123 protein-coding genes, 1 pseudogene, 2 riboswitches and 1 other annotated feature (2 of these 127 only partly in view) are annotated in these 115,343 nt (G+C 44.6%); of the genes and pseudogenes, 87 read left to right on the forward strand and 37 right to left on the reverse strand.

Annotated elements, in window-relative coordinates:
• A protein-coding gene (locus H9630_RS07515; protein WP_191714874.1) for an exodeoxyribonuclease III crosses the window boundary here: on the forward strand, positions 1–432 show its 3' portion. 324 nt of this gene lie to the left of the window's left edge; the window shows 432 of its 756 coding nt (coding positions 325–756); its start codon lies beyond the left edge, outside the window; the stop codon is at positions 430–432.
• Between the two features lie 69 nt (positions 433–501).
• Here H9630_RS07515 and H9630_RS07520 read toward each other — a convergent pair whose 3' ends face one another.
• Entirely contained in the window at positions 502–1,689 is a 1,188-nt protein-coding gene (locus tag H9630_RS07520) for a CDP-glycerol glycerophosphotransferase family protein (RefSeq protein WP_191714875.1), read from the reverse strand.
• 174 nt (positions 1,690–1,863) lie between these two features.
• On the opposite strand from H9630_RS07520, the gene H9630_RS07525 reads away from it, so the two are divergent.
• Positions 1,864–3,486, forward strand: a complete 1,623-nt coding sequence (locus H9630_RS07525; protein WP_225218427.1) for a catalase — start codon at positions 1,864–1,866, stop codon at positions 3,484–3,486.
• A 60-nt stretch (positions 3,487–3,546) separates the two neighbouring features.
• On the opposite strand, the gene H9630_RS07530 is transcribed toward H9630_RS07525, so the two are convergent.
• The 10 genes from H9630_RS07530 to H9630_RS07575 all read right to left on the reverse strand — a co-directional run bounded on the left by H9630_RS07530 (position 3,547) and on the right by H9630_RS07575 (position 11,563).
• Positions 3,547–4,248: a P-II family nitrogen regulator gene (locus H9630_RS07530; protein WP_191714876.1), complete on the reverse strand. Its 702-nt coding sequence runs from the start codon at positions 4,246–4,248 to the stop codon at positions 3,547–3,549.
• The gene (locus H9630_RS07535) at positions 4,238–4,975 is read right to left on the reverse strand and encodes a DUF1538 domain-containing protein (protein ID WP_191714877.1); all 738 of its coding nucleotides are present in this window, start codon (positions 4,973–4,975) and stop codon (positions 4,238–4,240) included. The genes H9630_RS07530 and H9630_RS07535 overlap by 11 nt, the downstream gene beginning before the upstream one ends.
• Positions 4,972–5,667 carry a DUF1538 domain-containing protein gene (locus H9630_RS07540; RefSeq protein WP_191714878.1) on the reverse strand — a complete coding sequence of 232 codons (696 nt, stop codon included), beginning with the start codon at positions 5,665–5,667 and terminating at the stop codon, positions 4,972–4,974. The genes H9630_RS07535 and H9630_RS07540 overlap by 4 nt, the downstream gene beginning before the upstream one ends.
• Positions 5,668–5,807: 140 nt before the next feature.
• Positions 5,808–6,158 (reverse strand): Na+/H+ antiporter subunit G, encoded by a 351-nt coding sequence (locus H9630_RS07545; RefSeq protein ID WP_191714879.1) that lies wholly within the window; start codon positions 6,156–6,158, stop codon positions 5,808–5,810.
• Positions 6,136–6,420: a Na(+)/H(+) antiporter subunit F1 gene (locus tag H9630_RS07550; RefSeq protein ID WP_191714880.1), complete on the reverse strand. Its 285-nt coding sequence runs from the start codon at positions 6,418–6,420 to the stop codon at positions 6,136–6,138. Before H9630_RS07550 ends, H9630_RS07545 begins: the two co-directional genes overlap by 23 nt.
• Positions 6,417–6,902, reverse strand: coding sequence for a Na+/H+ antiporter subunit E (locus H9630_RS07555; protein ID WP_191714881.1), 486 nt, complete (start codon positions 6,900–6,902; stop codon positions 6,417–6,419). The genes H9630_RS07550 and H9630_RS07555 overlap by 4 nt, the downstream gene beginning before the upstream one ends.
• Positions 6,903–6,932: 30 nt before the next feature.
• Complete coding sequence (locus H9630_RS07560) at positions 6,933–8,417, reverse strand: Na+/H+ antiporter subunit D (protein WP_191715092.1); 1,485 nt, start codon at positions 8,415–8,417, stop codon at positions 6,933–6,935.
• Entirely contained in the window at positions 8,410–8,748 is a 339-nt protein-coding gene (locus H9630_RS07565; RefSeq protein WP_191714882.1) for a Na(+)/H(+) antiporter subunit C, read from the reverse strand. Before H9630_RS07565 ends, H9630_RS07560 begins: the two co-directional genes overlap by 8 nt.
• A 3-nt stretch (positions 8,749–8,751) precedes the next feature.
• Positions 8,752–9,174, reverse strand: coding sequence for a Na(+)/H(+) antiporter subunit B (locus H9630_RS07570; RefSeq protein ID WP_191714883.1), 423 nt, complete (start codon positions 9,172–9,174; stop codon positions 8,752–8,754).
• A complete protein-coding gene (locus H9630_RS07575; protein ID WP_191714884.1) occupies positions 9,161–11,563 on the reverse strand; it encodes a Na+/H+ antiporter subunit A in 2,403 nt (800 codons plus the stop codon). Before H9630_RS07575 ends, H9630_RS07570 begins: the two co-directional genes overlap by 14 nt.
• A gap of 318 nt (positions 11,564–11,881) precedes the next feature.
• Here H9630_RS07575 and H9630_RS07580 point away from each other — a divergent pair, with 318 nt between their 5' ends.
• Both H9630_RS07580 and H9630_RS07585 read left to right on the forward strand, forming a co-directional pair.
• On the forward strand, positions 11,882–12,574 hold the full coding sequence (locus H9630_RS07580; protein WP_191714885.1) for a universal stress protein: 693 nt from the start codon (positions 11,882–11,884) through the stop codon (positions 12,572–12,574).
• A 60-nt stretch (positions 12,575–12,634) separates the two neighbouring features.
• Entirely contained in the window at positions 12,635–13,273 is a 639-nt protein-coding gene (locus H9630_RS07585; protein WP_191714886.1) for a pentapeptide repeat-containing protein, read from the forward strand.
• Between the two features lie 245 nt (positions 13,274–13,518).
• Here H9630_RS07585 and H9630_RS07590 read toward each other — a convergent pair whose 3' ends face one another.
• Positions 13,519–15,015, reverse strand: a complete 1,497-nt coding sequence (locus H9630_RS07590; RefSeq protein ID WP_191714887.1) for a peptide MFS transporter — start codon at positions 15,013–15,015, stop codon at positions 13,519–13,521.
• Between the two features lie 440 nt (positions 15,016–15,455).
• Here H9630_RS07590 and H9630_RS07595 point away from each other — a divergent pair, with 440 nt between their 5' ends.
• From H9630_RS07595 to H9630_RS07670, 16 genes are all read left to right on the forward strand, one after another.
• On the forward strand, positions 15,456–15,812 hold the full coding sequence (locus H9630_RS07595; protein ID WP_191714888.1) for a helix-turn-helix domain-containing protein: 357 nt from the start codon (positions 15,456–15,458) through the stop codon (positions 15,810–15,812).
• Positions 15,813–15,992: 180 nt separating this feature from the next.
• Positions 15,993–16,778, forward strand: a complete 786-nt coding sequence (locus tag H9630_RS07600; protein ID WP_191714889.1) for an SDR family oxidoreductase — start codon at positions 15,993–15,995, stop codon at positions 16,776–16,778.
• A 13-nt stretch (positions 16,779–16,791) separates the two neighbouring features.
• Positions 16,792–17,289 carry a DUF4334 domain-containing protein gene (locus H9630_RS07605; protein WP_191714890.1) on the forward strand — a complete coding sequence of 166 codons (498 nt, stop codon included), beginning with the start codon at positions 16,792–16,794 and terminating at the stop codon, positions 17,287–17,289.
• 131 nt (positions 17,290–17,420) lie between these two features.
• Positions 17,421–19,193, forward strand: a complete 1,773-nt coding sequence (gene recQ, locus H9630_RS07610) for a DNA helicase RecQ (RefSeq protein ID WP_191714891.1) — start codon at positions 17,421–17,423, stop codon at positions 19,191–19,193.
• Between the two features lie 259 nt (positions 19,194–19,452).
• Entirely contained in the window at positions 19,453–24,039 is a 4,587-nt protein-coding gene (gene gltB, locus H9630_RS07615) for a glutamate synthase large subunit (protein ID WP_191714892.1), read from the forward strand.
• Between the two features lie 76 nt (positions 24,040–24,115).
• Positions 24,116–25,603: a glutamate synthase subunit beta gene (locus tag H9630_RS07620; RefSeq protein ID WP_191714893.1), complete on the forward strand. Its 1,488-nt coding sequence runs from the start codon at positions 24,116–24,118 to the stop codon at positions 25,601–25,603.
• A 425-nt stretch (positions 25,604–26,028) separates the two neighbouring features.
• Entirely contained in the window at positions 26,029–26,490 is a 462-nt protein-coding gene (locus H9630_RS07625) for a hypothetical protein (RefSeq protein WP_191714894.1), read from the forward strand.
• Positions 26,491–26,580: 90 nt separating this feature from the next.
• Complete coding sequence (locus tag H9630_RS07630) at positions 26,581–27,489, forward strand: HD domain-containing phosphohydrolase (protein WP_191714895.1); 909 nt, start codon at positions 26,581–26,583, stop codon at positions 27,487–27,489.
• 125 nt (positions 27,490–27,614) lie between these two features.
• Positions 27,615–28,265 carry a hypothetical protein gene (locus H9630_RS07635; RefSeq protein WP_191714896.1) on the forward strand — a complete coding sequence of 217 codons (651 nt, stop codon included), beginning with the start codon at positions 27,615–27,617 and terminating at the stop codon, positions 28,263–28,265.
• Between the two features lie 106 nt (positions 28,266–28,371).
• Positions 28,372–29,829: a circularly permuted type 2 ATP-grasp protein gene (locus tag H9630_RS07640; protein ID WP_191714897.1), complete on the forward strand. Its 1,458-nt coding sequence runs from the start codon at positions 28,372–28,374 to the stop codon at positions 29,827–29,829.
• Complete coding sequence (locus H9630_RS07645; RefSeq protein ID WP_191714898.1) at positions 29,829–31,700, forward strand: alpha-E domain-containing protein; 1,872 nt, start codon at positions 29,829–29,831, stop codon at positions 31,698–31,700. Before H9630_RS07640 ends, H9630_RS07645 begins: the two co-directional genes overlap by 1 nt.
• Positions 31,701–31,845: 145 nt before the next feature.
• Positions 31,846–33,291, forward strand: a complete 1,446-nt coding sequence (locus tag H9630_RS07650; RefSeq protein WP_191714899.1) for a DEAD/DEAH box helicase — start codon at positions 31,846–31,848, stop codon at positions 33,289–33,291.
• 248 nt (positions 33,292–33,539) lie between these two features.
• Positions 33,540–34,106 (forward strand): 3D domain-containing protein, encoded by a 567-nt coding sequence (locus H9630_RS07655; protein WP_191714900.1) that lies wholly within the window; start codon positions 33,540–33,542, stop codon positions 34,104–34,106.
• A gap of 208 nt (positions 34,107–34,314) precedes the next feature.
• Complete coding sequence (locus tag H9630_RS07660; RefSeq protein WP_191714901.1) at positions 34,315–35,841, forward strand: phytoene desaturase family protein; 1,527 nt, start codon at positions 34,315–34,317, stop codon at positions 35,839–35,841.
• Positions 35,838–37,295 (forward strand): phytoene desaturase family protein, encoded by a 1,458-nt coding sequence (locus H9630_RS07665; RefSeq protein WP_191714902.1) that lies wholly within the window; start codon positions 35,838–35,840, stop codon positions 37,293–37,295. Before H9630_RS07660 ends, H9630_RS07665 begins: the two co-directional genes overlap by 4 nt.
• Positions 37,292–38,125: a phytoene/squalene synthase family protein gene (locus tag H9630_RS07670; RefSeq protein ID WP_191714903.1), complete on the forward strand. Its 834-nt coding sequence runs from the start codon at positions 37,292–37,294 to the stop codon at positions 38,123–38,125. The genes H9630_RS07665 and H9630_RS07670 overlap by 4 nt, the downstream gene beginning before the upstream one ends.
• 102 nt (positions 38,126–38,227) lie before the next feature.
• On the opposite strand, the gene H9630_RS07675 is transcribed toward H9630_RS07670, so the two are convergent.
• Genes H9630_RS07675 through H9630_RS07690 form a run of 4 tightly spaced genes read right to left on the reverse strand, consistent with a single transcriptional unit; the run spans position 38,228 to position 42,241 of the window.
• Complete coding sequence (locus H9630_RS07675) at positions 38,228–39,721, reverse strand: phytoene desaturase family protein (protein WP_191714904.1); 1,494 nt, start codon at positions 39,719–39,721, stop codon at positions 38,228–38,230.
• Entirely contained in the window at positions 39,718–40,818 is a 1,101-nt protein-coding gene (locus tag H9630_RS07680; RefSeq protein ID WP_191714905.1) for a glycosyltransferase, read from the reverse strand. Before H9630_RS07680 ends, H9630_RS07675 begins: the two co-directional genes overlap by 4 nt.
• Before the next feature lie 2 nt (positions 40,819–40,820).
• Entirely contained in the window at positions 40,821–41,495 is a 675-nt protein-coding gene (locus H9630_RS07685; RefSeq protein WP_191714906.1) for a lysophospholipid acyltransferase family protein, read from the reverse strand.
• Positions 41,492–42,241, reverse strand: coding sequence for a carotenoid biosynthesis protein (locus tag H9630_RS07690; protein ID WP_191714907.1), 750 nt, complete (start codon positions 42,239–42,241; stop codon positions 41,492–41,494). Before H9630_RS07690 ends, H9630_RS07685 begins: the two co-directional genes overlap by 4 nt.
• Before the next feature lie 434 nt (positions 42,242–42,675).
• Between H9630_RS07690 and H9630_RS07695 the strand changes: the two genes are divergently transcribed.
• The 5 genes from H9630_RS07695 (at position 42,676) to H9630_RS07715 (ending at position 46,431) form a co-directional block, all read left to right on the forward strand.
• A complete protein-coding gene (locus H9630_RS07695; RefSeq protein ID WP_191714908.1) occupies positions 42,676–43,518 on the forward strand; it encodes a MurR/RpiR family transcriptional regulator in 843 nt (280 codons plus the stop codon).
• Between the two features lie 74 nt (positions 43,519–43,592).
• The gene (locus tag H9630_RS07700) at positions 43,593–44,432 is read left to right on the forward strand and encodes a transporter substrate-binding domain-containing protein (RefSeq protein WP_191714909.1); all 840 of its coding nucleotides are present in this window, start codon (positions 43,593–43,595) and stop codon (positions 44,430–44,432) included.
• 28 nt (positions 44,433–44,460) lie between these two features.
• Positions 44,461–45,129 carry an amino acid ABC transporter permease gene (locus tag H9630_RS07705; protein ID WP_191714910.1) on the forward strand — a complete coding sequence of 223 codons (669 nt, stop codon included), beginning with the start codon at positions 44,461–44,463 and terminating at the stop codon, positions 45,127–45,129.
• Positions 45,130–45,141: 12 nt separating this feature from the next.
• A complete protein-coding gene (locus H9630_RS07710; protein WP_191714911.1) occupies positions 45,142–45,864 on the forward strand; it encodes an amino acid ABC transporter ATP-binding protein in 723 nt (240 codons plus the stop codon).
• Positions 45,865–46,014: 150 nt separating this feature from the next.
• Positions 46,015–46,431: a CBS domain-containing protein gene (locus tag H9630_RS07715; protein WP_191714912.1), complete on the forward strand. Its 417-nt coding sequence runs from the start codon at positions 46,015–46,017 to the stop codon at positions 46,429–46,431.
• Between the two features lie 48 nt (positions 46,432–46,479).
• Here the strand turns inward: H9630_RS07715 and H9630_RS07720 are convergent, their stop codons facing one another.
• Positions 46,480–46,896 (reverse strand): hypothetical protein, encoded by a 417-nt coding sequence (locus H9630_RS07720; RefSeq protein WP_191714913.1) that lies wholly within the window; start codon positions 46,894–46,896, stop codon positions 46,480–46,482.
• A gap of 139 nt (positions 46,897–47,035) precedes the next feature.
• Between H9630_RS07720 and H9630_RS07725 the strand changes: the two genes are divergently transcribed.
• Positions 47,036–47,335, forward strand: a complete 300-nt coding sequence (locus H9630_RS07725) for a cupin domain-containing protein (protein ID WP_191714914.1) — start codon at positions 47,036–47,038, stop codon at positions 47,333–47,335.
• A gap of 187 nt (positions 47,336–47,522) precedes the next feature.
• On the opposite strand, the gene H9630_RS07730 is transcribed toward H9630_RS07725, so the two are convergent.
• Entirely contained in the window at positions 47,523–48,239 is a 717-nt protein-coding gene (locus H9630_RS07730; protein ID WP_191714915.1) for a DUF6904 family protein, read from the reverse strand.
• Positions 48,240–48,252: 13 nt separating this feature from the next.
• Complete coding sequence (gene rluF, locus H9630_RS07735; protein WP_191714916.1) at positions 48,253–48,960, reverse strand: 23S rRNA pseudouridine(2604) synthase RluF; 708 nt, start codon at positions 48,958–48,960, stop codon at positions 48,253–48,255.
• A 205-nt stretch (positions 48,961–49,165) separates the two neighbouring features.
• On the opposite strand from rluF, the gene adh reads away from it, so the two are divergent.
• From adh to H9630_RS07755, 4 genes are all read left to right on the forward strand, one after another.
• On the forward strand, positions 49,166–50,686 hold the full coding sequence (adh, locus tag H9630_RS07740) for an aldehyde dehydrogenase (protein WP_191714917.1): 1,521 nt from the start codon (positions 49,166–49,168) through the stop codon (positions 50,684–50,686).
• Positions 50,687–50,744: 58 nt separating this feature from the next.
• On the forward strand, positions 50,745–51,107 hold the full coding sequence (locus H9630_RS07745) for a DUF779 domain-containing protein (RefSeq protein ID WP_191714918.1): 363 nt from the start codon (positions 50,745–50,747) through the stop codon (positions 51,105–51,107).
• A gap of 143 nt (positions 51,108–51,250) precedes the next feature.
• Positions 51,251–51,439 carry a hypothetical protein gene (locus tag H9630_RS07750; protein ID WP_142826824.1) on the forward strand — a complete coding sequence of 63 codons (189 nt, stop codon included), beginning with the start codon at positions 51,251–51,253 and terminating at the stop codon, positions 51,437–51,439.
• Entirely contained in the window at positions 51,432–52,022 is a 591-nt protein-coding gene (locus H9630_RS07755; protein WP_191714919.1) for a Fic/DOC family protein, read from the forward strand. Before H9630_RS07750 ends, H9630_RS07755 begins: the two co-directional genes overlap by 8 nt.
• A gap of 31 nt (positions 52,023–52,053) precedes the next feature.
• Here the strand turns inward: H9630_RS07755 and H9630_RS07760 are convergent, their stop codons facing one another.
• Positions 52,054–52,866: an aminoglycoside N(3)-acetyltransferase gene (locus tag H9630_RS07760; RefSeq protein ID WP_191714920.1), complete on the reverse strand. Its 813-nt coding sequence runs from the start codon at positions 52,864–52,866 to the stop codon at positions 52,054–52,056.
• A 93-nt stretch (positions 52,867–52,959) separates the two neighbouring features.
• Between H9630_RS07760 and H9630_RS07765 the strand changes: the two genes are divergently transcribed.
• Complete coding sequence (locus H9630_RS07765) at positions 52,960–53,436, forward strand: acyl-CoA thioesterase (RefSeq protein ID WP_191714921.1); 477 nt, start codon at positions 52,960–52,962, stop codon at positions 53,434–53,436.
• 36 nt (positions 53,437–53,472) lie between these two features.
• Here H9630_RS07765 and H9630_RS07770 read toward each other — a convergent pair whose 3' ends face one another.
• Entirely contained in the window at positions 53,473–53,988 is a 516-nt protein-coding gene (locus H9630_RS07770; RefSeq protein ID WP_191714922.1) for a DUF421 domain-containing protein, read from the reverse strand.
• A 311-nt stretch (positions 53,989–54,299) separates the two neighbouring features.
• On the opposite strand from H9630_RS07770, the gene H9630_RS07775 reads away from it, so the two are divergent.
• Complete coding sequence (locus tag H9630_RS07775) at positions 54,300–54,521, forward strand: hypothetical protein (RefSeq protein ID WP_191714923.1); 222 nt, start codon at positions 54,300–54,302, stop codon at positions 54,519–54,521.
• A gap of 65 nt (positions 54,522–54,586) precedes the next feature.
• On the opposite strand, the gene H9630_RS07780 is transcribed toward H9630_RS07775, so the two are convergent.
• Positions 54,587–55,606, reverse strand: a complete 1,020-nt coding sequence (locus H9630_RS07780; protein WP_191714924.1) for an SEC-C domain-containing protein — start codon at positions 55,604–55,606, stop codon at positions 54,587–54,589.
• A gap of 265 nt (positions 55,607–55,871) precedes the next feature.
• Here H9630_RS07780 and lepB point away from each other — a divergent pair, with 265 nt between their 5' ends.
• Positions 55,872–56,405: a signal peptidase I gene (lepB, locus tag H9630_RS07785; RefSeq protein WP_191714925.1), complete on the forward strand. Its 534-nt coding sequence runs from the start codon at positions 55,872–55,874 to the stop codon at positions 56,403–56,405.
• A 73-nt stretch (positions 56,406–56,478) separates the two neighbouring features.
• Here the strand turns inward: lepB and H9630_RS07790 are convergent, their stop codons facing one another.
• Positions 56,479–57,642 (reverse strand): pyridoxal phosphate-dependent aminotransferase, encoded by a 1,164-nt coding sequence (locus H9630_RS07790; protein WP_191714926.1) that lies wholly within the window; start codon positions 57,640–57,642, stop codon positions 56,479–56,481.
• A gap of 86 nt (positions 57,643–57,728) precedes the next feature.
• Here H9630_RS07790 and H9630_RS07795 point away from each other — a divergent pair, with 86 nt between their 5' ends.
• The 4 genes from H9630_RS07795 (at position 57,729) to H9630_RS07810 (ending at position 61,256) form a co-directional block, all read left to right on the forward strand.
• Complete coding sequence (locus tag H9630_RS07795; protein ID WP_191714927.1) at positions 57,729–58,517, forward strand: carbon-nitrogen family hydrolase; 789 nt, start codon at positions 57,729–57,731, stop codon at positions 58,515–58,517.
• A 51-nt stretch (positions 58,518–58,568) separates the two neighbouring features.
• Positions 58,569–58,670: riboswitch (SAM riboswitch) on the forward strand.
• A 68-nt stretch (positions 58,671–58,738) separates the two neighbouring features.
• Complete coding sequence (locus tag H9630_RS07800) at positions 58,739–59,752, forward strand: methionine ABC transporter ATP-binding protein (RefSeq protein ID WP_191714928.1); 1,014 nt, start codon at positions 58,739–58,741, stop codon at positions 59,750–59,752.
• Complete coding sequence (locus H9630_RS07805) at positions 59,742–60,413, forward strand: methionine ABC transporter permease (protein WP_191714929.1); 672 nt, start codon at positions 59,742–59,744, stop codon at positions 60,411–60,413. The genes H9630_RS07800 and H9630_RS07805 overlap by 11 nt, the downstream gene beginning before the upstream one ends.
• 12 nt (positions 60,414–60,425) lie before the next feature.
• Positions 60,426–61,256, forward strand: coding sequence for a MetQ/NlpA family ABC transporter substrate-binding protein (locus tag H9630_RS07810; RefSeq protein ID WP_191714930.1), 831 nt, complete (start codon positions 60,426–60,428; stop codon positions 61,254–61,256).
• 65 nt (positions 61,257–61,321) lie between these two features.
• On the opposite strand, the gene H9630_RS07815 is transcribed toward H9630_RS07810, so the two are convergent.
• Positions 61,322–61,885 carry a GNAT family N-acetyltransferase gene (locus tag H9630_RS07815; RefSeq protein ID WP_191714931.1) on the reverse strand — a complete coding sequence of 188 codons (564 nt, stop codon included), beginning with the start codon at positions 61,883–61,885 and terminating at the stop codon, positions 61,322–61,324.
• A gap of 77 nt (positions 61,886–61,962) precedes the next feature.
• On the opposite strand from H9630_RS07815, the gene H9630_RS07820 reads away from it, so the two are divergent.
• From H9630_RS07820 to H9630_RS07870, 11 genes are all read left to right on the forward strand, one after another.
• A complete protein-coding gene (locus H9630_RS07820; RefSeq protein WP_191714932.1) occupies positions 61,963–62,922 on the forward strand; it encodes a carbohydrate kinase family protein in 960 nt (319 codons plus the stop codon).
• Positions 62,919–63,368, forward strand: a complete 450-nt coding sequence (locus H9630_RS07825) for an OsmC family protein (RefSeq protein ID WP_191714933.1) — start codon at positions 62,919–62,921, stop codon at positions 63,366–63,368. The genes H9630_RS07820 and H9630_RS07825 overlap by 4 nt, the downstream gene beginning before the upstream one ends.
• Positions 63,369–63,493: 125 nt before the next feature.
• Positions 63,494–63,877, forward strand: a complete 384-nt coding sequence (locus tag H9630_RS07830; RefSeq protein ID WP_191715093.1) for a DUF302 domain-containing protein — start codon at positions 63,494–63,496, stop codon at positions 63,875–63,877.
• A gap of 147 nt (positions 63,878–64,024) precedes the next feature.
• A complete protein-coding gene (locus tag H9630_RS07835) occupies positions 64,025–64,285 on the forward strand; it encodes a metal-sensitive transcriptional regulator (protein WP_191714934.1) in 261 nt (86 codons plus the stop codon).
• 141 nt (positions 64,286–64,426) lie between these two features.
• The gene (locus H9630_RS07840; protein ID WP_191714935.1) at positions 64,427–64,909 is read left to right on the forward strand and encodes a DsrE/DsrF/DrsH-like family protein; all 483 of its coding nucleotides are present in this window, start codon (positions 64,427–64,429) and stop codon (positions 64,907–64,909) included.
• A gap of 77 nt (positions 64,910–64,986) precedes the next feature.
• Entirely contained in the window at positions 64,987–65,307 is a 321-nt protein-coding gene (locus H9630_RS07845) for a rhodanese-like domain-containing protein (RefSeq protein WP_404825530.1), read from the forward strand.
• Positions 65,308–65,320: 13 nt separating this feature from the next.
• Positions 65,321–65,617, forward strand: coding sequence for a rhodanese-like domain-containing protein (locus H9630_RS07850; protein WP_191714936.1), 297 nt, complete (start codon positions 65,321–65,323; stop codon positions 65,615–65,617).
• Positions 65,618–65,658: 41 nt separating this feature from the next.
• Positions 65,659–66,216 (forward strand): sulfurtransferase TusA family protein, encoded by a 558-nt coding sequence (locus H9630_RS07855; protein ID WP_191714937.1) that lies wholly within the window; start codon positions 65,659–65,661, stop codon positions 66,214–66,216.
• 41 nt (positions 66,217–66,257) lie between these two features.
• On the forward strand, positions 66,258–67,385 hold the full coding sequence (locus H9630_RS07860; RefSeq protein WP_191714938.1) for an MBL fold metallo-hydrolase: 1,128 nt from the start codon (positions 66,258–66,260) through the stop codon (positions 67,383–67,385).
• A 150-nt stretch (positions 67,386–67,535) separates the two neighbouring features.
• Complete coding sequence (locus tag H9630_RS07865) at positions 67,536–67,763, forward strand: sulfurtransferase TusA family protein (protein ID WP_191714939.1); 228 nt, start codon at positions 67,536–67,538, stop codon at positions 67,761–67,763.
• 59 nt (positions 67,764–67,822) lie between these two features.
• Positions 67,823–68,599: a sulfite exporter TauE/SafE family protein gene (locus H9630_RS07870; RefSeq protein WP_191714940.1), complete on the forward strand. Its 777-nt coding sequence runs from the start codon at positions 67,823–67,825 to the stop codon at positions 68,597–68,599.
• Between the two features lie 44 nt (positions 68,600–68,643).
• On the opposite strand, the gene H9630_RS07875 is transcribed toward H9630_RS07870, so the two are convergent.
• Complete coding sequence (locus H9630_RS07875; protein ID WP_191714941.1) at positions 68,644–69,318, reverse strand: NAD(P)H-binding protein; 675 nt, start codon at positions 69,316–69,318, stop codon at positions 68,644–68,646.
• Positions 69,319–69,455: 137 nt separating this feature from the next.
• Between H9630_RS07875 and H9630_RS07880 the strand changes: the two genes are divergently transcribed.
• The 3 genes from H9630_RS07880 (at position 69,456) to H9630_RS07890 (ending at position 73,356) form a co-directional block, all read left to right on the forward strand.
• On the forward strand, positions 69,456–71,564 hold the full coding sequence (locus H9630_RS07880; protein ID WP_191714942.1) for a type IA DNA topoisomerase: 2,109 nt from the start codon (positions 69,456–69,458) through the stop codon (positions 71,562–71,564).
• A 116-nt stretch (positions 71,565–71,680) separates the two neighbouring features.
• Complete coding sequence (locus H9630_RS07885) at positions 71,681–72,886, forward strand: MalY/PatB family protein (RefSeq protein ID WP_191714943.1); 1,206 nt, start codon at positions 71,681–71,683, stop codon at positions 72,884–72,886.
• A 275-nt stretch (positions 72,887–73,161) separates the two neighbouring features.
• Positions 73,162–73,356, forward strand: a complete 195-nt coding sequence (locus tag H9630_RS07890) for a hypothetical protein (RefSeq protein ID WP_225218428.1) — start codon at positions 73,162–73,164, stop codon at positions 73,354–73,356.
• 128 nt (positions 73,357–73,484) lie between these two features.
• Here H9630_RS07890 and H9630_RS07895 read toward each other — a convergent pair whose 3' ends face one another.
• Positions 73,485–74,180: a DUF2294 domain-containing protein gene (locus H9630_RS07895; protein WP_191714945.1), complete on the reverse strand. Its 696-nt coding sequence runs from the start codon at positions 74,178–74,180 to the stop codon at positions 73,485–73,487.
• A 303-nt stretch (positions 74,181–74,483) separates the two neighbouring features.
• Here H9630_RS07895 and H9630_RS07900 point away from each other — a divergent pair, with 303 nt between their 5' ends.
• Positions 74,484–74,993 (forward strand): DUF2243 domain-containing protein, encoded by a 510-nt coding sequence (locus H9630_RS07900; RefSeq protein ID WP_191714946.1) that lies wholly within the window; start codon positions 74,484–74,486, stop codon positions 74,991–74,993.
• Between the two features lie 39 nt (positions 74,994–75,032).
• On the opposite strand, the gene H9630_RS07905 is transcribed toward H9630_RS07900, so the two are convergent.
• Positions 75,033–75,617, reverse strand: a complete 585-nt coding sequence (locus H9630_RS07905) for a protein-L-isoaspartate(D-aspartate) O-methyltransferase (RefSeq protein WP_191714947.1) — start codon at positions 75,615–75,617, stop codon at positions 75,033–75,035.
• A 173-nt stretch (positions 75,618–75,790) separates the two neighbouring features.
• Here H9630_RS07905 and msrA point away from each other — a divergent pair, with 173 nt between their 5' ends.
• The 7 genes from msrA to H9630_RS07940 all read left to right on the forward strand — a co-directional run bounded on the left by msrA (position 75,791) and on the right by H9630_RS07940 (position 80,875).
• Positions 75,791–76,456 carry a peptide-methionine (S)-S-oxide reductase MsrA gene (gene msrA, locus H9630_RS07910; RefSeq protein ID WP_191714948.1) on the forward strand — a complete coding sequence of 222 codons (666 nt, stop codon included), beginning with the start codon at positions 75,791–75,793 and terminating at the stop codon, positions 76,454–76,456.
• A gap of 50 nt (positions 76,457–76,506) precedes the next feature.
• A complete protein-coding gene (locus H9630_RS07915; protein ID WP_191714949.1) occupies positions 76,507–77,205 on the forward strand; it encodes an MgtC/SapB family protein in 699 nt (232 codons plus the stop codon).
• Positions 77,206–77,331: 126 nt separating this feature from the next.
• Entirely contained in the window at positions 77,332–77,526 is a 195-nt protein-coding gene (locus H9630_RS07920; RefSeq protein ID WP_191714950.1) for a PLDc N-terminal domain-containing protein, read from the forward strand.
• Complete coding sequence (locus H9630_RS07925) at positions 77,523–78,404, forward strand: ABC transporter ATP-binding protein (protein ID WP_191714951.1); 882 nt, start codon at positions 77,523–77,525, stop codon at positions 78,402–78,404. Before H9630_RS07920 ends, H9630_RS07925 begins: the two co-directional genes overlap by 4 nt.
• A complete protein-coding gene (locus H9630_RS07930) occupies positions 78,401–79,186 on the forward strand; it encodes an ABC transporter permease subunit (protein WP_191714952.1) in 786 nt (261 codons plus the stop codon). Before H9630_RS07925 ends, H9630_RS07930 begins: the two co-directional genes overlap by 4 nt.
• 280 nt (positions 79,187–79,466) lie before the next feature.
• Positions 79,467–80,297, forward strand: coding sequence for a metallophosphoesterase (locus H9630_RS07935; RefSeq protein WP_191714953.1), 831 nt, complete (start codon positions 79,467–79,469; stop codon positions 80,295–80,297).
• Positions 80,298–80,386: 89 nt separating this feature from the next.
• Entirely contained in the window at positions 80,387–80,875 is a 489-nt protein-coding gene (locus H9630_RS07940; protein ID WP_191714954.1) for a GNAT family N-acetyltransferase, read from the forward strand.
• A gap of 58 nt (positions 80,876–80,933) precedes the next feature.
• Here H9630_RS07940 and H9630_RS07945 read toward each other — a convergent pair whose 3' ends face one another.
• A complete protein-coding gene (locus tag H9630_RS07945) occupies positions 80,934–81,257 on the reverse strand; it encodes a CHY zinc finger protein (protein ID WP_191714955.1) in 324 nt (107 codons plus the stop codon).
• Positions 81,258–81,468: 211 nt separating this feature from the next.
• Positions 81,469–81,639, forward strand: a riboswitch (FMN riboswitch).
• 62 nt (positions 81,640–81,701) lie between these two features.
• Between H9630_RS07945 and H9630_RS07950 the strand changes: the two genes are divergently transcribed.
• From H9630_RS07950 to H9630_RS07975, 6 genes and pseudogenes are all read left to right on the forward strand, one after another.
• Complete coding sequence (locus tag H9630_RS07950; RefSeq protein ID WP_191714956.1) at positions 81,702–81,974, forward strand: hypothetical protein; 273 nt, start codon at positions 81,702–81,704, stop codon at positions 81,972–81,974.
• A complete protein-coding gene (gene ribE, locus H9630_RS07955) occupies positions 81,975–82,604 on the forward strand; it encodes a riboflavin synthase (RefSeq protein ID WP_191714957.1) in 630 nt (209 codons plus the stop codon). It begins immediately after the preceding gene.
• A gap of 17 nt (positions 82,605–82,621) precedes the next feature.
• A pseudogene (gene ribB / locus H9630_RS07960) lies at positions 82,622–83,212 on the forward strand (3,4-dihydroxy-2-butanone-4-phosphate synthase); the annotation flags it as partial.
• A gap of 51 nt (positions 83,213–83,263) precedes the next feature.
• Complete coding sequence (ribH, locus tag H9630_RS07965; RefSeq protein ID WP_191714958.1) at positions 83,264–83,728, forward strand: 6,7-dimethyl-8-ribityllumazine synthase; 465 nt, start codon at positions 83,264–83,266, stop codon at positions 83,726–83,728.
• 101 nt (positions 83,729–83,829) lie between these two features.
• A complete protein-coding gene (locus H9630_RS07970; protein WP_191714959.1) occupies positions 83,830–84,537 on the forward strand; it encodes a DUF421 domain-containing protein in 708 nt (235 codons plus the stop codon).
• 10 nt (positions 84,538–84,547) lie between these two features.
• The gene (locus H9630_RS07975; protein WP_191714960.1) at positions 84,548–85,078 is read left to right on the forward strand and encodes a histidine phosphatase family protein; all 531 of its coding nucleotides are present in this window, start codon (positions 84,548–84,550) and stop codon (positions 85,076–85,078) included.
• A gap of 51 nt (positions 85,079–85,129) precedes the next feature.
• Here H9630_RS07975 and H9630_RS07980 read toward each other — a convergent pair whose 3' ends face one another.
• Entirely contained in the window at positions 85,130–85,753 is a 624-nt protein-coding gene (locus tag H9630_RS07980; RefSeq protein ID WP_191714961.1) for a flavodoxin family protein, read from the reverse strand.
• Between the two features lie 111 nt (positions 85,754–85,864).
• On the opposite strand from H9630_RS07980, the gene H9630_RS07985 reads away from it, so the two are divergent.
• The 6 genes from H9630_RS07985 to H9630_RS08010 all read left to right on the forward strand — a co-directional run bounded on the left by H9630_RS07985 (position 85,865) and on the right by H9630_RS08010 (position 93,133).
• The gene (locus H9630_RS07985) at positions 85,865–87,685 is read left to right on the forward strand and encodes an LTA synthase family protein (RefSeq protein ID WP_191714962.1); all 1,821 of its coding nucleotides are present in this window, start codon (positions 85,865–85,867) and stop codon (positions 87,683–87,685) included.
• A gap of 65 nt (positions 87,686–87,750) precedes the next feature.
• Positions 87,751–88,764: a YcjF family protein gene (locus H9630_RS07990; protein ID WP_191714963.1), complete on the forward strand. Its 1,014-nt coding sequence runs from the start codon at positions 87,751–87,753 to the stop codon at positions 88,762–88,764.
• Between the two features lie 105 nt (positions 88,765–88,869).
• Positions 88,870–89,550 (forward strand): response regulator transcription factor, encoded by a 681-nt coding sequence (locus H9630_RS07995; protein WP_191714964.1) that lies wholly within the window; start codon positions 88,870–88,872, stop codon positions 89,548–89,550.
• Positions 89,531–90,934, forward strand: a complete 1,404-nt coding sequence (locus H9630_RS08000; RefSeq protein ID WP_225218429.1) for a sensor histidine kinase — start codon at positions 89,531–89,533, stop codon at positions 90,932–90,934. Before H9630_RS07995 ends, H9630_RS08000 begins: the two co-directional genes overlap by 20 nt.
• Positions 90,935–91,060: 126 nt before the next feature.
• A complete protein-coding gene (locus H9630_RS08005; protein ID WP_191714965.1) occupies positions 91,061–91,927 on the forward strand; it encodes a peptidylprolyl isomerase in 867 nt (288 codons plus the stop codon).
• 12 nt (positions 91,928–91,939) lie between these two features.
• Positions 91,940–93,133 (forward strand): S1C family serine protease, encoded by a 1,194-nt coding sequence (locus tag H9630_RS08010; RefSeq protein WP_191714966.1) that lies wholly within the window; start codon positions 91,940–91,942, stop codon positions 93,131–93,133.
• Positions 93,134–93,258: 125 nt separating this feature from the next.
• Here the strand turns inward: H9630_RS08010 and H9630_RS08015 are convergent, their stop codons facing one another.
• The gene (locus H9630_RS08015) at positions 93,259–93,462 is read right to left on the reverse strand and encodes a hypothetical protein (RefSeq protein ID WP_191714967.1); all 204 of its coding nucleotides are present in this window, start codon (positions 93,460–93,462) and stop codon (positions 93,259–93,261) included.
• A 54-nt stretch (positions 93,463–93,516) separates the two neighbouring features.
• Positions 93,517–94,221 (reverse strand): type 1 glutamine amidotransferase domain-containing protein, encoded by a 705-nt coding sequence (locus H9630_RS08020; RefSeq protein WP_191714968.1) that lies wholly within the window; start codon positions 94,219–94,221, stop codon positions 93,517–93,519.
• A 104-nt stretch (positions 94,222–94,325) separates the two neighbouring features.
• On the opposite strand from H9630_RS08020, the gene H9630_RS08025 reads away from it, so the two are divergent.
• The 5 genes from H9630_RS08025 to H9630_RS08045 all read left to right on the forward strand — a co-directional run bounded on the left by H9630_RS08025 (position 94,326) and on the right by H9630_RS08045 (position 97,722).
• Positions 94,326–95,168, forward strand: a complete 843-nt coding sequence (locus H9630_RS08025) for a PAS domain-containing protein (protein ID WP_191714969.1) — start codon at positions 94,326–94,328, stop codon at positions 95,166–95,168.
• 67 nt (positions 95,169–95,235) lie between these two features.
• The gene (locus H9630_RS08030) at positions 95,236–95,655 is read left to right on the forward strand and encodes an organic hydroperoxide resistance protein (protein WP_191714970.1); all 420 of its coding nucleotides are present in this window, start codon (positions 95,236–95,238) and stop codon (positions 95,653–95,655) included.
• A 147-nt stretch (positions 95,656–95,802) separates the two neighbouring features.
• Positions 95,803–96,096 (forward strand): hypothetical protein, encoded by a 294-nt coding sequence (locus H9630_RS08035; protein ID WP_191714971.1) that lies wholly within the window; start codon positions 95,803–95,805, stop codon positions 96,094–96,096.
• A 22-nt stretch (positions 96,097–96,118) separates the two neighbouring features.
• Positions 96,119–96,937, forward strand: coding sequence for a manganese catalase family protein (locus H9630_RS08040; RefSeq protein WP_191714972.1), 819 nt, complete (start codon positions 96,119–96,121; stop codon positions 96,935–96,937).
• Between the two features lie 92 nt (positions 96,938–97,029).
• Positions 97,030–97,722 (forward strand): YqjF family protein, encoded by a 693-nt coding sequence (locus H9630_RS08045; RefSeq protein WP_191714973.1) that lies wholly within the window; start codon positions 97,030–97,032, stop codon positions 97,720–97,722.
• An 84-nt stretch (positions 97,723–97,806) separates the two neighbouring features.
• Here H9630_RS08045 and H9630_RS08050 read toward each other — a convergent pair whose 3' ends face one another.
• From H9630_RS08050 to H9630_RS08075, 6 genes are all read right to left on the reverse strand, one after another.
• The gene (locus H9630_RS08050) at positions 97,807–98,199 is read right to left on the reverse strand and encodes a DUF2512 family protein (protein WP_191714974.1); all 393 of its coding nucleotides are present in this window, start codon (positions 98,197–98,199) and stop codon (positions 97,807–97,809) included.
• Between the two features lie 121 nt (positions 98,200–98,320).
• Complete coding sequence (locus H9630_RS08055; RefSeq protein WP_191714975.1) at positions 98,321–99,196, reverse strand: SDR family oxidoreductase; 876 nt, start codon at positions 99,194–99,196, stop codon at positions 98,321–98,323.
• 188 nt (positions 99,197–99,384) lie between these two features.
• Entirely contained in the window at positions 99,385–100,047 is a 663-nt protein-coding gene (locus H9630_RS08060; RefSeq protein ID WP_191714976.1) for a superoxide dismutase family protein, read from the reverse strand.
• 99 nt (positions 100,048–100,146) lie between these two features.
• Positions 100,147–102,726 (reverse strand): YfhO family protein, encoded by a 2,580-nt coding sequence (locus tag H9630_RS08065; protein WP_191714977.1) that lies wholly within the window; start codon positions 102,724–102,726, stop codon positions 100,147–100,149.
• A 19-nt stretch (positions 102,727–102,745) separates the two neighbouring features.
• The gene (locus tag H9630_RS08070) at positions 102,746–103,141 is read right to left on the reverse strand and encodes a GtrA family protein (protein ID WP_191714978.1); all 396 of its coding nucleotides are present in this window, start codon (positions 103,139–103,141) and stop codon (positions 102,746–102,748) included.
• Complete coding sequence (locus tag H9630_RS08075; RefSeq protein WP_191714979.1) at positions 103,131–104,069, reverse strand: glycosyltransferase family 2 protein; 939 nt, start codon at positions 104,067–104,069, stop codon at positions 103,131–103,133. Before H9630_RS08075 ends, H9630_RS08070 begins: the two co-directional genes overlap by 11 nt.
• A gap of 315 nt (positions 104,070–104,384) precedes the next feature.
• Between H9630_RS08075 and H9630_RS08080 the strand changes: the two genes are divergently transcribed.
• From H9630_RS08080 to serA, 11 genes are all read left to right on the forward strand, one after another.
• Positions 104,385–104,996, forward strand: coding sequence for a TerD family protein (locus H9630_RS08080; RefSeq protein ID WP_146555821.1), 612 nt, complete (start codon positions 104,385–104,387; stop codon positions 104,994–104,996).
• A 15-nt stretch (positions 104,997–105,011) separates the two neighbouring features.
• Complete coding sequence (locus H9630_RS08085) at positions 105,012–105,590, forward strand: TerD family protein (protein ID WP_191714980.1); 579 nt, start codon at positions 105,012–105,014, stop codon at positions 105,588–105,590.
• Positions 105,591–105,697: 107 nt separating this feature from the next.
• Positions 105,698–106,843 carry an HpcH/HpaI aldolase/citrate lyase family protein gene (locus H9630_RS08090; protein ID WP_191714981.1) on the forward strand — a complete coding sequence of 382 codons (1,146 nt, stop codon included), beginning with the start codon at positions 105,698–105,700 and terminating at the stop codon, positions 106,841–106,843.
• The gene (locus H9630_RS08095) at positions 106,776–108,146 is read left to right on the forward strand and encodes a phosphoribosyltransferase domain-containing protein (RefSeq protein ID WP_191714982.1); all 1,371 of its coding nucleotides are present in this window, start codon (positions 106,776–106,778) and stop codon (positions 108,144–108,146) included. Before H9630_RS08090 ends, H9630_RS08095 begins: the two co-directional genes overlap by 68 nt.
• Positions 108,143–109,252: a cysteine protease StiP family protein gene (locus tag H9630_RS08100; RefSeq protein WP_191714983.1), complete on the forward strand. Its 1,110-nt coding sequence runs from the start codon at positions 108,143–108,145 to the stop codon at positions 109,250–109,252. The genes H9630_RS08095 and H9630_RS08100 overlap by 4 nt, the downstream gene beginning before the upstream one ends.
• On the forward strand, positions 109,249–110,061 hold the full coding sequence (locus H9630_RS08105) for an HAD family hydrolase (RefSeq protein ID WP_191714984.1): 813 nt from the start codon (positions 109,249–109,251) through the stop codon (positions 110,059–110,061). Before H9630_RS08100 ends, H9630_RS08105 begins: the two co-directional genes overlap by 4 nt.
• Before the next feature lie 24 nt (positions 110,062–110,085).
• The gene (locus H9630_RS08110; RefSeq protein ID WP_191714985.1) at positions 110,086–111,699 is read left to right on the forward strand and encodes a YceG family protein; all 1,614 of its coding nucleotides are present in this window, start codon (positions 110,086–110,088) and stop codon (positions 111,697–111,699) included.
• A gap of 20 nt (positions 111,700–111,719) precedes the next feature.
• Complete coding sequence (locus tag H9630_RS08115) at positions 111,720–112,802, forward strand: toxic anion resistance protein (RefSeq protein ID WP_191714986.1); 1,083 nt, start codon at positions 111,720–111,722, stop codon at positions 112,800–112,802.
• 17 nt (positions 112,803–112,819) lie between these two features.
• Positions 112,820–113,398 carry a TerD family protein gene (locus H9630_RS08120; protein WP_191714987.1) on the forward strand — a complete coding sequence of 193 codons (579 nt, stop codon included), beginning with the start codon at positions 112,820–112,822 and terminating at the stop codon, positions 113,396–113,398.
• A 342-nt stretch (positions 113,399–113,740) separates the two neighbouring features.
• Positions 113,741–113,967 (forward strand) — a binding site (T-box leader).
• 90 nt (positions 113,968–114,057) lie between these two features.
• Positions 114,058–115,221: a pyridoxal-phosphate-dependent aminotransferase family protein gene (locus H9630_RS08125; protein WP_191714988.1), complete on the forward strand. Its 1,164-nt coding sequence runs from the start codon at positions 114,058–114,060 to the stop codon at positions 115,219–115,221.
• Positions 115,218–115,343 carry the 5' end (the start) of a phosphoglycerate dehydrogenase gene (gene serA, locus H9630_RS08130; RefSeq protein ID WP_191714989.1) on the forward strand. It continues 1,461 nt past the right edge of the window, so the window shows 126 of its 1,587 coding nt (coding positions 1–126); the start codon lies at positions 115,218–115,220; its stop codon lies beyond the right edge, outside the window. Before H9630_RS08125 ends, serA begins: the two co-directional genes overlap by 4 nt.

The raw sequence follows: 115,343 nt of genomic DNA on the forward strand, positions 1-115,343 counted from the left end.
TCTCAGCATGGTCTGTTGCGATTGGATTATCGTCTGTTGTGGGAAGATGCCATTTTGTCATTTGTGAAAACCCTGGATACTCACAAACCCGTTATATTATGTGGGGATTTGAATGTGGCCCATGAAGAAATCGATTTGAAAAATCCGAAAGCCAATAAGAAAAATTCAGGATTTACACCTGAAGAACGTGGGAAAATGACACGGTTTTTAGCAAGTGGATTTGTAGATACTTTCCGTCACTTCCATCCGGAAGAATCGGGTTTTTACTCTTGGTGGTCCTACAGATCCAATTGCCGTGAAAAAAATATCGGATGGAGAATCGATTATTTTATCGCCTCCCAAAAATTGCTGCCGAATTTATGCAGTGCAAAAATCCACGCAGATGTTTGGGGATCGGATCATTGTCCCGTTGAATTGATGATGGAACTATAAAAAAACACACTCGGTTTTCGAGTGTGTTTTTAAAATTAAAATCATTTGGAATAGTTTCACGTGAAACTATTAAAGTCCCATAACGCGCTCTGTGAGGCGTTTGCAATTGTCTTGGTCAAAATAATCGATATAGTCGCTCGCTTTAGGGTACCATTCATTGTAGGTTATTTTTTCTTCAATAATTTTCTTCAGGTATTCATAAACATGATCGATTGAATCCGCTTTGTAACCGTACAAATCACTGTCCAGATTCAAGTAAGTTCCTCTTTTTTCGAGGTATTCCTGCTGGTCGAACATGTAGAAGATAATTGGTTTATTGAGGTAGAGAAAATCCCAGGAAACACTGGTGATATCCGTCAAAAGCATATCATTATGATCGATTGAATACTCAATGGTTTCCTGATTGAAATCCAAAAATTTGATGCCGTGTTCATTGTCTGTCAGGCCAGTAAAATAACTTTCGAACTTTTTCATAAAAGGATGCAAGGCGATATTCAAGTGGAGATTATGGTCGGTAAGCAATTGCTGGATGCCTTGATGCTTCAATAAACCTGTGGTGTTCTTAAAGTAAGGACTTTCGATAAATTCTTCTTTTGTCAGATCAAATAGCCACTCACGCCACGTCATCATCATCAGGATATTCTTAACTTCTTTAGATGGTTGATTTGGCGGATACCGATCGAATCGCGGAAAGCCGGTGAGGATCAGTTTCTTTTCGGGAATCTTCCATTTGTTGAGTTTCAGTTCATATTCATACTGAGAAGCGCAGTTGAAGTAATCCGTGCGTTTCAACAATGGCACATCTTCTTTTTGGATCAGGATTTTCTTGAACCCTTCAATTCCATGACTGACATGAGTAATGATTGTTTTTCGGTTGAGAAACAGAAACTTGTCAGCTGAAGGAACGATGTCATAAAGAAGAGAGTGGCCATGAAACGTATAATCAGCCTGGAAAAAGAGCAAATAGTTTTTAAAGCTGCCCAGTGGAACGGCGTTTTCAATTTTTTGGTCTTTTGCATAAGAGGTTTTTGAATCATACATCCAATAGGCGGTTACCTGTTCTTTGTGGTTATTCAATAAGTACTTATGATAAACCGCAGCATTGTCTTCATATTTTTCACCGAGGTTTCCTCCGACAAGGGCAATTTTCTTTCCGCTTTTTTTCTTTGTGAAAAAAGAGAGGAGGTATGCGGCTGAGACTTTTAAAAATACTTTCAAGGGATCCCATCGCCCTTTTTCTTTTAATTCTACACTCATCTAAAAGCCCTGCTTTCTACTAGTTGTCATTACTTTAGTTTTTCATACAACGCTGGTTTTGTCTATCTCCAGTTAATAAACTAATATTTTAATTTACTTTATAAATAAGGTGTTTATTTTTGAAGGAAAATGGGAAGAGTATTAGGTGATAGCACATTGCAGAGGAGGATATTCATGAAGGAAAATAATGAAGAGTTAAAGAAGAAAATGGGTACAGGCGAAAGTGAAGAGTCATTGACAGACCGTCAAGGCCATCCGATTAGAGATAATCAGAACATGCGAACTGTCGGTAACCGTGGCCCTGCTACACTTGAAAATTATCATTTCATTGAAAAAATCTCGCATTTCGACCGTGAAGAGATTCCGGAGCGAATTGTCCATGCGCGTGGCGCTGGTGCATTTGGTTATTTTGAAACTTATGGTAAAGTCGGCGATGAGCCGGTAGAAAAATATACACGCGCTAAAGTATTTTCAGGTGCGGGAAAACAGACGCCGTTAATGGTGCGTTTCTCAACGGTGGCTGGATCAAGACATTCTCCGGAAACCGACCGCGATCCTCGTGGATTCGCCGTTAAAATGTATACGGAAGATGGCAACTGGGATTTGGTCGGAAATAACCTTAAAATATTCTTTATCCGTGATGCAATGAAATTCCCGGATATGATTCATGCCTTTAAAACTGACCCGGCATCGAATATTGCTGATCCGCAGCGAATGTTCGATTTTGTTGCCCGTTCTCCGGAAGCAACGCATATGATTACGTTTCTGTTTTCACCGTGGGGCATCCCGGCAACGTACCGCCATATGCAGGGATCTGGAGTAAACACGTACAAATGGGTCAACGACAAAGGTGAAGCCGTATTGGTCAAGTATCATTGGGAGCCAAAACAAGGCATCCGGAACCTGACTCAAAAAGAAGCTTCTGAAATCCAGGCGGAAAACGTCGGACATGCCACACAAGACCTTTATGAAGCGATTGAAAATGGAGATTATCCGGAATGGGAGTTGTTCGTTCAAATTATGAGCGACGATGAACACCCGGAATTGGATTTCGATCCGTTGGATGATACAAAATTATGGCCTCAGGACAAATTCCCGTTCCTTCCAGTCGGAAAAATGGTACTTGACCGCAATCCGGTCGATTACCATGCTGAAATTGAACAAGCGGCGTTCGGTACAGGAGTTCTTGTAGACGGTTTAGATTTCTCTGACGATAAAATGCTGCAAGGTCGGACTTTCTCTTATTCCGATACACAGCGTTATCGGGTTGGAGCCAACTACTTGAAACTTCCGGTTAATGCTCCTAAGAAGCGTGTCGCAACCAATCAGCAGCGAGGGGCGATGGATGTGAAAAATCCTTATGAAAACCCTTCAAATCCATCTATTAACTATGAACCATCTGTTCTTGGTGGATACAAAGAAGCGGATTCGAGCGAAACGCCTGCTCACGAACCAGCATATAACGCAAAAGTAGTATCAGCGCCAATTGATCGTACCAACAATTACGGGCAAGCGGGTGAAACATACCGCAGCTTTGAGGATTGGGAGCGCGATGAACTGATCAACAATTTGGGTGATGCATTATCGGTCTGTGATCCTCGCATCCAGGAAGAGATGATCCATCATTTCACACAGGCGGATGAAGACTATGGCCGCCGTGTACGTGAGAATATGGAAGAGAAGATGAAAGCGAATGAAGAAATGAAAAAATCAGGACCGAAAGTATATGGTCAGCCTGCTGCCAATAAGGTGGCACAAGGTGCAGCTGCAAAAGGCCACGAAGCAAAACCATATTAAAATTCATCAAAAAACCGGTAGCCCTCAGTGGCTTACCGGTTTTTTAAATGGAACTATTCTTCACTGATTCTTGTTCCTCAAAGAGGAGTGGTTGACCCCAAACACTTTTTCGACATCTATCAGAAAAGCGATGCCTTTGCCGGGAGCATTGAGATCGACAGCCTGCTCGATGCTTTCGACGACTTGTTCTGCATAACTGCTTGGAACAAGTGTTAAGACAACGTCTTTCTCTGGATCAATTGTGAAATTCATGAACTTTTGCTGTTCATTGACTCCTGTACCGCGTCCGTTTATTATTGTTCCGCCTTCCGCCCCTGCTTTTGAAGCGGCTTTAACCACTTTTGAAGAATCTCCTGAATTGACAATGGTAACAATTAATTGAAAATCCTTCAGTTCTGATTCCAATTCTGAAGCACCTCTCTTTCTTTTGCGGTCATCCTGGCGTTGAGATAAATGCGGAACGCCCAGTAATTTGCTTAAATGAACGGTAAAACCTAGTCCATATCCTGGTTTCCCGAGTTTTCCTGCTTCATTGACCGCTTCTGCAACCGCTCTTTCATTGTCTCCATCCAATGCGAAAAAAATCACATCTTTTTCATGGGTAGCCGGGAGGCCAAGAAATGTAGGTTTTTCATTTCTTCCTATTCCTTCGCCATAGACAATCGTTGCGCCATCGACACCTGCTTTTTTAGCTGCCGCAATGACATCGCGTGAATGGCCTCTTTTGACAATGGCAATCATCAACCTATGGTTAAGAATCATTCGCTTTCCCTCCGCCTTTCTTAGTGAAAATCAGACCAAGTATCAATACTGCAATGATAGGTGTCAGGGCTACAAGTGCGATCATTCCAAATCCATCGGTCAAAGGATCGCTGCCTTCTATGGCAGTCGAAATGCCTACTGCCACAGCAACGACAAAAGTGACGGTCATTGGTCCGGTTGCCACGCCTCCCGAATCAAAAGCGATACCGATAAAAGTCTGCGTTGAAAAAAAAACAAGAATGAATGCCAATAAATAACCCGGGATAATGAAGTACCATAACGACCAGCCCGTTAGAATTCTCAGCATGGACAAAGCGATGGATACGCCGACGCCTGTCGATAATGTATAAAGCATCATTTTACGGGAAATGTATCCGCCGGTCTCTTGGTCGACTTCATCTGTCATAATACTGACGGCCGGTTCGGCAAATGTGGCAGCGAATCCAAGAACAAAACCAATCGGAATCAGCAGCCATTTGTTATACCAACTGCCAAGCGTTTCACCCATCATTGTCCCTACAGGCATAAATCCAACATGTACACCTTGAAGGAAAAAAGAAAGGCCGAAGAAAGCTAAAATAAAACCAATTCCTACCTGAAGTACGCGCTGCATCGGCAATTTAAGCATAAACACCTGGAAGGCTGCGAAAAATAACAAAAGAGGGAGAAGTGCCAAACTGACTTCCAGCATCACGGTTGGAAAACCTTCGAAAACATGAATGTTCACCTGAACAACACCCCCAGCACCATAACAGCCAGAATCGGTCCAATGGATGCCAAGCCAATCAAGCCAAATTTCTCGCCAGAACTATCATCTTCTGAGCGCAATACAGAAGCAACACCAATGCCAAGTGCCAGAATAAATGGAACTGCCATCGGTCCGGTTGTAACTCCTCCGGAATCGAAGGAAATGGAAATGAAGGCCTCGGGGACAAATAAAGATAGCAGAAAGACTAAAGCGTAACCGCCGATGAGTAAATAATGGAGGGGAATTTTAAAGATGGTGCGGACCATGGCCAACGCCACAAAGATAGCCAGTCCGAGGGAGACGGATAGAATCAGAATTGCTGCACTTACAGTGCCTTCAGAGACTTCATCAATTTGCTTCGCCAATACCCGGACATCGGGTTCCGCGACTGTAACGGCGATGCCCAGTAAGAAACCGGTTGCAATAATGAAACCTGCTTTTTTTGTGCTGGGCAGCCTTCGTCCAATCATTTCACCGATAGGCAGAAGGCCGGCGTTGACACCGATCAAAAACAGGAAAAAACCGATACTGACAAAAAGAACACCGACAAGAAATTGAATCACTGCCTCGAAAGGCATTTTGATGAAAACAACCTGCAGAAGAATAACAACAATAGTAACCGGGAGGATGGCGGCAGCGACTTCTTTAAACGTATCTCTTACGTTTTCCATCGAGAGTCTGTCCCCATTTCTGTTTTTTTACTCTTATTCCCCCCCATAAGCAGGCGTAAACTTTTGCTTTATTAACAAAAAAAGAGCGATGCCCACTTTTCTGGAGTGGCCATGCTCTTTTAGCACTAACATAATTCTCGTTATTTCTTAAACAGTTCTTCCAATGCGTCTTCTGTAGAAGAGTCAGCCAATTTGACGTTTGAACGGTAAGCGGCCCTTGTGATCAGATGTCCCGCAACCGGTGCAGTCAAAAAGACAAAAATAATGCCCAGAATAAGCCGAACGCTGATAAAGTTTTCGGATGCCCAGAAATAGATGAATGTTCCCGACAGCGACAATAGCACGGCTAAAGTAGAACTTTTAGTAGCTGCGTGTGAACGGGTATAAACATCCGGCAACCGAAGGATACCGATTGCGCTGATCACCGCCATGATGCTTCCGATCAAAATAAGAAAAACGCCGAAGTACTCAACGATCGTGTTTATGTTCAACGATATCGCCCCTTTCAACAAAACGCGCTAAAGCCAGTGTGCTGATGAATGCCAGAATTCCCACAATCAGGATGACTTCGAGAAATGCATGCGTGTTGAGGACAACAGAAAATACAGCGACTCCTGAAATCAGGTTAACGCCGATCATGTCCAGGGCCACAACGCGGTCGGGCATGGAAGGGCCGCGGATAATCCGATAGAGGGCCAGGATGATTGCCAATATGAAAAGGGACAAGGCGATGGTCAGTATCGTATTAATCAATTTCTCGTCACCTCCATAATCGCTTTTTCAAATACCTTGATGGATTTCAGTACGGAATCCCGGGAACTTTCCACATCCATTGCATGGATATAGAAAACTTTTCCGTCCGGCGATACTTCCATCACCACGGAACCGGGTGTCAATGTCAGCAGAAGGGCTAGCGTAGTCAATTCGTAATCGCCTTCCATACTATGTTCATAAGTAAAGATGCCGGGTTTTATATTGAGCTTTGGGCTGAGGATCTGTTTCATGATCAGCAAGCTGGATTGTGAAAGTTCCGAAATGAAAATCAGCAATAACTTAAGCGCGGAGAAGACGCGCAGTAAATAGAACTTGGTCCCGAAAAATCGGTGCATCAGAAAAAGGATTCCAATACCGATCAAATAACCGGTCAGAAAAGTCGTCGGATAAAAAGCGTCTTCATCCATCAGCAAGGTCCATAGAAAAGCAATGGTGATATTTAAGAGGAACTGAGCCGGCACTTTGATTCACTCCTTTCAATGATTAATAGATTACTGAATCAGCCCTAGAACCGCATCAATGTAAATCCCAGGATTCAGTAATGTTTCAGCTGCATCTGTGACATAGGGCGCCATGCCTTCGGTACCCAGACCAATGCCGATTGTCAAAAGGACAAGAGCCAGGCACGGCCATAAAACGCCTTTTCGCAATGGCGGTTGTTCTTCTTTACTGACGATGGTTTCACCCCAGAAGCAATTTTTGAAGACGCGAAGCAACGAGTAAAGAACGAAGATGCTGGAAAGGAGAGCCAGTGCCAGCAATACGTAAGAACCGCTATCGATGGCTGCGCCTGAAATCAGCACTTTCCCGATAAAACCGCTGAGTGGCGGGATTCCTGCAAGTGACAGCATGGTAACGAAGAAAGACCATCCCAATAATGGATAGTTCTTCATGAGTCCACTCATGCCCGCCATTTTAGAAGTTCCGCTTAGTGTGATCATGGTACCGACAAGCAGAAACAGCAAAGCTTTGGCGACCATATCATGGATCAGGTAGTAGATGGATCCTTCAATGGATGCTGGAGTGGAAATCGCCAACCCAACCAATATGAAACCGACCGCAATAACCACGTTATAAGCCGCAATCGTGCGGATGTCGTTAAAGGCAATGGCCCCGAGGCTGCCGCCGATTAAAGTAAGTGCAGCCATGATGCCAATCAGCAGATGCGTAGTTTCCGGCTGATGATAAAAAATCAATGAGAATGTACGGAAGAGGGCATAAATGCCAACCTTCGTCAATAACGCGCCGAAAAGAGCGGACGTCACAATAGGCGGTGAGCTATAGGATCCCGGTAGCCAGAAGTACAGAAGCAATCCGGCTTTTAAGCTGAAAACGATCAAAAAGACGATGCTGATAGTGGTCAGAAGAGGGGTTTGTCCTACTTCAGCAACCCGTTCAGCCACATGCGCCATATTCAAAGTACCGACCGCTCCATAAAGGAAAGCCAGTGCGACCAGGAAGAACCAGGACGAAACGATATTGATGGATACATACTTGATGGCTTCCCGCAGTTGGCGTTTGGAATTACCCAAAGTCAGAAGTACATAGGAAGACAGCAGCATGACTTCAAAGCAGACAAACAAATTGAACAGATCGCCTGTCAAAAAAGAACCGTTGACACCGGCTATAAGAAACAGCACGGAAGGATAAAAATACATCGTCTGCAATTCTTTGCTAGTGGAGATTAAGGCATAGCTCAGGCAAATCGCCGTTACAATGCTGGAAGTCAGCACTAGCAGAACAGAAAAGGAATCGGCAACGAACAGAATGCCGAAAGGTGGCTCCCAACCGCCGAAATCCAAACGGAAAATCCCGTCGGTCTGGACTTTATGCAAAAGGTAAACTGAAATGCCTGATGTAACCAGCATGCTGGCAATGCTGATCCACGCTTGGACTCGGCCGTACGTACGAAGGAAAATCAGCAATACACCCACAACAATCGGAAGCAGCATAGGAAGCACTAAGAGATTATTCATCATCAGAACCTCTCATTGCGCTTAGATTGTCCGTTCCCAGTTCCTGATGGGCGCGGTAGGCAAGCACCAGGATAAACGCCGTCACCGCAAAACTGATGACAATGGCAGTTAAGATTAATGCCTGCGGCAATGCATCGACATAGGTTTCGGCTTCTTCGCCAAGCAACGGCACCGCTCCTAATTTAAGGCCGCCCATCGACAAGATCAACAGATGGACTGCGTGGGACAGAATCGCTGTCCCCAATATGACACGTACAATATTTTTGGATAATACAAGATAGATGGCGACCGTGGTAAGGACGCCGACCAAAATAATGATCAATGATTCCACAGGCTACTCATCCTCACTTATGCTAAGAATAATATTCACGACAACGCCGACTACAGTCAACGCGATGCCGCCTTCAAATACGGTGACGGTGGCAAGTTCGGTTTTGCCGAATATCGGCAAGTCGAAATAGCCGAAGCTTTGGCTTAAGAAAGCCCCGCCGAAAAACATCGGGGCTATTCCGCTGATCATTGCCAACAATACACCAAGTGCAGAGAGCTTCTTGAAATCGATGGGCAATGCTCCGCTGACAGTTTCCGAATCGTAGGATAGGAACATCAGCACAAATGCCGAAGCAATTACCAATCCGCCGATAAATCCTCCTCCCGGTTCATTGTGGCCGGAAAAGAACAAGTAAATGCCGAAAGTTAAAATAATCAAAACAACGGCTTTCGATACGGTTTTTAAAATCACATCATTGATGTTCATCTTTTCCCGACCCCTTTCCAACTTTTAAGCGGATCAATGTATAGACGCCAAGTCCGGCAATGAACAGAACAAGTGATTCCAGCATAGTATCAAAAGCGCGGAAATCGCCCAAAATGGCATTGACGATATTCTCTCCTCCTGCAAGTTCATAGGAATCTTCGAAGTACCCGGAGATGCTTTCGAATAATTCCCCGCTGTTGACGGTCAAGCCGATCAATGTAACGGTCACTCCGCCGCCGATGGCAATAAGTGCGTTCCGAATTTTTGTCCGTTTTGGAGAATCTTCTTTTTTCCATTCAGGCAAAAAGTTAAAGCACAGCAGGAATAATGTGGTGGTCACCGTTTCGATGACCAATTGCGTCAATGCCAGATCCGGTGCGCGGAACAACACAAAGAAAATGGCGATGGAGAAGCCAAGCACACCATTCAGTAAAATAGCTGTCAAGCGGGACTTGGCAAATAAGATGCTGACTGCTGCAACTGCCATTACGGCTACAAGCATGCCCTCATAAATGCTGATGGGTGAATCGGCCATCAAATCCACGGATAACGCACCAGTGATGAGAAGTGCGCCGCCGGCTGTGGCAATAAAGAAAATGAAGATATAGGCAAAGTAAGCTGGCAAGTGGCCAGTCATATAATGGGTTGTGATCCAATTGGCAACTCTTTTCAAATCCTTCAAGAAAGAATTATAAAGCACGGTGAACGTCCAATCTGCAGGCTGCAGGCGGTAGATTTTAAACCAGCTGCGGAAAGTAAGGAAAAGAAGCGTCCCTACAATTACGATTCCCAACGTCATAAACAATTCAGTGTTAAAACCATGCCATGCCGAAATCTGAGGTGCTGCACCTGAAATTCCAGGGATTACACCGTTCAATGCCGGCCGAAGCAGATAGTCCCCCAATAGATTAGGGGCGAAAAACAAACCGATGATCAATATACAAAGGATGGCAGGTGAAATGAGCATACCGATTGAGGGTTCTACAGGCTGTTTGTCCAGCTTTTTCAGCTGAGATGAACCGAAGAACGTGCGGAATACCAAAATCATGCAATAAACGAAAGTGAAGACCGAAGCGATCCAGGCAATAACAGGAATGAGCACGCCCCATGCAGAAACGCCGAAAGCTGGGAGTCCGGCCGCATTGACCGTAGCTGTGAAAAACATTTCCTTACTTAGGAAACCGTTGAAAAACGGCAGCCCCGCCATTGAAAAGCTGCCGATGACAGCAAATGTGAACGTGATCGGCAAGAAGGCCATCAAGCCGCCCAGACGCCGTATATCACGTGTGCCGACCTGGTGATCGATGATACCGACTGCCATGAAAAGTGCACCTTTAAATGTGGAATGGTTGACGAGGTGGAACAAGGCTGCAAAAATGGCTAAACCGTATAAAGCCCCTTGTTCACCGTCGCCGAAATACATAGCTGCTGAGCCAAGTCCTAACAAGCTCATGATCAGACCCAGTTGGCTGATCGTTGAATAAGCGAGCAGGGCCTTTAAGTCCGTCTGCCGGACGGCACAGAATGCCCCCCAGAATAAGGTGATAAGCCCGACAATAGTGATGGTCCAGAACCAGGAAGCGTTGCCGGCAAAAATCGGTGTGAAACGGGCAACTAGATAAAGCCCCGCCTTTACCATCGTGGCAGAATGCAGATAGGCACTGACCGGTGTCGGTGCTTCCATCGCATCCGGCAGCCAGATATGGAATGGGAATTGTGCTGATTTAGTGAACGCGCCAAGAAGCACTAAGAACATCGCCGGATAAAACAGCGCATGGTCTGTGTACTGGCCGATGACAGCGATAATTTCCCGGATGCTGAAGGTGCCGGTCATGGAATGCAGCATCATGAATCCAGCAAGCATCCCCAATCCGCCAAATACAGTGATCAGCAGAGATTTTTGTGCGCCGTAGCGCGAATTTTTACGATGGTACCAGAAAGCAATCAGCAGGAAAGAAGAGATGCTGGTCAATTCCCAGAAGACATAGAGCACAAGGAGGTTATCAGATAGAACGACACCGAGCATAGCCCCCATGAATAACAACAGGTAAGCATAGAAATGCGGGAAGGAGTCGGATGGTGAAAGGTAGTAGATGGAGTAAAGAACGACTAGGCTCCCCATACCGGTTATCAGTAAAGCCAAAATCAAACTGAGTCCATCAAGATAAACGGTAAAGTTGATGCCTAATGAGGGAATCCAATTAGCTGTCTGGTTAAGGACTTCGCCAACTGAAATAGCAGGAATTTGCAAGGCGAAAATGATGAACAATGCAGTAGGTACCAGCAGAACGAGCCAGCCGATATGCAAACTGCCTATGCGATTATGTATAAGTGGAATCAAAGCGGTAGCAATGAAAGGAATTAAAATGGCGATAATCAATAAATACACGGCAGAACCTCCTGAAATGAGTTAAAAATCATTAATGAATGGAAAAATCAATGAGCGGGTATATAATAAGGGAAAAAGGTTTCGCTTTTCCTGCAATATGATATGATAAGGGCTCCCAAAGCAGTCAATGTAAATTATACAGGAAATCCGGGGATTTTTCATTTCTCAGCTAGCGCCAAAGTGGAAAGAAGAGAATTCTTTTTGAGAACTGTAATTTGAATGTGCACAAAAGCCCTTGATTTTTTAAAATAGAAGAAGTATAATTTCATGGTTTTGAATTTCAGGATAGACATTATATTTTCAGGGGGGTGAACATAAATGAAAAAAATCAGAGGACGAATGGATGAAAGTATCCTGGTATGTGTGTTTTATGGTCCTAATGGCGAACGATTAATCAGCCGTGGCCATCGACTTGCCAGCATGCTTGATTGCCCGTTGTACATTTTAACGGTGGATCCGACATCTATTAACGAATTTGACGCTGAAAAGGCTTCTTATATTGAACGATGGAAAGAGCTTGCGGAAGAATACGAAGCTGAAGAGTTTATTGTTCGTGATAATGAAAAACGCCCCTCTGCAAAAGTGATTGCAGAAGTGGCTCATGAATTCAACATCACGCAAATTATCATTGGGCAAACTGCCAGAAGCAGATGGGAAGAAATCACAAAAGGATCATTCCTCAATATGCTGCTTCGCGAAATTCCATTTGTTGATCTGCATGTTGTCTCAGTGGCTCGCACAGTCAAAGGCGTTGAAGGGGACGAATTCGAGAAAGGCGTACGCTGCTACCTGGTGAAAGATGGGGACAGCTACAAAATCAACTTTACGCAATCGAAAAAATGTCAGATTGAAGGGATTTTCTTTAAAGAAATCGGTACTGATTTTGATAACGGGATCTTTAAATTCATGCATGACAATAAATTATATCAAGCGGAAGTGACAGACGACCGTATCGATTTGCCTGAAATTATTGATGCTTGCCTGGACAAAGAATTAGTGAAAAACAAATAGCTTAAACAAGGCTGCTTCGCCATCGAGGCAGCCTTTTCTTTGCTTAAAAGGAGAATATTGATGAAGAAATCTAAAAGATTGACGCCGCTTATCCCAAAGGAATTGGAAACCCGTACTTTCTCAACAGCCCTAGATGATAATTACATAAGCAATTGCCGGGTCTCTCAGGAAACGATCGACTTCGCCACTGAAGAAGCACTTCATATCGACAAGGTGGTATTTGAGAATGTCAATTTTCTGGAGACAAGCTGGCCGCGCTCGGAATTTGTCGATGTCGTGTTTCTGAACTGTGATCTGTCAAATGCGGATTTGAGCCGTGCAGTTTTCCATCGGACTGAGTTCCGAAACTCCAAATTGCTTGGCGTTAATTTTGCGGAAGCAGGAATCCGCCACACTCTTTTCGAAGAATGCCTGATGAATTACGCGACCTTCGGCTTTACTTTATGCAACACCGTTTCTTTCGTTTCCTCCTCGCTGCGTTTTGCAGACTTTTATCAAATGGAACTGAAAAACAGCGAATTCCAAATGTGTGAATTGAATGATGTCAATTTCACGGAAACCAGTCTTAAGGGCATCGACCTTAGCACGAATTCCTTCGAAAGCATTCAGGTTTCGATTGAAAAACTTCAAGGGTGCAAAGTGTCTCCAAATCAGGCGATCGCTTTTGCACGGCAAATGGGAATGATCATAGAAAACTAATATTATAGAAGAAACATGAAAAAATGCCCGGCAGTTTTAAGCTGCCGGGCATTTTTTTTGAAGCTTTTATTGGTGTATTGATGTTCGTTAATTGATGTCGAGCTTGTTTGCGCTTTTCTTATTGTCCAGTTCCAGCTGCCAGATTCTAGGGTCATAAGCCACTCTGGCTATGCGGCTGAAGAAACGCCGCTACGCCAGTGCGTCTTATGCCCGTCGAATCTACATGGCAGCTTGCGCTTTTCTTGTTAACGGACACCTTTCATGAATTGCTGAATACGTGGAGCGAAGATGAACAATAGGATACTGAGGGCGATAGAAGCTCCCCCGATGATTCCAAAGTACATCATTTCGTTTTCCACTGTATAGAATTTAACCAATTGTGCGTTGATTGCCTGAGCGGCAGCGTTGGATAGGAACCACAAACTCATTGTCTGAGCTGAGAAAGCAGCAGGCGCCAATTTGGTAGTTGCTGATAGTCCCACCGGAGATAGGCAAAGTTCACCCAGTACAACAATGAAATAACTCAAGACAAGCCAAAGGGGATTAACCAATGCTGCTGGTCCGCCAAAGTAGGCCGGTAATAGGATAACCAGGAACGATAAGCCGGCAAACAGCAGGCCGAGTGAAAATTTCTGTGGAATAGACGGTTGTCTGCTTCCCAGTTTAACCCAAAGCCAAGCGAAAACCGGAGCCAGTGTAATGATGAATAAAGGATTCAGGGATTGGAACCAGGCAGGGGAAATAGTGATTCCTGCGAATTCAAGGTCCGTACGCGTATCAGCGTAGGCGGCAAGAATAGTTGATCCCTGTTCCTGTATTGCCCAGAACATAACGGAGGCGATGAACAATGGAATATAAGCCAATAAATGTGAGCGTTCCACTTCTGTTGTTTTTTTGCTGCGGTACATAACCGTGAAATAAGCGATTGGAATCAAAATACCAAAGATACCGACAAGTGCAACAAAGCTGTTAAAAGTCAATAGACCTGTTGGAATTCCGATAGCGACTGCCGCTGCAATAATCACAGTAGCAATAGTGAAGATCAGAATTGTTGTTTTGCGTTCTGAAGGCAATAATGGGTTCGGTACAACTGTTCCTGCCAATCCAAGATTTTTCTTCTTTGTGGCGATAAAAATTACTAAACCGAGGAACATACCGACTGCTGCAATACTGAATCCCAGATGGAAGTTGATATCCATGCCGACAGTACCGACGATTAAAGGTGCCAGGAAGCCACCCATATTAATACCCATATAGAAAATGCTGAAGCCGGCATCACGTCGGTCATCATTGTCTGCATAGATTTCACCGACAACACTTGAAACGTTCGGTTTCAATAACCCGGTACCAAGGACAATCAAGACCATGGAAACAAAGAACAAAGCGAGATTTCCAGGAATTGCAAGAGCGATATGCCCAAGCATGATCAGGATACCGCCATAAAATACAGCTTTTGAGGTTCCGAATATCCGGTCTGCCAGCCAGCCGCCGATAATTCCGGACATGTAAACAAGAGAACCGTAAATAGACATGATAGATAAAGCGGTAGTTTGATCAAGGCCGAGTCCGCCATCGGAAATTTCGTAGTACATATAGAAAACCAGAATGGCTCTCATCCCATAATAGGAGAACCGTTCCCAGAACTCAGTAAAGAATAGCGTAAAAAGTCCTTTAGGTTGACCAAAGAAGCCTTTTTGAGGAACGCTATCGACAATCTCTTGTCGAGAATATTTTTCTGACATTACACTAACCTCCATTTGTTTATTCTAACATAATACTTTTTTTAGTTAAAAAAATCAAAATAAATTTATTATCTAGTAAAATAGACCTTTTTCGATAACTGAATCCAGGATTATCAACGCGAAAAAATGGAAATATGTTTTATTGGAATAATTATTTAATTCTGATTAGAATGATATTTCGCGAATGGACATAGGTGAAGTGGCACTAGAGCGGTTTTCCAAGTTTGACGTGCCTATTTACCTGCAATTTCAAATAATTAATAATGTGGTAAATTAAATAAAAAAAATATCCTATTAAATTTCCATAATTAGTAATGTTTAGTTAGTGTTCACTAATTATTCACACTTTTTTAAAGAATTATCCAAAAAAGATTGTGAAAAAGCGCAAGGTGCAGTATATTTAAAATAGTTAGAATATTATTTAGGGAGCAGGAGTGTAAATGAAACAGTTAAGCAAACGAATCAAGGACTTAAGAGAAGCAAAGGGTCTATCTACTGAAGAATTGGCAGAAGAAATCGGCTTTGCAAAAAGCACGGTTTGGGCTTATGAAAGTGGAAAGAAACAAGTGTCTGTAGTGCATCTCGAGAGACTTGCCGATTATTTTGAGATATCAGTCGACAGTTTGTTGGATCGCAGCGAACGGACAATCAATGTGGATCTTCAAAATACAAGTTTTTTAAACGATTACAATCTAATGTTGGATGACCAGCCGCTTAATCAGCATGAAATTGCGGAAGCTGCATCTTTCATTCAAGTTAAACGCCGTATGGGCAGTTATGGAACCGCAACTAACTGATTGCCTGAAGGCCCAATATAACCAAAACGCCTATTCCTTAAAGGGGAATAGGCGTTTTGATTTTTCGGAAACGACTAAGCCAGCAAGAGGAACTGCCTAAAGCGATATTCCCTGTTTTCTTGTTTATTCCAAATGCTTCCGGGAAGACATAAAGTAAAATGGATTATGGAGGATGAGACTATGAGCAAAACAATCTTTATTACAGGAGCAGGAAGCGGGTTGGCGAAAGGAACAGCATTCGGGCTTGCAGAGCAAGGGCATAAAGTGATTGCGCCAGTGGAAACAGCTCCTCAAGTAACGGCTTTAAAGGAAGAAGCCCAAGCAAAAGGACTTGATTTGGATATATTTAAAATGGATATCAAAAATCCGCAGGACTTGGCACAAATGCTTGAATATGATTTTGATATTTTTGTAGCCAATGCTGCTATAAATGAAGGCGGTGCCCTAGCAGAAGTGCCGATGGCGAACTTCAGGGAATTATTTGAGGTCAATGTTTTCAGTACTTTAGAAACAGCTCAAATTGCTGCGCGGAAATTTGTGGATAAAGGAAAGGGCAAGATTATTTTCATGTCTTCTATGGCAGGGATTATGTCGACTCCTTATGTCGGTCCTTATACTGCAACTAAGCATGCGATCGAAGCCATTGCCACAACGATGCAAAAAGAGTTGGAAAGCCACGGAGTTCAAGTGGCAACCATTAATCCAGGAGCTTTTGCGACAGGTTTTAACGATCGCAGTGCAGAGGCTAAATGGAAGTGGTTCGATGAAGAAATTCATTTTACGCGGAAAGAAGATATGGAAGAAGCTGATCGTGCATTAGAGAGTCAATATGATCCCGCTGAAATGATTGCGAAGATGGTTGAAGTTATACCTCTTGATCACCATAAATTCCGTACAGCTTTTCCTGAAGAAACAGAAAAGCAAATGAAAGAAGAAGAGGCGAAACGGTGGAGAATGGAGATTTGAAGGAGGGGCGAAGATGGAGCGCCAAGCAGAGTTGGTTGCCATGCTGGAAAAAGGAGAAGCGGATCTTCATGCTGCTTGCCAATTATTTGATTCATTGGAAACGGTTGATCTGGAATCGCTTCTTGGAACTTGGAGAGGAAAAGAATTTCTTACTGGCCATCCATTAGACGGTGTCTTAAAGAAACTGAATTGGTATGGGAAAGCATTCCATGATACAGAAAATGTGGATCCGTTGCTGTTTGAAGTGAAAAGAGGAAAAGTGATCGCAGTCGACCCAGTTCCTTTTATGAGAAAACAGAAATTAACAAAAGCGGTTGGCGGTGAAGCCCGTATGCGGATGGTGGAGTATCGCGGGAAAGTGAGTGCGGCGATGATCTATGACCATTTGCCGATCCTTGACCACTTTCGGAAAGTGGCAGAAGGGAAACTGCTTGGCATGATGGACCTGAAGGGAGAACAGCAGCCCTTTTTCTTCCTGCTTGAAAAAGTGCAAGATGAAAAACTGTCCTGAGAGCGTATGCTTGAGGACAGTTTTTTTATTTGTCTCGATCTCCATAGTTTTTCTCGGTATTTCGTCAAAGAAAAAGGCGCAAAAATGTGGTAAGCTAACTCATACGATACGAGTATTAGGAGTGTTCTATTTTGTTGGAAAGCGCGAAAAAATTATTGAAGTCCCATTTTGGCTATGAATCCTTCCGGATCGGCCAGGAACAAGCCATTACCCAGGTATTTGAAGGGCATAATTCAATTTGCGTCATGCCGACCGGCGGAGGCAAGTCCATGTGCTATCAAATTCCGGCACTGGTCATGGAAGGGACCACCATTGTCGTGTCGCCTCTGATCTCATTGATGAAAGACCAAGTAGATGCACTTTTGGCAGCTGGGATTCCAGCTGCTTATATAAATAGCTCCCTCGATTTTGATGAAGTGCGGGAAACGCTTATGGATGTGCAACGCGGTGCCATTAAGCTGCTTTATATTGCGCCAGAGCGTCTAGACTCAGAAATGTTCCTGAATGAACTTCAGGGAGTCCATGTTCCGCTGATTGCTGTTGACGAAGCACATTGTATTTCGCAATGGGGCCACGATTTCCGTCCAAGTTACCGTTTGATCAGCCGGATGACGGAGCTGTTCCCGAACAATCCGACTGTATTGGCGTTGACTGCTACTGCAACGCCCCAAGTGCGTGAAGACATTTGCCGGATTTTGAATATCGAAGAAGAACACACCATTATGACTGGTTTTGAACGGGCAAATCTAACATTTTCCGTCATTCGCGGCCAGGACCGGGAACGTTTTGTAAAAGAATACGTGGAAAAAAACGAAAAAGAAGCGGGGATTATCTACGCCGCCACTCGAAAGACAGTGGACTCGGTATACGAAATGCTCATTAAAAAAGGCATTAAGGCTGCAAAATACCATGCCGGCATGCCTGACAATGAAAGAAAGATCGGCCAAGAACGGTTTCTTAATGATGAAGTGACTGTCATGGTGGCGACAAACGCCTTCGGCATGGGAATCGATAAATCCAATATCCGATTTGTTATCCATTATCAATTGCCTAAGAACATGGAAAGCTATTATCAGGAAGCAGGCCGTGCAGGCCGTGATGGGCTGCCGAGTGAGTGTATCGTATTGTATGCTTCCCAGGATGTCCAAACACAGCGTTTCTTAATTGATCAGGCCCAGGATCCAAGCCGAATTCCGGGGGAATTGGTGAAGTTGCAAGGGATGGTTGATTATTGCCATACTGAAAATTGCCTGCAGCAGTTTATCATTCATTATTTCGGTGACACGGCGGCTGAACCATGCGGCCATTGTGGAAGCTGCTTGGATGACCGTGAAAGCATGGATGTTACGAAAGATGTTCAAATGGTTTTGTCCTGCGTCATTCGGATGGGGCAGAAATTCGGCAAGGCTATGACAGCGCAGGTATTGACCGGTTCCCGCAATAAAAAAGTGCTGGATTTTGGTTTCGATAAATTGTCGACCTATGGAATTCTTAAGCACCAAAATGCCAAAGAAGTGTCGAATTTAATTGAATTCATGATTTCGCAGGAGTTGTTGGCGGTTGAACAAGGTTCGTTTCCGACCATCTATGTTCCTGATGGTGGCAGAGATGTATTGCTTGGCAAACGCCAGGTTTTGAGAAAAGGCGCGGTTGTCACTAAGAAAATTTCCTCTAATGATCCGTTATTTGAAGAACTCAGAGTGGTTCGGAAAAAGCTGGCTGATGAAGCGGGAGTGCCGCCTTTTGTTATTTTCTCCGATAAAGCATTACAGGATATGGTGGCGAGACGCCCTAAAAATGAAGTGGAATTTTTGGAGGTCAACGGTGTAGGTGCCAACAAACTTGAAAAGTATGGACAAGCCTTTTTACAAGCGATTCATTCTTTTGATGCCATAAATAACTGAATAAATATAAGTTGGAAAACCCCGTATAAAACGGGGTTTTTTTATTTGGTGAATTAATTAGACTGTATATTTATACATTATATTCCGGAGTAAACGTTTTTTTTTCTAGCAATAAAAATGGAAGCGCTTGCAATGTGGATATAAGATTTCGGCTTTTATTTTTGATATTTTTTTACTTGGGGGAATTGTATATATATTCAGACTTATGATATACTATCAAAACATTATGACACATGAGTGTAATGAAGGAGGCGGTTTGATGAGCAAGAAAGAGTATCCAATCCCACAGGGACTATATCATCCAGATCAGGAACACGAGGCGTGTGGAATCGGGATGATCGCCAATATTAACGGAGAAAAATCACATGCAATCGTTCAAAATGCGATCAACATATTGTGCAACCTGGAGCACCGAGGCGGCCAATCATCTGACACGAGCACAGGAGATGGTGCAGGGATTCTGACGCAAATTCCCCATCGTTTTTTCCTGAAGCAATGTGAAAAAGAAGGCATTACTTTGCCTGAAGAAGGAAAGTACGGCATTGGTATGCTCTTTATGCCAAAAGATTATGATTTGCGTATGAAAACCAAAGAATTGATCCACCAAATTATCCAAGAAGAAGGCCAAGTCTGTCTTGGATGGCGTCCGGTTCCGGTCAACGATTCGTTTGTCGGTAAAGTCGCTTCAAAAACCAAGCCTGTGATTCGCCAGGTATTTATCGGTGCTGCACATGGATTGGAAAACCGTATTGACCTTGAGCGCCGTTTATATGTCATCCGCAAACGGATTGAACAGGAAATGGTCGGCAAAGAAGAATTTAAAGATGTGTATTTCAGCAGCCTTTCAGCAGGTACGATTGTTTACAAAGGCATGCTTATCCCGGAACAACTCGATTCGTTTTATATAGACCTCAACCATCCCGAATTCAAATCAGCATTGGCTCTCGTCCACTCTCGCTTTAGTACGAACACCTTCCCAAGCTGGCAACGTTCACACCCTAACCGCTACTCAATCCACAACGGTGAATTCAATACCCTTAGAGGAAATGTCAATTGGATGCGTGCTCGTCAGATGCTTTGCACATCTCCCGCTTTCAATGAAGAGGACCTTCAAAAAGTACTGCCTGTCATAGACGAAACCGGCAGTGATTCTTCAATGTTCGATAATTGCTTTGAATTCCTGCATTTGTCCGGAAGATCGCTTGCCCATACAGCCATGATGATGGTGCCGGAACCTTGGGTCAATGATCCAACCATCAAACAGGAAAAAAGAGATTTCTATGAATACCATAGTACGCTTATGGAACCGTGGGACGGACCGGCTGCATTGGTCTTTACAGATGGCAAACAGATTGCGGCTTGCCTTGACCGAAACGGCCTGCGGCCTGCACGTTATTATGTGACGAAGAGCGGCATGATCGTCATGGGCTCAGAAGTAGGCGCACTTGATATATTTGCAGATGACATCATTTATAAAGACCGTCTTCGTCCAGGGAAAATGCTGCTGGTGGATTTAGAAGAGGGCAAAATTATTCCCGATGAAGAAATCAAGCTGCAGATTGCAGGAGAGTTGCCATACAAAGATTTCATCGAGAAAAATATGTTTGATTTGGAAGATTTGCCGGAGCCGGTCAAACCTACAAACTCTGACGATGCGCAACCTTTGATTAAACGCCAGCTCGCTTTCGGCTATACAATGGAAGAAGTTCAAAAAATTATCAAGCCGCTAGCAACAGATGGGAAAGATCCTGTTGGTTCGATGGGATATGATTCGCCTTTAGCAGTCTTGTCTAAAAAACCTCAGCTTCTCTACAATTATTTCAAGCAATTGTTCGCTCAAGTTACGAATCCGCCAATTGACGCGATTCGTGAACATATTATTACAGCAGCCCGTACAACCATTGGTGCAGAAGCGAATCTGGTTCAACCGACTCCTGAAAGTGCCCGCCATATCCGCCTGGAAACGCCGATTTTGACAGATATGGAACTTGAAAAATTGCGTCAGCAACATGTTCCTGATTTCAAGACCGCAACCATCTCTATACTGTTTCCGAAAAATGATGGGGAGCAAGCAATGGAACAGAGGTTGGAAGCTGTTTTTGCGGAAGCCGATCAGGCGATACGAGAAGGGGCGAAATTGCTCATTTTATCCGATCGGGGAGTGAATGAGGAGTTTGCAGCGATTCCTGCGCTATTGGCTGTTTCAGGTTTGCATCATCATTTGATCCGTGAAGGCACCCGAATCCAAATGAGCATTTTGCTGGAATCTGCAGAACCGCGCGAGGTCCATCATTTTGCGGCGTTGCTCGGTTACGGAGCGGAAGGCATAAATCCATATTTGGCTTTCGATACAATCAAAAATTTGATTGAAATAGAAGATATTCCGAATATGAATTTTGAGGAAGCGGAACAGACTTACGTTAAAGCTGTTACAGACGGCATTATTAAAGTTCTATCCAAAATGGGAATTTCAACCATTCAAAGTTACCGTGGTGCGCAGATTTTTGAAGCTGTCGGTATTCATATGGACGTAATCGATAAATACTTTACACGAACTTCTTCACGATTAGGCGGAATTGGTCTAGATATCATTGCTAAAGAAGTTCTTATGAGACATGCGGCAGCTTATCCGGTTGCTCAAGGAGACGACCAGGCCCTGGAATCCGGCGATGAATTCCAATACCGTGAACATGGAGAAAACCATCAGTACAATCCAAAGACAATCCACACACTCCAGCATGCATGCCGGACTAATAACTACGATGTCTTCAAGAAGTATACGAACTTGTTGACGGATGAAAAGGCCAATCTTCAATCGCTGCGCGGTTTGATGTCCTTTAAGAAACGGACGCCTGTGCCGATCGAAGAAGTGGAAACAATAGAAGAAATCTGTGCGCGCTTCAAAACAGGCGCCATGTCGTACGGTTCCATCAGCAAAGAAGCACACGAAGCATTAGCGGTGGCAATGAACCGCATCGGCGGAAAGAGCAATTCTGGTGAAGGTGGAGAAGAAGTTTCCCGTTTTATTCCGGACGAAAATGGCGACAATCGCCGCAGCTCCATTAAACAAGTGGCATCCGGCCGCTTTGGCGTAACAAGCCATTACCTAGTGAATGCCGATGAAATCCAAATCAAAGTGGCCCAGGGAGCGAAACCGGGAGAAGGCGGACACTTGCCTGGCAAGAAAGTTTATCCTTGGATTGCTGAAGTGCGCGGCTCTACGACCGGTGTTGAATTGATTTCACCGCCGCCGCATCATGACATCTACTCAATCGAAGATTTAGCTGAATTGATTTTCAACTTGAAGAATGCAAATCCAGATGCGCGAATCAGCGTTAAATTGGTATCCGCTGTTGGTGTCGGTACGATTGCTGCAGGTGTTGCTAAAGGCCGTGCGGACGTTGTCTTGATCAGCGGCTATGATGGCGGTACAGGAGCGGCTCCTAAAACAAGCCTGAAACATACAGGGCTTCCATGGGAAATCGGCTTGGCTGAAACGCATCAAACCTTGCTGTTGAACGGTCTGCGTGATCGGATTGTCGTAGAAACAGACGGCAAAATGATGACCGGCCGCGATGTAGTGACAGCGGCTCTGCTTGGCGCTGAAGAATTCGGATTTTCCACTGCACCGCTTGTTGTACTTGGCTGTGTCATGATGCGCGTCTGCCATTTGGATACGTGCCCTGTCGGCATTGCAACTCAAAATCCCGAACTGCGTGAAAAATACGGCGGCGATCCGGAGCATGTAGCGAATTTTATGCGCTTTATCGCAAGAGAAACACGTGAACTGATGGCTGAACTGGGCTTCCGTACCATCAATGAAATGATTGGACGGACAGACGTTCTTGAAGCCAATCAAGCTGTCGATCACTGGAAAGCCGGCGGCATTGATTTGAGCGCCTTATTGTATCAGCCGGACCTGCCTGAAAAAGTAGGCCGTTATGCGACGGTTAAACAAAACCATGAATTGGAACAGACATTGGATTACCAGGAACTGTTGCCGCGTTGCCGTAAGGCGATTGAAAATGGCGAGCGGGTTGAAGTGGCAACGGCAATCCGTAACATTCACCGTGCGACAGGAACGATTGTTGGGAGTGCCATTTCAAAACGTTACGGTGCAGAAGGCTTGCCTGAGGACACTGTTAATTTGAATTTCCAAGGATCGGCCGGACAAAGTTTCGGTGCATTCATTCCAAAAGGAATGTCGATGAACCTGATCGGCGATGCCAATGACTTTGTCGGAAAGGGATTATCGGGTGGTAAGATTACGGTTTATCCGGCACTCGATTCAACTTTCCTTCCTGAGAAAAACATCATTATCGGAAATGTATCATTCTATGGCGCCTCTGCTGGCGAAGCATATATCTATGGAGTGGCTGGCGAACGCTTTGCTGTCAGAAACAGTGGAGCGAAAATCGTTGTCGAAGGTGTAGGCGACCATGGTTGTGAATATATGACGGGAGGACGGGTAGCGATTCTTGGGAAGACCGGCAAAAACTTTGCAGCTGGTATGTCAGGAGGCGTAGCTTATGTTCTCGATGAAGAAGGTACGTTCAGTGAGCGCTGTAATGCCGAAATGGTCCATTTGCAGCCGCTTGCCGACCCTGCAGAAATCGAAGAATTACGCGAAATGATTCAAAAGCACGTTCATTACACAAGCAGTGCAAACGGCACGCGCTTGTTGGCTCACTGGGATATTTATTCCGCAAAATTCGTCCGGGTTATTCCTAAAGCTTACCTTCAGATCAATGAACGAATCAATAAATTACAGAGCAGCGGCATGGCCAAGTCCGAAGCGGAAATGGCCGCTTTCGAAGAAAGCAAAATGGCCGGTGCCGGGAAATAAGAAAAGCGGAAGCAGCCGTTCATGTTCAAAAGTGCTGTGATTACAACATGAGAAATCGTGAGTAGGAGGGGAAACAATGGGGAAACCAACAGGATTTATGGAATATGGCAGACAAACAGTCAAAGAGCGCCAACCGGCTGAACGGACAAAGGACTGGAATGATTACACAATTCCTTTGTCGAATGAAGAAGTGGCAAAACAAGGCGCGCGTTGTATGGACTGTGGAGTGCCGACATGCCATACCGGAATGGAATTGGATAATGTAACGACCGGTTGCCCTGTAAACCATCTCATCCCAGAATGGAATGATCTTGTTTATCGTGGCCAGTGGAAAGAAGCCTTGCACCGTGAACACTTGAAAAACAACTTCCCTGAGTTTACAGGAACGGCTTGTCCGGCACCTTGTGAAGGAGCTTGTGTACTCGGCATCAATGAACCGCCAGTAGCGATTCGTACAGTAGAACGGTCGATCATTGAGCGTGGATTTGCGGAGGGTTGGGTTGTGCCTGAGCCACCCAAAACACGTACCGGCAAAAAAGTAGCCGTAATCGGCTCGGGGCCGGCCGGACTTGCCGCTGCAGCCCAGTTGAACAAAGCCGGGCATATGGTGACGGTATTTGAAAAAAGCGATCGTGTAGGCGGCTTGCTGACGTACGGAATTCCAGAAATGAAGTTGTCCTATGATATGGTAACCAGACGTGTGAATATTCTTGAGCAGGAAGGAATTACTTTCATCACAAACGTAGAAGTCGGAAAAAATTACCCTTCTGCGAAACTGAAAGATGATTTCGATGCAGTAGTCATGTGTACGGGTTCAACAGTTCATCGTGATATTGATGTGGAAGGCCGGGAGTTGGAGGGTGTCCATTTCGCTATGGATTTCCTTCACGCCAGTACAAAAAGCCTTCTGGATTCAAATTTTGAAGACGGCAATTATATTTCGGCCGAAGGCAAAAATGTCATTGTCATCGGTGGTGGAGATACAGGAACGGATTGCTTAGCGACATCAGTTCGCCATGGTTGTGAAAGCCTTGTTCAATTTGACGTTTATGACAAAAAAGGTGCAATCCGCGACGAAAAAGGCAATCCATGGCCACAATATCCGAAAGTGCACCGCGTGGAATATGGCCATAAAGAAGCAGCGGCCACTTTTGGTGAAGATCCAAGAGCTTACGCAGTTATGACCAAGAAGTTTGTCGGTAATGAAAACGGCCAAGTCAAAGAAGTCCATACGGTCAATGTGAAATTGAAGATAGACGAAAACGGCAATCGGATCCGCGAGGAAATTCCAGGCACCGAAAAAGTATGGAAAGCAGATTTAGTGCTGATCGCCATTGGCTTCAGTGGACCAGAACAAGACTTGATCCAGCAGCTGGAGTTAGAAACAGAAGTGAATTCAAGAGTAAAAGCGGAATATGGAAAATACACTACAAACGTAGAAGGTGTTTTTGCAGCGGGGGATGTCCGCCGTGGCCAAAGCCTGATTGTTTGGGCCATCAATGAGGGTCGTGAAGCAGCGCGTGAATGCGATCGTTACCTTATGGGGACTACTGTATTGCCGTAATAAAGAAGGTTAATAATATGGTTTAAGGAAAGCTGCAGTTAAACTCATCTTCGAGTTCAACTGCAGCTTTTTCTGTGGAAAGGATGGACGCGAACGAAGAGAAATTTTAAGGGGAGGGTCGTCGATGAATGGCCGTCGCTATTTTCGTTTAAAGTAGAAAAATGAGGTATAATTTATGGACCATAGCAGCCTTGTAACAGCTATTTGATAATCCTTCATTACAGTAATACTTTATCACTGTAACCTATAAGTCTTTTATCTAAATAATACAATATTTGATTGTGCAAAAGACCTATGAAGGATATACTATATTAGGTCAGGGATGGTATTTTAAGTTAATTTAAAGTGAAAAGATAGTTAATTTTTGCTTCTAAAGTATTTAAATCTCACTACCTGCTTACAAATTGGAAATAGGAGGAATACGGATGTTTAAAAAGAGTTTAATCGCTGTATTATTTTCATTCATTATGGCAATAGTATTAGGTACTAGTGCGTTTGCAGTGAATAATGGTGAAGTTCTCAAAGCCGACGTTACAACAGAAATGACTCCGGAAATTGCTTCGGCATTGCTGGAAGTAGAATCGACAAATGCAAAAATTCACACTGAAATTGATAAAGCAGTAGCTAAATCTGAAAAGATGCATACTAAATTTCTTGAACAGCAAGCAAAACAAACTGATCCAGCTAAACAAGCTAAGTTGAAAGCAGACTACGATAAGAAGTACGAAAAACTCATTGCTGATTTAAAAACAAAGGCTGAAAAAATGACGCTTAAAGGAATTGAAAAGGCTGAGAAAGCCGGGTTGGTCGTTGAGATAGAATTCGTAGAAGTTTCATTTCCTAAGGGGCCAGAATCGATTGATCCTATTCTAGTAGTTGGTTGGTAATTATCTTGTTCATACAACAATACATGAAGTAATATTAGAGTATAGAGAGTTTTCTATACTCTCGTATTTTTCTGCAGAGGATGTGTGTCTGTGAAAGGCTTGGACATATTAACAGACGGTTATCTTGAAAAAGTGAATAATGGTGCAACGACACTGAGTCTTTTGGGACGTGGAAACGGAATTGAATTAATGAAACAGACAGTTTTATCAGATAGTATATTTATTCTTTTTCCCAGCCAAGATGAGGATTCGCAAGAGTTTTTTTATATACTGTCTGGTGAAATTGAAGCTGATATAAACGGTGAAGTTAAAAGGTTGGGGCCAGATACCTTTCTCTCTGCTAAGAACTTAGAAGGTACAGTGCAATTTAAAACTCTGACTGATTTAACTTTTCTGTCAGTTTCTACTGTTCCTGTATTCCATTATTTAAGCAATATAGTAAGTAAGTTAAAGAGTATTGGAGAAGCTGTCGAGAAAAAAGATCGTTATACATTTAATCACAGCTCTCGTGTCGCTAACTATGCGGTTAAGACTGCTTCTAAAATGAAATTGAGAAAAGAACAGATGGAAAATTTATTGTTAGCTTCCATCCTTCACGACATCGGCAAAATCAACATTCCTGAAGAAGTATTGAAAAAACCAAGCAAATTGACGGACGAAGAATTCGAGTTGGTGAAAAAGCATCCAGGCGATGGCGCTGCCATGATCCGGGACACTCCTTATGCAGACATCGCAGATATCGTCGAACAGCATCACGAGCGCGTGAACGGAAGAGGCTATCCTTTTGGCTTGAAAGGCGATGAGATTTTAGTGGAAGCTAAAATTATCGGCGTGTGCGATACGTTCGATGCGATGACCGAAGACAGAGCTTACCGAACCGCATTTTCTCCAGAATACGCGATGGCCGAAATCAACAATCTGGTTGGGGTTCAATATGATGAAACAGTCGTCAAGGCTTTCGAACAAGTTTTGAAAGAAGAAGGAAAGCTAAGTTCATAGATGCTGGAACCAGACACCCAGACTTTTCGAGGTGTCTTTTATTTTGCCTAAAATGTTTAAAAATCAGTGATTTAGTCAATACTTTATACACAGTGATTATACAAAAACGAAGAGGAGAGATTCAAATGGCCAGAAATTCATCAGGTGGTATGTTTGGAAAACTTGTATTGATCGGCCTTGGTGCTGTAATCGGTGCAGCAATGACTCAGCAGAAAACGCAAACAGGCGAAACCTCTCAAACCAGCAAAGCAGATATGAAAGCGAACATTAAAAAAGGGCTTGATCGCTTAAATGAGCAATCAGGCGGTATGGTGGACAAAGTGAAGCCGACAGTCAATAAAGCGGTGGAAAAAGTGAAAACGGCAATTGATGCACAGCAGGATATGATGAACAAAGAAAAAGATGCTTTGGATAAAGCGAATAAAACATTACAGGATGATGTTGGCGGCAATGTCGACAAATCGAGCAGTTCATCAACTGATCAGTCAAAGACGAGCTCTACCGGCAATGTTTCCCCTAACACCAATAAGCCGACAGGCGGCGTTTATGGAGGAAGCACGGAGTATACAGAATCCTTGAAAAAAGATGTTGATGATTCGTCGAGTACGGACAGTTCTACATTCGGCAGCACTGGATCTACCGGCAATACTTCTTCTGAAGCCAATAAACCATATGGCGGAAGCACGGAGTATGCGGATTCTTTGAAAAAAGACTTATCGAACCAGTCGAAGAAAAAAGACGATTCTTCTTCAAATGATTCCACATTCGGGAAGTAAATTAGGTATAATGGAACAAAGTTAGCTATGCGCGTTTCCAGAAGCGGCATAGCTTTTTCTTCATTTATTTTTGTCTGAATATTCTACGTATTAGGGGGTTGTTTATTTGTTTAAGATGTATTCTACAGGGGCGTTTTTTGATGAAATGTTTACACCGAATGGAAAGCCGAAGTCTCATTACCAAAAGTTTTTCGATGTACTTCAGAAGTTTTCGAAAGATGAGCTGCGTGAAAAACATGAAACAGCTCAACTGTCTTTTCTGAGGCAAGGCATCACTTTCACTGTTTATAACAACAATGTCGGAACGGAAAGAACCATGCCTTTTGACTTTGTGCCCATCATCATTCCATCTGAAGAGTGGGAAGTGGTGGAAAAAGGAATGGTCCAGCGCGCGGAAGCGCTCAATCAGTTTTTGGAGGATGTCTATCACGATAAGCGCATCCTGAAGGATGGGATTGTTCCCAGACATTTAGTTGAAGCGAATCCATATTATTACGACGAACAGGTAAAAGACATCGACATTCCGCTGAAAAATCATATTTTTCTAGCCGGTATTGATTTGATCCGTGATGAAAACGGGAAATATCATGTGCTTGAAGATAATTTGCGTAATCCATCAGGGTTGTCTTATGTGTATCAAAACCGGTACGTCATGCGTCAGGTTTACCCCGAGTTTTTCGCCAGCCAATCGGTTCATACCCTCGAGCATCAGCTTTCCCATCTCCATCAGGCGATATTGGACCATGCGCCGGAATCCAGAAAAGACAAGGCCTTTGCTGTTCTGCTGACTCCTGGGATGTACAATTCCGCATATTATGATCATGTCTTTCTAGCGCAGCAGATGGGCATCGATTTGGTGGAGGGCCGAGACCTGATCGTTAAAAAGAACATTGTCTACATGAAGTCAATCCGGGGGTTGAAACGAGTCGATATCATCTACCGCCGGATAGACGACGATTACCTGGACCCCGAAGCGTTTCTCGCTGAATCTGCGTTAGGGGTTCCTGGTTTGCTGCTGGCTTATAGAAAAGGCAATGTAGCGATTTTAAATGGCATTGGAAATGGAGTGGCAGATGACAAAGCCATCTATGCCTATGTGCCGGAGATGATCCGGTATTACTTGAATGAAGAACCGATCATCGATAATGTCAAAACCTATCTATTGGATAAACCGGAAGAGCGGGAGTGGGTGCTCGATCACTTGCATGAATTGGTGGTGAAAAATGTCGGTGCTTCGGGTGGCTACGATATGTTGGTCGGACCGCATGCATCAGAAGAATTGATTGAAAAGTTCCGTGAGAAAATCATTGAAGCCCCTCATCAGTATATTGCCCAGCCGACCATTAAACTGTCCAGGGCCCCTGCGTATCAAGGAGAAGATTTTTATCCTTGCCATGTCGACTTAAGGGTTTTTGTCGTTCGGGGAGTAGATACGCATGTTATGCCAGGCGGGCTTTCACGTGTTGCCTTAAAAGAAGGGTCCCTGGTTGTGAATTCTTCGCAGGGTGGCGGCGGGAAAGACACATGGGTGTTTAAGAAAAGAGAAGAAGAGGGGGACGCCTAATGCTTAGCCGCGTGGCAAATTCTTTGTATTGGATGTCGAGAAACGTAGAGAGGGCAGAGAACAACGCCCGTATTTTGGATGTACAATTGCTTCAGATGATTGAAGCGGCAGACGAAGAGTTGATTCGGGATAGCGATTGGAAGTTGATTTACGAAATATGCGCTTCGACAGCAACGATGGAAAAGATTAAGTCTCTGCCAAGCTATCAGGAAGACCAGCTTGTCCACTACTTGGCTATGGAAGAAGCTAATTTTAATTCAGTAGCGAGTTGTGTGAGAGTCGTCCGTGAAAACGCCAGAATCAGCAGGGACCACATTCCGGATGATTATTGGGAAGCCTGGAATGGCTGTTACTTGATTTTGCAGGAAATGGATCAGCAAAGCTGCACTGTCAAAGAAATGCGTGAATTTCTTCAACATGTCAAGCTAACCTCGCTGACCACACAAGGAATCGTGGAATCCTCCATGTCGAGGGGAGTCGCTTACCAGATTATCAAAATCGCCAAATGGCTGGAACGCGCAGAAAAGACAGCCCGAATTTTAAACGTCGTTTGTGAACGTACGAGAGAGCGGGTTTTGGAAGCGCAATCCGAGGATTATTATTATTGGCTGGCTGCGTTACGGATGACCAATGGCTACAATGCTTACTTAAAAGTGAATCCCCCGCAGATGAACCCGAAGAAAGTATTGACTTTCCTGATTGCCGATACGAATTTTCCGCGTTCGATCCGCTATTGCCTTACGCATGTCCGCAAAGCAATCGATGAGTTGGAAGGCGGGAAAATTTCTCATTATTCATGGCAGCTTTATGCGAAACTGGACCAGCTCCAGGAAGAATTTGAAGCCATCAATATTGATGAACTGAACTCAGATGAAATTATGGATTTTCTGAATGATTTTCAGAATGGCTGCAATGAAGTTGGCCAGATTTTTTCAAAAACCTATTATTTAAGCGATTCCGAGACCAAACCGATGGAGTCCAGCCAATCACAGAGCATGGGCGCGAAAGGAATAACATCTATGAAATATAAAGTTGAGCATACTAATATCTTTCAATACGAAACAATTGTAGACCAAAGCATGAACTCGATCCGGCTAAAGCCGAGAACGGATGAATGCCAACGCTTATTGTCCTACCGGGCGGAGATTACACCGGCTTCCCTCACCAAAGAGCATATCGATATTTGGGGCAACCATGTAGAAACTTTTTTTATCGCTGAGCATCACCAGCATTTAGAAGTGAAGACGACATCCATCGTCAGCATCCAAAAAAGTCCCTTTATTCATCGGATTGATTATTCGCCAGAAATGAGTGCCATTTTTCATTCGCAATTATTCGGAGAACATTACCTGGCCTTTTTGAGTAATACAGCGTATACGTATTTATCAATGGAGCAAATGAGCCAAATCGACCGTGAGCTGGGTATTATGAAAAATCCAGTGCAATATGCGATCGACGTGATGGAGTATATTCACCAGCATTTCACTTATGACGGTGAATCAACGACGGTCAATACAAAAGCGGAAGAATCTTTTGAATTAAGAAAAGGGGTTTGCCAGGACATCACGCATGTGATGCTCGGCATTCTTCGCAGCAAGTACATACCGGCCCGTTATGTCAGCGGCTATTTGTATGTGGGGGAAAATTCGGCACTTGTCGGGGATGCTGCGAGCCATGCATGGGTGGAAGTGATGGTCCCTGGCATTGGTTGGGTAGGTTTGGATCCAACGAATAATGTAGAAGCTCTGGAAAATCATATTCGTGTTGGCGTAGGGCGGGATTATAATGATGTCAGCCCGGTGCAAGGGGTTTATCGCGGCGGCAGCCAGTCCTTGGATGTTAAAGTTTCAGTGAGCCTGATGGATCAATAACTGGAAACCGTAGACATGGGAATTTTCTTCAGCACCATCGATTTTTAGAGCGGGATAAAACTTAATAATCGTTTAACAGCAGAATTTTCTAATCCGTGCGATAATAGGAGAACCTGAAATTTTTGAACGGAGATGGAGAGCAAACATGAATACGAAGCAATTTAAAGAATACGGCATAAGTGAACCGATCGTGAAGGCCCTTGAGGGGCTTGGATATACTGAACCGACAGAAGTACAAAGAAAAGTCCTTCCTGTCGCATTTTCAAAAACTGATATAACGGTGAAGTCTCAAACAGGAAGCGGGAAGACAGCTGCATTCGGAATTCCGATCTGCGAATTGGTCGATTGGGAAGAAAACAAACCCCAGGCCTTAATTTTGACACCGACACGGGAATTGGCGGATCAAGTGAAAGAGGATATAACGAACATCGGCCGATTCAAACGCATCAAAGCAGCGGCGGTTTATGGCAAACAGCCTTTTGCTTACCAACAGGCTGAACTCAAGCAGAAATGCCATGTGGTTGTTGGGACGCCGGGTCGTGTGCTGGATCATATTGAACGTGGTACGTTGAACTTGGAACGCATCGAGTACCTGGTTCTTGATGAAGCGGACGAAATGTTGAATATGGGCTTTGTGGAACAAGTGGAAGCAATCATCAACAAATTGCCGAAACAGCGCATGACTATGCTGTTTTCAGCAACATTGCCTGAAAACGTAGAAAATCTGCAAAAAAAATACATGATTGATCCGAAGCATATTGAAATTGCTTCAACGGAAACTTTAACCGCTCGAATCGATCACTCCTTGTTTGTTGTAGCGGAACAAAAGAAATTTTCATTGTTGCGGGATGTGACCATTGTTGAGAATCCGGACAGCTGCATCATTTTCTGCCGGACCAAAGACAATGTCGATTTTGTCATGGAACAGTTGGAAAAACATTATTACACGTGCGATAAATTGCACGGCGGCATGATGCAGGAAGACCGTACTGCTGTTATGAACGATTTTAAACGAGGTGAATTCCGTTATTTGGTGGCGACTGATGTTGCTGCCCGTGGGATTGATATCGACAGCATTACGCACGTCATCAACTATGACTTGCCGATGGAAAAAGAAAGCTATGTACACCGCGCAGGCCGCACAGGACGTGCCGGAAAAACAGGGAAAGCAATTTCATTTGTGACACCACATGAAGACAAATTCCTGGCTGAGATAGAAGAGTACATCGGCTTTGAAATTCCGCGCAGAACGGCACCTTCACCGACTGAAGTGGACGGAGCTATGCTGGACTTCACTGAGAAACTTGAAAGCCGTCCAAAGCTGAAGAAAAACAAAAATGAGCAAGTCAATAAAGATATCCTCAAGTTGTATTTCAATGGCGGCAAGAAAAAGAAACTTCGTGCTTTTGACTTTGTGGGTACATTAACAAGCATTCCGGGAGTGACAGCTGAAGATATCGGGATTATTAAAATACAGGATTCGGTGACATACATTGATATTCTGAATGGCAAGGGTCCGATGGTCTTGAAGGCGATGAAAGATAAAACCGTTAAAGGTAAAACACTAAAAGTGCATAAAGCCAATAAATAAGCTGGGACTGCGAGCCAAAAAGGCTCGCAGTTTTTTTATTTCCAAAGAAATAAAAAAGCGATGTACCATATGGTATGGTATAAAGAGTCTTGTTTTTTTACATAATTTAGGTTTAACATAAGGACATCATAATTCATATGTCACAAAATGAAGCGGTATTGTAATGAAACATGCCCTTTATTGTTACATGCCTGTAATATTCCCGTGCTATTTTAATTGTACTTAGAAAAAGCAAAGGGGATAGCAGATTGAAAAAACTATTGGCAGTCTTAAGTTTTGCACTGATTTTATTCCTAGCAACTTCGATTCAAAGTTCAGCGGCATCAAATGTGTATACAGTAAAAAGCGGGGACACATTATATAAAATTTCAAAATCTCAAAAAGTATCAGTCAGCAATTTGAAAATCTGGAACAATTTAAAGTCCAATACGATTCATCCAAAACAGAAACTTAAATTGAAAAAACCGGCTGCTAAAACAGTTTCGAAAAAAACGACTCCTTCACGTTCAACAAGCGGAACAGTCGCAAAGGAATTCACAGTGAGCGCCACTGCATATACAGCTTCGTGTAAAGGATGTTCAGGCATTACACGCACAGGGATTAACTTGAAAAAGAATCCAGGGCTGAAAGTCATTGCAGTGGATCCAAAAGTTATACCTCTAGGGACGAAAGTTCATGTGGAAGGCTATGGATATGCTGTTGCAGGTGATACCGGCGGTGCTATCAAAGGGAAAAAAATCGATGTCTTCATTCCGACCCAAAGCAAAGCGCTTAAGTGGGGACGCAAAAATGTTAAATTAAAAGTATTGAAATAAGTGAAATCCGGCTCATGAAAATGAGCCGGATTTTTTTGCGTTCAGCAATTGACTACTGGGGAATTGCGGGTAAGTAACTTCACAGAAAGATTTAAAAAAATTGGAAATAGGGTAAATTCAAATGAATAGTCTTTTTTAAGGTTAGGCGGTATAATATTTGTATAATTAATGTAGAATATATAAGGCAATTTGAAATGGAGGCATCTTTATGTCAGAGAGAATGATTGTGATAGGGGCAGGGCCTGGTGGATTAGCTGCAGCTATGTTGTTGGCCAGCAAAGGATACCAAGTGGATGTCTACGAAAAACAGCCATGGGTAGGAGGGCGAAATGCAGAACTGCGTCTTGGCGATTTTACTTTTGACACAGGCCCTACCTTTTTGAGCATGCTGCATTTAGTGGAAGAGTTGTTTGAAGCAACAGGCAGAAACTTAAAAGACTATATGGATGCCGTTGAATTGGATCCCATGTACGAATTGATTTTTGAAGATCAAAATTTGGTTATGACCCGAAATAACCAAGAAATGAAAAAACAAATCAATGAAAACTTCAAAGGCGATGGCGAAGGATACGAGCGGTTCATGAAAGATACCGGCAAGAAATTGGAAGCTCTGTCTCCCATTCTGCAAACCAAGATGGATAGTTATTTCAGAATGGTCCAGCCGAAAGTATTGAAGGCTTTGCCTGAACTCGAAGTGAATAAAACATTATACGATGTATTGTCCCGGTATTTTAAAGATGAACGGCTGAAAATGGCCTTTGCTTTCCAATCCAAATACCTCGGTATGTCGCCATGGGAATGCCCTGGGGCTTTTTCCATTCTTTCCTACATGGAACATGCGTATGGCATTTATCACCCGATCGGCGGGGTAAATCAATTGTCGCAGGCTATGGCAAAAGTAGTGGAAGAACTGGGCGGCCGAATCCACACCAGCACAGGAGTCAAAAAGTTGTGGATTGAAAATCGTGAAGTGAAAGGCGTAGACCTTGAAAATGGACAACGCAAGGAAGCGGATGAAGTAATTATTAACGGTGACTTCGCTCATGCCATGAACCATTTGGTCGAACCAGGGATTTTGAAAAAGTACACTCCTGAAAAATTGGCGAAGAAGAAATATTCCTGTTCCACGTTTATGCTTTATTTAGGGCTTGATAAAAAATACGATCTTTCCCACCATACGATTGTCTTTTCAAAAGATTACAAGAAAAATGTGGAAGAAATGACAAAAACGCAAATTCTTTCTGCAGATCCATCCATTTATGTCCAAAATGCCAGCGTTACCGACCCTACGTTAGCGCCTGAAGGGAAATCAGCCTTGTACATTCTAGCCCCGGTGCCGAATAACTTCAGTGACATCGGCTGGGAAAACGAGCAACATGCTTTCCGTGAACTGGTGTTGGATATTATTGAGGAAAAGACAGAGTTCAAGAATTTGCGCGACCATATCGAAGTCGAAAAAATGTTGACGCCGATGGGCTGGCAGGAAGATTACTCAGTCTATCAAGGAGCGACGTTCAATCTGGGCCATCAATTATCTCAAATGATGGTCTTCCGTCCCCACAATAAATTTGAAGAACTGAAAAACTGCTGGTTGGTTGGTGGAGGCACGCATCCAGGAAGCGGCTTGCCAACCATTTTGGAATCGGCACGCATCACAGCCAATGGCATTCTTGAACAGCATGGCAAAAAAGGGATCCCGGTGTTGCCGCTTCCTGCATTGGAGGGCTTTGCATGAAGATTGCAATGATTGGCGGAGGCGTCGGCGGGATGATGGGCGCTTTGTATTTAACGAATATGGGCTTTGATGTCACGATTTTTGAAAAAGAGGAAAAGCTTGGAGGCCGTTTAACGTTTGTTGAGCGAGATGGCTTTAAAGTAGATCAGGGGCCCACCATTGTATTATTGCCTGAGATGTTTCAGGATCTGCTTCAGCAAGCAGGGATTCCTGCTGAAGATATCGAATTATTATTATGTGATCCGCTTTATTCCATTCGCTTTTCGGATGGCACTGTTTATACTAAGTATCCTGATATCAATCGCCAGTTGGAAGAAATTGAAAATGTTTTTCCGGCTGAAAAAGAAGGATTTCTTCGGTATATTTCAGAAGGCCGCAAGCGGTTTGAGATCGGCAAATCTTCATTCTTAGAGCATTCATTCGTCAATAAAGCCGATTTCTTTACCGCTGGAAACGTCAAGAAATTGTTGAAGCTCAAACCTCAGCAGTCTGTCAAAAAACTGACATCCAATTATTTTCGGGACGAACGGCTGCAGTTGGCTTATTCGCTGCAATCTTTGTATATCGGTGGAGACCCGTTCCGTGCACCTGCCATGTACTCGCTTGTCCCTTTCAGTGAACACGAACATGGGGTATATTATTTGAAAGGCGGTTATGGAAGCCTGATTCCAACGTTGGAAAAAGCACTTCGGTCACGTAATAATCTGACCATCAAAACAAATACGGCAGTTCAACAAATTGTTACAGAAGAAGGTAAAGCTAAAGGGATTGAAACGGCAGAAGGCTATGAAGCGTTTGATGGCATTGTCTATAATGGCGATTTTCCAGGTATTGAAAAAGTATTGCCTGAGCAGAAAAAGAAAAGTTATACCGCCTCTTCAGGATGTGTATTGCTGTATTTTGGCTTGAACAAAGTGTACGAAGAAGGAAATGTCCATCAGTTTTTCATCGGTGACAGTTACGAAGACCATATGGATGATGTGTTTGTGAAAAAACGGAAAACTGAAAATCCGGCAATTTATACTTTTCATCCATCAAAGATAGATGATTCATTGGCTCCTGAAGGAAAGGGTGTCCTTTATGTATTGGTTCCGGTTCCTTCAGGAACGGATATCGATTGGGCAAATGATTCAGCCTGGATCGAAAAAATCATCGATCGTATGGAAGATTTAGCTTTTCCTAATTTCCGGGAAGCGGTAGAATGGATGGAAGTCCGGACACCTACAGAGGCAGAAGCATTCGGTCTGTTCAAAGGAGGAAGTTTCGGAATTGGCCCTACATTGTTCCAATCCGGTGTTTTCCGTCCTCAAGTCAAGCCGTTCAAAACCGATCGCTTGTATGCAGTAGGTGCATCTGTCCATCCTGGCGGAGGCATTCCAATCGTCATGCAAGGGGCAAAGCTACTGGCAGAGCAAATCCAAGGCGATTTTGCAAAGGAAAGGGGCAGTGTATGATGAATTTAAAAGATGCTTATGCTTCCTGTGAACAAGTCATTGCTATGCATTCTAAAAGTTTCTATAAAGCATTCTCCTTGCTCCCTAAGGAAAAACGAAAAGCTGTTTGGGCTGTTTACACATTTTGCCGGACTGTAGACGATATTGTGGATGAAGGATTGAATTCAGAAGAAGAACTTGAACAATTCAAAGTGGATTTCGAAGAATTTTTAACAGGAGCCTACGACAATGATAATCCAATGTGGGTAGCACTGGGACATGTCTTTGAAAATTACGAGATGGACGTGGATGCGTTTTTCGGGTTGATTAGAGGGCAAGAAATGGATTTGACCATCCATCGCTATCGGACAATGGAAGAGTTGCTGAACTACAGCTATCATGTGGCCAGTACAGTTGGCCTCATGCTGTTGCCGATATTGGCTCCCGGTAAAACAGGTATCCTGAAAGAAGGCGCTATTTCACTTGGATATGCCATGCAGATCACAAATATTCTGCGTGATATCGGCGAAGATCTGGAATTAGGCCGCATCTATTTGCCTGAAGAGATTATGGGCAAGTATGAATTGTGTGAAGATGAGCTCCGTTCCGGAATTGTCAGTCCTCAATTCATTGCGGTTTGGGAAGAATTGGCGGAAAAAGCCGAATTCCATTACAAAAAAGCATTTGAAACGATTCAGGATTATCCTTTGTCTTCAAGAGTCCCTGTTAAAGGAGCCGCACTTGTCTACCGTGAAATTCTTTTCACAATCCGTTCGAAGCAATACAATGTCTTCCGCGAAAAACATTATGTGCCCGAAGAGTCGAAACAAGCCATATTGGCTTGTTTGTAAAGAAAAAAGCGGAAGTGCCCGTCGGACCTGGGCGCTGGAGCTGGACAATAGAGAAAAGCGTCATCGCCTATTGTCTTCTCTAAATACAAAAAGACAGCTTCATCATTTCGATGAAGCTGTCTTTTTGTATTTAGCGATTATCTTATTTGCTACATTCAAACCGCTCAAGACTACCATTGGTGAACCGCCGCCGGGGTGGCTGCTGCCGCCGACGAAATAAAGATTTTGAATATCGCGGCTGGCATTGGGCGGACGAAGAAAGGCATCTTTCGGGCGGTTGGAAGAAGGGCCATATAAAGCTCCCCGGAAAGCGCCGAACTTATCCCGAATAAAAGCTGGAGTGAAGATTTTCTCTTCAGCGATATAACTGCGTACATCGATTCCGTAACTTAGAAGAAAGTCATAAATGCGTTCTTTATATGTTTCTGGATCAATCTGCAGCTGTCCTTCTTTAGTCAGTGCAGGTGCATTGACCAGAATAAACAGGTTGTCGCCATCAGGTGATACGCTTGGATCTGTATAGGAAGAGTTGCTGATATAGACGGTGGGCTCATCGCTGTATGCGGAAGCATCGAATAAATCGCTGAATTCCTTCTGGTAGTCTGAAGAGAAAAAGACGTTATGATGCTTCAGGGCATCAAGACGTTCTGTTAATCCGACCGTAATGACAAAGGCCGAAATAGATGGTTCAAAGGCTGCCACTTTGGCATCAGACAACGATGGCCGATGTTTTTCTTCGACCAAAGCGGGAAAGGCCGACAGCAAATCGCCGTTTAAAATGACCAGGTCAGCGTCGACCCGTGTACCATCTTTAAGCTCGATGCCTTTTGCCTGACCGTCATCAGTAAGTATTCTTGTCACTTCTTTTCCGGTTTGCAGAACAGCACCGGAATTTCTGGCAACAGCTGAGAAAGCTTGGGCAATACCTGTATTTCCTCCTTTTTTGTAATAGACGCCTTCCACCAATTCCAGGTAAGCGATCATGGAAAAAGTGGCAGGTGCCCGGTAAGGGGAAGAGCCGATGTATGTGGCGTACCGGTCAAATGCCTGGACCAGCAAAGGGTTCTTGAAATACCGCTTGAAAAAATGGTGCATCGATTCTGCGGGACGCACCTGCAGCAGAGCAAAGCCGAGAGAAGGAGACAAATAATCGCGCCAGGATTGAAAGGTTACTGGGAAAAAATAACGTTCAGAGAAATTATAAAGGCGGCTGATTTCCTTGATGAATGCGGGGTATTTATTGGCAGCATGGGTATCGAAAACGTGAAGCTGCTGAATCATTTTTTTCTGGTCGACGGTGAAATCGAATGAACTGCCATTCGGAAAATGATTTCGGGTATGAACTTCCAAAGGCATAAAGTCCAAATAATCCTGTGGGTTTTCACCGGTTTGGGCAATGACTTTTTCAAAGACAGCCGGCATCGTAATCGTGTTCGGACCGAAATCAAAAGTATAGCTCCCAAGTTCCACAGGCATCAGTTTGCCGCCGAGATGATCATTCTTTTCAAAAAGCTCTACTTCAAACCCTGCGTGGGCAAGCGTGACCGCGGAGGCAAGTCCGCCTAACCCGCCACCGACTATGACAATTTTTTTCATGAATAATGCCTTCCTTTCCATGAATAAGGCTGTTTTTTAAAGGATTTCCGCATCGATTCAACCAAAACTCCGAGCATCGCTGCTGCCTGGAGAGGAATCAGGAACGACAAGTACCAGCGTTGGTTGGTCACCATATCCACATACCAGCGTTGTATTACTGTCAGCACGTAAGGGATCATCCATGAGTATAAACCATTAAATACTCCGTAAAGGGCCAAAAAAGGAGGAAGGATGTAAAAGGTTGAATAAAAAAGGATGAGCACACCTGCAAGAAAAGGTGACCGTCCGATGCCGGCGTAACTGTTCTTCAAAAACCCTTCCCATACTTCAGTGTTGGTGTCGTACATCCGGCATTTTACTGACATGGTGATATTCGCCAATACGACCTTATAGCCATGTGCTTTTATTTCCCGGGCAATATGGACATCCTCGACCAGTGAGTTATAGACGGCCGCGTGGCCGCCGATTTTTTGATAGCTGTTTCTTTCAAACATCATCCACATGCCATTGGCGGCTGTCGCGGCTTTAAATTTCGTATAGTTGGCCAAAGCGATCGGCAAATGAAATAAAATAACAAAATGGAGCATCGGCACGAGCAGTTTGCTGAGAAAAGGAGCCACATCAAAAGCGGGGAAACCAGTCAATAAGTGTGCTTTTTTTCGCTCCATTAATGCCAAGGACTGTTCAATCGCTTTCGGCCGGAAGCGGACGTCAGCATCGACAAACAATAAATAATCGCCGGAAGCGGCTTGCTGAAGCTGATGGCAGGCATGGACTTTACCGACCCATCCTTCGGGAAGTTCTTTGCCCTGCAGGATTGTGAACCGGGAATCCCCTTCGATTGTGCGCTCCAGCTCTTTTTGTGTGCCATCTGTCGATTGGTCATTTAAAAGGATAAATTCCATCTGGTCATAGGATGAATTCTTTAAGGATTTTATCAGGACTTCGACATTTCGCTCTTCATTCCGCATCGGCACGAGAACGGATACCAGGGGTCTTCCAGAAAGCTCCGGTTGCTTCGGCAATGCCGGAAGAAACAGGCGATTGATGATGATCCAGCCTAAAAATGCCAGATGAATTGCGATATAAAGGGCCATAATTATTTCCCCCTTTTTCCGAGCGATTGAAACGCTTCACTGTTTTCGCTGATTACGGTACTCTTCAATGAATCTAGCTGTTCCGTACAAAGCTCTTGCAGGTAGAGGGTCTTTTCTTTACGGTTCAGATGTTCCAGTGTTTTTGTCGCTACCTGTGGATGTTGCTGAATCCACAGTTCAGGTTTTTGCTGATGGCCAAATGAATAATAGAAACTAAGAGGCACCACAGGCACTTCCGGACAATGTTCCATCAAGTAAGCCACTCCCGTCTGGAAATCGAGAGGGCGCGTTTCAAGGTGGAATTCATCCCCTTGGGGAAACAGAACCACGGACTTTCCTTGTTTCAATAAAGCTTCAGCGTACTGAAGTGAAGTCAGAATTTCTTTTGGTTTTTTTCGGTTGATGGAAAATGCGCCAAGGTAACGAAAATAGGAATGTTTTCTCAGTCCCTCTTCATGCATCATCATGTGTATATCGTGCCGCCAGACCGTGCGGTTCAAATAGAAAAATACAAGGCCGTCCCACCAAGAGCTGTGGTTTGCGATAAACAGCACCGGTTTCTCTGGAATGATTTTTACTCCCTGGCCAAGTATTCGAGAAAAAGAAGAACGGATGAGCGGCGTTAAGTATAGATTAAAGCCGAATTCGAATAAACTGGATTTTTTCGCATCGATCATACCGGTTGCCTCTTCCAGGCCAGAGCGACAATCAAGACAGTTAAAGCAGTCGTCAATAGCACAGCCAGCCATAATCCGCCGATTGCTCCCAGCATGATAAACATAGCGATCATCAATACGTATAAAAGAAGCATCCGCTTTTCTGGAAGGTTTGAAGTAATCGTCAACGATTTTTTCTTCATCGTTAGGTCAATCACCAAATGCAGGACAAATGCCACAACGAACCAACCGAAAAAATTAGTCCAGGGAATATTATAGTAAAGTCCGGTATCTTCCCAAATCCAATACTGTTTTACTTGATAGGCGACCGGATCGATGATCAGATCAATGATCACTGCACCTATCCCCCCCACGATAGCGTAAAGTAAGCCACCGCCTGGAACAATCCAACGTGCCACCACATGGGTGGTGGCCATGACCATAAGCCAAGCGAAACCGATGGCAATAGGAACCCCAAATACGTTTGGCGCAAAACGGTCTGTGTAGTCATACGAGCCGAACAGAAAGCCGCTGTCTGCTCCTGCCCACTCGACAATGAATGTTGAGAAGAAGATAAGGACACCGATTGACGCCCCGGGAATTGCACCGAAACGTTTCAGGAAGTATAGAAAGCCGAGCGTTCCGGCGAGTATGAGGAAGAATGCGTTTGCCCACTCCAGCCAGGAAGGCAGAAGGTCAAAGCCGACTAGGATAATTCCGCAAACATACCAAAAGATGAAAAGTTTGAATATCCGATTTTCCCACACAAAAAACAGCCCCTTAGATAATTTTCTTATACAAAGATTATACAGGAGTTACGTCGAAATATGAAAACATGAGACGCAGCTTCACAAAGATAGTCAGCTGCAGGCAACTATAAAGAAATGTAAAGTTTCGAATTTACAAAATAAGGGGATAAATTCTTATGTCCATAAGTCTGCATAGTAGAAAATAATTAATAATAAAACCAATAGTTTCAGGCGAATAGGCTAGTTACTTAGAGTAAATTTTAAAAAATGTTAAATTTATCTCCAGCTTTATTTTTTCTTAAACCCTTTGTTAGAAGGCTTTTGAATGGTTTTTTAAGTATTCAAAGAATCCGGTTAATATTGAATTTTCGGTAAACTATTGCAGGGTTTCCTGCATGCTTGTATACTTTAGGAAGAGTATTTAAGTGTGTTCTTCAAGTGGAGGCGTTAATATGCAGGATTTACTGCGCAGTGTGTCAGATTCATATCCGGAATTTAGTTCAGGCCAGAAAAAAGTCGGAGATTTGTTTTTCAAAGAACCTATTTTCTTAGCTTTCTCTTCTGCACTTGAAGTCGGCAGACGCGTCAACGTCAGTGAATCGACAGTCATACGCTGGACACAAAAGCTGGGTTATAAAGGATATGCTGAATTTCAGCATGTCGTACAGCGGAAACTGGCGGAAGAACGACTGGAAAAAGCAGAACAGAAAATAGTTGAGCCTGCTGCCCAACAATCTTTTTTGATGAATTTGCTGGATGCCGATATTTCAACGATTGAAAAACTGAAAGAATCGATCAACGAAAAGGAACTTCTGCAGGTTGTCGATAAAATCAGTCAGGCTAACCGGATTTTCGTTACCGGCAATTTCTTCGATTACGGAATCGCCCATTGGTTTTCCAACTGGCTGAATCTTGCGCTTGATCACTCAGAAATGCTTTACCCTTCAACTGGAGAATATTACACACAGCTCTCCAAAATGGGCAAAGGGGATTTAGTCATTGCTTTCGTATTTCCCCGTTACACAAACCTAATCATCGATGCATTAAAAAGTGCCAAAGCACAAGGTGCGGATGTGGTTGTTTTGACTGATTCAACAGAATCTCCAGCTCTTGCCTATGCGGATTGTGCTCTTGCAGTGTCCGTGAATTCAAGTTTGAATATTGATTCCTACACCTCCGTCCATGCACTTTTGACATCGATCATGCGATTCATTTATGTCAAAGATCAAGAAAAAGTAAATGGCAATTGGGCAAAAGCAGAAGAAGTATACAAAGAGCGGAATCTTTTTATTTAAGCAAGCCAATGTATTGGGAAATTCCGAAACGCCTCGGCGATTTGGTCAAATAAAAACGAAAAGGGGAGAAAAAGATGAAAAAGAAATTATCATTTTTAAGTGTAGTTTTTTCCGCGGGAATGTTATTGGCAGCTTGTGGAGGGGATGACTCATCCAGTTCGGAAGAAGGATCAAGTACTGAGGGCGGAGGCAGCGATCTGAATTTGCTTGAAGAAGGTAAATTCACGACTGCATCAAGTGGTTTATACAAACCGTTCAGTTTTGAAGAAGGCGGAAATCTGGATGGATTTGATATCGATATCGGCAATGCCATTGCAGAAGAAATGGGGCTTGAGCCAAATCCGGTCACTACACCATTCGAAACCATCATTCAAGGGTTGAATACAAACCGCTTTGATGCAATTATCGGATCAATGTCTAAAACCGCTGAACGTGCGGAACAAGTCAGCTTTTCTGATCCATACTATTATTCAGGTGGAGCCATTTTCGTGCGTGAAGGAACTACAGATATCCAATCTGTAGAAGATTTGACGGATAAGAAAATCGGTGTAGTTGGTCAGACTACATATGATACGGTTGCTCAAGAATACACAGAAGACATCCAATACTATTCAAGTGACGTTGTTGCTCTGCAGGATTTAGCAATTGAAGGCCGCTTAGATGCTGTTATTACAGCAGACGTGGTAGGGTTTGAAGCGCAAAATGAAGGACTGGCAGTCGAAATGATCGGCGATCCGCTATGGGTCGAACAACCATCAATCGCTGTTCGCAAAGATGATGAGGCATTGCTTGAGGAAATTAATAAAGCCTTGGATACTATCATCGAAAATGGAACTTATGATGAGATTTCACAAAAATGGTTCGGCCGCAATCTCCTCGACATAGATCTTGAAGGCGTTGAAGTTCTCGAATAATTTTTTGAGATAAAGAGGAGTGGAAGGTATGCCAGAGATAATTACAACAGTTTACGACGTATTTATGCGCACGTATCCTGGATTTTTAGAAGCGACCGTCGTTACTTTGCAATTGACAGCTATTGGTGTCATTTTGGGAACGGTTATCGGACTTGTTTTCGCGCTGATGAAAATCTCAGGCTCTAAAATTTTACAGGCCATTGCCAACATTTACATCACAATTATTCGCGGTACTCCGCTGATCGTACAGATTATGTTCCTATACTTCGGGATTGTTGAACTTTATACAATGTCGAATTTCTGGGCCGGCGCTATAGCGCTCGGTGTCCATAACGGTGCTTATATCGCGGAAATTTTCCGGGGCTCAATCCAGGGTATTGATCCGGGACAGCGGGAAGCCAGTATGTCGCTGGGTATGGACCGCCGCCAGACAATGAGCCGAATCGTTTTTCCACAGGCTTTACGCCGTTCGATTCCGCCGCTTGGCAACCAGTTCATCATTACATTGAAAGATTCATCACTTGTTTACATCATCGGGGTAGCGGAAATCTTCTCACTTGGAAACCGTGAAGCCGCACAATCTTACCAGCCATTTGAATCGTTTTTGGTTGTTGCGCTCTACTACCTGGTGCTCGTAATGATTTTCACATTCCTATTGCGTTTGTATGAAAACAAACTCGATGTCGACAGAGCCTAAGGAGGGACTAACATGATTATTGGTGAAAACATTCATAAATCCTTTGGTGACCTCGAGGTACTGAAAGGTGTAGACCTTCATGTCAAACCCCAGGAAGTGGTTGTACTTGTCGGAGTCAGCGGCTCCGGAAAAAGTACGCTTCTCAGATGCTTTAATTTCCTGGAAATGATCAATGACGGAAAAATTACGATTGATGGCCATACGGTCAATCCGAAAAAGGATAATTTAACGAAAATACGTGCCGAAGTCGGCATGGTATTCCAGCATTTCAACTTGTTTCCTCATAAAACGGTGCTGGAGAACGTCATAGAAGCTCCAATCACCGTCAAAAAGATGAAGAAAGAAGCGGCTAAGAAGCTGGGAACAGAATTGCTGGAAAAAGTAGGCCTGGGTGATAAAGCCAATGTCTACCCGAGCAAACTTTCTGGTGGGCAAAAGCAGCGCGTTGCGATAGCACGTTCGCTTGCCATGCAGCCAAAAGTTATGCTGTTTGATGAACCGACTTCTGCACTCGATCCCGAACTTGTCGGAGAAGTGCTGCAGGTTATGAAGCAGTTGGCTGAAGAAGGAATGACCATGGTCGTCGTCACCCATGAAATGAAGTTCGCCAAAGAAGTGGCGGATCGCATCATTATGATTGATGAAGGCAAGATCATTGAATCGGCAGATCCGAAGAATTTCTTTGAAAATCCGCAAAATGAGCGAACCAAGCAATTTATTCAGCTGGTCGAATAATCAGTCACCATGCGGGATGAAAATACTAGGTGAAAAGGAAGGAATCGGTTCAAAGGAACTGATTCCTTCTTTCTTGTGGTATTTAACGTTTGCTGAGGAGGAATTTGGTTAAGTTATATAGTAATGGGAAAACTTGAGGAGGCAGAAGGGATGAAAATCAAAGAGATCATGACGACCGATGTCGAAACGTGTATGCCCGAATCAACGCTCCAGGAAGTTGCCTTAAAAATGCGGGAAATCAACGTGGGGTCTATTCCGATTTGTGAGGATGGCCGTTTGGTTGGAATTGTTACTGACCGAGATATTGTTGTCCGCGGCTTGGCTGAACAAATCCCTAGTGAGGCGCCTATTTCGGAAATTCTGTCAGCGGAAGTCGTTACGGGAACTGTAGACTTGACTGTTGAAGAAGCGGCTGAGATGATGGCCACCCATAAGATCCGCAGATTGCCTATCGTGACAGGAGAACAAGTAATCGGCATTGTTTCATTGGGGGACTTGGCAATAAGGGACGTTTCAGCAAACCATTATGCAGAGAATACCATTATTGAAATCTCGGAAGTGGAATAATAATAATCAAAAAAGCCGATTCGCAGTGAATCGGCTTTTTGAAGGAGTTTATTCAGCTTTTTCGATAAGAGAAGCAGAAATCATAGGCATCTCTTCTTCGGCCTTGCCTTCAAAAATGCCATCTGCTGTAATGCGGTCTCCGACTTCAACTGGTGTTTCCGCCATATTCCGAACATAAACCTGGCTTTCGCCATCTCCTATAATGAAGGAAGGAAAAGCGATGTCATCTGCCAGTTCTTCAACTGTTCCTTGAATCGATACGCCTGTGCCTGCTTCTATGTTTCCGGAAGACAGTTCATCAAAGCTTACAAATTCTGCATTCTCAGCTTCTTCTGGGGCCGTAGGGTCCAACTCTCCTTCTGGAGCAGTCACTTCTGTCTGGGTTTCTTCTGTAACATCGGGTGCTGTCCCTCCGCAAGCAGTTAATAAAAAGACCAGACTCACTGGAATTAGAACTTTGTACATAAACTCACACTCCTTAATAAATACGGTTAATTGACTTTACCCTTTACCGAATGCTTCCTAACACGGCCGACGAAGTTGTGGTTTTCTTTTCATTTACCCGTGTTCAGTGTATGGTGTGGAAAAGGGGTGAGGTGAAGAGATGGAATTGATTGAAACACCCAATTTGTTGGAAGAGAAAAACAAACATATTCAAAAAGCATTAAGTTTCGGCAAAACCAAAGTCGTGAACATGCAATTGCAGACAGGCGAAAAGATTGCTGAGCACGATTCTGCAGCTGATGTGGTCATTATTGTACGGAGCGGAAAAGTCTCATTTAATGTGGAAGGACAAACGGTGGAAGTTACACCTGATACCATTCTGCATCTGAATCCGAAAGAAAAACACAGCCTGACTGCAATTGAGCCAAGTGATTTGTTGGTTCTTCAAATTACTTCATGAAAAAAGCTCACGCTGAGAAAGCGTGAGCTTTTTTCATGGGGTTGAGCTGCTTCCGCTTTTCTTGTTGTCCAGCTCCAGCAGCCAGTCCCTCGAGTCGCTTCAGTTTTACCGAAAATGGCAAACAACGCCATTACCGGTAAAGCTTCCAACGCTTGTCGGAGCTAAACGGCTGCTTTCGCTTTTCTTGTCACCATTCAAAGTCTTCTGGATACTCCGCTTGGACAGTGATTTCATGTATCGACTTTTTATGGGGGGCAGCGGCAGCTAGAACCTGGTTGCGGAAGGCGGTATAGTCCTGGTCCTGCACTGCAATTTTCATGGCAATGGCAGAAAGGCTTTGTTCCCGCTGCTGTTTGGTCATGCCGATGTATTTCAGGTTTAAAAAGTCTACGTATTGGATGGCATAGTCATTAACGGTAACCGGCTGGTTAAAGGATTTCAGGATCATACCGAACTCCTCTTGAGGAACGTGCCCTTGCAGGCAGTCGAGTACCAAAGACTGGAAGCGGGAAATGACCGGTAAATGGGTGTCCCACAGCGGAAATTGTTTTTCTTCCTGGTAGAACTTAACAAAATCCTTCAAGGCAATAACCGCATATATCAATTCCGGCCAAAGAATTTCGGTTGAAAAGTAAATATTCTTATCAGGAGCGATAAAGCCATGCTGTTTCATCGTATGATCGTGAAGACCATTGAAAACGAAATCAACATTGCGGTCGCCTTGAGCTGCATGGCGGATTTCATAGGAAATGCCTAGAATCCGCATCCGGGATCCCTCATAACCGTAATACTGGTCTTCTTGCCCGATGACTCTGTAGATCGCCTGGTTCAGTTCATCCAAATCGAAATAGTCACCGCTGATTTTAACACCTGTATGGTTTGGCGTGCTTTTCATGGTCAACATGGCAATGTCCTCCTCAGCGTTTTGGTGTGTAATCGAGTTCAGCAAACAACTCGGTGCGTTCAGCATCGGTTAAATCGCGCCATTCACCCACAGCAAGATCTCCGAGCAGTATGTTCATGATGCGGACCCGTTGTAGAGCTCGGACTTCATAGCCGAGTGCTGTGCACATGCGGCGGATCTGCCGGTTCAATCCCTGCCGTATCGTCAGTTTAAAGGTATAAGTGGAGAGCTTTTCGGCTTTCGCCGGAAGGGTCTTTGTATCGAGTATTTCCACCCCTTCCTCCATTTTTGCCAAAAATGATTCAGTGATCGGCATATCGACTTTGACGATATATTCTTTTTCATGCTCGTTTTCAGCACGAAGAATTTCGTTGACGATGTCTCCATCGTTGGTTAATAGAATCAGGCCTTCTGAATCTTTATCGAGGCGGCCGATATGAAAAATGCGTTCGGAGTGGTTGACGAAGTCGACAATATTTCCTTCGATATGGCGTTCGGTCGTACTGGTGATGCCAACTGGCTTATTCAAAGCCAAATAAACATATTGCTGTTTCGGCTGTTCAATAACTTTTCCATCTACCTGGACTGTATCTCCAACTTCGACTTTACTGCCGAGTTCGGCAGGCTTTCCATTGATGGCCACACGTCCCGCTTCGATGAACTTATCGGCTCCGCGGCGGGAAGTGATGCCTGTTTCGCTTAAAAACTTATTGATTCGCATAATAAATTCCTTTCAATTCCGTATTTCCAGTTCTCGTTCTCATTATACATGAACTATAGGATGAATAAAAAATTTCGGTGTTCTACAGTTGCAATTTTTAGATTAGTTTGACAATATAGAAGGGAAGCTGTTATTGATGCGCCAAGGGGTATTGATTAAATGTAAGCGCGTACATAATGGTAAAAAGAAAAAGGGAGAGATGAGAATGGTCTATGCAATGCCAAACACGGAAGGTTCGAAAGTTACGTTTAAAGATAAGTACGAAAACTTTATAAATGGGGAATGGAAAGCGCCGGTAAAAGGCCAATACTTTGAAAACGTGTCACCGGTCACGGGCAAGAAGTTTACGGAAATCGCCCGTTCGACTGCTGAAGACGTGGAGTTGGCGTTGGACGCAGCGCATGCAGCCAAAGATGCCTGGGGGAAAACGTCGGTCACGGAACGGGCCAATGCCCTGTTGAAGATTGCGGACCGGATGGAACAGAACCTGGAAATGCTGGCCGTTGCGGAAACGTGGGATAACGGCAAAGCCGTGCGCGAAACCTTGAATGCCGATCTGCCATTGGCCATTGACCATTTCCGTTATTTCGCCGGCGCGATCCGTGCGCAGGAAGGGTCACTGAGCCAAATCGATAACGATACCGTCGCGTATCATTTCCACGAGCCGCTTGGTGTGGTCGGACAGATCATCCCGTGGAACTTCCCGATCTTGATGGCGGTCTGGAAATTGGCCCCGGCTTTAGCTGCCGGCAACTGTGTGGTATTGAAACCCGCAGAACAGACACCGGCAAGCATTTTGGTGCTGGCTGAATTGATCGGCGATATTCTGCCGCCGGGCGTACTGAACATCGTCAACGGTTTTGGCCTTGAAACCGGCAAGCCGCTTGCTTCGAGTCCGCGCATCAGCAAAGTCGCATTTACCGGTGAGACGACGACTGGGCGTATGATCATGCAATACGCTTCCCAGAACCTGATTCCGGTCACGTTGGAACTGGGAGGCAAATCACCGAACATTTTCTTCAAAGACATCATGGACCAGGACGATGCGTTTCTGGATAAAGCCATTGAAGGATTTGTCATGTTCGCCTTGAACCAAGGGGAAGTCTGTACCTGCCCGTCCCGTGTACTGATTCAAGAGGACATTTATGACGAATTCATAGAACGTGCACTAAAACGCGTAGCGGCCATCAAAACCGGGAACCCGCTTGATCCGGAAACGATGATGGGTGCGCAGGCTTCCACGGAACAGATGGAAAAAATCCAGTCCTATTTGGACATCGGCAAACAAGAAGGCGCCAAAGTGCTTGCAGGCGGTGACCGCAACATGTTGGATGGAGAGCTTTCCGAAGGCTTCTACATCCAACCGACTGTATTTGAAGGGCATAACAAGATGCGCATTTTCCAGGAAGAGATCTTTGGTCCGGTCGTATCTGTGACAACGTTTAAAACAAAAGAAGAAGCACTTGAACTGGCAAACGATACTTTATATGGTTTGGGCGCCGGAATTTGGACGCGCGACACCAATACGGCTTACCGTTTTGGCCGCGGCATCCAGGCAGGGCGCGTATGGACGAACTGTTACCACCAGTATCCGGCCCACGCCGCGTTCGGCGGTTACAAAATGTCCGGATTCGGCCGTGAAAACCATCTCATGATGCTCAATCATTACCAGCAGACGAAAAACATGCTGGTCAGCTACAGCGAAGACAAGCAAGGATTCTTCTGATCCCAAGGAATAACCAACCCACAGGAATTTCGAAGATTACCGGAAAGTAGGGATAGCAATGGTCGAACGCGTAATTGCGACAGATGCTGCTATTGAATTGATTCAATTGCTCAAGGAAAAGCACGGTCCGGTCATGTTTCACCAATCAGGGGGCTGCTGTGATGGCAGTTCCCCGATGTGTTATCCTGAAGGCGACTTGTTTATCGGAGATCAGGACATTCTGATGGGCGTCATCGGGGACAGCAAATTCTATATGCACAAGAACCAATTCGACTACTGGAGCCACACGCAATTGATCATTGATGTCGTGCCAGGGCGAGGCGGAATGTTCTCTTTGGAAGGAGTCGAAGGCAAGCGATTCCTGACAAGGTCACGTGCTTTCACTCCGGAAGAGGCCAAGGAACTACAGGAACAGGTTTAAAGGAAACCGGATGCTGATGCATCCGGTTTTTTTAATTCCGATACCTATTGAAAAGGTATAGAAAACCTAGATGAATCAAGGGGTGAAGATAGAATTCATGCTGGGAAAATGGTATAATTGCAGCATGAAAGGTGGTCATACAGTTGACGAAATTAGTGAACCGAGTTTCCCATGAACAAGCCAATCACGCGATTTCCTGCGCTTCACATTCTCTTGTTACGGAGGGGTTTGATGTAACAAATGAGGATGAGAATTTCGTTCGGTCGGTATTGACTGGTGAACGGACGGAGGCACAATTCCATCAGGCCATCAAAAGGAAGTTCGATGTCTAAGTATCAGCATACTTCAATGTATTGCTATCCTGGAACTGATGTATTGATCAATTTGTTTGATGTACAGGACGAAGAAAAACTGAAGGAGCTGGAGAAAGTCTATACACTGTTCCGCCTTTCGGAACTCCAGTTGCAGAAACCGGCAGATCCTGTGGATGCGAAGGCATTTTTAGCCATTCATCGATACTTGCTCCAGGATGTCTATCCATTTGCTGGAGAGTTGCGGCAAGAGATGATTTCAAAAGGTTCTTCATCTTTTGCGCATCCGAAACACATTGAGACGCATCTCATGAAAATTTTTGAAGAACTGAAAGCAGAAAATTACTTAAAAGACTTGCCGCGAAATGGGCTGGTTTCCCAGCTTGCCTATTTTCTGTCTGAGTTGAATGCCCTTCATCCTTTTCGGGAAGGCAATGGTCGCAGCATCCGTGAATTTGCGCGTCAGTTGCTCTTGAATGCAGGATATCGGCTGGATTGGGAAAAAGTACTGGAACCTGCAGAGATCATCAATGCTTTTGTCGATTCATTCAATAAGGACAACAACCGTCTGGAAAGGCTGTTGGATGAAATCATTACGCGGTAAAAATGCCAGCTGCTCAAAGAGCGCTGGCATTTTACGTGCTTTCTGGTGCCGGCTGAGTGCGAAGCCAGTCAATTCCAAATTCGACCAGAGGTTTCATTTCCGCAAGACGGATTTGGGCTTGTCCGAGCGATCCTTCGACAATGTTGCCAGGAAAGGCTTTCGCAATTTCCGGAAAACGATCCGAATCCATTTCTACGCAGTCGTAGGTCTGCCAGACCCTTTTTCCGTCGAGCAAAATAGCGGCGCCTTGTGGAGAAGTGACGCGGTGTTCCTGAACAAATTCAGCATAATGGAGAGCGGTGCATGAATCGAAACCGACGCCGATCAACAGAATTTTTACATGTGCCTGCATCATTTTTGCGAGTGGGGAGCGTTTGCCGAAGGAATCGTCAATCGGCTGTTCACTCATCCAATCGGCTGCCTGTCTGCCCCATGCGATAAAGGAGTGGGATGGATGCGGGCTTCGGATGGTCAACGGATGACGATGGAAACATTCCGCGATTTTTCCCATTCCGCGCATTCCACTTAAAAAAGGATCGAACGCAGGAAGTTCATCACGGATCGGCTGATGCCAATTTTCAGGGACCGGAGGCTCCATCCAGTAAACAGGGTCTGAGTTGTCTGCAGACTGTGCGGGCATAATTAATGTGCCCGCATCAGTGACAGTCTCCATTAAAGCTTCCACGACGGCTTGAGCGCCTCCAGCGACCCATCCCATGGACTTTAGTGAAGAGTGGACCATCAATGCGTCTCCAGAAGTGATGCCAAGCTGATGAAGCTGGCGTTTTAATGTTTCTTTCGATTGGAATTCAGGTGTGTTTAAAATATTCAATAACTCTGACATAAAGTATCCCTCCGATTTCACTATATTATAAAGGAAAGCCTGTTGTTTTGGGAAACCTCTGTCGACAGGGCAAATGAGAAAGGAATGAAGGCAATGGAAGCAAGATTTATGAAAGAATCCAGAACAATTCAAACGAAATTGGTGCTCCCTCCGGACACCAACCACATGGACTCCATATTCGGCGGAAAAGTATTGGCTTATATCGATGAGATCGCAGGAATTACAGCGATGAAGCATGCACGCCGCAAGGTAGTGGTGACAGCATCAATCGACTCGGTGGATTTTTTATCTTCGGCACGGGTCGGAGATGTATTGGAGCTTGAGGCGAACGTCACTTCAACGGGCCGGACATCTATGGAAGTATATGTTCGGGTAAAATCACAAAACCTGCAAACGGGGGAAGAAAAACTGACAACGGAATCATTCTTGACGATGGTAGCAATGGGGGACGACGGGAAACCAACTCCTGTGCCGGCTGTTGTGCCGGAATCCGAAGGGGAAAAGCTGTTTTTTGAAACAGCGCCCGCAAGACGTGAACACCGGAAAAATCGAGTGAAAACACCAAGATGATAAAAAGGTGCCTGGATGTTTGTCCATGCACCTTTTCTATCTTCCGACTGATTCCTTGGAATTGACGTTTTCCAGCGCATTGCCCGGTTCGCTGCTTATGACCGACAGGCTGCCGTCTGTTTCCAAAACGACAGCTGCCACTTTTTCAGTAGAACCTGAGCCGGAATTTCGGATAGCCTGCAAAATTTCAATTTCTTTGATCCGTTCTTTTTTCATTGCACTTCTTATAAATTGGCCATTCAGAAACAACAGGCGTGGTTCCGATTTGATGACGTTATTGAACCAGTCGGAATGGACAGCAAGAAGGGTAATGACATACTGCAATAGAATCAGTAGAGCGAATGCAGTCAGCCCTTCAAGCAGGCTGATGCTGCTGTCCAGTAGAATAGTGGCCAATGTTGAGCCTAAAGCCACCGTTACGACTAAATCAAAAGCGTTTAATTTAGTCAACGTGCGTTTACCGGAAATGCGTAGAAAAATGATTAAGCCGATATAAGCAAGAAATCCGACTGTGACGATCCGAATAAAGCTGTCGAGAGTAATTTCGAACATTTTATCCCTCCTTCTGAAAAGGGTTTTGATAATTTTATCCACATGTTGATAAGTTTTATTTATTCTTAAATATCAACAAAATTCAAACATCTTATCCACATAGCACACATTATTTGTTGGTTTATTGTGCATAAGCATAAAAATATGGAGGTTTTTATGAAAAAATGCAGGATTGTGGACAGTTCTGCCGTTACTCGTTATGATTCCCTGTAAAGTTATCAACAAACGCCAAAAACCTAAATTGCTGAACTCCTTCCTATTTTGGAAGGGAAGACATACATCACTTGAATTTCAGTTGGGAGTGATTGAGGATGGCATCGTTCTTGAACGTACTTTGCCTTTTGGGTCTGGTGATTTTTGCTGCAGGAATCGCTCTGTCTTTGCTGACGCTGGCCAATTTTGTTTTCGGCTTTACCGACGGTTTATGGCTGCGTATCTACTTCATACGCTTTTATTTATTTTTGGCGGTTTCCGGTATTCTGTTGTACATCCTCATTACATTCCGAAGAAAAGACGATGAAAAAAAGGAGTAGCCGAAGCTACTCCTTTTTGCTGCTTTAGCAGTCATGAAGGAAAAATCCTTCAAGCTGGTTAAAGCTTATTTTTTTGCTAGCAATTCTTCGAAATAAGCTCCGAATTCTTTTGAACGCTTCAAGATTGTGCTTGAAGACACGCCGAATTTTTCGCTTAAATCTTTTGCAGATAGCATAGGGCCTTTGATCAGCTCATGGTCCTGCAGGAATCTCCAATATCCGGCTACAAGAGCTTCCGGTTTTTGGACAGTCGGCTGCTGGCTGACAAGATAGCTGTTCAAGATGCTTGTAACATTGCTGACGGTCTCTTCATCAAAATCCGCCTGCTCAATATGCTTATCCAGTTCTGCCATAACAGAATCGTGTTCAGGAGAAAGCTGAATGCTTTCTTCTACACTTCCAGTTGAATACTTAACGATTTGTTCGACAACTGCTAAGTAGTTGTCACGCAGGTAGCTTTCATCCTGCGAAGCATTTTCAGAAGCGATTTGAGCTTTCAACTGCTCGAAGAACGGTGCGAATTCACCGACAACCGTCAAATAACCGTTGAGGAATAGTACACCTTTTTCTCCCACGCGAGAGTCCGGAAGCAGGATGGCCAATAAGCCTTGCCCGTTTTCCATATCTGTTGGAGGCTGATCGGCCATTTCAAGTGTTTCGTTTGTAAAGACATCGGTGAACTGTGCTTTTTCCGCATCGCCCTTAACATATTGGCCAAGGAACACTTTCACGTCTTTCCAGTCTTCCAGCACTTCTTTGGTCGAAGGACGCTGGGCAAGTTCGATTTGTTTCGCTAAGAATTCTTCCCATAGTTCAGGTTTTTTCATGAACAGGAAGTTTTCGATTACGAAAGCCTGTGCATCGTTTTCAGCCATTGATTGCATCAAGCGTGGCTGCCATTCTTGCTGAAGTTCGCGGAATTCTGCAAGTTGTTCCTGGTTTGGATTTTCCGAGAAGAACTGTTGGCGTACTTTGAACAGTTCATCATTCACCAAATCATTGATGGATACAGTTTGCTGTTTTCCGTGACATTTTTTGTATTTTTTGCCGCTGCCACATGGGCATGGATCATTTCTTCCTACCATTCTAATCACCTACATTTTTTATTGAGTGTAACATAAAATTGCGATACGCTCAAAAGTCTGACGATTCAGACGGGAATCGGCCGTATGAAAAAGGGTGTAAGGCTGCTGATGCTGTACCGAATAAGGAGTTGGGCAACAGACAATTCGGACTGGAAAAATCTTAAACACTTTTGGGATTCATTAGGTATTAGAGAATCGAAAGTATGCACAAATTGGCATGCGTATTATAATTAAGAAAGAATAAGCAGGAGCAGGAGGGGACGATGTGTTTGAAGATCCGGTAAAAGAGTTTATTTCCTGGATGCGGGTCATCTTTTTGACTGTGCTTATCGTCTTGGGATCACGGTATTTTCTGTTTGAACCGGTAGCTGTCCATGGAGAATCCATGATGCCCACGTTCGAAGAAAATGACAAAGTCATGCTTTTTAAGATTCATACGATAGAAAATTTTGACATGATCGTCTTCAAAGCACCCAATGGCGTCAATTTCATCAAACGGGTAATCGGTGTTCCAGGAGACCGCATTTCAATGAAAGACGATCAGCTGTATGTGAACGGCACTCCCCAAGCGGAACCTTATTTGGATAAGAACCGGAAAGCGGCGGAGCAAGAAGGATTGATGCAGCTGACTGAAGATTTCCAGGAATTTGTCGTACCTGCCGAATCTTATTATGTATTAGGGGATAACCGCTTAAATAGCATGGATTCCAGGGTTTTGGGTTTTATTTCTAAAGACTCAGTCCTTGGTGAAGTGAAAATCAGGTTGTCGCCTTTCGAGCATATCGGTTTTGTGAAATGAATCAGATGTGGACAATCTTCTCAATTTTTAAAAGGACAGCAGCCCCGTATTGGGACGCTGTCCTTTATGCACTCTAAAATAATTTCAAAGCTTCGATGCGATTGACCGCTTCAATGATGCGGGTTTCATCAACCAGTAATCCGACACGGACAAAACCTTCTCCAACATCGCCGAAACCACTGCCTGCCGCAACTGAAATATCTGCTTTCTCAAGAAGGAAGTCGGCAAATTCCACGCTGGTGAAACCTTCTGGAACCGGCAGCCAGGCAAAGAAAGAGCCTTGTGGTGCTTTAATGTTCCAACCGATCCGCGCGCATTCAGCCACCAGGACGTTGCGGCGTTTTTCATAAAGGCCGACCAATTCATCTACGCATTGCTGGTCGGCATTCAACGCCTCTGCCGCAGCCAATTGGACGGCAGGGAACAAACCGGCGAAAAAATGGTCCTGGATCAAGTTCAAGGCTTCAATCATTTTGGAATTGCCGACAGCAAATCCGATGCGCCAACCTGCCATGTTGTAAGTCTTCGATAAAGTGTACATTTCGATGCCAACTTCTTTAGCCCCTTCAGATTGAAGGAAACTGACCGGTTTTTTTCCGTCAAACCCGACAGCTCCATAAGCGAAATCATGGACAACCGCAATGCTGTTGTCCTTGGCGAATTTGACTGTCTCATCAAAGAATTCTTTAGTCGCTACTGCACCGGTCGGATTGTTCGGGTAGTTCAAATACATCAGTTTGGCGCGTGAGCGGATGCTTCCAGTCAACTCGGCATAATCCGGCAAATAGCCATTTTCCGGATTCAGCCTCATCAGCTCATACCCGATGTCTGCGAGCGGGGCACCCGACAAGTAATCCGGATAACCGGGATTCGGCAGAAGTAATAGATCATCCGGATCCAACAGAGCCAAGGGCAGCTCAACAAGTCCGATTTTCGTTCCTGCCAAGATTGCCACTTCGAGGTCAGGATCGATATCCACACCATACTCGCGTTTGTAAAAATTCACAGCGGCTTGACGCAGTTCCGCTATACCGCGAAAAGGTGAATATTTATGCGTTTTTGGATCAGCCGCAGCAGTTTGCAGGGCTTTGATAATATGGTCGGGCGTCGGCTGGTCCGGATTGCCTTGGCCAAGATTGATGACATCGCGTCCTTCAGCGATTGCTTTGCTTGTTTTGGCCACCAGTGAAGCAAAAAATTGAGTGGGCAAGTTTTGGAGCCGTTTTGAAAAGTCCATGTGATTCTCCTTATTTTCGAAATAATTGCACTTCTACTTCAAATCTTATAGAGTTGAAGGTAACTTGTCTAGTGGAGGAGAAACGAATGAAAATTGCATGCGTTCAAATGGATATCGCTTTTGGTCAGCCGGAATTGAATTATCGGAAGGTCCTGGATTATTTAACGGAAGCGGCCAGCAATGGAGCGGAGACGATCGTCTTGCCTGAAATGTGGAATACAGGATATGCATTGACCGAACTGGATACATTGGCAGACAGCACAAACCGGACAGTGGAATTGCTCAAAAGTTTTGCGAAAGAGCATAAAGTCAATATTGTGGGTGGCTCTGTTTCGACTGAAAAAAACGGCGGATTTTACAACACGATGTACGTTGTCGACAAAGACGGCGGGCTGGTTTCGGAATACGATAAAGCCCATCGTTTTTGTTTAATGGATGAACATATCCATCTTGAAGAAGGCGATACACTTGGCACATTCGAATTGGATAATCAGACATACGGAGGCGTCATTTGTTACGATATCCGTTTTCCAGAATGGATCCGTGCCCAGGCGCTGAACGGTGCAAAACTTGTATTTGTATCAGCGGAATGGCCCGAAGCGCGGATTGATCATTGGCGCATCTTGTTACAGGCACGCGCCATCGAAAACCAAATTTTTATTGTCGCCTCGAACCGTATCGGCAGTGATCCAAACAATGAATTCGGCGGCAGCACGATGGTGATCGCCCCCTGGGGAGAAGTTCGTTTGGATATGAAGAAAGAGGAAGGCATTGGTTATGCAGAAATCGATTTGGATGAAGTAGAGGAAGTCCGGAAGCGCATTCCGGTATTCGCCGATCGCCGTGAGCAATTGTACGAAAAATTCAAAAAGTAGATTGACACTCGCTGGGGATGCCTGTAACATAAAATTCAATTAAATAACTTAAACTTATCAAGAGAGACTGAGGGACAGGCCCTGTGACGTCCGGCAACCCCCGATTGGGAAGGTGCCAAATCCAACGGAACCCAATGTTCCGAAAGATAAGTCGAGAAACTAAATTTTTCGATGCTTCTTTCTTGATGAAAGAGGCATCTTCTTATTGGCGGGAGGAAGCTATGATACAGATTGAGAAATTGACGAAAACCTACACAACTAAGCATGGCACCGTCACTGGAGTGGATAATGTTTCATTGGAAATCGGAAAAGGTGAAATTTTCGGCATCGTCGGCTATTCAGGTGCCGGCAAAAGTTCGCTGATCCGTTGCATCAACTTGCTTGAACGGCCGACTTCCGGCAGCGTCACAGTAGATGGCAATGATTTGACCAAACTAAACAGTGAAAAATTGAGAAAAGCCCGTTTGAAAATCGGTATGATTTTTCAGCATTTCTACCTGATCAGCCAAAAGACGGTGTACGACAATATCGCTTTTGCGCTTCGGGCTGCAGGCACCCCATCTAAAAATCTGAAAGGCCGCGTAGAAGAATTGTTGGAAATGGTCGGTTTATCAGATAAACGCGATGTTTATCCAGCTCAATTGAGCGGTGGACAGAAACAGCGTGTTGGCATCGCACGGGCATTAGCCAACAATCCGGCCGTTTTATTATGCGACGAAGCTACGTCGGCACTGGATCCGAATACCACATTGTCCATTTTGCGTTTATTGAAAGACATCAATCTTAAATTGAACATCACAATTGTACTGATTACCCACGAAATGAATGTCGTCAAGGAAATCTGTGACCGCATGGCCGTCATGCAAGGTGGCCGTGTCATTGAAGAAGGTCAGGTCTACGACATTTTTGCAGATCCTCAAAAGGAATTGACTAAGGAATTCATCTCCAGCGTCGTCTCTTTCAATGTTCCGGAACACCTGTTGAGCGAATTTACGGGTACAGTAGTGAAAGTATTGTTCAAAGGGGGAGTGGCCGGAGAAGGCGTAATTTCCGATATGCTGCAGAATTATCCGGTCAAAGGAAACTTTTTGCATGGAGCAATTGAGTACATTCAGGAAAGGCCGCTTGGCGTTTTTATCATGGAGTTGAAAGGGACTTCTTCTGACGTCATGGATGCATTGAAGTATATGGAAAGCAGATCGGCAATTGTGGAGGTGATTCCGAATGGGCGTTGAATGGGGACGAATTATTGAATTATGGCCCGAAATACAGACTGCTTTTTTTCAGACACTGACAATGATTGGGATTTCCTTAGCAGTGGCTTTGATTGTCGGCCTGCCTTTGGGAATCTTGCTGTTCATTACAGACCGCGGCTTATTTCTTGAAAACCGGCCGGTCAATGCTGTGATTGGTTTTATCGTCAATATTGTGCGTTCTATTCCGTTTATCATTTTGTTGGTGGCACTTATCCCGCTGACGAAACTTATTACAGGAACAACCATTGGCCCGATTGCGGCGAGTGTGTCCCTATCGGTTGCGGCGATTCCGTTTTTCGCACGTATTGTGGAAAACTCACTGCGTGAAATCGATAAAGGCGTCATTGAGGCAGCGATTGCCGTGGGTGCCACACCATGGATGATCATCAAAGACGTTCTGCTGCCGGAAGCGAAAGCAAGCATTATCCAGGGGGTGACATTGACCATCATCAGCCTGGTCGCCTATTCTGCGATGGCAGGCGTAGTAGGCGGCGGAGGCATTGGAGATTTGGCCATCCGCTTCGGCTATTACCGCTACGATAATACGATCATGATTGTTACTGTTGTCATTTTGATTGTGTTGGTCCAATTGATTCAACAAGCTGGCGACTATACGGCGAAAGCCATCGATAAACGATAAGGGGAGAATGACATGAAAAAATTAGGATTTATTTTAGCAGCAAGCGCATTGGCTTTGGCAGCATGCGGCAGTGGAGAAGAAAGCGGCTCTGAAGGAACTGGAGGAGAAGCTTCGAAGGACATTAAACTAGGGGCTACTGCAGGTCCATACAGCGACATGCTGAGCAAAGCTATTGTGCCTGGACTTGAAGAAAAGGGTTACACAGTGGAATTGGTGGAGTTCAGCGATTACATTCAGCCGAACGTAGCACTTGATGGTGGCGATATTGATGCCAACCTGTTCCAGCACACGATTTACCTGGAAAACTTTGAAAAAGAGAATGGCATGGACCTATCCGCACTGATTACGGTGCCAACAGCGCCTATGGGCCTCTACTCGAACCAATACGATTCTTTGGAAGCAATTGAGGATGGAGCAACCATTGCGATTCCGAACGATCCGGTCAACGGTGCACGTGCTTTGCTGATGCTGCAGGATGAAGGCTTAGTCGAGTTGGATCCGGAAGCTGAAGTGCTGCAGGCGTCCGAAAGAGATGTTATTACAAATGAGAAAAACTTGGAATTTCAGCCGATCGAAGCAGGCCAATTGCCGCGGGCAGTTGATGGTTCCGACTTGGCGGCTGTACCCGGAAACTTTGCAATAGCTGCTGAAATGGATCTATTGGATGCATTGGCACTTGAAAACATGCCGGACCAATACCGCAATGTGGTGGCGGTCAACGCAGAAAATGAAGGCAGCGAATTGGCAAAGGATTTAGTGGAAATTGTGGAATCGGCTGAATTTGAAGCAGTCATTGATGAAGAATTTGAAGGATTCGGCAAGCCGGAATGGATGGCTGAATAAAAATTTCGATACAGAAAGCCGCTCCAGCGAAAAAATCTGGAGCGGCTTTTTTATGTTGAACAATGTCAGGAAATGGTCTTGACCATATGATGGAAGGGCTCACCGATAATGGTCCAAGGCTCCGTTATGGAATAGCCCAGGCGTTTGTAGAGGCGGATCGCTCCTTCTTTACCAATATCCACATTCAACGAGAGTTTGCCGCCTCCTTCAGCCAACACGCGTTCTTCTGCGAATTCAAATAGCTTTGAGCCGATTCCTTGCCCCTGGTAGGCTGGATCGACTGACACAGTATCGATATACCATTCGTCAAGATGGGCTTCCGGTTCAATCGAACGATCATGGCCTTGCTTTTTCAGTTGATCAATTAAATAGCGGTCCAGGGCTTCAGCTTGATTGCCGTGATAGAGCACCAAGGCGCCCGCAATAGTGCCATTGACTAAAGCGGTGTAGGTATAGTGATAGCTATGGCGTGTATGTTCCCCGCGTACCATCTCCGCAACTTTTTCCAATACGGCCCCTGGCTCTTTTTGTGCCGTCATATGATCGGCGATTTCACCGATGGCATTAATAATGAGCGGCGCTACGTTTTCTGCGTCTTCTGGCCGTGCTTGTCGTATAATGACATTCATACGGTATTCCTCCTTTTCTTACTCAACAATTAAATTATAGCAAGGAAGAAGCCATTTAACATGAAGGAGGTCAACAGATGGTAAAAACAAAGCACGTCCTGACATACGGAGATGCATTTGTGGATTATATCGCAGCGGATACTGATAATTCTTCGTTCAACCGCCATTTGGGTGGAGCGACAGTGAACGTGGCTGCAGGCATCAGCCGGTTAGGCCTGTCCTCGAGGTTTATCACCATAACAGGGGATGATGAGACATCGGCTTTTGTACGCAACGAACTATTGAAAGAAGGCGTGGATTTATCGCACGCTATTCAGGTGCCTGAAAAGCGGGTAAGCGGTGTTTATATCCACCTGACACCTGAATTTGACCGTGTGTTTGCAGATTATGTCAATGAAACGCCCGATCTTCAAGTTGGAGGACACGAACTGGAGAAAAAGGCTTTTGAAAAGGCCAGCATTTTTCATTTTTGTTCGGGAACCCTATTCCATCCCGAAGCGAGGGAGACGACCCGGAAAGCTCTGGAACTGTCAAAAGAACATGGTGTCCTATGTTCATATGATGTCAATATTCGTCCATTGCGCTGGGAAAGTGAAGAGCTTTGCCGTGAAACAGTTCTCGAATTTCTGCCATCAGCAGATATCGTCAAACTGACGACAGCAGAATTGGATTTCTTAATGGAAACTGAGTCTATGGAGGAAGGGCTTGAACGGTTGTCCGGTTTTGCTATTCCTTTGGTTTTTGTAACGGATGGTGAAAATGGGACGCATGCTGTTTTCCAGAATAAAGTTCATCATGTGCCGGTTGTTCCGGTACAGCAAGTGGACACTACGGGAGCAGGAGATGCTTTTATGGCAAGTGTCATCCGCCACGTCCATTTGCAAGGCTTGCCTGGTACGGAGCAGGAGGTCATTGCCTGTGCTGATTTCGGCAACAAATTGGGAGCGCTTTGTGCGACAAAGGCCGGTGCGTTGACGGCGATGCCGCGCATTGAAGAAATAGCAAAAATCACTAATCAAGGGAGTGGAGCGTTATGACATTGCATAGCTTTCATTTAAAAGCAGATTGGCCAGGTCTCCGCAATGATGTGGGAGACATTGAAGTCGGGGGGCTAAAAACCCAAATATCCATTCCGCCTGAAATGGATGGACCGGGAATTGGTACAAATCCAGATGAAATGCTGTTGGGCGCTGCCGCGACTTGTTACATTATTACACTTGCCGCAATGATGGAACGCAGCAAATTGGAAAAGCAGTCTCTGACGATGGAATCAGAAGGGATTGTGGAAGTGGAAAAAGGCGTTATCACTTACAAACGCATCATCCATAAACCACTTGTGGTCCTGATGGCCGATGCTTCCGAAAAGGACTTGGCTTTAGCACAGAAGCTGGCTGAGAAAGCCGAAAGCTCCTGCATGATTACACGGGCCATCAAAGGCAATGTGGAAATTGAATTGCAGGCTCAGATTACAACAGGAAACTGAATTTCAAGAAATCCTTCATCTTTCATAGATGAAGGATTTTTTTCGCTGTCTTTTGCTTCAATGTTTATATGGATATATACCGGGTAGGGTACTTAGAAAGTGAAACTAAAAGGAGGAACAAGATGATGTTTAATTACACAGTGGATACATCAAAAACAGTCAGTGAAGCGGTTGAAGCTTTAGAAGAGAATTTGAAAGCAGAGAAATTCGGTATTCTCTGGAACTTTGATTTAACTGCCAAGCTCCAGGAAAAAGGAGAAGATTTTGATACCCCCTACACCATTTTGGAAGTTTGCAACCCGAAAGAAGCGAACCGTGTTTTATCGGAAAACTTGATGATCGGCTATTTCCTGCCATGCAAAATCGTTGTCTATAAAGAAAGCGATGGAGTGAAAATCGGAATGCCGAAGCCTACTGCCCTAATCAGCATGGTGGAAGACGAGAACATCAAATCGATTGCTGAAGATATTGAAGAGCGATTGATCAAGTGCATCGATCAATCTGCATAACTTGCTGCGCGGTCTGCGGACAGTTGATTTAACCATGTTTCTTAAATCGATTTTATTGCGAGCTAATAGGTTGACTTAATACCCTTAGGGGTATAATATAGGGGTTAGTTAAACATCCTTATATTATTTATGGGAGGCATAGTTAAGATGAAATACGACAAACTTGTTGAGAATCGATTGAAAAGAATAGAAGGCCAACTTCGCGGTGTCATCAAAATGGTTGAAAATGATGGAGAATGCAGAGACGTAGTCATGCAGCTGTCCGCGGTAAGAAGCGCAGTTGATCGCGCCATTGGTGTTATTGTCAGCGATAACCTGGAGACATGTGTACGCGAAAGCATCGAAAAAGGCGAAAGCACTGAAGGCATGGTAAAAGAAGCTGTCGACTTGCTAGTGAAAAGCAGATAAAGAAATTTTTGTTTGACTTTCAGAAAGATATGCTTTAATATACCCTATGGGGTATGAAAGAAGTGCGGCGCCACTATAAAACGTCATTTTTTTTCGAAATAAAATATACCCCCACGGGTAATTGGAAATGGAGGCAATAAAATGGCACAAGAACAAAAGAAGACGACAATCGTATTATTCAGCGGGGATTACGATAAGGCAATGGCAGCTTACATTATCGCCAACGGTGCTGCTGCATACGATCATGAAGTGACAATCTTCCATACATTTTGGGGATTGAATGCATTACGGAAAGAAAATCCGCCAGCGTTGAAAAAAGGGCGTCTGGAAACGATGTTTGCGAAAATGATGCCAAGAGGTGCAGATAAACTTGGTTTATCGAATATGCAGTTCGGCGGAATGGGACCTAAAATGATCAAGCAAGTCATGAAAAAGCATAATGCACTGACTTTGCCCCAATTAATTGAAATGGCAGAAGAACAGGACGTAAAAATGATCGCTTGTACGATGACGATGGACCTTCTTGGTTTGCAGAAAGAAGAACTATTGGATGGAGTCGAGTATGCAGGAGTCGCTGCTTATCTTGGAGATGCCGAAGACGGCAACGTCAACCTATTCATCTAATCGCATTTACAGCAGAAGGGAAAGGTGCAGCATGGAATGGATACTTATGGGTTCTAATTGGAGCGGCAGCTCTTTGGATAGCTTACCGATTTACTTCACCGGCTAAAGGAATTCAGTCGATATCTACAGAAGAAATGAAAACGCAGCTTGGCAAGAAAGATAAGCAGTATATCGATGTTCGGACACCGGGAGAGTTCAAAGGGAACCACATTAAGGGTTTTAAGAACATCCCATTAAATGAGTTGCCAAAACGGATGAATGAACTGTCAAAAGAAAAAGAAGTACTGGTCATTTGCCAAAGCGGTATGCGCAGCAGCAAAGTCAGCAAATTATTGAAGAAGAACGGATTCACCACCATCACAAATATTAGAGGCGGTATGAGTAGCTACCGCGCATAAAGGAGAAATTATAATGAAAACAATGACAACTCAGCAAGTTCGGGAATTAGTGGAAAGCAAACAAACAATCAATTTGATTGATGTTCGGGAAACCAATGAAGTTGCAGCCGGGAAGATTCCAGGCGCTATCAATATTCCTTTGGGCTTACTGGAATTTCGGATGAATGAGCTCGATAAATCGAAAGAATACATCATGGTTTGCCGTTCAGGCGGACGCAGCGGACAAGCCACCAGCTTTCTTGAAAATCAAGGGTATAAGGTGACGAACATGGATGGTGGAATGCTGGATTGGAATGGCGAAACCAACTAAAGAACTGCCGAAAACAGATGAATTTTATAGGGGGAACTTAAATGGTACAGACTGACGTAACATTAGATGCAAAAGGGCTGGCATGCCCAATGCCGATTGTGAAAACGAAAAAGATGATGAAGACGATGGATTCAGGAAAAGTATTGGAAATCCTTGCAACAGATAAAGGTTCAACAGCTGATCTGCAAGCATGGGCAAAGAGTTCAGGCCATCAATATATCGGCACTGAAACCGAAGGGGACGTCTTACATCATTTCCTTCGCAAGGATGGAGCAGGAGCTCCGGAAGAAACCATCACTATTCCAGAAATTTCACTGGCTGATTTCACTCAAAAGGTGGAAGCTGATGAACACATGACAATTTTGGATGTCCGTGAAAAAGATGAATTTGAAGAAGCCCATATTCCGGGAGCAATCCATATCCCTCTAGGCGAAGTCGAAGCACGAATGGATGAATTAGCCAAAGAAGATGCAATTTATATCATTTGCCATTCAGGCAGAAGAAGCGGCATTGCAGGAGATATGATGGCCAAAAATGGTTTTGGCACTTTATACAATGTAGTACCTGGTATGAGCAACTGGACAGGGAAGACAGAGTAAAAAAATTTAGAAAAATATATACCCCTGGAGGTAATTCTAATATGACTGTAAAAGCGATGAAAGCAAGTGAAGTAGCAAAGAAAGTAGTGAACAATCAGCCATTGTTCATTCTGGATGTACGAAATGGAGATGCCTTTGCTGATTGGAAAATCGAAGGCGGGAATATCCAGTATATAAATACACCTTATTTCGATTTATTGGACGGCGTCGAAGAAGTGGTTTCAGAATTGCCGACAGATAGAGATATCCTGGTAGTCTGTGCAAAAGAAGGCTCTTCCGTCATGGTGGCAGAAATGCTGTCAGAGGAAGGCGTTGACGTGGCCTATCTTGAAGGCGGCATGAAAGCTTGGAGTGAGCACCTGGAACCAGTGAAAGTCGGTGAATTGCAAGGCGGCGGCGAATTGTATCAATTTGTTCGTCTTGGCAAGGGATGCCTGTCGTACATGGCCATCTCTGAAGGGGAAGCCGCTATTATTGATGCAACCCGCATGGCAAATATCTTCTTGGACTTCGCGCAGGAAAAAGGCGCAACGATCAAACATGTATTCGATACACATTTGCATGCGGATCATATTTCCGGTGGCCGTGCAATTGCAGCAGCAACAGGGGCAAGCTATTATTTGCCGCCTAAAGATGCAGAAGAAGTAGTGTTCGACTACACAGCTTTGGAGAATGGCTTGGAAGTGGCAATCGGAAGCTCGAAAATTGAAATTGAAGCGTTGTATTCACCGGGGCACACGATTGGATCTACATCATTCATCGTAGACCAACAATATTTGATGACAGGTGATATTTTATTCATCGACTCTATCGGCAGACCGGACCTTGCCGGCTTGGCTGACGACTGGGTTGGAGATTTAAGGGAATCATTATACACACGTTATCAGAAATTGGCGGATGAGCTCATTGTATTGCCTGCTCATTTCATGATCATCGAAGAATTGAACGAAGATGGCAGTGTCGCTAAAAAACTGGGCGATCTGTTCAAGGAAAACCACGGCTTGAATATCGCAGATGAGCAAGAATTTCGAGATATGGTTACCTTGAACTTGCCGCCGCAACCAAATGCTTATCAGGACATCCGCAAAACGAATATGGGAAAGATTACTCCTGACGAAGAAGTACAGCGTGAAATGGAAATCGGGCCAAACCGTTGTGCAGTTCGTTAAGCAACGATTTATGGCAATCGATATTCCGCAAAACAGCTGGCTTGCCTGGTGGCCTGTGTTGCTTTGCTTCATATTCAAGTGGCAGCTAAGCACCGAATCTTATAGAGAAAGAAACTTAACATTAAATAAAACCCAAAAGGAGAGATTTTGATGAACGCAGATAAAGTATTAGACGCAAAAGGGCTGGCATGCCCGATGCCGATCGTAAAAACAAGAAAAGAAATGAAGGAAATGGAAAGTGGGCAGGTTCTTGAAATCCTGGCAACCGACACAGGCGCAAAGGCGGATCTGGTTGCATGGGCAAAATCAGGTGGACATGAGCTGCTGGATTCGCAGGAAAATGGCGATGTCTTTACATTCTGGATCAAGAAAGGCTAAGAGCCGGATTAAAGGGCATCGCCATGATGTCCTTTTCCCTTTTAGAGAGGTGAAAAGAAATGAGTCTGGACTTTATGATTGTCATTTTTCTCATTGGTTTTGTAGGTTCCTTCATCTCCGGAATGGTAGGAATCGGCGGTTCGATCATCAAGTATCCGATGCTGCTCTATATACCGGTGATGCTGGGCTTTACTGCATTCAGCGCACACGAAGTTTCGGGCATCAGTGCCATCCAAGTCTTTTTCGCGACCATTGCGGGGGTTTGGGCCTACCGTGGCAGCGGTTATTTAAATAAAACCTTAATCGCTTATATGGGGGGCGCCATTTTAGTGGGCAGTTTCATCGGCGGCTATGGTTCGACTTTGCTGTCTGAGCAGGCCATCAATATTGTCTATGCAGGATTGGCCACCATTGCAGTCGTGATGATGTTCATGCCGAAAAAAGGCGTCGATGACATCCCGCTTGACCAAGTGTCTTTCAATAAATGGCTGGCAGCAGGATTGGCGTTTATCGTCGGTATTGCCGCTGGAATTGTGGGGGCGGCTGGGGCCTTCATCCTTGTGCCTATCATGCTTGTTGTCTTAAAAATTCCAACTCGAATGACAATTGCGACGTCGCTTGCGATTACGTTTTTGTCATCCATTGGTTCGACAGTCGGCAAAATCGTTACGGATCAGATCCTTTATGGACCGGCAGCTGTCATGATTGTTGCAAGCATACTCGCAGCACCCCTTGGAGCGAAGCTGGGACAAAAAATGAACACCAAGTATCTACAGTGGATTTTGGCCTTGCTGATTTTAGGCACAGCCATTAAAATTTGGACAGATATCCTGTAATGCAAAAGAGAGGGCGCCCTTTAAAGGCGTCCTCTCTTTTTCGATCAGTCGATGCTTTTGGAACTTATTTTCTCGATTCGGTCCGATGGATAGGTATAATTGCCGGTCCGTTCGATTTGAGCCACTTCATACATAGCGAGCGCGACGTCCCTTGCTTCGACAGGTTTGTATTTCTTCATTTTCCCTTTCAACAATTTGCTGATGGCGGGGCTTAAGACAGTTGCGGCTTTTTCGCCTAAGCGGAATTCCTGGCGATCGCCGAGCAATAAAGAAGGCTGGAAAATATGAAGAGCAGTCAAACCGATTTTCTTCAAACGCACTTGAAGTTGTCCCTTGGTGCGGCTGTAGAAGACTTTTGACTCCGCATCCGCTCCTAAAGCCGTAATGATCAGAAAGTTCTTCACCTGCTGTGACTTTGCCAATTCAGCCATCTTCAATGGATACTCATAATCGACTTTTTTGAATGCATCCTGTGAACCTGCTTTTTTAATGGTGGTGCCAAGGCAGCAATAGACATCATCCACATCAAAGTGATGGGCATAGTCGTCCAGGCTATCAAAATCTGTGGCCACTTGTTCTAATTTTTCATGGGTTATGTCCAGTGGACGGCGAACCAGAATTTTCACTTCTTTGTAATGAGGGCTGTCTAAAAGGATATGGAGCAATTCGTTACCGACCAGTCCGCTTGCACCTGCCAGTAAAGCAGTTTTGTTAGTCATAGTGAACGACTCCTTTTTCAATGTGTTCTTTCTGTTAGAACCTACTATACCCCAATTTGCATGGAATTGTCTTTTTGCTTTTATTCTTTGGCTGAAGCAGTACAATAAGAATAAGACCGAAGGGGAGGAAGAAGTGCATGAAACCAGTGATCGTCGCTGAAAAACCAAGCCAGGCCAAAGCCTATGCCGAAGCGTTCAAGAGCGTGAAACGCGATGGCTATATTGAAGTCGCTCCCGATGCGATTTTTCCGGAAGGCGCCTATATCACTTGGGGAATCGGACACCTTGTGGAACTGAAAGAACCGAAGGCCTATGATCCGAAATGGGCCAGATGGTCGCTGGCTGCGTTGCCGATTTTGCCGGATACCTACCAGTTTCAAGTGGCAAGAGGCAAAGCCCAGCAATTTGGCATCATCAAAAAATTAATTTTTCAAACCGATACGGTCATCAACGCTTGTGATGTTGACCGGGAAGGATCCAATATATTCTATAGCATCTACTACCAGACGGGTGCAAAAAATAAAAAGATTAAACGATTGTGGATCAACTCGCTGGAAGCTGATGAAGTACGGAAAGGTTTCCAGGAATTGCGCGATAACCAGCAGGACCTGCTATTGTACCAGGAAGCCAAAGCGCGTCAGATCAGTGATTGGCTGGTGGGGATGAACGGATCCCGCCTGTATTCCTTATTGCTTCAGGAAAAAGGAATACGTGAAGTATTTGCGATTGGGCGTGTCCAGACGCCGACTGTATTTCTGATCTATCAGCGGGAAAAAGAAATTGAAGCATTTGTGCCGGAGCCTTTCTATGAAATTGAAGGCATATTCGATGCGGAAAAAGGCCGCTACAAAGGCAAGGCGAAGTTGCGGGCCAAAGAACGGAAAGAAGCGGAAGAGCTTTTGGCTAAACATACGATTGCTGCAAAAGAAGAAGGCGTTGTCACACAGGTGAAAACCACGGAAAAGCGTACACCGCCGCCACAGCTCCATTCTTTATCAACGTTGCAGGCAGCAGCCAACCGGAAGTGGAAATACAGTCCGGCGAAGGTATTGTCTGTCATGCAGGGCCTATACGAAAAAAAACTTGTCAGTTACCCAAGAACCGATACCCAGCATATTACGCCGGGCGAGTTCAGCTATTTGGCAGGGCAAGTTGAAAAGTATCAGAAGCTGATTGATATGCCTTTTCCGATCGCCTCCAAAGCACCGAAAAAGCGTTTTGTGGACAGCTCCAAAGTCCAGGAGCATTATGCCATCATTCCAACGAAAACCATACCGACAGCCAGAAAACTGGAAGGATTGGCGAAAGACGAACGCAATCTGTATGAAGAAGTTCTGCGGACGACGTTAGCGATGTTCCATAAAGATTACCGCTATGCTGAAACAAAAGTGACAACGGATGTTAAAGGGCTGGCATTTTTCACAACCGGCAAAACCGAACTCGAAAAAGGGTGGAAAGAGCTTTTCCCTCCTGCCAAAGAAGCAAAGGCAGAACCGTCTTTGCCCGAACTGAGGGAACAGGAACGGGTGAAAAGCAAAGTTGATATAAAAGAAGGCATGACAATGCCGCCAAAGCCTTATACAGAAGGCCAATTGATTGCCATGATGAAAACTTGCGGAAAATTTGTAGAGGATGTCGAAGATACGGAGATCCTTAAAGAAATTGAAGGGTTGGGAACGGAAGCGACAAGAAGCGGAATCATTGAAACGATCAAGCGGCATGAATATATTTCGGTCTCTAAAAATATCGTTTCAATTACGGAAAAAGGTCGAATCCTATGCCAGTCTATTGAAGGAAATTTATTGTCCAGTCCGTCGATGACTGCGAAATGGGAGACGTATTTAAAGAAAATCGGCAGAGGCGAAGGGTCAGCTGAAGTTTTTCTGGCCACCATCGGCAAATTTATCCAGAAACTGCTTGATGAAGTGCCAGGGCAAATGCAGAAAAACGGGTTGCCGGCACAGCTGGCGATGCCGAACGCCAAAGACGAAATTGCCCCTTGCCCAAGATGCAAAACAGGCATGATCGTCTCGAGAAGAGGCTCTTACAACTGCACGGAACACGCCAATGGATGCAAGCAATCGTTTCCAGCAATTTTCCTGAAGAAACGATTGACCGCTAAACAGATTGAATATCTATGCACGAAAGGCAAGACGCCTGTCATTAAAGGTTTTGTTTCAAAAAATGGCAAAAAGTTCAACGCCAAGCTGGTGTTGGAAGACGGTAAATTGAAAATGGAGTTTTAAGCAGGCAAGCGGATTTGCGAAAGGGCCAAAAGCCTGATTGGTTGCAATGGTTCTAGTCTTTCTTTGATAATGAAAGTGAAGATAAAGCACAATGTCCAGAGGAAAGGGAGTTTCGCATGAAGTATAATTTTGATGAAATCGTCAACAGAAGAGGCACTTATTCCATGAAGTGGGATGGAGGAGAGCTGATCAAACAATTCGGGCTTACAGAAAGATATGACGAAGACACCATTCCGTTGTTCACCGCTGATATGGATTTGCCGGTTCCCCAGCCATTGGTGGAGGCATTGCATAAAACAGTAGATCATCGAATCTACGGTTACTCTGTCTTTCCGGATGAATACTTTGAGGCCATCCAATCCTGGCTGAAGAAACGGCATGGCTGGAAAGTCGAAAAAGAACAAATCGTCTATAGTCCGGGAACTGTGCACGCGTTGAATATTGCGGTTAAGGCATTTACAAATGTGGAAGACGGCATCATCATCCAACGTCCTGTTTATCCTCCGTTCACTTCGGTGATTGAAGGAAACGGCCGGAAAGTAGTCAATAACGCATTGAAACAAGAAGCTGATGGCTATTATTCCATCGATTTCGAGGATTTTGAAGCCAAAGCAAAGGATGACCATACGACAATGTTTATTCTCTGCAATCCACATAATCCTACAGGCAGACTGTTTAATGAAGAAGAGTTGAAAAAAATGGCGGCCATCTGCCATGAAAATAATGTATTGATTGTAGCGGATGAAATCCACGGAGACTTGCTGCGCCGTGGCAAGGAATTTATTCCGATGGCAAAAATAGCTGACCATACGGACCATATCATCACCTGTACCGCCATCAATAAAACATTCAATGTAGCGGGACTGCACTGCACCAACGTCATTATTTCCGATGAAGAGCTGCGGACTAAATTCGCTACTGAAATGGGCATGCAATTGGCGTCTCCATTCGCCATCTCCGCTTTGATTGCGGTTTACAACGAAGGTGAAGATTGGCTTGAGCAGTTGAAAGACTATGTCGATGGGACAATGGCATATATCAAGGAGTTTTTAGCTGAAAAGATGCCTGAAGTGAAAGTGGCCATTCCGGAAGGCACGTACATCATGTGGCTGGATTTCAGCGGCTATGGCATTTCAGCGAAAGAAATTCACGACCGCATCTACAATAAAGCCAATGTTTTATTGGAAGACGGCAGTATGTTTGGTGAAGAAGGGGAATTCTATCAACGAATCTGTACGCCTTCCCCGCGGCCGCTCATTCAAGAAGCATTGGAAAGAATCGCTAAAGAATTCGAAGACCTATCCGGAAAAGGCAACAAATAAAACGGATTTCTGAATTTACACTCAATTGAATATGCTGATAACTTTACCTTGGATAAGAAGTCTAGTATAATAAAAACACTTGGAAAACAAATAGTGTTTCCGACTTTGCACACAATTTCTCTGCCCATTCTATTGCTTACTTACACATTTGGTAATTTCATATGATGGTTAAATATTTCAGACAATAGAGCTGATATAAAAGCCGAAAAGAATCCTTTGAAAAAGGGGGTTCTTTTCGGCTTTTTCTATTTCTGAAAAAGAAAGGAATGAATGGTATGTATTATTTCATTGACCATAAGAAAAAGCAGATTCACCAACGGCAATTTGCCGGCGATCGTTGTGGTTTCGTAGAAACACCTGTGGAAAAAAGAGAATTTACGGATGAGGTCGAATATATTGAGCAGCTGGAAGAAAAAAACTCTTATGAATTTTGCCCCTATTGCCAATCAGCTCAAACCATCAGCAGCTAGAAATAATTTTTAGAGAGCCAAAGTTGCTGTGCCAGCTGGTCAGGCTCCTTATAAAAAAAGACTATAGACAGCTCGAACCCTTCGAGTTTGTCTCTAGTCAGCAAAGCCGGCTGAACAGCTGGCTTTTTTTATTTAGGCGTTTCCAGCAACAGCACAATATACCCTTTATCCGTTATGAAATTCCAGTCAAGGAATACCTCCATAATGGGTTGCCCTAAGATGGCTTCAATCTGGGTCTGCAAAATCAATCGGCGTTCCAACGGCCGCTTAACCAATTTCAATTCTTCAATAAAGCCGCCTTTGATCAGCTCTTTTTCGATTTCCACAAAAATTCCCGAGCGCTCAATCAATAATGTTCGCTTATTCAACCAATACAGTTCAGTGGACTCAGGTGTTTTTTGTGCTTTACGGCTGGCTTCCATGACTTCCTCACGAATATTCTCCACTTGAATGTCCGAATCCCATTCAAAATCAGCTGCAGGCGTCTTATCAGGCATAATCGCCAAAATCATGCCTGTTTGATCATCTAAATTCCAGTCTGCATAGACATCTTCAATATCGATTTTGCCGATCTTCCATAATTCCAATTTGATATCGGAGACCAGTTGATTCATCAGAAGGTCACGTGTTTCCAACACTCTTCGGTGCTCTTGCTGCTTCATTAGGATCTTTTCAGAGGGAGCCAAAAATCCACGAAGATGTATGGTAATAAAAGGAGGCTTGACTGTTACGAAGACTGATGTTGGGCCTTTTCCAAAATGATCACGCAGCAAAGTGGAAATATAACTGCCGACTTCAGTGTGGATTGTTTTTTCATTTGGCATAATCTGCTCTCCTTTTAATCGTAGGTAAGACCGAGTTGGCCCTGGCGGTTAATTGGTTTCATTATACGGGATTCATCAGATTTATTAAAGAAATCGGATAGCAATAGCGGAATTACGCTGAATTTGATTGTGTGACAAGCTGATATAAAGGTTGTAGATTTTTTGGTCTTATTGGCTCATGATTTTGGTTTTCTTATTGCGGTGATTGTTTTAGGCCTACAGAATAAGGGTATTATTTGGAAAAAGCTGAAATCTATGCTTATGAGTTCTCAAAAAGCCGATTTAATGAGAAAGGAGGATTCCATGCCTTCAACTACAGTCAAAACCACTGACTACACAAAGGAAAAAAACCGGAGAGTCCATGCCAAAAGAAACGTTTGGTCAGGCTTCCTGTTTGGAGTCGGATTGGTGGCTTTCATTGATGAAACGGTCTTTCACCAATTACTGCATTGGCACCATTTTTACGATAAGTCTACAAGTGATGCCGGATTGGTATCAGATGGTTTTTTTCACGCCTTCAGCTGGTTTGCGACCGTAGCTTCCTTATTTCTCCTTGCTGATCTTCAGCGCCGCAAAGCCTGGTGGCCCAAGCGCTGGCTAGGGGGAATGCTGATCGGTGCTGGAGCCTTTCAGCTTTATGACGGTATTGTCCACCACAAATTATTGGAGCTCCATCAAATTCGCTATGGGGTGGAGTTGTTGCCCTATGACCTTGTATGGAATATAACAGCAGTAGTCATACTGGCCTTAGGGATATTCCTGCTTTATAAAACACCCAATACGCCAGTAAAGTCGAATGGAAACAAAGAATAGAGTTGAGGCAATGAATCTAGGATATGGAGAAGTGTATTTTCATCTTTCATACTTGCCTTTTAAAGGAACGAATAACACTTCACTCAGCAGCGTCGTGTAGATTTTGCCCTGATGATCCTTTTCAATCAACCGCAATTCCTGGCTGAAAGAACTTCCGACAGGAATGACCATTTTCCCGCCGATTTCCAATTGTTCCAGGAGCTCTTTTGGCACTTCTGCAGCGGCAGCTGTCACCATAATCCGGTCATAGGGAGCGAACTCTTTCCAACCTTCACTGCCATCCCCCAATTTAAAATGGATATTTTGGAAGTTCAATTGAGCCAACCGTTCTTTTGCGCGAGCATGCAGTTCTTCGATTCGTTCGATGGTATAGACGGATTCTGAGAAAGCGGCAAGCAGAGCAGTTTGAAAACCTGACCCTGTGCCCAGCTCTAAAACTTTCTGTTCTGGATGAAGATCAAGCGCCAGCGTCATTTCGAGAACCAGGGACGGCTGTGAAATCGTTTGTTCAAATCCAATAGGTAGGGCTTGGTCAAATACGGCCAGGTCTTTATTGGAGTCCATGAAAAAGCTGCGGTCCATTTGCTTAAAGTAAGAAATGATTTCCTTTCTTTGGCTTTTCATCGCGTATCCCTGCTTTCTTTTGCTATTGTTCTCTTATTTGAGTAGGTATGCCATGCATTTTCGAATAGGTCTTGTTACATTGATTTTAAAGGATGTAACTAACGACTGTATAGTATTTGCTCTGCGCTTTCCTGCGCAGCGGCAGAAGAACCAGAAAGGTGGGTGCTCAGCCAATGAACATTGAAACAATCGAAAAAGGCCTTTATCAAAATGGGGGACAGCTGGAGCTGGCCACTTTTGGAATGGGTTGCTTCTGGGGGCCGGAAGCCCGATTCGGCAGTTTGCCTGGAGTTATACGCACCCGTGTCGGTTTTGCAGGCGGCCACACAGACTCGCCTACATACCGGGAAATGGGTGACCATACAGAAACCGTCCAAATTGAATTTGATCCTTCCATCATCAACTATACGGAGGTACTTAAAGAATTTTGGCAAAACCATTACCCGAATAGGGACAATTATAAAGGAAGACAGTATATTTCATTGCTTCATTACCATACAGAACAGCAGCACAGACTAATTGCCGAGGCCAAAAAAGAAATGGAAGGTCAGTTGAGGGAGACGGTCGAGACGGAAATTTCACCTTTTACTGAGTTCACCACAGCTGAAGAACGCCATCAAAAATATTATTTGAAACGATATCCCAAGGCTTTGGAACAATTGTCAGGGCTGTATCAGGACCAAGAACTGCTGAGAGATTCAACTTTTGCCGCACGGCTGAACGGTTTTGTGAAAGGTTACGGAACAAAAAAAGGTGTAATCGAAGAGCTGGAAAAATGGAACATCGGAAGAGCCGAGAAGCTGTTTTTAATCGATCTCTTTTCAAAGATGAAGTGGTAAGCCGAAAAGGGAGTTCATGCCCCAGCTCTGTCTGACAAGTCAGGAGGGATATGATGGACTTGCTGCCGACAGATTATATGGAGATTGTGACCCGTTTGCTGGCTGCAGCTTTTTTTAGTGGCTTGATTGGCATTGAAAGGGAAGCGAAAAACCAGCCAGCGGGACTTCGGACACATTTATTGGTCGGGATTGGTTCATGTCTGATGATGATTTTGTCGATAACCGGCTTCGATTCCTTTCTCAACAGCGACAACAGTGCAATCCGTTTTGACCCTGCCCGGATTCCTTCCTATGTCATCAGTGGCATCGGTTTCCTGGGAGCGGGCACCATTATCGTCCATCGGGGGTCTGTCAGAGGGCTGACGACTGCTGCTTCTGTCTGGGTGGCATCGGGCATTGGATTGACCATTGGCGCAGGAATGTACTATTCAGCAGTGCTGGCCACGGTTATTGTCTTACTGACTTTGTATGTCCTGTATCATATCGAAAACAAGTTTTTTAAAAATCGGCTGCAGAAGAATGTTGCGGTAACAGCTCAAGATCGAGAAAACCTGTTTTCAGAGTTGGTTGCCGTTTTTGAAGAATCAAAAATAGACATCCATGAATTCCAGATTGAAAATGCCGTATCATATGGCGGTAACAGCTTTTCTACCTATAATTTCACAGTCAGCGAAAGCAAAATCAGCAATGAAATCAATTTAGTCAAGAAATTGCAGGAAATTGATGGAGTAACCAAGATCATGATGTAGAATAAAAGGAAAAGACCGAACGATTACCAGCTTCGGTTTTTTCGTGTTTTCAATAAAACCAACATCAGCAAACGGAATTCATCATGAAAAGTTGTTTTTATCAATACGAATATGAGGAGAAAAAACATGGACCAAACAACAATGCTTTTGGCTTTACTGCCGATATTTGTCATTCAAATCGGCTTGATGATTTTTGCTTTAGTGGATTTAATCAAAAACCCAAATCCAAACGGTCCAAAATGGATGTGGGGCATCATTATTGTCGTCGTTAATATTATTGGACCTATTGTGTACTTTGTTGTTGGGAGGAGAAATTATTGAGCTTAGTCGAAGTCAACAACCTAACGAAGCAGTATGGACAGGAACTGGCAGTTGAAAATCTTACTTTCAGATTGGAAAAAGGAACAGCGACAGCTTTAATAGGGCCGAATGGTGCAGGAAAAACGACAACTCTGTCCATGTTGGCTGATTTATTGTCTCCTTCGAGCGGTGAAATCAGTTTGGCTGATGGCTTGACAGTCGGCTTCCTGCCGCAGTATCCGCAATTTTTCCCTTGGCTGACCGCACTGGAATTCACTGAGATGGCTGCCAAATTAAGTGGAGTCGGCGCAAAGAAAGCAAAGCTGCAGGCAATCCGTACATTGGAATTTGTCGGGCTTGAGGGAGCCTTGTACAAAAAAACTGGTGCTTTTTCTGGCGGGATGAAACAGCGATTGGGTCTTGCGCAAGCTATTGTCCATCAGCCTAAACTTCTTTTGCTGGATGAACCGATTTCAGCACTTGATCCCACCGGCCGCCGGGAAATCATGGATTTACTGAAATCGCTGCAGCAAGACACAACAATTTTATATTCCACCCACATTTTAAACGATGCAGAAGAAATGACAGATCAGCTGCTATTTATGAAGGATGGGCACTTGATCGAACATGGATCTTTGGAAGAAGTCAAAAGCAGGCATGCCAATCCCCGTATCCGCATCCGATTCCATAAACCTGCCGAAGCGGTGAAGTTTGCTGAGGAACATTCATGGAAAATGCAAGTGTTAACAGATTCTGTTTATCTCTCTGTCGATAAAGAAGGCTCCAGCATGCAGCAAGTGCTCCATACCTTATCTTCAGAAAAGCAGGACATCTTAGGAGTGGAATTTCAAACAGCTTCTTTGGAAGAAATCTTTTTGAAGGTGGTTGCTGGCCAATGAAGCAATTTAGTATTCTATTGCAAAAAGAATGGCGAGAAAATATACGGAATTATAAAATCTTCTGGATTCCTTGTGTTTTTATTCTATTGGGAATCACTGAACCTGTTGTAAACTACTTTATGCCTCAGATTTTAGAGGCATCCGGAGGTTTACCCGAAGGGGCGGTATTTGAATTTCCCACCCCATCTCCTGATCAGATTTTAATGGCTGTCATGGAACAATTCCAAACAATCGGTATAGTTGTGCTGATTTTGGCTTATATGGGAACAATCGCTGGGGAGCGGAACAGCGGAACAGCGACTTTGCTGTACGTCCGTCCGTTGTCTTTTCTGTCCTATTTTTTAAGTAAATGGACAATGGCAGCAGCCATCTCTCTAATCAGTCTGTGGCTTGGATTTTTAGCTGGGTATTACTATACGTTATTGTTTTTTGAAGAGCTTGAATTTAGCGCTCTTCTTCAAATGGTGGGATCCTACAGCATCTGGATTTTGCTGATTCTTACACTTACACTGGCTGCCAGCGCTATTTTGCCAAATGGTGGACTGGCAGCGGCTGCAGCATTTGCGGTATACCTGCTCGTTCAGTTGGCGGATGGATTGCTGGGAGCAAATTGGACGATTTCCCCAATGAAACTGCCTGGATATGCAGCAGCTTGGTTAACCGGAAATCCCCGTCTCAGCGAATTTGTTGGAGCGATTGGACTTGCTTTACTGGCCATTATAGGATTGATTGTTTTAGGCAGCTGGGCTGCTTGGAAAAATAAAGCGAAAACCAAAGTTTGATCAGCTGCTTCACGCGCACAAGTGGACGCCGGGACTGAAAAGATGCGACAATGGAGAGCGCGTATCTTTTATGGGGATTTCCATTCCTATGCAATACTTATAAAAGTTGCTGAACTTCGGAAATTTGAAGTTGCCGAACCGGAAAAAAAACGGGGGCATAAATAAGCCTGAAACGTGGATTATCAGGATCTGCCGTTAATTAAGCCAGAGAAGAAAGAACAGATTAGTGGGCTGCGCAGACACAATCGACTTAAACAGAATCGAATAGAGGTTAAGTTTTATGAAGAAACTCGCAGTATTTTTACTGCTCATATTATTAGTATGGGGCTTATTTTGGGGCAGCAACCACTGGGTGCAAACAACAGAGTATACAGTAGCCTCCCAAGAACTGCCGCAAGCCTTTGATGGATCGAGAATTGTTCAGGTGTCGGATCTGCACGACGCCACATTCGGAAAAAACCAATCATCCTTGATTGAAAAGGTAAAGGCGGCCAATCCGGATGCCATCTTTTTGACTGGAGACCTCGTTGACAGCAACCGCTACGACTTGGATTCCAGTCTAGTGTTAGTGGATGCCCTGATAGAAATGAGTGAAGTTTATTACGTTACCGGAAACCATGAAGTGGCCTCCAATAAAGTCGATGAAATTTTAGGGGCCCTGCAGGAACGTGGTGTGACAGTCCTGGAAAATGATTCGGTTGAATGGGTGAAAGACGGAGAGTCGGTCCAAATTGCAGGAATCGATGATCCATTGATGGTGCCGGACATTCATGAAGAAGAAGTTACAGAGCAAAGCCTTGCAACTGCTCGGCTTACAGAAGATTTCACACTTCTGCTGGCACATCGACCGGAATACCTGCCGATTTATGCCGATTACGGTGTGGATTTGGTCTTTTCCGGACATGCCCATGGCGGCCAGGTCCGTATACCCGGGATTGGCGGCTTGATTGCACCAGGTCAAGGCTGGTTTCCGAAAGTGACGGAAGGTATCTTTGAAGTGGACCAGTCACAAATGGTTGTAAGCCGAGGGCTGGGCAATAGCACGTTTCCCGTGCGCATTTTCAATTTGCCGGAAATTGTTGTCGTGACATTGGAAAAAGGAAACAGCTAAAGTCGGCATATAGGATTCAGCGAACCCGTTATTCGTCTGTTTTTAAAATAGTGGATGGACAGCGAATGTAAATAAGGAGGCCGCTTCACGTGATTAAGAAAAGAGAAGTTACATTGCACCGCTATTCTTCAGGAGTTTCGATTGATTACGATTTGCCATCAGATCAATTGGAATTTACACGTCTGCCTAAGGAAATTGTAGAAAAAGATGCAAAAGACCGATCGAAACATTTCATCATCATAAAGGCACGAGGCGAAGACGCGGGTTTTTTTGAACTGGATGAATCAGAAGATCGGAAAAAGTATTCGGATAATCCGAAAGCCTTGTTGCTGAGAGGATTTTCGGTGAATCCTAAATTCCAAGGCAGAGGCATCGCTACAGGTTCCATTTATGCGCTTCCTGAATTTATGAAGACGGAATTTCCGGGCTTTGATGAAGTGGTGCTAGGCGTCAATGCCCGTAATCTTCCGGCTCAACGCCTTTACCAAAAAGCCGGATTCAAAGATACAGGCAGACGGATTATGCGGACCAAAGGCGAACAGCATGTAATGTCCCTATATTTGAATGAAAAAGAGTGAAAGCAGAAATGCTTTCGCTCTTTTATTTTCAACTGGAAAATGCACTCCTTTCAGCTCCTTATCCGAAGTATAGGTGTTTATGCAAATTGCAGCCTGGATTGAATGGCGATGAACAGGAAGGGCAGGTTGAAGCGCAGGCTAGATAGTCTTCGACCGACAGTTCATGTCCGCACGTTCCGCATAGCACCGCCTTTTCATCGAAACGGTCTTTGGGCCAAACCTCATGCTTGCCGCAACCTTCCGCTTGATGGCATTCAAAGCAGGGAAAGTATTCCTGGCAGCAAAAAAACTTAATGGCAATCCGGTCGATTGGAGAATGATAATGCAAACAACGTGTTTCCGCATCGACTTTAAGGCCTTTGACAATTTGGTGGTGGGCCATGTTAAAACCATCCTTTCTACAGCATGATTTGTTGGTGATAAGATTTCAGAAAACTATAGGTAGTTTGGGTTTTTTGAAACAATTTACCGATTGGTACCGGTGGAATATGGCATATGAAAAGCAAACTGCCCTGCTCCCAAAGGCCAATTTCTTATAACTTCTATAGTTCAGTTTCTTTCTATGCTACTATGAAAAGGACGAAACTACGAATCTAATTCTTCGGGGCAAGGTGAAATTCCTTACCGGCGGTGAGCAGGGAACTGCAAGTCCGTGACCCGGTTAAGCGAATGCAGGCATAGGCCACTATGTTTAAAGCGCTTAAGCGGTGGAGCTGGTGAAATTCCGGCACCGACAGTTACAGTCTGGATGGGAGAAGAATTCAGAGATCGGTTTCGTTATGTGCCTCTTCTTTTCAATCGTTTGAAATTGAAAGGAGGAATTTGTATGACCAAAATACCTGAACAGGGACCCGTCTCTGGAAATGCAACACACCGATCTTTAATGCTGCTCTTTTCCTCCGCGGAAACCGGGCTTTTTAAAGGTACCCAAAATTGTCGGGAAACCGGCCAGCTTGTTAAAGAAGCAAGGCACATGCAAACAACCTTCAGCGCCATCCTTTCCTCACCACCCATACGCCCCATGGTGGAAAGCACCCAACTACTTGTACGAAAACGAATTAAATCTGCTCCGGCGACCGGAATGGAGGAGTGTGCCTAAATGTTTACAGGTATAGTCGAAGAAGTCGGCCGCGTTGCGCAAGTCCGCGCAAAACCGCAGGCTATGGAACTGACGATTTCCTGTGTGCTGATTTTGGAGGACATGAAGCGTGGAGACAGTATTTCCATAGACGGAGTGTGTTTGACTGTTTCTTCCTTCGATGCTCAAACGTTCACAGTCGATGTCATTCCAGAAACGGTCAAGTCTTCAACAATGAAGGAATTAAAAACAGGAGCGCGCGTAAATCTCGAGCGTGCCATGCCAGCCACCGGCCGCTTTGGCGGCCATTTCGTCAGCGGCCATATCGATGGCGTCGGCGTGATCCGTTCAGTGAAGAAAGAAGCCAATGCTGTCACCAAAACAATTGAACTCGATCCTCAGCTGATGAAATACATGATGCTGAAGGGTTCGATAGCAGTTGATGGGACTTCATTGACGATTTTTAAACTTGGCCACAATACGGTTGCCATTTCCCTCATCCCGACCACACGGGAGGATTCGTTATTAGGCGAAAAAGGGATTGGCGATAAGGTCAATATTGAGTGTGATCTCTTGGCGAAGTATACCGAACGAGTTCAAACCGCAGAACCGAAAATCAGCAGAAGCTGGCTTGCGGAAAATGGATTTTAAAGGGAGATGCTGAAATGATGTTCTACACTGTAGAAAAAGCCGTCGAAGATTTAAAGGCTGGAAAAGCAGTTATTGTAATCGATGATGAAGACAGAGAAAACGAAGGCGATTTTATCGCATTGGCAGAGTTTGCTTCACCTGAGATTGTCAATTTGATGGCGACGGAAGGGCGAGGATTAATTTGTGTCCCGATTGCCGGTTCCATCGCACAGCGATTGGAGTTTGGCATGATGACTGATCAAAATACAGATGAATTCGGCACCGCCTTCACCATCAGCATTGACCATAGAGATACAACCACGGGTATCAGCGCTTTTGAGCGTTCCCACACCATCACCAGCCTGATCAAGCAAGAAGCGAAGGCTGCAGACTTTAAACGTCCGGGCCATATTTTTCCATTGATTGCGAAAGATGGCGGCGTGCTTGAACGGGCAGGCCATACGGAAGCGGCTGTCGATTTGGCGAAGCTTGCGGGATCTGCTCCGGCAGGGGTCATCTGCGAAATCATGAACCCAGACGGCACGATGGCCCGTGTGGATGATTTGGAGAAAGTGGCAGAGCGGCTCAACCTTGGGGTGTTGACAATCAAGGATTTGGTTGTGTATCAGCAGAAAAACCAGCAGACAACAGCGTATTAATTCAGTGGAGGAGATGGAAAAATGACGGTTCATTTTGAAGGATATTTAAACGGTGAAGGGTTGCGGATCGGCATCGTGGTCGGCCGCTTTAATGAATTTATCACCAGCAAACTATTGAGCGGAGCAGAAGATGCGTTAAAACGCCATGGCGTTGGAGAAGACGACGTCTCGATCGCCTGGGTACCGGGAGCTTTTGAAATTCCCCTGGTCGCCAAAAAGATGGCGATGAGCGGAAACTATGATGCAGTCATCACATTAGGGACGGTCATTAGAGGGGCGACGCCTCATTTCGACTATGTCTGCAGCGAAGTGGCAAAAGGTGTATCTCGGGCCAGTGATCAAGCAAATATTCCGGTCATTTTCGGGGTTTTGACCACGGATTCAATTGAGCAGGCAATCGAACGTGCTGGCACAAAAGCCGGCAACAAAGGCTGGGAATCTGCAGCAGGCGCCATTGAAATGGCCAATCTTATGAAAAAATTATAATCTACTGACGCCTGGGCTTTTGTCCAGGTGTTTTTTTGATTAAAAGATGAGGTTTAGGGGAAAGGGATGTATAACGACCTTAGGACTGGAGGATCAGTAGGATGATGTATATAGAAATAGCTTCAAAACTATTTTTTGGCTTGATCGCATTATTGCTGATTACTCGTATCTTGGGGAAAAAAGAAATGTCCCAGTTAACTCCCTTTGACTTTATTTATTCCATTGTGCTAGGCGGGATTTTGGAAGAAAGCATATATGACGATAAAGTGAACCCTCTGCATGTTTGGTTTGCAGTGGCTGTATGGGGAATCATGCTGTATATTATCGAAAAAACGACTCAAAGGAATGATAAAATACGGAAACTTCTAAAAGGCGAGACCTCCATTTTAATTCAAGACGGCGAATTCAATATAGACGAATTAAATAAAAATCACCTGGAGATGGAACAGCTTCGCGTGATGCTTCGTCAACAAGGGGTTTTTTCACTGAGCGAAGTTTGTGATCTGTTTTTAGAACCAGGAGGGACCATCAGTTTAAAAAAATATGCCAAGTATAAGGAAGTAACGCCAGACATGCTGAATCTGCAGGCAAAAAATGAATCGGTAAACTTTTTGTTTGTGGACGAGGGTAAAATAAACGAAGGCATTTTAGAATATGTGGGGAAATCAAAACAATGGCTGTATGACTCCCTTGCCGAGGAAGGTTATCCAAATCTCAAGGAAGTTTTGTATGCGGAATGGTCAGAAACAAATGGATTTTACATTAAGGGATACAGTAAAAGTAAAGAGAATATCAAAAAAGTGAACTAGGGTGGAAAATATGAAAAAAACAATTTACTTGATTAGGCATTGCCAAGCAACCGGGCAGGCACCCGATACAGAATTGACCGAAGCGGGAAGGCGGCAAGCGCATAAATTGGCTGATTTTCTGGAAAAGCAGGATGTGGTCCATCTGATTACCAGTCCGTTCACCCGAGCCATCCAATCCATTGAACCGGCGGCAAATCGATTGAATTTGCCGATCGAAGTGGATGACCGACTGGCAGAACGTGTGTTGAGCATGCAGGACTTGCCGGACTGGATGGGAAAACTGGAGGAATCGTTCGGTGATGCAGAGTTAAAGTTCGCTGGAGGCGAATCGGGAAAAGAAGCGGCTGACCGCGCAATGGAAGTGATGAGTGAAATGAAAGATGGGACGGCAGCGGTGACACATGGAAACTTATTAGGTCTGCTCTTGAAAAAAATCGATTCAGGCTATGGGTTTTCAGAATGGCAAAAGCTGACGAATCCGGATGTCTATAAAGTGGAAGTGGAAAATGGGCATTCCTCAGTGGCGCGGATATGGAAATGACAATTTAAAAAGACCAACAGCTGAGGAGGCTGTTGGCTGTTTAGCGGAATGTCATTCCAGCGTATTTCCTTCATTTGGAATGGGATTATTCTTGAGCAGTCCAGCTAAATGATAGGTATTATAAGCAAGCCGCTGAATTGCGGATTTGGTGAATTCATTGTTGCGCCCGGCATCCATATAAGAATCGCCGGGTCCTGCTTCACCGACCCAATAAGCATCAACATTCGGCGGGATAACAAAACCGATATGGGAAAGCCCGTATAGAATGGAAGCCGCTGAATGTTTTGCTCCATCTTCGTTGCCGGTTACAACCACGCCGCCAACTTTATTGTAGAAAACGGCTTGCCCTTTGTCGTTGGTGACGCTGCTGCTTCCATAAAGGCGTTCAATGGCTTGCGTCGCCAAGGAACTTTTTTCGCCTAGCCAAATGGGGGTGCCGATAATGACAATATCTGCAGCCAATACTTTCTCAAGGATTTGGGGCCATTCATCACCGTCGCCCATGTCTTCCTGGACACCATAGGCGATGGAGTAATCAGCCAAACGCAAGGTTTCAGATTCTACTCTCAATTGATTATAATGGTATTGAACATCCTTGATAAACCCTTCTGTATGAGAAGGTTCTTTGGAATTTTTCAACGAAGTGTTAAGGAAAAGTGCTTTTAAGGGTTGCATTTTATCGCTCCTTTTATATTTTCGTTTCTGTTTAGTCCTTGTTTTCCCTTTTACCAGGAATATATGCAACAATCGATTCGAGCAATCGTCTGAAGAAAAGAGGTGTTTCAAATGAAAAAAAATGATGCCCTGCCCTATATACTGATTTTCCTCTTGTTGCTAATTAAAGTGAGTGCTTTTCGTGTGCTTATTTTTGATACAAAATCGATTTTGCATATTGTTTTGATTGAATTTCCAATGTGGGCCCTTCTGTTATCTGCTGTTTTGCTGCTGGCAAAAAAACGGATATGGTTGGCTGTTTTTATTTTTAATCTGCTGACTTCCGTCATTTTCTTTACTGTCACGTTGTATATACGCTATTATTCCACCATCCCTTCTTACTACGATTTACAGCAGCTGACGCAGTCGAGTTCTGTCAGCAATACCATTTCGATGCTTGCAAATCCTTGGGATTTCCTGTTTTTCCTGGATGCGATTTTGCTGGTGTTCATTGCCCGCCGCTTCGAAAAACCGGTGAAAATTGTTGCCATGAAATATACGGCAGTCACTATGGCCGCGATTTGTGCGATTACCATTGTGTATGCGCTGCAACAACCGATCATTGATGTTTCTTATTTTGCGAAAGAAAATGGATTTTTGCAGTCTCAGCTGGCTCAATTGTATGATCGTTCCACAGAAACCGCACATGCCTCTTCCAGCAAGCTGTCAGCTAAAGAATTGGAAGAGTTGAAAGGCAATAAGTATGTGGAAGTCAGTAAACACGACAATTTTGGAATCGCGGAAGGGCGGCATTTATTCGTCATCCAAGTAGAATCACTGCAGAATTTCGTGATTGGCCGAACCTTGCACGGCCAGGAAATCACACCAAACCTCAATAAGCTGTTGAGTGAAAGTGCCTACTTCTCCAATGTCTTCCAACAGGTGGGTGCGGGGACAACTTCTGATGCAGAATGGATGGCCAATACCGGACTGTATCCGCAAGGCATGATTCCGACGGCCAACAGCCTCACCGGAAAAGAAGTGCCTTCCCTGGCCCGTACATTAAAAGACAAAGGTTATGGATCTGCCACCTACCATGCGGACGATGTGACATTTTGGAACCGGGATGTGCTTTATCCGGTTCTTGGCTACGAAGAGGTCTTCTCGATCGATGACCTCCCAAATATCAAAACTGTCGGTTTCGGTCCGGCAGATGAAGTGCTGTTTGATTTTGTAGCAGGAGAACTGCCGCGCCAGCTCGACACTTACGAGCGTATTTATGCCAACATCGTTACAGTCACCAGCCATACTCCATTTGAAATGCCGGGTGCTATGGAGTATCTTAACCTCCCAGCAGAATACGAAGGCATGTACATTGGGAACTATCTGCAATCCATCCGCTATGCAGACGAACAAATCGGCTTATTTATACAGGAACTGAAGGACCGGGGAATTTACGATGAATCCTTAATTGCCATTTTTGGAGACCACTCCGGTATGCACGGCACTTTAGTGACGGAAGAAGACCGGCAGCTATTAAGCAACTTCTTGGGGCATACGTATTCTTTAAAAGATCAATTTACCATTCCGCTGATTTTTACAGGTGGAAATCTGTTTGAAGAAGCTGAAATGACGCGTCTAGGCGGCCAGGCCGACATTATGCCGACATTATTGGCGCTGCTTGGGGTGGAGCACGACGAGCCGATGATGGGGCACAATCTATTCCATTACAAAAAAAATCTGCTGGGCATGCGCTATTATATGCCTGGAGGGTCCTACATCCAGTCGGAACAATTCTATAAAGCGCCTGGAGCCAAACTGCCTGAAGTGCTGTACGATTTAAAGAGCATGGAAAAGCGCAGTAAAAACAGCGAAGCTAAAAAACATATCCGGGATACGGAAACCTTGATGAACTATGCGGATACGTTATTAAAAGACTATATCGAGGAATAATTCCATCCGGTATAGGGAAGCCGTTATAATAGACAGTAAGTATGAAATGAGGGGGAAACCGGTCTATGGTAAAAGAATTTGAAAAAGAAGTCATGCAGGCAATGGACAAGATGTTTGAAAATGAAATGAAAAAAGTCAATGATGCACTGGATCAAGATCTTCTGATTTCCTTAATCGGAGAAGTGAACGCGGGCAAATCATCCACCGTCAATAAAATCATCGGTGAAGATATTGCCAGCACCAACCCGATGCCAGGGGAAACCGTCAGTGTGGATCCCTATAATATTCATGGCCTGGAAAATATCAAATTTATGGATACACCGGGCTTAAACGATCCGAATGATGAAAATCCCAAGAAAACACTGGAGTTCGTCCAGAAATCCGACGTCGTGCTGTTCTTCCTGAATGCAGCAGGAACGGTATTCTCTGAAAGCGAAAAAGAGAAATTCAATGAAATTGAAAAACACAATAAAGATATTTTAATTGTCTTGAATAAAATCGATGCAGCAGAGAATATTCCGTCCATTGTCCAGTTCGTCAAAGAGCATACCGCCCATAAATACAAAGTCATTCCGATTTCTTCGAAAACAGAAGAAAATCTGGAAACCTTAAAGAAGGAAATCCTTTTTTTGCTCGAAAAGAAAGGTAAAGACCTGCTCTTCGCCAAAAGCATGAAAGAAAAGTCTTCAGCTGCCACACGCTGGATCATTGGGGCTGGCGTTTCAGCTGGTGTGATCGGTGCATCGCCGATTCCAGGATCTGACGTGTTGCCGTTGACTACCTTGCAAGTTGGGTTGATCATCAAATTATCGAACCTTTACGATAAGCCATTAACCAAAAAAGCGGCAAAAGACATGATTGTCATTACGGCTACTCAAACCATCGGCCATACAATTTACCGCCAAGCCTTGAAATTCATTCCTGGAGCAGGATCCATTATTGGAGGGACTGTTGCTTCATCCATGACCTTGGCACTGGGTTATGGTGTCAAATATGCGTATGAAAACAATATCGCCATTGATTACGACATGATCGGCGATATCTTTGAGAAGCTTAAAAACCGTGAAAAAAAAGCCTGATCGCTTGCTGAACCGCTCTTCGAACGTTGAAGGGCGGTTTTCAAGTTGCTTGCGTCATTTGGATTTGTCATTTACCTTTAGGAGAAAGAACGACGGAGGTGCAGGATGAAGATATTGGTGGTGGAAGATAACCCAAGCGTCAGTTCCATGCTGGAGCTGTTCTTTTCAAAAGAAGGCATACAAGGTGAATTCGCAGCTGATGGACTGGAAGGATACCGTAAATACAAAGACGGAATATACGACCTGCTGATCTTGGACTGGATGCTTCCCGGGATGGATGGCATTGCACTATGCCGCAAAATCCGGGAGGAAGGAAACACGGTGCCGATCATCATGCTGACGGCAAAAGACAGTGAATCCGACCAGGTCATCGGTTTTGAAATGGGAGCAGACGATTATGTCACGAAACCATTCAGTCCGCTAACGTTGATGGCGCGAATCAAAGCGGTTACACGCCGAACACAGAAAGTCGAGCCTGTATCGGACTCCATCCAAACCGTCCATTTCATCGTCAACAAAGAGACGCGGGATGTACTGAAGGATGGGCAGGCGGTAGACAGCTTGACCCCGAAGGAATTCGATTTATTGGTGTTTTTCCTGCAGCATCCGAAGCAGGTGTTCAGCCGGGAACAATTATTGGAACAGGTATGGGGCTATCAGTTTTACGGCGACGAGCGGACAGTAGACGTTCACATCAAACGGTTGCGCAAGAAAATCGATGGCGGAGACAAACTGTTCCATACGGTATGGGGAGTTGGCTATAAATTTGAAGAACACGCGAATTAAGTATTTCTATCAGCTGATTGCCAGCCATATGAGCATTTTGCTGATCGCATTTTTAATATTGAGTATTTTATTCGTCCGCTATGTGGATGATTTTGCCTATGATGAAAAAGCGGAAGAACTCGAGAATTACGGGGAACAGATCATCGCTGAACTTGAACGGGCACGCCCAGGCACTAATCTGCAGGCTTATGTATCGATCCTGGAAGCGCAGAACATCAGTTTCATCGTTTTTGATCAGCAGAGTCGGATTTTGTATCCGGTCTCCGGCTCTTTCCCGCCTGTAGAACTGACACAGGAAGAATGGAATGTCATCGAACAGGGCGAGACGTTGGTCGTCAACCGGGATGTCGAAAGGTTTGAGCTCACAGTGACGTTTGTGGCGATGCCTTATTTCGATAATAACCAATTGGCAGGCGGTGTCCTGCTTGCTTCGCCCGTCAGCGGCGTCAGCGAAATGATTGCCGAGTTGAATAAAACTTTGATCACGACGATTTTGATCGCTTTCGCAATTGCGCTGCTGTTCAGCTTGTGGCTGTCGAAAATGCATGTCAGCCGGATCCAGCGGATGCGCAAAGCGACTTCCATGATCAGTGAAGGCCATTATGACGTCAATCTGCCGGAATCGAATTTCGATGAGTTTGGCGATTTGGCCCATGACTTCAACAAGATGGCGGCTAAGCTTCAGCAATCCAATGAAGAAATCGACCGCCTTGAAAACCGGAGGCGCCAGTTTATGGCGGACGTCTCGCATGAAATGCGGACGCCTTTGACGACGATTGCCGGCATCATTGAAGGGCTGCGCAACAATATGATTGAAGAAGGGCAAAGGGAAAAAGGCATTCGATTGGCAAGTGAAGAAACGAAGAGGCTGATGCGCTTAGTCAACGAAAACCTGGATTATGAGAAAATCAGATCCAATCAGGTGGAGCTGACTAAAGAAGAAATCGAAGCGGACGAACTTCTAGAAATTATCCAGGAACAGTTGTATCTGCAGGCAAAGCAGAAAGAGAATCTGATTGTGGTCAATACCCAGCCAGGTGATGTCATCTATGGGGATATGGACCGCCTGATTCAAATTCTGATGAACATCACTAAAAATGCGATCCAGTTTACCGAAAACGGCACGATTTCGCTTTCTACTTTCTCAGAGGGTGATGACATGGTGATCACCGTGGAAGACGACGGGTCAGGAATCGATGTCAAAGAAATCGATATGATTTGGCGTCGTTTCTACAAAGCTGATTTGTCACGCGGCAGCGGGCAATTTGGGCTTGGTTTGTCAATCGTCAAGCAATTGGTGACGCTGCATGACGGAGAAGTTCGCGTTGAAAGCGAAAAAGGGAAAGGGACGAAATTTATTATCCGCCTCCCCCACAAAAAGTAACCCTGGGATTTTCCCTCGGGTTATTTTTTGTGCCGAACTTTCTCTTTCTGTTAAAACTCTGGTCATAGTTTATTCATAACTGCTTGATAAGCTTTGTATAACGGCTTAAGAAAAGAGGGAACAGAGATGAAGAAAGTTTACTATATCGCCATTGGTGCGGCAGCGGCAGCGGTTATCTTTATGCTGGTTGCATTTTCAGAAGATGAAACAGTGGCTTCAGTAGGAGACACGAAAATTACAAAAGATGCACTATATGAAAAAATGTTGGCTTCTTCGGGGCCTGCGGCACTGGATGTTTTGATTTCCAATGAAGTGGTCAATCAGGAAGCGGATAAAGCGGGAGTCAAAGTGACGCAGGAAGAGCTGGATGCGGAAATGACAGTTTACGAAGAAAGCTATGGCGGGACAGAAGCGCTTGAACAAGCTCTTGCTGCCAGCGGCATGGCGATAACGGATTTGAAAGAGGAGATGGAGATCTACTTGAAGGTCGAGAAAATCGTCGGGCCTGATATTAAGATAAGCGATGAACAGATCAAAACCTATTTCGAAGAAAATAAGGATGCATTCAATCAGCCATCACAGGTGGAAGCGAACCATATATTGGTAGCTACTCAGGAAGAAGCCGACGAAGTCAAAGCCAAGTTGGATGACGGCGGCGACTTCGCTGAAATGGCGGCGGAATATTCGACAGATACAAGCAATGCTGAAAATGGCGGTGCATTGGGAGCTTTTGGTGCCGGTGAGATGGCCCCTGAATTCGAGGAAGCTGCATTCAGTATGGAAGTAGATGAAATCAGTGAACCTGTCCAAACAGATTATGGATTCCATATTATCCAGGTGACAGGAAAAACCGCTGCAGTCGAGGCGAACTTGGAAGACAGCAAAGAGCAAATCAAAGAAACTTTATTTGATGAAGCGTTGAATACGAAATACGCAGAATGGCTGGCCGAAAAAACGGAGTCATACGACATCGTTAATACGTTGGCAGAATAAGGAGGACATATGATGGGATATTATAATTCGAATGACAAGAAAACGGGCAAACGAGGCTATTTCGCTTCGAGCTTTACAGGATTGATTGCAGGGGCGTTATTGGTGGGAGTCATTTCGCCTGGCGTAACAGACGCAGAACCGGAAACGGCTGTAGGAGCAACAACAACCGAGTCGGTCAGTGGCGTGCAGACAACTTCCACATTGGTCACTTCGGATGTGACGGAAATTGTAGAACAGACCAACGATGCGGTCGTTGGCGTTTCAAATTTGCAGATGGCACAGCAAAATCCATTTTCTGCCCCAACTGCCACAGACAATGAAGCGCAGGAGGCCGGTGCCGGATCTGGGGTGATCTACAAGAAAGACGGAGACACTGCCTATATTGTCACTAATAACCATGTTGTAGAAGGTGCCGAAGACGTCATGGTCACCTTGTCAGATGGAACTGAATTGGATGCAGAAGTGCTTGGGACGGATGTATGGACTGATTTGGCTGTTTTGAAAGTTCCAAGTAAAAGTATTGAAATAGTTGCTGAATTTGGAGATTCTTCAGTCTTGAAAGCCGGAGAACCGGTAATCGCAATTGGTAACCCGTTAGGCCTTCAATTCTCGGGATCGGTGACCACAGGGGTCATTTCGGGAACCGAGCGCTTGATTCCGATTGATGTAAACCAGGACGGCACAGAAGATTGGCAGTCGGAAGTTCTTCAAACTGATGCTGCCATCAACCCGGGCAATAGTGGGGGCGCGCTGATCAATGCTAAGGGTCAATTGATCGGCATCAACTCCATGAAAATTGCGCAAGCAGCAGTAGAAGGAATTGGTTTGGCCATCCCAATCAATACCGCTATCCCGATCATTGCAGATCTGGAGACCGAAGGCGCAGTTGAGCGTCCTTCGATGGGTGTCGCTATATTGGATTTAGCTGAAGTGCCAGCACAGTATCGCACTGGCCAATTAGGGTTGCCCGCAGAAGTGGAAGGCGGCATTGTCGTCCAATCCGTGGTCGAAGGATCCGGAGCGGCAACAGCCGGAATGGAAGCGTATGATGTCATTGTTGAACTGGACGGCAAGCCGGTGAAATCAATTCTCGAGCTTCGCCAATACCTTTACAACGAAACGGAAGTTGGGGATACGTTGGAAGTGAAGGCTTATAGAGGCGGCGAACTCATGAGTTTCGAATTGGAATTGACGGAAAGCATGTAAGTGGAAAAGAGAAAGGATTTGGCATTGAAATAAAGGCTGCGAGTTTTTGAACAGCATAAAAGCTTCCCAATTGCGTGGGAAGCTTTTTGTGTGGGAATTTCTAAATGGCTCATGTAAGAAAGGGATCAGTTGAAAATTCCGAACCAATCTGTTGCGATTCCAAAACCGACAAGGATGAGAACGAGCACAACAAAAATAATGATGCCCAGCTGCAAAGGCTTGTAGCCTGTGGTTCTAGGTTCTTGCAATCCTTCTTTTTCTTCGTTCGGACGGCGCTTCGCTTCTTCTTCGGTTTCTTTCATGTAATCGTCTTTTTCATTATTGCTCATTTGAATGCCTCCTTGGACTTACCGTTAATAGTCTTTACCCTTAAAAATAAGGGTTCAATCCACTAATTTTTCTTCTGTTTTCAGTTCGCGCTGTGTCAATTTTTGTGCCAGTTCACGGCCAAAAAGCTGTGAAGATTGCGGATCTCGACCTGTCAGGATTTGTTTGCTGCCCCAAACAACATAGGCATCCTGTTCTTTTTCTTCATGGTAATCTGCGATTCTGCTCAATTCATCCTCTAAGCTGAAAGGCAGCAAATCCACCACTTCTTCAGGCTCATTTGCATTGGGATAGCCGGTTACTTTCAGCCCTTCAAGAATTCCGCGGCCTTCTCTGGTTTTCGTATAGATGAGTGGTGCCGGCCCGTGGCAAACTGCAGAAACGATACCACCCAATTCATACATAATATTAATGACAGCATGCAAATCTTCATTATGCGCCAAATCGAACATGGCTCCATGTCCACCAACAATCATGATGGCATCGTAGTCACTGGCTTTGACGTCCACAATCGGAGTTGTTTTATCTGCCATACCTGATTCATATTGTTTTTTATAAATTCCATCTGGATCATAATCCTTGCTGAGGCTTAATGGATCGACGACGGGTTTTCCGCCATCAATAGAAGCGAGTCCTACGGTATGGCCTTCTTTTTCAAGTTCCAATGCAGGTGCGAAAAGTTCTTCTGCCCACCAACCTGTTACATAATTATGCTCTTCGTCTGTATAACCATTGGATAACACTGCCAATACTTTTGCCATGGTATCTTCCTCCTACTTTAAAAAGTCCTTGTTTCTTCATTTACCCTGTAAAGGAATCCTGAAACGTGGCAAATGAGCAGTTCGTGGATTTGGTCAGGGGAATTATGCTACGATTATTGCATGAATTGAAAGAAGAGGTGGACCACTTGAAAGAACTCACACAAGAAACGCAAGTAACCTTGCTGGAAGCCATGCTCGATGGCAGTAAAGTGGGGACGATCGTAACGGATCCGTCGCAACAGGATAATCCGATCATCTACACCAATCGAACGTTTATTGAAATGACAGGATATACACAACAAGAAGTAATCGGAAAGAACTGTCGATTTTTGCAGGGGCCAGAAACCGATAAAGAAGATATAGAGAAAATGAGGAAAGCTATTGCTGCTGAGGAAGCAATTACATTGACGTTGCGGAATTACCGGAAAGACGGTTCGCCGTTTTGGAACCGTTTGGCCATTGAACCCGTCCAAATAGAGGATAAACTGTATTTCATCGGTACGCAGACAGATATCACGCTGGAACGTTCCCAGCAACAGGCGATTATGGCCAATGAAGATGAAATCGAAAAGTTGATGCTTCCTATTCTATCCATACAAGAGAATGTAGCTACTGTCGCGCTGGTCGGTACGATGAATCTTCAACGTTTTGAAACCTTGAAGGTAAAAATCTGCGAGTATGTGCAAGAACATCGAATTGAGCACGCCATCATTGATATTACAGGCTTGTCCTGGAATGAAAAATCACCGCTTTATTGGTTCCAGCAGATTTACGAAGCGCTTCGGATTATGGGAAGCAATCTCTATGTAACCGGGATCTCTCCGGCCGCTGCACAGCAATTTGCCGACGACTTAGATCGGGACAACCAGCTGATTACTTTTTCCACAATTGAAAGAGCTTTGAGTTTCATTACTCAAAAAACCACTGGAGAAAACCATTTCAGTTGACTAAGGATTGCCATAAGAGGTAAGTTTTAAGTGTTCTCAAATACAAATCAGGAAAGAGGTTGGAAAAATGTCAGCATTATTCACAACATCCGTAACAGCCACTGGTGGCCGTGAAGGAAGAGTCATTTCCGAAGACAATGTATTGGATCTTCAATTGGTTTCGCCGAAAGAATTGGGCGGTCCCGGAGGAGAAGGCACAAACCCTGAACAATTATTTGCAGCAGGCTACTCCGCTTGTTTTGACGGAGCATTGAACTTAATCATCAAAAGAGAAAAAGCAGATGTCTCCAGCACTTCCATTAAAGCGGATGTTCACTTCCTGAAAGATGAAGGAAATGACGGTTTTAAAATCGGTGTTACTTTAAATGCTCATTTAGAAGGTGTGGATGAAGCAACAGCGAAAGACCTTGTAGAAAAAGCACATGCGTTCTGCCCATACTCCAAAGCAACAAGAGGCAATGTCGACGTAGAATTGAAAATCGTATAAAAATTAGAAAAAGCCGGAAAGCTTCACTTTCCGGCTTTTTTTATGGTGAAAAACTGAAGTAGTTGCAGTGGGAAATACAGAATATGGTTTTAAAAAAATAGAGCGGGGTAGAAAGATAATGCAGAGTCATAACGAAAATAGAGGAGGATGGAGGGAATAGATAAAGAACAGAGAAAGCAGCAGACTTCAGAAGACAGCAAAGTTACTGACCAAGATTCAAATGAATCGGCGAATCAGTTTAATGCAGGTGGCAATGACTCTGATTATGATGGTGGGCATCCAGGAGATGCCTTGAATGAAGAACAAAAGAAAGAACAGCAAGAATATAAAACCGGTACGTCCTATAATTCAGGTGGAAACGACTCTGATTACGACGGTGGGCATCCAGGAGATGTCGAGCCTGAAAGTAAGGGACACGTGGGTTCTAAAGACGAAAACTAAAATTCTACAGGAGGTTTTATTTATGTTTTTTCACACAGGAGAACTTCAATACCACGCAAAACCGGATGCTCCAGATCCAGTCTTCGCTAAACAAGTACAGGAACTGATCGGCGGGCAATTCGGTGAAATGTCAGTTGCCATGCAATACTTATTCCAAGGGTGGAGCACAAGAGGGAACGAAAAATATAGAGATCTTCTGATGGATACTGGAACGCAGGAGTTGGGGCATATTGAAATGCTCGCAACAATGGTGGCCAGACTCCTTGAAGGGGCACCTGTTTATGAACAGGAAAAAGCTGCAAGCGATCCGATTATAGGCGCAATCATGGGCGGCATGAATCCGCAGCATGCCATTGTCCATGGATTAGGCGCTTCTCCAAAAGACAGCAATGGTGTGCCTTGGAACGCGGGATATATCGTAGCAAGCGGAAACCTGTTGGCGGATTTCCGCGCCAACGTCAATGCAGAATCACAGGGCCGTCTTCAAGTAGCCCGCCTTTACAGCATGACAGACGACAGAGGCGTAAAAGATCTGTTCTCATTCTTGCTTGCACGTGATACCATGCACCAAAACCAATGGCTAGCTGCTATAAAAGAATTGGAAGCGAAGGAAGGCCCGATTGTGCCTGGAACACTTCCTCCAGAATGGGAAGCGACAGAATTCTCCCACATCCTTTACACGAACTCAGAAAGCAGCAAAGAGCTGAAATGGATGAACGAGCCAGCACCGGATGGCCATGAATTTACATTCGGTAAACCAGAACCGTTGAGTGAAAAACCGGTGTTGAAGCCAGCTCCTCCAGAAGCACATAATTCATTGCCAGAAGATGAATTGAAATAATCAGCCCAGGCTGTCCCGAAGTCACCACTATTGGCTTTTAGGGGCATCCTTTATTTTTTTCCAGAAGATTTGCTTAGAAAGGAGAGAAAGAAGTGGCCACAACACCTTGGCTCCTGAAACAGGAATGGAAAGACGTCGTTTTTCTGCACTGGCCTGTAAAGCCTGAATGGCTGCGCCCATTTGTTCCTGACGAGCTGGAAATCGATTTATATGACGATCAAGCTTGGCTGGGAGTGGTATTTTTTCAAGCGAAAGCGACACGTCCACGATTTCTGCCTCCGGTTCCGGGAACACGTTCTTTCTTGGAGCTGAATGTCAGGACTTATGTGAAGTATGGAGACAGGAAAGGTGTGTATTTCTTTAGCTTGGATGCCAACAGCCTGCTTGCAGTGAAAGCCGCTTCTTATAGAGGTTTTTTGCCTTATCGCTACGCCGAAATAAGCATGACAAAAAAAGCCGGAAAATGGAGATTTTCCAGTCGGCGAATCGAAGCCGGACGGTTTCCTGAATCTTTCGATATGAGCTATAAACCTGCTTCTACAGCCATTGCTTCCAGCCCCATAGAGCAATGGCTAACGGAACGTTATTGTTTATGGACTAAACCTGGAGACCGGCTTTACCGGGTCGATATTGCGCACTCGCCTTGGACCTTGCATTATTTAAAAGGACAGATCGATCAAAATACAATGGCACCCTATCTTCCGGTTTCTTTGCATCGCCAGCAGCCAATGGCTCATTATTCGCGAAAGCAAAAAGTATATTTTTATGCGCCAGTGAAAGAGTAGGAAGAGACTGGGTGCAGTAAAATAAAATTGGATATTTGGAACTAAAAACACCGAGGCAGCTGCTCCGGTGTTTATTGAATGGCATTATTTTCGGTTGGGTTCTTGTTTTAAAGTATGGGAAGTCTCTTTTTGTTCCCAGATACGCTTTGTTAAATAAATATGGAAAAACCATTCGCCGACAGCAATAAGCAAGGCTGAATAGATTGCAGGCATGACAAGCGAAAAATCAGGATTATTAATCAGCCATAGCCCACCCAGCCAGACAATCAGAAATACCAGCACAAAGTCACCTCCGGTTGCCACTTTATTGGAGGTTTTCGGATAAATAGTTAAATCACCAATAAAGCCGACAGCGGTGATGATCAGACTGAGGATGAAAATTTCAAAGACTTCCACTCCATAAGCAATGCCAAGTATGACAAACAATACGGAGAAGACCATAGCAAATTTAATCAAAATTGCCTCAAGATACTTCATGCTTTCCACCTCCTTGAGAAAGCTGTTGTTACTTTTCGTATACCCGTTTCAATCGATTCAATTCATAAAACCTGTAAAAAAAGACAAAAAAAGACCCGGCTTTTGCCGGGGCTGCCACGGGTCAGGAACTGATGAAATCGCCGCCATTTACATGGATTGCCTGGCCTGTCACATAGGTCGAGTCTTTGGAAGCCAAGTAAACATAAGCAGGCGCTAATTCGGAAGGCTGTCCACGTCGCTCCATTGGGGTGTCGCCACCATGTTCGCCCACTTTTTCTGCTCCAAAGGTCGCTGGAATCAATGGCGTCCAAATAGGGCCTGGAGCCACTGAGTTGACGCGTATACCTTGTTCAGCGATATTGGCTGATAAGGAACGTGTAAAGCTGGTGATTGCGCCTTTTGTAGATGAATAATCAATCAGCTCCGGAGAACCGCGATAAGCCGTGACCGAAGATGTATTGATGATGCTATCGCCTTTTTGGAGATGCGGCAATGCAGCTTGCGTCAAATAGAACATGCTGAAGATATTAGTCGAAAAAGTTTCCATCAACTGATCTGGACTGATAGCCAAAAAATCATCCTGTGGGAATTGTTTTCCTGCATTATTGACCAAAATATTCAATTGGCCGAATTCGGAAATGACGTCCACTACCAGTTGATTGCATTTTTCTACATCGCTGACATCTGTAGCGAATTTTGCACCTTTGGCTCCATAAGATTCAATTGCTTTTATCGTTTCGTCAGCATCTTCGTGCTCATCTAAATAAGCAATTGCGACGTTGGCGCCTTCCTTCGCATAAGCTACCGCAACAGCACGGCCGATTCCACTGTCGCCTCCTGTCACCAGCGCAACTTTGCCTTCCAGTTTTCCAGAACCTTTGTAGTCTTTATCATCATAAATCGGTTCCGGACTCATTTGCTCTTCAGAACCAGGCTGTTTGGATTGCTCCTGCGGTTCTACCTGTTCATCGATTTCTTCAAATTTATCTTTAGCCATAATGAATCCTCCTCTAATTAAGTAGCATGTTTTCCTTATTCCCGTTGATGGCTTGCTTAAACGCAATCTCCAATAATATGGAAGGCGGTAGGTGAGGTGATTGTTTTGGTTTAGGAATAAAATAAAAAACGGAAACACCAGTCTGAATGAGGTGTTTCCGTTTGGGTTATGGGTGTTTTAAAACATGATTAAGATTCTCCTGTGACTACACCACAGGCAATTCGATCGCCCGAGTCACCGGAAGGGTCCGTCGTTTGATCATCTTCAGCGGCGTGTATAACAAGTGCTGTACCGCCTTCTTTGAGCAATGAGTTTTCATCACCGATAGCGAGCGTGACATTTTCAGCTGTGAACTCCTGTGAAGCGGTGCCGTCAGAGCTGGCTTCAATATTCGGTAAATCACCGGCGTGAGGACCGTCGGGGTTGTCCATACCATGCATGGCATCGGCCGGATTGAAATGGCCGCCAGCCGTTTCGAAGTCAGGTCCTTCGCACATTCCGGTTTCATGGAAATGGATGCCGTGCATGCCTTCTTCCAAGCCTTCAACTTCAAGTGCTACCTTAACTCCGGCATCTTCTTCAGATAATTCCGCGGTGCCGATGGCATTTCCATCACTGTCCATCATTTCAACAGTAAGCATCAAAATTTCTTCACTGCTGCCTTCCTCTGTTTCCGCTTCATCCGCTTCTTCACCTTCGGGTGGACTTTCTTCTTCTCCTTCAATATCTTCAGTGTTTTCAGCCGGTGCACCATCTGATTCTGTAGGTGGATCTTCTGTGCTTTCATTGCCGCAGGCTGTTAAAAATAATAAGAAAGCCAGTACCAAAACAAGCATAAGCCATCGCTTCATCTGAACTCCTCCTCGAAATCGTGTTATTCTACATTACACTTAATGGCTGATGAATAAACGCAATTTTCTGAAATGGATTCTTTTGTAGGAGAAAAAGAGCTATTCTTTTCTTTTACGGAATACGAACATCAGTCCAAGCAAGGCAGACAGAACACTGATGATGAGTGCAGGTTTGAAGAAAGGTGGGCTGTAGCTCAACGAAACTTGATTATCTCCTGATTCTAAAGGTACCGCGATAAAAGCAAAATCCGCCTTTAACACCTCTACTTTTTGGCCATTTACAGAAGCCTTCCAGCCCCGCTCATAAGGGATCGGCAACTTCAAGTAACCCTCATTTTCTGGATTGGCGTAATTCAGGCTGACATTGCTGCCATCGATAATCAGGTTGCTGGCTAAATCAGGCTGATCGGCTTGTTGCCGCAAGGTCTTATAGTCTTCGGCAGAGAGCTGGATTCCGGTTAACTCGTAATCGCCTTTCGGAAGGCGAATTTCGATTTGTTGTTCAGCAGGAATACGGATTGTGATGTCATCCACAAATGTTTTGTAGACAGACTGGTTGGATTTTCTGGTCGTGTGATAATCATTGACAGCAAGCGGAAATCCTTTGTCTGCAGCTTTGTTTTCCAAGTGGAAGGAGACGAACAAATCGTTCACGGATTCGGGAAGAGCTTCTATGTCTATGCTTAAGCCTCCGCTTTCTTCCGTAACCTGCAGATGATTGCCGTCATAAGACCCGCCCACCGCTGTCACGTCAAAGTCAGGGGAGGCGCCAGCGTCTGCTTCGAGTACCTCCGTGCCTTTTGCCTGCTCGAGAATGATGCCTGTGAGCATGGCCTGTTCGCGCATCAATGGAGACATTTCCAACACTTGCTGTTCTTCATAGACTGTCGAAGTGGAGCGTGCAAATGGCAGTACATAATTGTTTTCGAAGACAGCGAAATTTTCTGTTGCGTAAATTTCAGTGAAGCCATATGGAATGTTTTCGTCTCCATGTGAGCGAATGACATATTTTCCTTGAAGCATGCTATGCAGATTGGCCCGGTTGCCAAGCGTCGCATAGCGGCTGACGCTTTCACGGCCCATATCTATTTCAAGGTCATACAGGTAAAAGTACAATAGGTTTTTATTCAAAATACTGGAATAGGCGCTCAAGCCTTGGAAGTCCTGAACAATCGAGGTATTGTTGCGGACGCCTTCCATCCATTCAATGCGGTAAGGGCCACCGGTTTCTTCGGCCTGCACGTAATCGAGCAGTTCCTGGATTTCGGGGTCGTCGTAATCTGCTCCGGTCATCAGTTCTTCACCGACTTGCGAAATATTGCCGTCATGGAGAATCTTCTCGACCTGGTAGGTATTTGCGAACAGCAAAGTCCATGCAAATAGGAAAGCCATTAGAAAGCCTTTAAATAAAGGTTTTTTGAATTGAACGTAAAAGAATAGCAGCAACAGCGTAATCAGCAGGTTGATGAAAGTGAGAACCGAAACCCGCGAACCAATCGCTAATAGTTCATCGCCCCAAGCGTACAAGGCAAAACAGAAAGCCGCAAAAATCGCTGCAATTGCAAAACGGCGCAGTGTGAACTGATACAAATGATCGAATGCAACGGCAACAGCACCGCCCATAACCAGCGACAAGAAATATTCCCAGCGGTATTGAGGCGCAGAGAACCCATTAAAAGCGCTGCCGATCAAGGGGCTGTGGTGCATGATGACCCCCGCAATGCCAAGAATCGCAAACAAGCGGAACGTTTTGTGGCGATACAGAAAACCACAAAACAGCAGCAAGATGAAAAACGCGGGCAAGACGATAAAGCGGCTATTGAACAGAATATTGTCGGTTACATCAATCCACGGGATGTCCTGCTGAAAAGGAGGCCTGTGATTATTCAAGTAGGCGTACACGGCGGGGATGAAGGAAACGGCACTGATGCCAGCTCCAATAAACCCTGCGACCCCGAAGTTCAGCAGTATTTTCTTTTTGTCTTTTTCACTTTCGGCCAATGGAATGAACAGCCGGACAAGAATGTAAATGGCAGCCAGCAAAAAATTGATGTAGGCAAAGTAAAAATTGTCGATCATCGAAATGGCGACTGCTGCCAAAAACCAGCCTGGCTTTTTTTCGCGGAAAATCTTTTCGGCACCGAACAATAAAATCGGCAGCCATATAAAGGCATCAGCGAAAAATTCCCAATAGGTCACATGGCGGAAATACATACCTGAAATGCCGTATAGGGAAGCACCGAGAAGTGCTGCGTATTTCGAGATTTTCATATACATAAAAAAACGTGTTGTAATGAACAAGACAGCAGCCAAGCGGATGATGCTGATAAAGACAGCGGCATTCGCCCAGAACAGCACATCCGTTGTCTGGATGATGTTGATTGTTTTTAAAATGAAGACAATGGCGACTGAAATCAGAAATACGATAGACGTGGAAAAGTAATAAGACAGTTCACTGAATGTGCCTGCTCCAAGTCCGAAATCAAACGAGTAGAAAAATTCCCCACGGGTATATTGTTCATATAGAAGATGCTTGAAAGGCATCATCTGTGAAAGTCCATCGTTGATTCCCACCATAAAATGGCCGTGCGACCATTGATACAAGAAAACAGCATGCCCGATTGCTGATAAGATTAAACTGAAGAATAACAGAAGAAGTGCAGGGCGTAGCTTTTGCATAGAGTCACCGTCTTTTTGGTTATTTGGGATGAACTTTATCTTTGAGAATCCTGCCGGATACTACAAAGGTTATCGGAACTGTAAACAATACGGCAGCAAAAGGCGCAATATTGCTGTTCAGGTGAAGAAACTCAACAAAAATGAATATAAGAGCTGTTGAGACGGACATATTGACAACTTGTGTCAAAGGGAAATACAGGTACTTTTTAAGAGTGGGCTTTATCCGATATGTCACATAACAGTTTAAGAAAAAGGAAATGTTCAAACTGATAAAAAAACCGACAATATGTGCCAGCAGATAAGGCAAAGCGAATACATTGTGGAACACCAGGTAGATGCTGTAATAACTCATGGTGTTGACCACGCCGACAAAAATAAAGCGAGTGAACTCGGTGTTTAATGTTTTAAGGCTCATCGTATTCATCCACGTTGCTGATGTCTACAAGAAAATGCGGACGCTGTTTGGTTTCATTATAGATGCGTCCGATGTATTCGCCGATGACTCCGAGACTGATCAGCTGGATGCCTCCGAGCAAAAGAATGGCTGTAATTGTTGTAAAGTAACCGGGAGCTCCGATGCCTTCACGCAGAATGCTGTACAGTGTGAAGAAAATGTAGATGAGTGACAGGAAAAGAACGAGAAAGCCCGTATAAAAACAAACGCGCAACGGCTTCATATTGAACGAAATGATTCCATCGATGCCATAATTGACCAAACTGTTGAATGACCATTTTGAATCACCGTCAGTCCGCAGGACATTTTCATAGTTGATCGTCTTTTTGCTGAGGCCGATCCAAGAAAACAGCCCTTTGGAAAAACGGTTGCTTTCACTCAATGCCAAAATCGCATTAATGGCTTTGCGGCTTAATAATCGGAAATCGCCTTCGCCATCCTGCAAGTCGACGTCGGTGATTGAATTGATCAGTTTGTAGTACAGTGAAGAAAACAGGGAGCGGATTTTGGAATCGCCGGTGCGTGAGCGCCTTGCCACAACTTGATTGAATCCTTCTTCGTAACCTTTGACCATTTCACCGATCAGAGTAGGCGGATGCTGCAAGTCGCTGTCCATGACAATGGCAGCATCGCCTTTGATGCGTTTCAAGCCGGCGAGCATGGCGGACTCTTTTCCAAAATTCCGCGTCAGCGAAATATATTTAACGGTGTCATGCACTGCTGCCAATTTTAAAATTTCCTGCAATGTACCGTCACTGCTGCCATCATTGATGAACATAATTTCATAACGATATGGAAGCTCCTCAAGTTCCTTCACCAATTTGGCATACATGGAAGCGATATTGGCTTCTTCGTTAAATGCCGGAATTACAATGGAGATAAGCTTCATGTTTAATTCCCCTTTCAAACTGCTTCTGAAAAATCTTCTTTAGTTTTATTACCCGGGCCATTTAATAAGTATGCCTGACGAAAATGAAACTTCCTGGCCCTCAATACGTATTAGTATACGTCAGGTGTTTTGAGAAAACATTTGTCTGAAAATTCAGCGTCCCTTCACTGATGTCTAAAAGACTTGAAGCAATTGGATCTACAGCGCTGGAGACTTGGCGTTGGAATCGAATGATAGTCTTTATTCGTTGAATTTTACTTGTTGGACCGATACCATTAAAATAGAATACATACTGATGAATGGAGAGTGTTAAGAATGGCGATCAATCTCGTAAAAGGTCAGAAAATCGATTTAACAAAAGGACGTTCATCGCTTTCAAGCATCATGGTAGGCCTTGGCTGGGATCCTGTTGCGACTAAAAAAAGCGGCGGATTTTTAAGCGGCCTATTAGGCGGCGGAGGCGGAGCTGATGTTGACTGTGACGCATCCGTATTGCTGCTGGATGAAAACGGCAAGCTGACTGCTAAAGAAAACCTGATTTATTTCGGGAACAAGAAAAGCAAAGACGGCAGTGTTGTCCATTCCGGTGATAATTTGACCGGTGAAGGCGAAGGGGACGACGAAGTGATCAACATCGACTTGAAGCGTATTTCGCCTTCTATTCATCGCCTGGTTTTTGTCGTTAATATTTACAATGCAAAACAGAAAAAACAGGATTTCGGCATGATTGAAAATGCTTTTATCCGCCTGGTCGACAACCAGTCGAAAGAAGAGCTAGTTCATTACAACCTTACTGATAATTATGCAGGCAAGATGTCGCTGATTACAGGAGAATTATACCGCCAAGGCGCAGAATGGAAATTTTCAGCGATAGGCGAAGGTGCTTCAGAACCCGATATTGGATCAATTGCAAACAAATATTCTTAAGGAGTGAAATGACGAATGGCTATTAACTTATCAAAAGGGCAAAAAGTAGATTTGACGAAAAGTAACCCAGGTCTGTCTAAAGTGATCGTAGGACTAGGCTGGGATACCAATAAATATGATGGAGGACAGGATTTCGACTTGGACTCATCGGTCTTTCTGTTGAACAGTGAAGGGAAAACGGCTTCAGAAGCCGACTTTATCTTCTACAACAATACAATAGGAGCCGGCGGGGCAGTGGAACACACTGGAGATAACAAAACCGGAGAAGGCGAAGGAGACGACGAACAGGTTAACGTCAACCTTTCAGCTATTCCGGCATCAATCGAAAAAGCGACCTTCACCATTACCATCCATGACGCTGAAGCACGCGGGCAGAACTTTGGCCAGGTCAGCAACTCATATGTCCGTATCATCAATGGAGACACAAACGAAGAATTGATCCGCTATGATCTGGGAGAAGATTTTTCAATTGAAACAGCAGTCGTGGTCGGCGAACTTTACCGTCACGGTGGAGAGTGGAAATTCAACGCCATTGGCAGCGGTTATCAAGGCGGCTTAGAGTCTCTTGTTAAGGACTTTGGCTTAAACAGCTGAGGAAACGATGGAAAAGCAAGGAGACTTTCTCCTTGCTTTTTCTCCATTCATATATGAAATGATAATTTGAACGGGCTGTAGGCAGCCGCATGCCGGGAGGATCACACATGAGACATTTTAACGTATTGACCGATTCTGATTTAAAGACCTTTTTTAAATATTCCCCGGCAGAATTCAACCGTGATACGGAACGGGAGACCTTAGCATTGGCATTGGGCGCAGCACTTTATACACCGGGATCCAAAGTGGATTTTGCCCAGAAGATTTTAAGTGGAAATTACAGTACAAAAGCATTTGCAGGTTTGACGACATTGATCATCTGTCTGGAAGATGCAGTTGCCGATTCGGAACTGGGGCAGGCAGAAGAGAATGTTGTCGGTGAACTGAAAAAGCTGGCTGCAGCAAATGCTGAACAACTTGCCGCCGGACCGGTACTTTTTTTGCGCGTCCGGACCCCTGAACAATTGGATATGCTGATTGACCAGGCGGGAGATGCATTGAGTGTATTAACGGGGATTGTGTTTCCAAAATGTCTTCCGACCACCTTGCCGCTGTTTTTCGAGGCATTGGATCGTGCTAGCGAAAGAGCCGGCAGAAAACTCTATGCACTGCCTTTACTTGAAACCAAAGAAGTGCTGTACAGTGAACTCCGGGAACAGACATTAGCAGAGCTGCATCAAATTATGCAGTCGGAAGCTGACCGGATTTTGACTGTTCGGGTAGGAGCGACTGATTTTTCCAGTTTATACGGACTGCGGCGTCCGGCAGAACGAACAATTTACGATGTCCACATCATCCGTGATTGCCTGACGGCCATTTTGAACCGTTTTGGCCGCGCAGAAGATGGTTTTACGGTTTCGGGTCCTGTGTACGAACACTTTTCCGGCGGAGAACGCCTTTGGCTTTCCTCTAAGCCCGAAGCGACGCTGTGGGAGGAAGTCCAACTGGATATACTAAATGGGTTTAAAGGGAAAACCTGCATCCACCCATCGCAGATTTCCATTGTCAATGCGGGGTATATCGTCTCGCTCGAAGCTTACGATGATGCTAAAGTGATTCTAAATGAAAGTGCCAAGCGCAACGGTGTTCTGCAAAGTCCAAAACGCAATAAAATGAACGAAGTAAAACCGCATTTGAGCTGGGCAAGGAAAATTGCCGCTCAAGCGGAAGTCTATGGGGTGCTGAATGAAAACTATCAACCAATTGACGTCCTCAACCATATCCGGGCAAAGCAATTATCAAATCAATACTAAGTTATGGGACAATCTGGATATCAATATTTCCATAAAGAACGCTTATCCCGGCCTGTCACCGGAATCGCTTTTTTCTGTAGCGCTGCGTGTCAATAAAAAACGTCAATTTCTGTTTGTCAGCAAGCTGATTGCCAAGCATTTGGCTGTCCATCCTTCTCTGGCTCTTGGAACAGGCACCTTACTGGCATCGCTGTTGGTGGAAGAAATGGGGCTCGAAAGCTTTCCTGATACGGAAGCTCTTGTGAAAATGATTGAAACTGGAGCGGCTGACCGTGAAACGACTCTCACATCGCTCCAATTTAAAGAAATCCTGCCGAAGAAAACTGTGTTTATTGGCATGGCTGAAACGGCAACGGGCCTTGGCCATTCGGTTTTTCAGCATTTTGACGAGGCTGCCTATATTCATACGACACGCGAAGAAATTATCGGCATGACCCCATCTTTTGTCTTTGAAGAAGAACATTCCCACGCAACATCCCATAAAGTGTACGCGCCGTCCGGTATGCTGGAAGACGCGGATACTATCGTCCTGATTGATGATGAAATCTCAACAGGCAATACCTTATTGAATCTGGTTTGTGCACTTGACGATCAGTTTCCGGGGAAAAGCTATGCTTCTCTTTCGATTCTCGATTGGCGAAATGACAGCCAAAAAGAGAAAATGGAAAAAATGGCTGCCGACCGGAAAATCAACCTGACTGTTTTGTCTTTGATGGCAGGCCATTTCGAATTGGTCCACAGTTCGGCTCCAGAAGAACCTGAACAGGCTGTTTTAATCGGAGGAGGTTCCAGGATTCCGGACATCGAATTGGCTGGAGAAAGGCTCTCTGTGGGTTCAAAGACTGGGCAGCATTACATCCCGTATACAGGCCGTTTCGGCATCAGCAGCCAACAGCAGGATGAAATCGGTGCTTGGGCTGAAGCCGCTGCAAAACAGGTCAAATCCACGAGCCAACAGGCATTGGTTATCGGTATAGGTGAAAATATGTACCTGCCTTTGCGTTTCGCGTTGGCGCTGGGCGGCAATCCACTTGTCCAAACGACGACCCGCAGTCCGATTTTTGCTTCTGAGACAGCTGGCTATCCGATCAAGGAAAAAGCGAAATTCGAGTTGCCCGATGCTGAGGAAACAAGCCAATTCATCTATAATTTGAATAAATTGGATATTGACCGAATTTACTTGTTGGCTGAATCTGTCGTCGAACAATCCGAATGGCAGCCGCTGCTCACATATCTGGAGAAAAAAGCGCCAGTGGAATGGATATCCCTGACAACCACCAAAAGGAGTGACGGAGTCGAATGATAACAACCGGTCTAGTGAAAACGAGTTACCCGAAAGAAGATATCACATTCCTGTTGAAAGACGTAAGTGAGGAATTTGTCGAAAGTACCTTGGAGGAACGGGAAAAAGCCGTTCAAACAGGAGCCCATTATGCAGAACGGCTGCCGATGGAATATCGCCCATCTGATGAATATACGAATCTTTACCATGAAACCGTCGTCAAGACCAAAAAGCAATTAGCTTATCTGGTAGGGCTGGTGACACGCCGTATCTTCATGAATGCCGGAACGGATGATATTGTCCTTGTGTCATTGGCGCGCGCAGGCAGCCCAATCGGGATCTTAATCCGCCGTTATGCCCAGCAAATGATGGGAATGGACTGGCCGCATTACAGCGTATCGATTTTACGGGATAAAGGCATTGACGAAAAAGCGATCAATACGATTCGCGCTGCCCACCCGAACAGCCGCATCCAATTTGTGGATGGCTGGACAGGAAAAGGCGCTATCCAAAAAGAGTTGACGAAATCGGTCAACAGCCTCAATGAAGAAAAAGACATGAAACTGCACGATGACATGGCTGTATTGGCAGATCCGGGAGCATGTGCCGTATTGTTCGGGACACGTGAAGACTTCCTTATCCCAAGTGCTTGTTTGAATGCGACCGTCTCAGGCTTGGTAAGCCGTACGATCCTTAACAAGCTTTACATCGGTGAAGATGATTTCCACGGTGCCAAGTTTTACGGGGAGTTGCTGGAAGAAGATTTGTCGAATGATTTTGTCGATCAAATCACAGAATGCTTTGCTGAAACGCGCGGCCAGGTCGAAACGGATGCTGTTTCTTCGCCGGTGACTGCGGAAAGAACCTGGCAGGGCATGAAGGAAGTCGAAGCGATCGGCCAACAGATGTATAGTGAAACCGACTATCATCTGATCAAACCTGGAGTCGGCGAAACGACACGTGTTCTGTTGCGTAGAAGCCCGTGGAAGGTTCTGGTCAACAGCCTTGATAACCCCGACGTCCATCATATCCTCATGTTGGCAAAAGAAAAAGAAGTGCCTGTGGAAGTTGTTCCCGATTTATTCTATCGCGCCATCGGCTTGATTCGATCAGGTAAAGAAATATGACGGTATTATTCGCAAGCGATTTAGATCAAACTTTAATCTATTCCCGCAATTCGATGGGGATGGACGTGTTAGAAGACGAATTAGTGGAAGTAGAGCGCTATGAAGGAAAACCTTTGTCTTACATGACGAAAAAAAGTCAGTCAGAGCTATGGAAAATCAATGATTCTGCTTTCTTTTTGCCGGTGACCACGCGTACGCAGGCCCAGTACGAACGGGTGACAGGCATTTTTGAAGGGCGGGCGCCGCGCTTTGCTGTCATTTCCAATGGAGCGGTCATTTTGGAAAATGGCCAGCCGATCAAAGAATGGTCGGATGGGATTCGTCAGCAATGCGTCAGCCGAAAAACCATCATTACGGAATTGTTGCCGGAAATCGAACGCCATTTTTCAGAAGACTGGGTATTGAAAGTAAGGGAAGCGGACGATTGGTTCGTTTATCTGATTGTGGACCGGGCGCGTTTCCCGGAAGACAAGTTGGATTTCTATACCGAGACGTTCAAAAAACTTGGATGGGGAATGTCACTCCAAGGCAGAAAACTTTATTTCATGCCGGAAAGCATCACGAAAGCAGGCGCCATGGAGTATATCAAAAAACGTCTGGAAGCAAGCTATGTCATTGCTGCTGGTGATTCGCTGCTGGATCTTGATTTATTGGAAAGCGCCGATTATAGTATGCTCGCTTCCCATGGCGAAGCGGTGAGAAGTGCGGTGCCCGTATCCGGACATGTTCATAAAACGGAAAAACACGGCATTAAAGCAGGAGAAGAAATTTTGGCCCGTGTTGCCGAAATTTCATTGCAGCGCAAGTAAGCAACAAAGCAAGGAGAGATTCCGATGGTTCAATTGCATCCGATCCCCGCAAAAACCTGGGATCCAGAAAAAATTGGGGAATGGCTGAAAAAACCGATTGTGGATCACAGTGAGACAAAAATTGAAGAAGACCAGATTACGTATCCGCAGCTGCTTGGACAGGTTACAGGGATGCCCCTTGATGCCGATGAATATTTTGCAGCCATCTATGATGTCATCGAAGCATCGGAAGGACGGCTGATCCGGCTTTCCGATAAAATGGACAAGCACATTGAACAGGACCGGCTGCGGACTTTGCAGGATTTGTTTGAAATGAATAAAAAAGAAAAAGGCCTGTCGCCAAACCGCATGGTGGCATTTCTTGACGGCAAAGGGCTGCTGCCAAGATTGAAAGATCCAGGCCTTAACAGAAGGCTGCGCATTGTACTGATTGATATCCTGAAAGCGTTTCAAGAGCAGTCCAGTGGAAATACGACCCATTCTTCCTTCCGCCGCGTAACGACTGATTTAGTCAAATGGATGTTCAACCATATAGAGCCTGAAATTGAAAAGCTGGATCTGGAAAAAGGATTGCCGGGCTTTCTATGGTACGGCAGTGCTTCGGAAAGTGAAACCTGGTTCTTGAAGCTGTCAGCCGCTTATGGCTTCCATGTCATCGTCTATGATCCAAAAGGAGAAGGGTGGTTGGAGCAGGCACTTGGAAAAGAAGGGCTGCACAGCCATAGCTTCCAGGTAAATGCCGAGTCGCTCCTCCCATTCCCGGAAGAAAAGCCGAAGCGTGTCGGGACAGTGGCTTATCGGGCTACTCAGGAAGTGGACCGGCTATTGCATCATGATGATTCTGGACTTTATAAGCCATTCCAATTCAAATCTTATCGGACGCATTCAGTTCGCCTGAAAACGACGATGGATGAAGCTTTCATGCTTGCCAAAGAACGCGCGATGGTTCGCCCATCGTTTTCAGTAGCGAGCGGAAGCGTCAACATTCCCGTAGTCTTCTCCAAAATGATGGGCATCGAAAAAGACCGCAAGCGCTTCTGGGATAATGTCCATAACCTGACCGAGCGGGAAGATACGAGGCTGGTGCGCAGCTTTCCGTTTATAGAAGAGCGAAAAGGCAACCAGCAATTCCATTACCGGGCTGCGCTTGGAAGAGACGGGCGCCTCGACCCTGAAAAAATGAAAGCCGCCCATTGGTGGAAATACAATAAATTGCCGGATGGGGTACAGACGGCAATCGCAGCGGCAATTGCAAGACATGTAGAGAAACCGATTCTGCTGCCTCAAAACGGCGAATCGTTTGAAGAATTGCAGCTCTATGCTTTTTCTCAATCGATGTCGTTGCCGGATTCGGTGATTCAACTGATTCAGTTATTCGATTATCCGCAATTCGTACCGACTATGTTGTTCTACAATGAAGAAAAAGATGGCGAGTTGAGTCGTGCAGACGCGAATGCGATTGCCTTGATCCACATATTCGGACTTGATGTCATCATCATCAATCCACAAGGGCATCAAGACATTGAACGCTGGGTCGACCCGGAATCGTTCGATACCCATTGGTTGGATGAGCGGAGCTTCAACGAGCCTTACCGTGAACCTTCAGTCGTGAAAAAAATATTCAAAAAATGGCTATAGCCAAAAAGGAGTGAAATGGGATGACCAATATGCCAGATCAAATCGAACAGCAAGAATTGGTGATGAAAGATGAAAACCAGCTTAAAGTTCAATTGAAGAAAGATCCAGAAGTCCTTCAATTGGCTTCGAAGATCGATCCGAAAAACCAAATCGCTTTATTGGAATTCGGCCGCGAGCCTGCCAATGAAATTTCTGCTTTTACAGGAAAAGTGTTGAATTCCGTACAGGCAAACAGCATGGAAGAATCCAGTGAATTGCTGAAGCAGCTTGGTAAGATCATGGACAAATTCGACAAAAAAGATTTTGTTGAAAAGAAAGGCTTCCTCAATAAGATCTTCAATAAAGGCAATAAAGTGATTGAGCAGCTGTTCAATAAATACCAGACGATGGGTACGGAAATCGATAAAATATATGTTGAAATCACCAAGTATGAAGGCGAAATGAAAAAATCGACGACCACTTTGGAAGAGCTGTATAACCAGAACTTCAACTATTTTATGGAGTTGGAGAAATACATTGCGGCCGGCGACATCAAAGTCGAAGAACTGAAAGCCCAGGAACCGGCTGTCCGTGCAAAAGCGGAATCTGGTGACCAAATGGCCCTCATGGAGTTGAACTCTCTGCAAAATGCCATCGAACTTCTGGAACAGCGCGTCTACGATCTTGAAATGGCGAAACAGGTTTCCTATCAATCAGCGCCTCAAATCCGCATGCTTCAGCGTGGGAATACAAAGTTGATTGGGAAAATCAACTCAGCTTTTGTGACGACCATTCCGATATTCAAAACAGGCTTGATCAATGCCATTGCAGCCAAACGGCAAAATCTGGTAGCTGAATCGATGAGCGAGCTGGATCGCCGCACCAATGAAATGCTGTTAAATAACGCCAATGACATTTCACGCCAAAGCGTAGACATTGCCAGAATGTCTGGACAGCCAAGCATCAAGATTGAAACCATTGAACAGACATGGGAGACTATTATGCAGGGGATGAACGACACGCGGGAGATTGAGCAGGAAAATCGCAAAATGCGTGAAGAAGGACGTCTCCGCATCGAAGAACTGCAGAAAAAGTACGAAGACACACAACGTAAAGCTAAATAATCGGAGGAGGAAACAATATGTCAACAATCAACCTTTCAAAAGGGCAGAAAATCGACTTAACGAAAACAAATCCAGGGCTTACTAAGGTGGTCGTCGGTTTAGGCTGGGACACCAATAAATACAGCGGCGGCGGAGACTTTGACTTGGACGCTTCGATTTTTCTTGTAGGGGAAAACGGTAAATCACGCGGACCGGAAGATTTTGTCTTCTACAACAACCTTGAAGGCGGAAATGGTTCGGTTGTCCATACAGGCGATAACCTGACAGGAGAAGGAGAAGGCGATGACGAGCAAGTAATCGTTGATTTGCCGAACGTACCTGCAGACATCCACAAAGTGGTATTTACAGTGACGATCCATGAAGCAGACAGCCGCGGACAAAACTTTGGCCAGGTGTCGAATGCCTTTATCCGTATCGTCAACGAAAGTTCAAACGAAGAATTGATCCGCTATGACTTGGGAGAAGACTTTTCGATTGAAACAGCTTTAGTGGTCGGTGAATTATACCGCCACGGAGGCGAATGGAAGTTCAACGCAATCGGCAGCGGTTACCAAGGCGGCCTTGCCTCATTGGTAAATGATTTTGGCTTAGGTTGATTAATAAACCGTTTATCAGTTCAACAACTGATAAACGGTTTTTTTATTGTATTACACGGGACAAAAACAGATGTAATGGATTAATTTCAAATTCGGAATATGTATATTAATTCTTCACTTTAAGTAATCATTCTATTTTTCTGTAAGGAATAATCTAGCTTGCCCAATTCTCTGTAATAGACTATTTTCATTGAATTGTGAAAATATTTTTAGATTTCCTTAGAGCGGCGCGGCTTCAACGTTTATAAAGAATGGAAACGCTTGCAAAGAAGTCAAAAAATTTTTTATATATTGACAACGATTTTTAGGCTGTATATGATGGAATCAATTCAAGAATACAGATTAACTATTTTGATGAAGATACGCTTTGCACAGGGAAATCTTAAGAGAGCTGATGGTTGGTGAGAATCAGTGGTTTCGGTGTCTGGCAGCACTTCTGAATAGATGGGCTGAACTTTCAGTAGGCCTTTCCGCTTCATGTCCGTTAAGCATGTGAACCAATGAGGCTGTCAGTTTGATGACAGTGAATTAGGGTGGTACCGCGAAATGGAAGACTCTTCGCCCCTTGCATCTTTATGTAGGGGCGGAGAGTCTTTTTTGTCGTCTTTACACACACTTTGCCCGCAAAAGCGGGAAATCGAGAGGGGAATGAACTCATTATGCTGACAGACCAACAAATTTTACGAATCCCAGGACCAACTCCAATTCCGCCGAGCGTACAACGCGCGATGGCACAGCCGATGATCGGACACCGCGGACAAAGCACCTCTGAAATGATCAGTGACATCAGACCAAAATTGCAGCGTGTGTTTGGAACCAAGCAGGAAGTCATGATATTAACAGGAAGTGGTACGGCGGGACTGGAAACAGCCGTGGTCAATACAGTTGCTCCGGGTGAAGAAGTTCTGGTTCTCGTAACTGGCGCATTCGGCGAACGTTTTGCGAAAATTTGTAAAGCATATGGCATTCAGACCCATGTTTTCGATGTCGAATGGGGCCTTGCTGTTGATCCGGAGGCAGTCAAAAACTTCCTTGTGGAACATCCTGAAATCAAAGTGGTCTTTTCGACTTTCTGCGAAACATCTACCGGCGTGTTGAATCCAATCAAAGAATTGGCAGCTGCCATTAAAGAGGTATCGGATGCACTGGTGATTGTCGACGGCGTTTCTTGTGTGGCAGGAACTGCTACGGAGATGGACAAATGGGGCATCGATGTAGTGGTCACCGGATCACAAAAAGCATTTATGCTTCCTGCGGGCCTCTCATTTATAGCAGCCAGCGAACGCGCTTGGAAGAAAATCGAAGCCAATCCTCAACCGCGCTTTTATCTGGACCTCAAAAAACACAGAGACAATATTTTAAAAGATACAACACCATTCACTCCGGCATTATCCATCTTGTTCGGATTGCAGCAAGTGCTTGAGCTGCTGGAAGAAGAAGGGCTGGAGCAAGTATACGCAAGGCATCATCTGATGATGAAAATGACACGGGCCGCTTTTAAAGCATTGGACATCCCATTGCTGGCTTCTGATAAAGATGCATCGCCAACAGTCACAGCTGTAAAACCTGAGGATTTTGATTCTGAAGAATTCCGTAAAATAATGAAAAAAGAGTTCGCTTTGGAAGTGGCGGGCGGCCAACAGCATTTAGCGAAAGCTATATTCCGTATTGGCCACATGGGCTATTGCTCACCAGCAGATATGCTGCAGGCAATTGCTGTAATGGAAATCGGATTGGTTAAAGCAGGAAAAGAGATTGAACTTGGCAAAGGAATTGCCGCTGCACAGCAAGTCTTTTTAACAGAAGGGAAGGAAACTAAATGACTTTTCATGTATTGATCAGTGATCCACTCAGTGAAGAAGGGATTTATCCGTTGCGCCAGGCAAATGGCATAAACATTGTCATGGAGACCGATTTGACTCCTGAACAATTAGGAGAGCGAATT

Source organism: Planococcus wigleyi (assembly GCF_014836985.1).
GTDB lineage: Bacteria > Bacillota > Bacilli > Bacillales_A > Planococcaceae > Planococcus > Planococcus notacanthi.

Coding starts and splice junctions, on each gene's coding strand:
- H9630_RS07520 (WP_191714875.1), bottom strand. CDS start 1,689: ATGAGTGTAGAATTAAAAGAAAAAGGGCGATGGGATCCCTTGAAAGTA.
- H9630_RS07525 (WP_225218427.1), top strand. CDS start 1,864: ATGAAGGAAAATAATGAAGAGTTAAAGAAGAAAATGGGTACAGGCGAA.
- H9630_RS07530 (WP_191714876.1), bottom strand. CDS start 4,248: ATGATTCTTAACCATAGGTTGATGATTGCCATTGTCAAAAGAGGCCAT.
- H9630_RS07540 (WP_191714878.1), bottom strand. CDS start 5,667: ATGGAAAACGTAAGAGATACGTTTAAAGAAGTCGCTGCCGCCATCCTC.
- H9630_RS07560 (WP_191715092.1), bottom strand. CDS start 8,417: ATGAATAATCTCTTAGTGCTTCCTATGCTGCTTCCGATTGTTGTGGGT.
- H9630_RS07570 (WP_191714883.1), bottom strand. CDS start 9,174: ATGAACATCAATGATGTGATTTTAAAAACCGTATCGAAAGCCGTTGTT.
- H9630_RS07580 (WP_191714885.1), top strand. CDS start 11,882: ATGAAAAAAATCAGAGGACGAATGGATGAAAGTATCCTGGTATGTGTG.
- H9630_RS07585 (WP_191714886.1), top strand. CDS start 12,635: ATGAAGAAATCTAAAAGATTGACGCCGCTTATCCCAAAGGAATTGGAA.
- H9630_RS07590 (WP_191714887.1), bottom strand. CDS start 15,015: ATGTCAGAAAAATATTCTCGACAAGAGATTGTCGATAGCGTTCCTCAA.
- H9630_RS07595 (WP_191714888.1), top strand. CDS start 15,456: ATGAAACAGTTAAGCAAACGAATCAAGGACTTAAGAGAAGCAAAGGGT.
- H9630_RS07600 (WP_191714889.1), top strand. CDS start 15,993: ATGAGCAAAACAATCTTTATTACAGGAGCAGGAAGCGGGTTGGCGAAA.
- H9630_RS07605 (WP_191714890.1), top strand. CDS start 16,792: ATGGAGCGCCAAGCAGAGTTGGTTGCCATGCTGGAAAAAGGAGAAGCG.
- gltB (WP_191714892.1), top strand. CDS start 19,453: ATGAGCAAGAAAGAGTATCCAATCCCACAGGGACTATATCATCCAGAT.
- H9630_RS07620 (WP_191714893.1), top strand. CDS start 24,116: ATGGGGAAACCAACAGGATTTATGGAATATGGCAGACAAACAGTCAAA.
- H9630_RS07625 (WP_191714894.1), top strand. CDS start 26,029: ATGTTTAAAAAGAGTTTAATCGCTGTATTATTTTCATTCATTATGGCA.
- H9630_RS07635 (WP_191714896.1), top strand. CDS start 27,615: ATGGCCAGAAATTCATCAGGTGGTATGTTTGGAAAACTTGTATTGATC.
- H9630_RS07645 (WP_191714898.1), top strand. CDS start 29,829: ATGCTTAGCCGCGTGGCAAATTCTTTGTATTGGATGTCGAGAAACGTA.
- H9630_RS07650 (WP_191714899.1), top strand. CDS start 31,846: ATGAATACGAAGCAATTTAAAGAATACGGCATAAGTGAACCGATCGTG.
- H9630_RS07660 (WP_191714901.1), top strand. CDS start 34,315: ATGTCAGAGAGAATGATTGTGATAGGGGCAGGGCCTGGTGGATTAGCT.
- H9630_RS07665 (WP_191714902.1), top strand. CDS start 35,838: ATGAAGATTGCAATGATTGGCGGAGGCGTCGGCGGGATGATGGGCGCT.
- H9630_RS07670 (WP_191714903.1), top strand. CDS start 37,292: ATGATGAATTTAAAAGATGCTTATGCTTCCTGTGAACAAGTCATTGCT.
- H9630_RS07675 (WP_191714904.1), bottom strand. CDS start 39,721: ATGAAAAAAATTGTCATAGTCGGTGGCGGGTTAGGCGGACTTGCCTCC.
- H9630_RS07680 (WP_191714905.1), bottom strand. CDS start 40,818: ATGGCCCTTTATATCGCAATTCATCTGGCATTTTTAGGCTGGATCATC.
- H9630_RS07685 (WP_191714906.1), bottom strand. CDS start 41,495: ATGATCGATGCGAAAAAATCCAGTTTATTCGAATTCGGCTTTAATCTA.
- H9630_RS07695 (WP_191714908.1), top strand. CDS start 42,676: ATGCAGGATTTACTGCGCAGTGTGTCAGATTCATATCCGGAATTTAGT.
- H9630_RS07700 (WP_191714909.1), top strand. CDS start 43,593: ATGAAAAAGAAATTATCATTTTTAAGTGTAGTTTTTTCCGCGGGAATG.
- H9630_RS07705 (WP_191714910.1), top strand. CDS start 44,461: ATGCCAGAGATAATTACAACAGTTTACGACGTATTTATGCGCACGTAT.
- H9630_RS07710 (WP_191714911.1), top strand. CDS start 45,142: ATGATTATTGGTGAAAACATTCATAAATCCTTTGGTGACCTCGAGGTA.
- H9630_RS07715 (WP_191714912.1), top strand. CDS start 46,015: ATGAAAATCAAAGAGATCATGACGACCGATGTCGAAACGTGTATGCCC.
- H9630_RS07720 (WP_191714913.1), bottom strand. CDS start 46,896: ATGTACAAAGTTCTAATTCCAGTGAGTCTGGTCTTTTTATTAACTGCT.
- H9630_RS07725 (WP_191714914.1), top strand. CDS start 47,036: ATGGAATTGATTGAAACACCCAATTTGTTGGAAGAGAAAAACAAACAT.
- H9630_RS07730 (WP_191714915.1), bottom strand. CDS start 48,239: ATGTTGACCATGAAAAGCACGCCAAACCATACAGGTGTTAAAATCAGC.
- rluF (WP_191714916.1), bottom strand. CDS start 48,960: ATGCGAATCAATAAGTTTTTAAGCGAAACAGGCATCACTTCCCGCCGC.
- adh (WP_191714917.1), top strand. CDS start 49,166: ATGGTCTATGCAATGCCAAACACGGAAGGTTCGAAAGTTACGTTTAAA.
- H9630_RS07745 (WP_191714918.1), top strand. CDS start 50,745: ATGGTCGAACGCGTAATTGCGACAGATGCTGCTATTGAATTGATTCAA.
- H9630_RS07755 (WP_191714919.1), top strand. CDS start 51,432: ATGTCTAAGTATCAGCATACTTCAATGTATTGCTATCCTGGAACTGAT.
- H9630_RS07760 (WP_191714920.1), bottom strand. CDS start 52,866: ATGTCAGAGTTATTGAATATTTTAAACACACCTGAATTCCAATCGAAA.
- H9630_RS07765 (WP_191714921.1), top strand. CDS start 52,960: ATGGAAGCAAGATTTATGAAAGAATCCAGAACAATTCAAACGAAATTG.
- H9630_RS07770 (WP_191714922.1), bottom strand. CDS start 53,988: ATGTTCGAAATTACTCTCGACAGCTTTATTCGGATCGTCACAGTCGGA.
- H9630_RS07775 (WP_191714923.1), top strand. CDS start 54,300: ATGGCATCGTTCTTGAACGTACTTTGCCTTTTGGGTCTGGTGATTTTT.
- H9630_RS07780 (WP_191714924.1), bottom strand. CDS start 55,606: ATGGTAGGAAGAAATGATCCATGCCCATGTGGCAGCGGCAAAAAATAC.
- H9630_RS07790 (WP_191714926.1), bottom strand. CDS start 57,642: ATGGACTTTTCAAAACGGCTCCAAAACTTGCCCACTCAATTTTTTGCT.
- H9630_RS07795 (WP_191714927.1), top strand. CDS start 57,729: ATGAAAATTGCATGCGTTCAAATGGATATCGCTTTTGGTCAGCCGGAA.
- H9630_RS07800 (WP_191714928.1), top strand. CDS start 58,739: ATGATACAGATTGAGAAATTGACGAAAACCTACACAACTAAGCATGGC.
- H9630_RS07805 (WP_191714929.1), top strand. CDS start 59,742: ATGGGCGTTGAATGGGGACGAATTATTGAATTATGGCCCGAAATACAG.
- H9630_RS07810 (WP_191714930.1), top strand. CDS start 60,426: ATGAAAAAATTAGGATTTATTTTAGCAGCAAGCGCATTGGCTTTGGCA.
- H9630_RS07815 (WP_191714931.1), bottom strand. CDS start 61,885: ATGAATGTCATTATACGACAAGCACGGCCAGAAGACGCAGAAAACGTA.
- H9630_RS07820 (WP_191714932.1), top strand. CDS start 61,963: ATGGTAAAAACAAAGCACGTCCTGACATACGGAGATGCATTTGTGGAT.
- H9630_RS07825 (WP_191714933.1), top strand. CDS start 62,919: ATGACATTGCATAGCTTTCATTTAAAAGCAGATTGGCCAGGTCTCCGC.
- H9630_RS07830 (WP_191715093.1), top strand. CDS start 63,494: ATGTTTAATTACACAGTGGATACATCAAAAACAGTCAGTGAAGCGGTT.
- H9630_RS07835 (WP_191714934.1), top strand. CDS start 64,025: ATGAAATACGACAAACTTGTTGAGAATCGATTGAAAAGAATAGAAGGC.
- H9630_RS07840 (WP_191714935.1), top strand. CDS start 64,427: ATGGCACAAGAACAAAAGAAGACGACAATCGTATTATTCAGCGGGGAT.
- H9630_RS07850 (WP_191714936.1), top strand. CDS start 65,321: ATGAAAACAATGACAACTCAGCAAGTTCGGGAATTAGTGGAAAGCAAA.
- H9630_RS07855 (WP_191714937.1), top strand. CDS start 65,659: ATGGTACAGACTGACGTAACATTAGATGCAAAAGGGCTGGCATGCCCA.
- H9630_RS07860 (WP_191714938.1), top strand. CDS start 66,258: ATGACTGTAAAAGCGATGAAAGCAAGTGAAGTAGCAAAGAAAGTAGTG.
- H9630_RS07865 (WP_191714939.1), top strand. CDS start 67,536: ATGAACGCAGATAAAGTATTAGACGCAAAAGGGCTGGCATGCCCGATG.
- H9630_RS07870 (WP_191714940.1), top strand. CDS start 67,823: ATGAGTCTGGACTTTATGATTGTCATTTTTCTCATTGGTTTTGTAGGT.
- H9630_RS07875 (WP_191714941.1), bottom strand. CDS start 69,318: ATGACTAACAAAACTGCTTTACTGGCAGGTGCAAGCGGACTGGTCGGT.
- H9630_RS07880 (WP_191714942.1), top strand. CDS start 69,456: ATGAAACCAGTGATCGTCGCTGAAAAACCAAGCCAGGCCAAAGCCTAT.
- H9630_RS07885 (WP_191714943.1), top strand. CDS start 71,681: ATGAAGTATAATTTTGATGAAATCGTCAACAGAAGAGGCACTTATTCC.
- H9630_RS07890 (WP_225218428.1), top strand. CDS start 73,162: ATGTATTATTTCATTGACCATAAGAAAAAGCAGATTCACCAACGGCAA.
- H9630_RS07895 (WP_191714945.1), bottom strand. CDS start 74,180: ATGCCAAATGAAAAAACAATCCACACTGAAGTCGGCAGTTATATTTCC.
- H9630_RS07900 (WP_191714946.1), top strand. CDS start 74,484: ATGCCTTCAACTACAGTCAAAACCACTGACTACACAAAGGAAAAAAAC.
- H9630_RS07905 (WP_191714947.1), bottom strand. CDS start 75,617: ATGAAAAGCCAAAGAAAGGAAATCATTTCTTACTTTAAGCAAATGGAC.
- msrA (WP_191714948.1), top strand. CDS start 75,791: ATGAACATTGAAACAATCGAAAAAGGCCTTTATCAAAATGGGGGACAG.
- H9630_RS07915 (WP_191714949.1), top strand. CDS start 76,507: ATGATGGACTTGCTGCCGACAGATTATATGGAGATTGTGACCCGTTTG.
- H9630_RS07920 (WP_191714950.1), top strand. CDS start 77,332: ATGGACCAAACAACAATGCTTTTGGCTTTACTGCCGATATTTGTCATT.
- H9630_RS07930 (WP_191714952.1), top strand. CDS start 78,401: ATGAAGCAATTTAGTATTCTATTGCAAAAAGAATGGCGAGAAAATATA.
- H9630_RS07935 (WP_191714953.1), top strand. CDS start 79,467: ATGAAGAAACTCGCAGTATTTTTACTGCTCATATTATTAGTATGGGGC.
- H9630_RS07945 (WP_191714955.1), bottom strand. CDS start 81,257: ATGGCCCACCACCAAATTGTCAAAGGCCTTAAAGTCGATGCGGAAACA.
- H9630_RS07950 (WP_191714956.1), top strand. CDS start 81,702: ATGACCAAAATACCTGAACAGGGACCCGTCTCTGGAAATGCAACACAC.
- ribE (WP_191714957.1), top strand. CDS start 81,975: ATGTTTACAGGTATAGTCGAAGAAGTCGGCCGCGTTGCGCAAGTCCGC.
- ribH (WP_191714958.1), top strand. CDS start 83,264: ATGACGGTTCATTTTGAAGGATATTTAAACGGTGAAGGGTTGCGGATC.
- H9630_RS07970 (WP_191714959.1), top strand. CDS start 83,830: ATGATGTATATAGAAATAGCTTCAAAACTATTTTTTGGCTTGATCGCA.
- H9630_RS07975 (WP_191714960.1), top strand. CDS start 84,548: ATGAAAAAAACAATTTACTTGATTAGGCATTGCCAAGCAACCGGGCAG.
- H9630_RS07980 (WP_191714961.1), bottom strand. CDS start 85,753: ATGCAACCCTTAAAAGCACTTTTCCTTAACACTTCGTTGAAAAATTCC.
- H9630_RS07985 (WP_191714962.1), top strand. CDS start 85,865: ATGAAAAAAAATGATGCCCTGCCCTATATACTGATTTTCCTCTTGTTG.
- H9630_RS07990 (WP_191714963.1), top strand. CDS start 87,751: ATGGTAAAAGAATTTGAAAAAGAAGTCATGCAGGCAATGGACAAGATG.
- H9630_RS07995 (WP_191714964.1), top strand. CDS start 88,870: ATGAAGATATTGGTGGTGGAAGATAACCCAAGCGTCAGTTCCATGCTG.
- H9630_RS08005 (WP_191714965.1), top strand. CDS start 91,061: ATGAAGAAAGTTTACTATATCGCCATTGGTGCGGCAGCGGCAGCGGTT.
- H9630_RS08010 (WP_191714966.1), top strand. CDS start 91,940: ATGGGATATTATAATTCGAATGACAAGAAAACGGGCAAACGAGGCTAT.
- H9630_RS08015 (WP_191714967.1), bottom strand. CDS start 93,462: ATGAGCAATAATGAAAAAGACGATTACATGAAAGAAACCGAAGAAGAA.
- H9630_RS08020 (WP_191714968.1), bottom strand. CDS start 94,221: ATGGCAAAAGTATTGGCAGTGTTATCCAATGGTTATACAGACGAAGAG.
- H9630_RS08025 (WP_191714969.1), top strand. CDS start 94,326: ATGCTACGATTATTGCATGAATTGAAAGAAGAGGTGGACCACTTGAAA.
- H9630_RS08030 (WP_191714970.1), top strand. CDS start 95,236: ATGTCAGCATTATTCACAACATCCGTAACAGCCACTGGTGGCCGTGAA.
- H9630_RS08035 (WP_191714971.1), top strand. CDS start 95,803: ATGGAGGGAATAGATAAAGAACAGAGAAAGCAGCAGACTTCAGAAGAC.
- H9630_RS08040 (WP_191714972.1), top strand. CDS start 96,119: ATGTTTTTTCACACAGGAGAACTTCAATACCACGCAAAACCGGATGCT.
- H9630_RS08050 (WP_191714974.1), bottom strand. CDS start 98,199: ATGAAGTATCTTGAGGCAATTTTGATTAAATTTGCTATGGTCTTCTCC.
- H9630_RS08055 (WP_191714975.1), bottom strand. CDS start 99,196: ATGGCTAAAGATAAATTTGAAGAAATCGATGAACAGGTAGAACCGCAG.
- H9630_RS08060 (WP_191714976.1), bottom strand. CDS start 100,047: ATGAAGCGATGGCTTATGCTTGTTTTGGTACTGGCTTTCTTATTATTT.
- H9630_RS08065 (WP_191714977.1), bottom strand. CDS start 102,726: ATGCAAAAGCTACGCCCTGCACTTCTTCTGTTATTCTTCAGTTTAATC.
- H9630_RS08070 (WP_191714978.1), bottom strand. CDS start 103,141: ATGAGCCTTAAAACATTAAACACCGAGTTCACTCGCTTTATTTTTGTC.
- H9630_RS08075 (WP_191714979.1), bottom strand. CDS start 104,069: ATGAAGCTTATCTCCATTGTAATTCCGGCATTTAACGAAGAAGCCAAT.
- H9630_RS08080 (WP_146555821.1), top strand. CDS start 104,385: ATGGCGATCAATCTCGTAAAAGGTCAGAAAATCGATTTAACAAAAGGA.
- H9630_RS08085 (WP_191714980.1), top strand. CDS start 105,012: ATGGCTATTAACTTATCAAAAGGGCAAAAAGTAGATTTGACGAAAAGT.
- H9630_RS08090 (WP_191714981.1), top strand. CDS start 105,698: ATGAGACATTTTAACGTATTGACCGATTCTGATTTAAAGACCTTTTTT.
- H9630_RS08095 (WP_191714982.1), top strand. CDS start 106,776: ATGAAAACTATCAACCAATTGACGTCCTCAACCATATCCGGGCAAAGC.
- H9630_RS08100 (WP_191714983.1), top strand. CDS start 108,143: ATGATAACAACCGGTCTAGTGAAAACGAGTTACCCGAAAGAAGATATC.
- H9630_RS08105 (WP_191714984.1), top strand. CDS start 109,249: ATGACGGTATTATTCGCAAGCGATTTAGATCAAACTTTAATCTATTCC.
- H9630_RS08110 (WP_191714985.1), top strand. CDS start 110,086: ATGGTTCAATTGCATCCGATCCCCGCAAAAACCTGGGATCCAGAAAAA.
- H9630_RS08115 (WP_191714986.1), top strand. CDS start 111,720: ATGACCAATATGCCAGATCAAATCGAACAGCAAGAATTGGTGATGAAA.
- H9630_RS08120 (WP_191714987.1), top strand. CDS start 112,820: ATGTCAACAATCAACCTTTCAAAAGGGCAGAAAATCGACTTAACGAAA.
- H9630_RS08125 (WP_191714988.1), top strand. CDS start 114,058: ATGCTGACAGACCAACAAATTTTACGAATCCCAGGACCAACTCCAATT.